Below are 115,343 nucleotides of genomic sequence, written 5' to 3'. Positions count from 1 at the left end.
AGAAATCAACCTTCAAATTACAGTTTCTAACCAAGTAACAAAAAACGGAGGTATCGACAGTCCTGAAAAAATGACGCGTCTAAAATGGTTAAACTCAACTTTAGCGCAAGAAAATACAGTTATTGCTCCTTATACTCCATTAACCGTAAACAATTCTGAAATTTCATTATTAGGAAGAAAACTAATTGTAGCGCCAAACGGATTTCCTGCCCAAATCCAGACTTTCTTTACTCCTGAAATGACTTCTGTAACTACAAAAGCAAATGATATTTTAAGTTCTCCAATCGATTTTCATTTTGTTGATGCATCTGGAAAAGAGGCGCAATGGAAAAACAGCGGTGTAAAATTCACCAAAAAAGAAGCTGGAACAGTTTCTTGGGAAAGCACTTCAACTTCAAAATCGGTTCAAATGGATGTAAATGCTTCTGTTGAATTTGATGGTTTCGTACATTATATCGTGAAAGTTACAGCTCTTGAAGATGTTTCCTTTAATGACATTAATTTCCAAATGCCAATGCAGCCAACATCTGCAAAATACATGATGGGATTAGGTCAAAAAGGTGGCGATCGTCCTGCAACTTTCGACTGGAAATGGGATGTTGCGCATAAAAACCAAGACGGCGCTTGGATTGGTGCTGTAAACTCTGGATTGCAGTTTTCTTTGAGAGACGAAAAATACAGCCGTCCGTTAAACACGAATTTCTATTTGCAAAAACCTTTGTTATTGCCAACTTCTTGGGGTAACGAAAACAAAGGAGGAATTACGATTACACCAAACCAAAAATCGGTTCTAGTAAATGCGTACAGCGGAGCTAGAACAATGAAAAAAGGCGATGTTTTGTATTATAACTTCAACTTATTAATTACGCCATTCCACACCATTAATGCCGATTTTCAATGGGATACAAAGTTTTACCACAAATACAGTCCAATCGATTCTATTGCTAAAACTGGCGCAACGGTGATTAATATTCACCACGCAAATGCAATCAATCCGTATATCAATTATCCTTTTATCGAATTTAAAAAGATGAAAACGTATATCGATGAAGCGCATGAAAAAGGATTAAAAGTAAAAATCTACAACACGGTTAGAGAGGTTTCTAACAAAGCTTATGAGACTTTCGCTCTTAGAAGTTTAGGTCACGAAATCTATTCACCAGGAAAAGGTGGCGGATTCTCTTGGTTGCAAGAACATGTTGGCGACGATTATATCGCTGCTTGGTTTGTTCCTGAAATTAAAGATGCGGCAATCGTAAATAGCGGTATGAACCGTTGGCACAATTATTATGTGGAAGGAATGAATTGGCTGACTCAAAATGTTGGTATTGACGGAATTTATCTAGACGACGTTGCTTTCGACAGAATCACAATGAAACGTATCAAAAGAGTTTTAACCAAAGATGGCCACCCTGGAATTATCGATTTACATAGTGCAAATCAATACAATAAAAGCGACGGATTTAATAACAGTGCCAACTTATACATGGAGCACTTTCCGTACATCAATAAATTATGGTTTGGAGAATATTTTGATTACGAAAAAAATCAACCTGACTTTTTCTTGACTGAGGTAAGCGGAATTCCGTTTGGATTAATGGGAGAAATGCTTCAGGATGGAGGAAATCCTTGGAGAGGAATGGTTTACGGAATGACTAACAGATTGCCTTGGAGCGATGGTGCAGATCCGAGAAATATCTGGAAAGTTTGGGATTCTTTCGGAATTAAAGGTTCTGAAATGATTGGATATTGGAGCGAAAACTGTCCTGTAAAAACAAACAATGACAAGGTTCTAGCAACAGTTTATAAAAAGAACGGAACAGCTTTAATTTCAATCGCAAGCTGGGCAGATGCTGATGTAAATGTGAAATTGAATATTGACTGGAAAAAACTAGGAATCAATCCTGCAAAAGCGACTATTACGGCTCCAGAAGTTACCAATTTCCAGTCTGCAAAAACGTTCACAACAAAAGACGAAATACCAGTTTCTAAAGGAAAAGGCTGGTTATTGATTGTGAAGTAAATACAACTAAAATTTAATGCCACAGATTACACAGATTAACACAGATTAAAAAAAATCATTTTAATCTGTGTAATCTGTGGCAAAAAAACAACCACAAAAAACTAGCTCTCCATCATGAAATTTAAACCATTATTATCCTTTTTACTCCTTGGAAGCCTCTTTGTCTCAGCACAAAACAAACCCACTATAAAAGAATACAAAAAAATATTTACAACATATCCGTTTTCAGATCCTGATCCGATTCCGAAACCAGATACCAAGTTTTATCCGTATTTCCGTTTTGATGGTTTTACCGATAAACCCGTTCAGAAAGAATGGAAAGTAATCGAAATTGAAAACGATTATATCAAATTGATGATTCTGCCAGAAATTGGCGGAAAAGTTTGGTCGGCTATAGAAAAATCTACAGGAAAAGATATTGTTTACAATAATCATGTGGTAAAATTTAGAGACATTGCCATGCGCGGACCGTGGACAAGCGGCGGTGTTGAAGGCAATTACGGAATTATTGGACACACGCCAAACTGCGCCACTCCTGTCGATTATAAAATCATAAACCGAGAAGACGGAAGCATTAGCTGTGTAATTGGAGTTTTAGATTTATTAACTAGAACTTCTTGGAAATTAGATATCAATCTGCCGAAAGACAAAGCCTATTTTACCACAAATTCGTTTTGGTGTAACACAACCGAATTTGAACAGCCTTATTACACTTGGATGAATACAGGAATTAAAGCGGCCGAAAATCTGCAGTTTATTTATCCGGGACAAACTTATATTGGACATAACGGAGATTACCATTCGTGGCCAATAGATAAGGAAAACGGCAAAGATTTATCTTTCTATAAAAACAATAATTTTGGAGGTTACAAATCGTATCACGTATTTGGGAAATACGATGATTTCTTTGGCGGATACTATCATGACGAAGATTTCGGAATAGGAAGATACGGCAATCACGACGATAAACCGGGTAAAAAAATCTGGATTTGGGGATTGTCTCAACAAGGAATGATTTGGGAAAAATTATTAACCGATACTGACGGACAATATGTAGAAGTGCAAAGCGGAAGATTGTTTAATCAGGCGAGCGAAGGCAGTAATCTTACACCTTTCAAACAACGTTCATTCGCACCATATCAAACGGATACTTGGACCGAATATTGGTTTCCTGTAAAACAGACAAAAGGTTTTGTAAAAGCCAATAATTATGGCTCAGTCAACATTAAAAACGAAAACGGCTGGCTGAAAATCTATTTTTCTCCGCTTCAAAAATTAAATGAAAAAATTGAAGTTTTTGAAGACGATAAAAAAGTATATTCTAAAGATATTGCACTAAATACGATGCAAACTTTTAAAGATTCCATTCAGGTAAAAGTTGATTCTAATAAATTGAAATTTGTTTTGGGCGGTAATAAATTGGTTTGGAATTCTGCTCCAGAAGACGGAAACATCAATCGTCCTGTAGAAATACCTAAAGATTTTGATCACAATTCAGTTTACGGATTGTATCAGCAAGGAAAAAACTACATCAGTTTCAAAGATTATGTTCTGGCTGAAGATAAATTGAATGCCTGTTTGAAACTAGATCCAAACTACGCTCCTGCCCTTTCTGCTTTGGCATCTTTACAAATCAGAAAATTAGATTACAAAGCGGCTGTAAATACAGCAAGCAAAGCTTTATCAATAGACACTTATGATCCTGCGGGTAATTATTTTTATGCTTTGGCAAACTTCCATTTAGGAAATAATACCGATGCAAAAGATGGTTTTGACATTGCGGCCGCAAGTGTCGAATTCCGCAGTCCAGCTTATACCGCTTTAAGCAAAATTTATTTGGCCGAAAACGATCTTTCAAAAGCGATTGAATATGCTGAAAAAAGCTTGATATTCAATCAATACAATATAGAAGGTTTACAGGTTGTAGCGGTTTTATATCGTCTACAGAATAATTCAGATAAAGCAAATTCGGTTTTAAAAACGATTACAAAACTGGATCCCCTGAATCATTTTGCTGATTTTGAAAAATACCTTTCGAATAATTCAAACGATTCTAAAAATGCTTTTACTGCCGCCATTCAAAACGAAATGCCAGAACAGACTTTTCTTGAGTTAGGAATCTGGTACAACAATATAAGCCGAAAAGAAGAAGCTTTAAAAGTATTTTCTATCGCTGAACCAAGTGCTGAAATTATATATTGGAAAGCCTTTTTAGAAAACAAACCAGTTGATGTAAGCAAAATCAAACCAGGAACGAGTTTTCCTTTTAGAAATGAAACCGCAGAAATTTTGAAATCATTAATTAAAACAAATGATCAATACCAATTGAAATATCATTTAGGTTTAATTGAATGGAATCGTAACAGCATTTCAGAAGCTAAAAGATTGTTTTCAGAATGCGGTTCAAAACCAAATGATCCTGCTTTTTATGGCGCAAAAGCTTCGTTATTTAAAGATGATGCTTCAATAGTATTGGCAAGTCTACAACAGGCAATAAAATTGGATCCGCAAGGCTGGAGATACCATAAAATGCTTGCAGAACATTATATCGCTCAAAAACAATTTGATAAAGCGCTTACAACGGCGGAGTCTTTTTATAAAAAACATCAAGACAATTATTTGATTGGAATGCTTTACGCTAAAACTTTATTGCTAAATAAAAAATACCGCGAAGCCGATTCGTTCTTGACCAAATTGCAAATCCTTCCGTTTGAAGGCGCAACCGCAGGAAGACAATTGTATCACGAAGCTAAATTGATGCAGGCTTTAGCAGAAATCAAAAACAAGCAGTACAAAAAAGCATTACAATTTATTGCCGATGCCAAACTGTTTCCAGAGAATTTAGGCGTTGGAAAACCGTATGACGAAAATATTGATGAAAGACTAGAAAATTGGCTGGATTATGAATGTTATACCAATTTAGGAAACAAAGAAATGGCTTCTAAATCTTTGGACAAAATTGTCGCTTTCCGTCCTGTGATTGATAATACGGTTATGAATTTCCTTCCGGCAAATCAATTGGTTTCGGCTTGGGCAATAGAAAAAACGTCTTCTTCACAAGAGGCCGAAAAATGGATTAAAAATCAGGCCAATTTATATCCCGCAAACAAAATAGTACAGTGGACTTTATTGTCTTACACCAAAAAACAATCGAATATTTTGAGTGAAGATGAAAAAGACGGTGAAGTTAGAATTATCGAAAAATTGTAAAGAACTTTCTAAAACAATAAAAATGAAAAACCATTTTTTTAAATATACTTTTTTGGGTCTTGTCCTTTTTATGGCTCCAAAAATAGAGGCGCAAAACAAAACAGAAAAAGAAGATGAATTATCTATTTATCGCAGTACTCCTCTAAAAACGCATGATTTAATTCATACCAAATTGGAAGTTTCTTTCGATTACGGAAAACGTTATTTATACGGAAAAGAATGGATTACCTTAAAACCGCATTTCTATGAAACCGATTCGCTTAAGCTAGATGCAAAAGGAATGGATTTTAAAGAAATTGCTATTATTGATGGCAAAAAAAGCATTCCGTTGCAATACAAATACGATAACGAAGAGCTTTCAATCGCTTTAAACAGAAAATACAAAAGAACCGAAAAGTATACGATTTTCATTAATTACACTGCAAAACCAGCAGAACTGAAAAGTAAAGCGGGCGAGTCAATTACCAACTCAAACGGATTGTACTTTATCAATCCTGACGGAAAAGGTGATAAACCAACACAAATATGGACTCAAGGTGAAACGGAAGCTTCTTCTTGCTGGTTCCCGACAATCGATAAACCAAATCAGAAAACAACTTCTGAAATTGCGATGACTGTCGAGGCAAAATATACAACGCTTTCAAACGGTAAATTAACCTCGAAAAAAGTAAATAAAGACGGGACAAGAACTGATATCTGGAAGATGGAACAGCCAAATGCGCCTTATTTATTTATGATGGCCGTTGGTGATTTTAAAATCTATAAAGATTCTTATAATGGTAAAGAAGTCAGCTATTATTTAGAGCCAAAATATGCGCCATATGCCAAACAGATTTTTTACAAAACGCCAGATATGATGAATTTTTACAGCAAAATGCTTGGTGTAGAATATCCTTGGGCAAAATATGCACAAATTGTGGTGAAAGATTATTTTGGAGGCGCGATGGAAAATACTTCAGCAACCGTTCATGGTGAATATGTTCAGAAAACAGAACGAGAATTATTAGATGATAATCAAGAAAGTACCATTGCTCACGAACTTTTTCACCAATGGTTTGGGGATTATGTAACAGCTGAATCGTGGTCGAACTTAACCATGAATGAATCGTTTGCCACTTTTGGAGAAGTGCTTTGGCACGGGCATGATGCCGGACAAGATGGTGAAGACAGATCTCGTTATGAAAAATTACAGAATTATTTACGTTCTCAAAAAAATGGTGACAGTCCTATTTTAGCTCGTTTTCATTACAGAAATGCAGACGATATGTTTGACAATATCAGCTATTCTAAAGGTTCGATTATTTTGTATGCCATGAAAAACCAAATGGGTGACGAAGCTTTTTTTAAAGGTTTAAATCATTATTTAACAACAAACGCTTATAAATCTGGCGAACCGCATCAGTTGCGTTTATCGATGGAAGAAGTGACTGGAAAAGACTGGCTGCCTTATTTTGATCAGTGGTATTATAATGCTGGAAGTCCGATTCTGGATGTGACTTACAAATACGCTAACGGAAAAGTTACCATTACAATAAGTCAATCTCAGGATAGTGCCGTGCAAACCTTTACACTGCCTTTAAAAGTTGATTTTTACATAAACGGAACTAAAATCAGAAAGGATATTTTAATCAATAAAAAACAACAAAGCTTCAGTTTTGATCTTCCTTCAAAACCTGAATTTATTGATTTAGATCCAGATAAAATCTTAGTTGGAGAAGTTAATATCGATAAAAAAACGGCTGCTGATTATCTTTTTCAGTATAAAAATGCGCCATCATATTATAACCGAATTGAAGCTATAAAATTTGCTTCAAAAGACAGAAGTCAAGAGTCACAGCTTATTTTACTGGAAGGTTTAAAAGATCCTCAAGAAGATTTAAGAGTGTTGAGCATCAAAGCAATTGATTTAAATGAAAAACAAACCAAAGATCAGGTTTTAAAATCACTGCTTGACATTGCCAAAAACGACAAAAAGACCATTGCCAGAGCAAATGCTATTGTAAAATTGGCTTCTACTGGAGATACTTCTTATAAAACGTTAATGGAAGAAAGCATTAAAGAACAATCATACAACGTAATTGCTGCAGGATTAGCAGGATTAACAAAATATGCACCAGCCGAAGCAGATAAGGCATTGGCTTCACTAGATGACGATACCCAAAAACATGTAACGCCATTAATGAAAAGATTTAGTAGTCAAAAATAATTATAAAAGTCCTTGGATTGTTTTGTTTTTGAAAACCTCTCTAATTTGGTTCATTAGAGAGGTTATTTTTAGAATTACCAGCTATAAAAGATTCAATTTAACACATAGAAACATAGATTTTTGTTGCTTCTATTTAAGATTAGAGAAAAAGCAAGCTTTAACACATAGCTCTATGTGCATTAAAATTAGTGAAACGCCTTTTTTTAGTTTGCAATGACTATGTTTCTATGTGTTAAAAATCACATCCAACTAATTAAAATAAATGCCCTAAAAGCATTTTTTGAACACCAAATTACCAACTTATGAAAACTACCTTTTTTAAACCTCTAATAATCCTTTTTCTTTTGTTCGGATGGACAATTTCAACCGCACAAATGATTAAGACCAAAACTCCTGCGCGTGCAAAAGGACAGCAAGATGTATTGAGAATGGCAGCAGATCCGATTCCGACCGTTCGTGTTGCTTTTATCGGACTTGGAATGCGCGGTCCTGGCGCCGTTGAACGTATGACACATATTCCGGGTGTAGAAATTGTAGCCTTGTGCGACATGACTCAAGAAAACACTTCAAAGTCAAATGAGATTTTAACGAAAGCCAGATTTCCAAAAGCACAGGAATTCTATGGTGATGAAAATGCTTGGAGAAAAGTTACGGCTTTGCCAAACGTAGATTTAATTTATATAGCAACAGACTGGCTTCATCATGCTTCTATCGGAGTTCAAGCCATGAAAGATGGAAAACACGTTGCAATAGAAGTTCCAGGCGCTTTAACCATGAAAGAAATCTGGGAACTTATTGATACTTCAGAAAAAACAAGAAAACATTGTATGCAATTGGAAAACTGCGTTTATGATTTCTTCGAATTAACAACATTAAACATGGCTCAGCAAGGCCTTTTTGGAGAAATTCTTCATGCTGAAGGTTCTTATATTCACGGTTTACAGCCGTTTTGGGGAGAATATTGGAACAATTGGAGAATGGATTACAATATCAAACACCGCGGCGATGTTTATGCGACACACGGGATGGGGCCGGCTTGTCAGGCACTAAACATTCATCGCGGTGACAAAATGAATTTCTTGGTTTCTATGGATACAAAAGCCGTGGGAAATCCTGCTTACATTAAAGAAAAATCGGGACAGGAAATTAAAGATTTTAGAAATGGTGATCATACCATGACGATGATTCGTACCGAAAACGGAAAAACGATCCAAATTCAGCATGATGTTACTTCTCCTCGCCCGTACAGCAGAATGTATCAATTGAGCGGGACAAAAGGATTTGCTAATAAATATCCTTTGGAAGGTTATGCTTTAGACGGAAAAGAATTAAGCGACGATGTAAAACCAAATCACGAAAAGTTAAGCGCGCACTCTTTTGTTCCTGAAGAAGTGAAAAAAGCATTAATGGAAAAATACAAACATCCAATTGCAAAAGGAATCGAAGAACAAGCCAAAAAAGTAGGCGGTCACGGCGGAATGGATTTTATAATGGATTATCGTTTAATTCACTGTCTGCAAAAGGGACTTCCGTTGGATATGGACGTGTACGATTTAGCCGAATGGTCTTGCCTTGGCCCACTAACCGAAATTTCATTAGACCATAATTCTGCTCCCGTTGAAATTCCAGATTTTACGCGTGGAGGCTGGAATAAACTTAAAAAATTAGAGTTTTCAGAATAAATATATTGGTTAGTTAAAGAGGGACAAGAGGGCAAAGTAGATGTTGCTCTCTTGTCTGTTTTAGACCGTTCATAAAATTGAGATTGTAAAAAATATGTCGCTCCTCTGGAGCTTTACATTTTAAACTTATATTCTTTGCTATAAATATTTCGCTTCTCTGAAGCTTGTAAAAAGAGCTCTTCTTCTGAGATCTTTTTTAAATGGACGAACATTTATAAAAACATATTGCAAAACCCCAGCGGGGTCAAATATTTATAGTATTTCAATCACGTTCATGAAAAAGCTCCGGAGGAGCGACATATCTTAAATTGTGAAAAGATATGTCGCTCCTCCGGAGCTTTTCATTGTATATGTATATTCTTTGCTATAAATATTACGCTTCTCCGAAGCTTATCTCTGGAGCTCTTCATATTGTATACATTTATTTTTTACTATAAATAATTCGCTTCTTCGAAGCCTACAAAAAAAAGGAGCTGTCTTTTTGAGACACCTCCTTTCTTAATTTTATTTGAATAAAAATTAATTCCAGTTGAAACTAATTCTTTTTTCGATTTCACTGCTTAAACTTAGAAAAACCGGACAAGTCATTGCAGCACGCTCTAAAATCGTTTTGCTTTTTTCATCAGCATTACTTTTCATTTGAAATACAATTTCGATTGCTCCAATTCTTCTTGGTTCAGCATTCATAATCTTAGTTACTTCAGCTGTAGAACCAACAAAATCTACTTCCAAATCACGGGCTTTGATTCCCATAATTGTCATCATGCAGCTTGCTAATGCGTTTGCTACAGTATCTGTTGGAGAAAATGCTTCTCCTTTTCCGTTATTATCTACTGGTGCGTCAGAAATGATTTCGCTTCCTGATTGCACATGAATTGAACTTGTTCTTAAATCTCCTAAATAGGTTACTTTTGATGTCATTAATTTGCTACTTTTAAAGTTAAGTCACTATCATAATATAAGATGTAAACACCTTTATTAGCGTGTCCGCCATCTTCTTTTCTATAATATTGAAATTTATTGTCTACTTGCTGAGTCGTCATTAAATCAGCTGTTTCTTGAAATGTTTTTCCTTGAGATAAACGCATCATCGTGTCAAACGTTACATCAAATCCTCTAGTTGCATAAGTTGTTGGATTTGCTTTGTTTTTCAAACGAAATTGTTTTTCATAAATTAAAACTGGTTGTTCATCGCTTTCGCGCGTAACAGAAGGATACATTAATTTCAATTTAATCAAATTTTCAAAACTAATTTCATCTGTATCCAATGTGCTATTTGGCTCTAAAATCACCAATTGAACCTGACATGTTTTCTGAGAATCAAGCAATGCTTTAATCGTAGCTTTAACCATCGCTGTATTACCGGTTTCCATCACAACATAATTCATTCGATTTGGCATCAACAAGCTTTTTAAATTAGCCACATCCAAACCACCAGTTTCTGTTAAAGTTGCAAATGCAACTCCTTTTTGGTTTTGTCTGATGTAATTAATAACCGATTCCTTTTTCTTATCTACTACCGCTACAATATTCCCGTTTTTAGAACGCATATAATCAAAAACCGAATTTCTAATCACGTCATTTGAAGGTATGGTTTGGTATAAATTGTCAATCGGATTGGCGCTATCTTTTGATAAAGGAGAAATTACCGGAACATCATACGAACGCAGCATGTTTGCTGTCGTTTCTGCGTTGCTTTGGTAAAATGGCCCAATTACAGCATCTGCATCTTGAAGCTTCGGAGTTAAACCTACAACATTAGAAGTTGTTTTAGTTTCCTGCGAATCGTAAATAGCAACATCAATTGGAAGTTTTAATGTTTTTGCAGAATCAATCGCCATCATAGCTCCAGCATAAAAATCTAAAGTCATGTTTAAGAACTTGTCATTTTTAATTCTGTTAGCTGTTCCAGAAGTATCGCTTTGTACTTTAGCCAAATTAAAAGGAAGCAATAAAACTACTTTCTTACGCTCGTTAAGCCCTTTCTTTTTGGTCAATTCAACAATTTCTACGTTTTCATTTTCAGTCGATTTTACTTTATCGATAATTTTAATTCCACCGCCCGTATTTTCAACTGGTTTGTATACTGAAGAATCAGCAGGTTTATCTGGCACTTGTGCAGCAACAATTGGTGCTGGAGCCACATATCCTGTTGGAACTTTCAAAACCATTCCTTCTTTTACACCTTCAGAAAGTGACGGATTCAATGCCACTAATTCTTCTTGCGACAAATGAAAAACTCTTCCTAAACTATAAAAAGTTTCCTTTGGTTTAACCTGATATTCCATATAAGTCACTGCTTTTTTAGAAGTTTCAGCAGGCTTTTTACTTTCTACAGCTTTTGCCGTTTCTACTGGAGCAGATTCTGTTTTTGGAGCTGTTCCTTTTATCGTTAATCTATAACCAACTGGCAAGCTGTTCACAATATCTGGATTGCGTTTTTCCAATTCGTCAACCGTAATATTATACTGTTTTGCAATACCAAATTTTGTTTCTTTTGGCTGAACATCATGATAAACATATTTTTCAGCACCTTTTTCTTTAGCAGGTTTTGCTGCCGCTGCTTTTGGAGCAGATCCTTTTGCTGGAATAACCAATTTTTGTCCGATTTGAACACCTGTTTTTTCCAAAAACGGATTTGCAGCTTTTAAAGCTTCATCTGAAATTCCGTATTTTTTCTCGATACTATAAAAAGTTTCCTTTGGCTGCACTTCATGGATAATCTCCTTTCCTGAAGCCACTACAGTTTTGGTTTCAGAAACTTCTTTTTTTGCTTCTCCTGTTTTTGTCGGAATCAACAGCACAGAATTTGGCACCAATCCCGTTCTTGCATCTGGATTGAGCTGATAGATATCATAAGGCGTTACCTTAAATTTTTGTGCAATCTGATTAATCGTCTCACCGCTCGATACTTTATACTTCACCACTTTTTCTTGCGAAAATGCGCTGGAAGTCATAAAAAATACGAGAGACAATACTGTTAAATAATATTTCATAATAAGGCTTAAAACAATTTAATTTCTAATTCTAAAATAAGTTACAATTTTACTAAAAGCAAAATTCGCGCCGTTTGCTTTATTGCTGTAAAAATTACCTTAAATCGATTTCTACTTTAGCAATAATGATTTCTTTATATAACTCATCTTCTTCTTTTTTCTTGCATTTATAAAGCACTTCTTCCATGTTTTCGAACTTATTGGCGTAAACATAATACGAAAGGCTGTTAATGTTGAAAAAGAAGCTAGCGTTAAATTCGCCAGAATCAATGAGTTTCATAATGAGCTTATCTCGGTCAACTGCGTCTGTAAATATACCTAAAACTAAGTAATACCCGTTTGAAACTTCTTTAAGATTATCATAAACTTCAACTTTTACTGTTTTGTCAGGTCTTAACGGATTGTCTTTCAATTCTTGTTTCATTTCTTGCAATGAAATTGTTTTTGAATTTTCAGCTGCACCCTTTTTCTCCTGTTTCTTAACCGCTTCATCCTGATATTTTTTCAATTTGATCAAAGCCAATTTATCATCAAATTTTCGAGCTTCCATACTGTAATAAGAAGCTTTACTGATGTGTCTTTTTACTTCAATTTTTTTCTGAGTGTCCAAAGAATCTATTTTAGCAATTAAAAGCTGATTTTTTTCATCTCCTTTTTCCTGCTCGATTTTATAACGTTTAATTTCTTCTAAAGACAAACGCTGCTGTAAAGGTTCTGTATTGGATTTTTTCTCGCTTTCGCGGATTTTCTTCTTGTATTCCTGATTTTCCTCAACTGCTATTTTCTCTACTTTATTCATCAAACCAGCGTAGGCTTTTCTATTTTCAGCCAATTCTTTTTTCAATTGAAACGATAATTCATTCGTTTTATTGATTCCTTCAGAAGATTGTCTTTCTAGTCTTTTAGATTCTTCAACATTGAGAATATCCATTCGCTTTAACTCTTTCAAATCATTATTCATTGAAGTGACAAGCGAATCTAATTTGGCCATTAAAATATCTTGAACATTTTTATTCGCTTCTAAAACCAAACGTAATTTTTCGACCGAGTTTTCTTTAGAACCATTCATATCGTTCAGATTCACTTTCAGATCATTAATTTTTATAATTTTCTGATTCATCTCTTTCTGAACCACAAGACGGTCTTTTAAATCCTCAATTTCAACTGTTTTAGCTTTTGTTTTTTCAACCACAACTTGTTTTTCGGCCAAAGCCAACATCAATTCTTCACTTTCGTTTGATGGTTTTATGGCTGCAGTATTAATGGCTAATTTGTTTCCAACAACTAATCCGTTTACGATTTCAGGATTTTGAGATTCTAATTGATCAATTGAAATTCCGTATTTCTTAGCAATCGAAAACTTGGTTTCTTTTGGCTCTACAACATGAAAAATGGTTTCTTGATTAATTACGCGAACTCTCCCGTCCAACGTTTTTCTTTTGTTCGGAATTGAAATCGTTTGACCAATTTGCAATCCATTAATCAAAATGTCTTTATTCAAATTTTCTAAATCTTGAACCGAAACATTGTATTGTCTCGCAATGCTGAATAAAGATTCTTTAGCCACAACCTGATGCGTCGTTTTTGAAGAAACACCAGCTTCTGATTTAGTTGCACTATCTAAATTTTGAGGAATTATTAATTCTTGACCTATTTGGAGTCCGTTGGCCAGAATTTCTGAATTGGCATTCTGAATGGCTTCAACCGAAATATGATATTGTTTTGACAAACCAAACAATGTTTCTTTGGGTGCAACAATATGGGTTTGTTGCTTTGAAGTTGCATTTTCTAAGGAATGAACTGGAATCTTTATAATCTGATTATCCTTGATTCCGTTTTGCGATTCGGGGTTGAGTTTGTAAATCTCGTCTACAGAAACCTTGTATTTTTGGGCAATGAAAAAAGCGGTTTCTCCTTTTTGAATTCTGTGTTCAATTATTGCATCTTGTGCAGTTATTTTGTTAAAATACAAAACAAACACAAGAGAAATTGTTAAAAGTTCTCTCATAAGTAGTAGGTTATAAAAAATTAAGGCCTTACAAATGTAAGACCTTAATTTTAAATTATGCTACTATTCCCACTCAATTGTTGCAGGTGGTTTTGAACTAATATCGTAAACTACACGATTCACGCCTTTTACTTTATTGATAATGTCGTTTGACACTTTCATCAAGAAATCGTAAGGCAAATGAACCCAGTCAGCAGTCATACCATCTGTTGATTCTACAGCTCTAAGCGCTACTACTTTTTCGTAAGTACGCTCATCACCCATAACACCAACACTGTTTACAGGAAGCAAAATTGCTCCAGCCTGCCAAACTTTATCGTATAATCCCCAAGATTTTAATCCTTCGATAAATACAGAATCAACATCTTGTAAGATCTGTACTTTCTCTGGCGTAATATCTCCTAAAATTCTGATTGATAATCCAGGTCCTGGGAAAGGGTGTCTTCCTAATAATTCTGGATCTATTCCTAAAGTAGCTCCTACTCGTCTTACTTCGTCTTTGAAAAGCATTCTAAGTGGTTCTACAATTTTTAATTTCATATAATCTGGCAATCCACCAACATTATGGTGCGATTTAATTGTTGCAGATGGTCCTTTTACCGAAACAGATTCGATAACGTCTGGATAAATAGTTCCTTGCGCCAACCATTTTACGTCTTCTAATAAGTGCGATTCATCATCAAAAACTTCGATAAATACACGACCGATTGTTTTACGTTTTGTTTCAGGATCGCTGATTCCGGCTAATTCGCCAAGGAAACGATCTCCAGCATCTACACCTTTTACATTTAATCCCATTCCTTTGTATTGATCTAATACATTTTGGAATTCGTTTTTACGTAAAAGTCCGTTGTTAACGAAGATACAGTATAAATTTTGCCCGATTGCTTTGTTTAATAAAACTGCCGCTACAGTAGAATCTACTCCTCCAGATAAACCAAGAACCACTTTATCGTTTCCTAATTTCTCTTTTAGTTCTGCTACCATTTCGTCAACGAAAGCATTTGGAGTAAAGTTTTGAGGAACTTCAGCAATTTTAACTAAGAAATTTTCCAGCATTTTTTTCCCATCTGTTGAATGGTAAACCTCTGGATGGTATTGAATAGCATAAGTAGTTTCGCCTTCAATTTTGTAAGCTGCGTATTCTACGTCATGCGTGCTTGCTAATTTTACAGCATTTGTTGGAAGCGCTTTGATACTATCGCTATGACTCATCCAAACCTGGCTGTTTTCTGAAACTCCTTCAAAGAAAGTTTCACCTTCTTTAATATAAGACAAGTTTGCTCTACCGTATTCTCTTGTATTGGAAGCAGCTACTTCACCGCCGCTGAAATGAGCCAAATATTGAGCTCCGTAACAAACAGCAAGCAAAGGCATTTTACCTCTAATTTGTGATAAATCAGGATGTGGCGCATCTTCTCCTCTAACAGAGAAAGGGCTTCCTCCTAAAATTACGGCTTTATAACTTGATAAATCACTTGGAATGTGATTGTAAGGAAAAATTTCGCAGAATATATTTAATTCGCGAACTCTACGCGCAATAAGCTGAGTATATTGCGATCCGAAATCTAAAATAAGTACGTTGTGTTGCATGCGCAAAAATACTTTTTATATTCGAAATTGAAAAATCGGAGCAGTGAAAAAAAATATTTTTTTTTCACTGTAGATTCTAAGATACTTAGTTACTAAGATTCTGAGCTTTTTTCTAACTCAAAAAACAAAAAACTTAGAACCTTAGCAACTCAGTATCTTTGCAAATCCAAAAACCCAATTATTTCGTACATAACGAAAAACCCAATTTAATTTAACCATGAAATCAAAAATTATTGCCCTGACAGCTTTCTTATCGATCTTTTTTAGCTCTTGCAACACTGTTGATGATTTGCTAACTTTTACTATTTCGAACAATGCTTCGATTAAAATTCAAAGCACTTCTCCAATTAATCTGCCTTCAGAGATTATTACGCCAGAGGTTACGACCAATTCTTCTGCTGAGTTTGAAAACAATAAAACAAAAGCAAATTTGGTGAAAGATGTAAAAATCAGATCGCTGAAATTATCGATTACAGATCCTTCGGATAAAACATTTACCTTTTTAAAATCTGTACATCTATATATTTCTACGGCTAACTCAGAAGAAATTGAATTAGCGTATGCTGATAATATCAATGTATCAAGCAACACGATCGATTTGATTTGTACTGATAAAAGATTAGATGAATATATAAAAGCAGACAGTTACAAAATCAGAACGAAAGTAACATTGAAAGAAACCTTAACAAAAGATGTGACCGTAAAAGCAGAAATGAAGTTTAAGGTTACTGCGGATCCATTTTGATCAAAGTAACAAAGTAACAAAGTGACAGAGTAACAAAGTGAGAGAGTAACAAAGGTTCAAAGAAACGAAGTGTAAAAACTTTGTTACTTTGAACCTTTGTCACTTTGTATCTTCTAGCGCTGAAAGCGCTTTACTCTTTCGTCACCACTATCGAAGCTTTAAAACCTGCGGCAAGATTATCCCAGTAATCATTGGTAACTAGATTGCCTTTATCGTCGTAAACCTGTATTTCTGCTGTGTTTCCTCCAAGCGTTCCTATATTTAGAGCTTCAAAATCTAATTTATTAAAACCTTGTCCAAGATTGATTTTTACTTGCTGGAAATTGGAATCTAGCAAAATTCGGTCTCTTACCACAACTTCATTGCAAGATACTTTTACTAAATCGCCATCAATTGCTCCAAAATCTCGAAACTTCACTATAAAATATTCTGATTTCGTTTTAAAATCACCCAACGAAATATTCCTCTTTACCAACACGCCGCGTCCTTCTCGTAAACCAGCATCTTTTAAGCTTTTATCCAAATCTTTTTCCATTTTTGCTACATATCGGTCACCAGGATTAGCAAAATCGGTTTCAGTAGACATGGTAAATTTGCTTTTTTCTTCTCCAATCTGAAATTTTGATTTTGGAGTTATAGTAGTATTTTCAAAAACATTTGGCGTTTTAATTGCTGGCATATCATTAAAATCTGCCTGCGGATCTTTGACTTCAGGAATCGGAGTCTTTTTGGGCTTCGCAGTAAACTTTCCCCCTGGAATTGCTTTGAATTTAGTATTAGACTCAATTTGAGCCGATACAGACATCGCAGTAAAAAATAATATGAAAAATAAAATGTGCTTCATTGAAAAAATATTATCGAATCGCCTTTTATAATTAATACAAACCAAAAGTCTAGCATCACAAAAATAGTATAATTTAGTTAGGTGCTACAACTTTAGGAGTTTTATAACATTAAATTAAGCTAATTTTTGGAATCAAAAAACCTGCCAAGATTTTTTATTTCTTAAAAAATAAATTTCAATTTTATAATTTACAAATTCCAAAAACTGACTTTACAAAAGCATACAGCATTTTGATTATTAACAACTTATTCTTACCTTGAAGACTTTATTTACCATTTATAAATCTTAGCAAAATGGATTATATCGATTATTATAAAGTACTAGATGTTACAAAATCTGCTACCGAGGCAGACATTAAAAAGGCCTATAGAAAACTGGCCAGAAAATATCATCCAGATTTGAATCCGAATGATAAAGAAGCCGAGAAAAAATTTAAAGAAATAAATGAAGCAAACGAGGTTTTAAGCAATCCAGAAAATCGAAAAAAATACGATAAATACGGAAAAGACTGGAAACATGCTGAAGAGTTTGAAAAAGCAGGTTACGACCCGAATCAGCAGCAAAGCAGGCAGCAAGGCGGTTATCAATATTCTGAAGGCGATTTCTCTGGTTTTGAAGGCGGAGACTTTTCTGGAAGCGACTTTTCCGATTTTTTTAATTCGATGTATGGCGGAGGAAGAAGCAGATCTCAATCTAAATATAGAGGCCAGGATTTTAATGCCGAACTGGTATTAGACCTAGCTGAAGCTTACAAAACACATAAACGAAACTTGTCAGTAAACGGAAAAAATATTAGAATTACGATTCCTGCCGGTGTAGAAAACGGACAAATTATAAAAATTCCTAATCATGGCGGACCAGGTGTAAACGGCGGACCAAACGGCGATTTATACATCACCTTTATAATTTCAAATAATTCAGATTTTAAACGTGAAGGAAATAATTTGTACGCCGAGGCGCCAATCGATCTTTACACGGCTATTTTAGGCGGAGAAACATATATCAATACTTTTGATGGAAAAGTAAAAATTAAAGTCCCACCAGAAACGCAGCCTGGAACAAAGGTAAAATTGAAAGGAAAAGGTTTTCCTGTTTACAAAAAAGAAAATCAGTTTGGTGATTTATACATTACTTATACCATTAAACTCCCAACAAAACTGTCGGATAAAGAGAAAGAATTATTTGAAGAATTAGCAAAACTAAGAAAGTCATGAAAAGTAAAAATTTAATCCAGATCAAACAGTTTTGTATGTATCACGAAATTGAAAACACTTTTATCACTGAACTTAATAATTATGGCCTTATTCACATTATTAATGAGGAAAATGACGAGTTTCTGGAACAAGAACAGCTGCCAACGGTTGAAAAAATGATTCGAATGCATTATGATCTCAAAATAAATCTAGAAGGAATTGACGCCATTGCACATTTATTAAATAAAATTGAAGCCTTACAGCAAAATTTAAATACGATACAAAATAAGCTTCGCCTTTACGAAGAAAGAGAAACTGAATAACAATTAATATCACAAAAAAGCTTGAATTTCTGAATTGATTTCAAGCTTTTTTTAATTCCTTTCAGAACCATAATTCTTAAATTGCAACATCTTTAATTAACCTGAATTTGCTTTTAAAACGTACAGCCAAATTCGCAAAAAACTAAAAAAATGAAAAGAGAAAACATCTTAACTGGATCGCCTTGGGAAGACAAAATGGGATATTGCCGTGCCGTAAGAATTGGCAATATTGTGGAAGTTTCTGGAACTGTAGCCATTGTTGACGGCGAAAAAGTAAAAGCTGATGACGCTTATGCTCAAACCTATAATATTTTGGAACGAGTTGAAAAAGTTTTAGAAGATTTAAATGTGGGGATGAAAGATGTTATTAGAACTAGAATTTTTACTACCAATGTTTCTACTTTTGAAGAAGTGGCGAGAGCACATTCTGCTTTCTTTAAAGATATAAAACCAACAACCGGATTTTATGAAATCAGTAAACTGGTTGCTCCAGAATATTTGGTTGAAATAGAATTTACTGCTGTTGTTCAGTAATTTTTTATAGCCACGAATTCACGAATTATATTTATTTAAAAGAATTCAATTATTTAAATTTGTGAATTCGTGGCAAAAAAGTCACTCAAATCTTAATGACTACTCAAAATCCAAAACAATTCCTGATTTCTATTCCAAAATGGATTCTTATCTGTGCTTTAATCGGAATACTTTCTGGATCGGCTTCAGCATTTTTCTTAGTTTCTTTAGAATGGGTTACGCAATTTAGAATTCACCATAACTGGATTATATGGCTTTTGCCTTTCGGCGGATTTATGGTTGGATTGAGTTATTATTATTGGGGAGAATCGGTTGCAAAAGGAAACAATCTTTTATTGGAAGAATACGAAAATCCCAAAAAAGTCATTCCGTTTAAAATGGCTCCTTTAGTACTTTTAGGAACATTACTGACACATTTGTTCGGAGGATCTGCGGGACGAGAAGGAACTGCGGTACAAATGGGAGGTGCAATTGCCGATCAGTTTACAAAATTCTTCCAAATTGATAATTCAGAACGCCGAATTTTAATCATTCTCGGAATCAGCGCGGGTTTTGCTTCCGTTTTCGGAACTCCTTTGGCTGGCGCAATATTCGCTTTAGAAGTTTTATATTTCAGTAAAATTAATTTTAAAAGCATTTTACTTTCTTTTTTAGTCGCTTACGCAGCTTATTTCACCGTAGAATTCTGGGAAATCAAACATACACATTACAGTATTCCTGTTGTTCCAGAACTTAGTTTAAATAATATTATTTTCACTCTAATTGTTGGAGTTTTATCAGGATTTGCCGCTCTATTATTTTCTAGAAGTACTCATTTCTGGGGTTCTCTTTTTTCAAAAAACATTAAATATCCTCCACTTCGCCCTGTAATTGGCGGTGTGGTTTTGGCTATTGCCATTGCTGGTTTCGGATTTACAAAATTCTCAGGTCTGGGCGTTCCTGTAATTGTCGAATCATTTTCAAATCCAAATCAATGGTACGATTTTATACTTAAAATATTGTTTACTGGATTTACTTTAGGAGCTGGTTTTAAAGGAGGCGAAGTAACGCCGCTATTTTTTGTCGGTGCAACTTTAGGAAGTGCTTTATCGACCGTAATTCCAATGCCGATTGCGCTTTTAGCAGGAATCGGATTTGTTGCTGTTTTCTCAGGTGCAACCCACACTCCTATTGCCTGTACGATTATGGGAATGGAATTATTCGGAATTGCTCCTGGAATTTTCATCGCAATTGCCTGTACAATTGCTTATTTTTCTTCTGGTTCTGTCGGAATTTACAAATCACAGATTGTAAAAGGTGCGAAATATAAATTGTATCAAAGATTAAATTCCAATTTTTAAAATCTCAAATTCCAAACTGGGATGAAAACTGAGAACTGCGACTGAACACTAAAAACTGAACACTAACTACTCCGACTGTCCACTAAAATTATTTTCAGCATTACATTAAAAAAATGTAAATTCGCACACTATGAAAATACAAGATATTCAAGCGATTCAATTATTACTCGCCACCCCAAAGAAAATTGTCATCATTCCGCACAGAGGACCAGATGGCGATGCAATGGGATCAACGTTAGGTTTATACCATTTTTTAATTAAAAACAATCATCAGGCAACAGTAATTGCTCCAAATGATTTTCCTAATTTTTTAGCTTGGCTTCCAGGATCTGAAACCGTAAAAATATTCGAAAAAGAAACCGAAATCTGCACACAGATTTTAGAAGAAGCTGAAATCATTTTCACACTTGATTTTAATGCTTTTCACCGTACAGGCGAAATGGAGCATACTTTAGCAAAGCTAAAAGCGACTTTCATTATGATCGATCATCATCAAAAACCTGATGACTATGCTACCTATACCTATTCAGAAACTTCATACGGATCTACTTGTGAGATGGTTTATAACTTTATCACTTTCTTAAACAAAAAAGAAGACATTGATAAAACCATTGCAACTTGTATTTATACAGGCATTTTAACCGATTCTGGTTCTTTCCGTTTTCCTGGCACAACAGGAAATACACATAGAATTATAGCCGAATTAATTGATTTAGGAGTTGAAAACACTCAGATTCCTGTATTACTTTTTGACAATAGCTCTTTCAGCAGATTACAATTATTAGGACGTGCTTTGCAGAACATGAAGATCCTTGAAAATCATAAAACTTCATATACGACGTTAACACAAGAAGAGCTGGATTCTTTTAATTATGTTAAAGGTGATACCGAAGGAATTGTTAATTATGGCTTAAGTATAAAAGATATTGTTTTTACTGCTATTTTTATCGAAAATAAAGACGAAGGCATTATCAAGATTTCATTCCGTTCGCAGGGAGGCTTTGATGTAAATCAGTTTGCGAGAGACCATTTCAACGGTGGCGGACATAGCAATGCAGCTGGCGGAAGATCTGAAGTTTCGATGCAAGAAACAGTTAATAAATTTGAAGATTTAGTAAAAAAACTAAAATTATAATCCAAATCATGAACTACCTAAAACTTAGCATTTACACTTTGCTTTTTACAGTTTTATTAAGCAGTTGTAAGCATCATGAAGAAGCCAGAAGACCGATTTCTAGAGCTTCGGGAACATTCATGAAAAAATCGGCTGACCGAAACAAAAAATTAGTGGCAAATGAAGAAGATGTCATTAAGAAAATAATCAAAAGCAATCCGAAAGTAAAATATTATGCTACTCCAAAAGGCTATTGGTTTTATTACGACGAAAGAAATACAAATGAAACTGCAGCTCCGAGAAAAGGCGATATTGCTTACTTTAATATGGAAGTAAAAGACATAAAAGGCAATGTCATTTATTCTGAATCAGATCTTGGTCCTCAAACTTACTATGTAGACAAACAAGATATTATGATGGGGCTTCGTGACGGAATAAAAAGAATGCATAAAAACGAAACTGTCACGTTTTTATTTCCATCGCATATGGCTTACGGATATCACGGAGATAATAAAAAAATTGGAACAAACGAATCTCTAATCGTTACAATAACGCTTAGAAATTTTGTTCCAGATCCTGCGGCACAAACAGTAAAACCTGCTGCTCAGCCATCAGCCGTAACGCCAAAACCTGCAGTTGCAAAACCTGCTGCGCCAGCTAAAAAAGATACATTACATTAACTCAATAAAAACAACATCTTAAAATGAAAAAGAGTATTTTATTATTACTAATAGCCGTAGGCTCATTTTATTCTTGTAAAGATGACCACAGTAATCTTCCTGATGGTTTATATGCCGATATCGAAACAAATAAAGGTCACATCATTGTAGAGCTTGATTACAAAAAAGCACCTATTACAGTGGCTAACTTTGTGACTTTGGCTGAAGGTAAAAACGAGTTTGTAACGCACGAACAATTAAAAAAGAAACCTTTTTTTGACGGTTTAAAATTTCACCGAGTAATTGAAAGTTTCATGATTCAAAGTGGTGATCCATTAGGAACTGGTTCTGGAGATACTGGATATAAATTTAAAGATGAATTCTCAGATTTGAAATTTGACAAAGCTGGAGTTTTAGCAATGGCTAATAACGGACCTGGAACAAACAGCAGCCAGTTTTTTATCACTCACGTAGAAACTCCTTGGTTAGACAACCTACATACTATTTTCGGTCATGTGGTAAGCGCAAAAGATCAAGAAGTAGTAAACAAAGTTGTTCAAGGAGACAATATCGTTGCTGTAACTATTATTAGAAATGGTGAAGCAGCGAAAAAATTTGATGCTGTAAAAGTATTCCACGACTATTTTGCTGACATTGCAAAAGAACAACAAAAATACGCGGGAGCTCAAAAAGAAAAAGTAGATTATTATGCTTCTCTAAAACCAAAAGCAACTAAAACGACAAGCGGTTTAGAATATGTAATTACAGAAAAAGGAAGTGGCAAGAAACCTGCTATTGGAAGTCAAATTTACATTCACTATGCTGGTTTCCTTGAAAACGGAACTTTATTTGACACTAGCATTGAAGAAGTGGCAAAACCATTCGGGAAATTTGATCCTGCAAGAGCAGCGCAAAACGGCTACCAACCAATTCAATTTCAAGCTGGTAAAAAAGATGGTTTAATTCCTGGTTTTATTGAAGGAGTTGAGCAATTGTCTTATGGAGACAAAGCAGTTCTTTTCATTCCATCTCACTTAGCTTATGGAGCAACTGGTGCTGGAGGTGTAATTCCGCCAAACGCTAATATCATTTTCGAAATCCAAATTTCAGACAAACAGTAATTCAATTAAAGACTTAAAATTTTAAAAGCAATGAAATTTAAATTTCTATTTTTATTTTGCTTAGCAATAGTAAATATACAAGCTCAAACTAAAAAGCCTGCGGCAAAACCAGCAGCGAAACCTATAACTACAGCAGCTGCTGCGGCAAATCCTGGCGACGGGATTTTCGCTACAATTTCTACTACAAAAGGAGACATTGTTCTTTCTTTAGAGTATGTAAAAGCACCTGTTACAGTAGCAAACTTTATTACTTTGGCAGAAGGTACAAATCCTAATGTTAAAGCATCTCTTAAAGGAAAACCATTTTACAACGGATTAAAATTCCATAGAGTAATTAACGATTTCATGATTCAGGGTGGTGATCCAGAAGGAAATGGTTCTGGAGGTCCAGGATATTCTTTTAAAGATGAATTTGTAGACGATTTAAAGTTCGAAAAAGGCGGTGTTCTTGCTATGGCAAATTCTGGTCCTGCAACAAACGGAAGTCAGTTTTTCATTACACACAAAGATACTCCTTGGTTAAACGGAAAACACACTATTTTTGGCCACGTAGTATCTGGAATGGATAATGTAAATAAAATTGTTCAAGACGATGTAATGACAAAAATTGTTATTACACGCAAAGGTGCTGCTGCAAAGAAATTTGATGCTTTAAAAGTTTTAAGTGACGATGTAAAAAAAGAAGCGGCTAAAAAAGAAGAAGCAAAAAAAGTAATAACTGCAAAAGCAGCTTATTTTAAAGACTTAAAAGCAAAAGCAACTGCAACAGCTTCTGGTTTAAAATATGTAATCACTCAAAAAGGTACTGGCGTTAAAGGTGCTGAAGGTTCTAACATCTATTTTCACTACGCTGGGTATTTTGAAGATGGAAACTTATTTGACAGCAGCATGGCTCCAGTAGCAAAAGCATATGGAAAATATGATGCCAATAGAGATGCGCAAGGCGGATATAAAGCGTTTCCTTTTACAGTTGGTAAAAAAGAGGGAATGATTCCTGGTTTTCTTGAAGCTCTTGATATGATGACAGACGGAGAAAAAGCGACTTTCTTTTTACCTTCAAATTTAGCGTATGGCGAAAAAGGCGCTGGCGGAGTTATCCCTCCAAATGCAACTTTGATTTTTGAAATTGAAACGTATCAAAACCAGCCTAAGTAATTAGAAAAGAGAAGATTTATTCTTTATAGATATAAAAAGCCATCAGAATTATTCTTGATGGCTTTTCTATTTTAGCTTTTTAAAGAATTCTTATTTTAAGCCTTTAAAAATCAATTCTGTTACAATTAAATCATTATTTTTAACATAGTACAAGAGAATCCTAAACAAAATAGCTTACCTTTGCCGGCTTAATTTTTTTAAAACAGATAATTTATGACGTCGCAAAATAATGTATTAAAGGGTGTTTTTCTTGTTGCTTTGGGAGCAACTACTTACGGAATGTTGGCTACTTTTGTAAAAATGGCCTATTCTGAAGGATACACAACCGCAGAAGTAACGACCTCACAGTTTATATACGGAATTCTAGGTATTCTTGCAATCAATCTTTTTCAGCGTATTAAAAACAAAAACAAACCTGCCGTAAAAGCATCTCGCAAAAATATTTTCAATTTAATGCTTGCGGGAACTTCTTTAGGAATGACAAGCTTATTTTATTATTTGGCGGTAAAATACATTCCCGTTTCTATCGGGATCGTTTTATTGATGCAAACGGTTTGGATGGGTGTTTTGCTTGAAATGATTTTAGAAAAAAAACTGCCTTCAAAACAAAAGGTAATTGCTGTACTAATAGTGCTTTTTGGAACTGTTTTAGCCACTAATATTATCAATAATGATATCGAATTAGATTGGAGAGGTTTAGTTTGGGGAATGCTCGCTGCTGCATCTTTTACTACCACTATGTTTACTGCAAATAGTGTAGCAACCGAAATTTCTTCTGCTCAAAGAAGTCTTTATATGCTTTTAGGAGGTTCTATTATTGTATTTTCGTTTGCTTTTGCTACACAGGTTACAGCCTTTAATATGGAAATCTTCCTTAAATGGGGAATTGTATTATCATTATTTGGCACCATAATTCCACCGCTTTTAATGACTGCAGGTTTTCCGTTAACAGGAATCGGACTAGGAAGTATTGTTTCTGCTCTTGAACTGCCAGTTTCTGTAATGATGGCGTATGTCTTATTAAACGAAAAAGTAATCTTTTCTCAATGGGTCGGCATTGTATTAATTATTCTAGCCATAATTATTATGAATGTAAATTTCAAGTCAAAAAAATAACCCAAAATACATACTTTCAAAAAAAGAAGTCTTGTAATGCAATAATTGTTAATTTTTTTATAAATTCGTGATAAACAATTAAATATCATGATTTTACCTTGGCATTTATATTTAATGGCTTTCCTTTATATTCTTGCTGGTCTAAATCATTTTAGAAAACCTGGAATGTACATAAGGATCATTCCGCCCGCATTTAAAATCCCCAAATTAATAAATATTTTAAGTGGTGCCGCTGAGATTATTCTGGGCATCTTTCTAATCCTGCCTTTTACAACACAAATTGCCGCTTGGGGAATAATAATGCTATTAATTGCTGTTTTTCCTGCCAATTTGTACATGCTTCAAAATAAAAAAGCAGGATTTGGTTTACCATTATGGATTTTATTTGTACGTTTGCCCTTACAAATTGTTTTAATTTATTGGGCTTACCAATATACATTCTAACATTAACCATTTAAATTATTTTATTATGAAAAAATTATTTGCAGAGTTCTTTGGAACTTATTGGCTTGTTTTTGGTGGATGCGGAAGCGCAATTTTTGCAGCGGGAATTCCAAATTTAGGAATCGGATTTGCTGGTGTTGCGCTTGCTTTTGGTTTAACAGTACTTACAATGGCTTATGCTGTTGGCCACATTTCCGGTGGTCATTTTAATCCCGCTGTTTCTTTTGGCTTATGGGCTGGCGGAAGATTCTCTGCCAAAGATCTTATTCCGTACATCATTGCACAATGTGTTGGAGCTGTTGCGGCAGCAGGAACTTTATACACAATAGCTTCTGGAAAAGCTGGTTTTGCAATTGACAGTACAAAAGCTGGAGCCTTTGCATCTAATGGTTTTGGAGCTTTTTCTCCTGATGGCTATTCATTACAGTCTGCTTTCATTGCAGAATTTGTACTTACCTTATTCTTTTTATTAGTGATTTTAGGAGCAACTGATAAATTTGCAAATGGCAGATTTGCAGGAATCGCAATCGGTTTGGCGTTAACTCTAATACACTTAATCAGTATTCCGATTACGAATACTTCTGTAAACCCAGCGAGATCTTTATCTCAGGCGATTTTTGTTGGCGGAGAGCCATTATCTCAGGTTTGGCTGTTTTGGGTTGCCCCTATTCTTGGTGCATTAGCCGCAGGTTTTCTTTATAAAACACTGCTTCAAAATCACGCAGAAGCATAATAACTGAAAAAAGAAATCAAAACATCATCAAAAAAATAAAAATATGGAATTTTTATATTTCTTACTTATAGGCGCCATTTCTGGATGGCTAGCGGGTCAAATCTGGAAAGGTGCCGGATTTGGTTTAATTGGCAATATTATTGTCGGAATCATAGGCGGATTCATTGGAGGATGGATAGCTGGAAAACTTGGCATTGGAGGTGGCGGTCTTCTGTGGCAGATTCTGATTGCTGTAGGAGGTGCGTGGGTTTTATTATTTTTAATCAGCCTCATCAAAAAATAATATCCTAAATAATAATTTCTAAAGAGAAAATCAGATATATTTATATTTGGTTTTCTCTTTTTTATTGGAGTAAAACCGAAAGAAATCTTTAATTAATTCAAATATTTATGCATCATGAATGACATTATTAATTATTTTTCTACGATTCCTTCTTCGCATAGAAGTTTAATTTTGGTTGGTGGTATTACTATTTTCTGGTTAATTGAAAACAGTTTTCCTTTGTTTAAAATGCAATATAAAAAATGGCCTCATGCAGGTATCAATTTCTTTTTTACCTTCACAACCATTGTGGTCAACTTTATTCTTGCGTTTATTTTAATACGAACTGCTGCTTGGACAATCGAACATAATTTTGGAATTCTGCAATGGCTTCCAGAAATGCCAATCTGGCTATATACTATAATTGGCTTACTGCTTTTGGACTTAATTGGAGCTTATTTAGCTCATTTGGTAGAACACAAAGTAAAAATTCTTTGGCAGTTTCATCTAGTACACCATACCGATACTTGGATCGACACCACAACTGCCAATAGACATCATCCTGGAGAAAGCGTAGTCCGTTTTATTTTTACCACTTTAGGTGTTTTAATTATCGGGACACCCATGTGGATGGTTTTTCTTTATCAATCATTATCGGTTATTGCTTCACAATTTAACCATGCCAATATTTCGCTTCCAGAAAAATTGGATCTATTCTTAAGTTACTTTATTGTTTCGCCTAATATGCATAAAGTGCATCATCATTATGTGCTGCCTTATACAGATAGCAATTATGGCAATATTTTTTCTATTTGGGACAGGCTTTTTAAAACCTTTACCTACTTACCTAAAGATCAATTGATATATGGTGTAGACACTCATATGCAGTCTGAAGAAAACAATGAATTGAAGAATCTGTTAAAAATTCCATTTCAAAAATCACGATCCTTCAAAAACAGTTAAAATCATTAAAAAAATTGAACTTTACTGAACCAACTTATTATTTTTTTTTTTAATATTGATACAGAAATTGAAAATCAATCTATTAATAATTAACACCCTATTTTGAATTAATTTTCACGAGATGAAAAAGAGTAGCCGCAAAGAATTAACTCCGGAACAAACCGAAAGACTTGTTTCGTTAGCTTTAGAAGAAAGAAATCCATTTGAAATTATAAAAAAAGAATTTGGATTGGCAGAAAAAGAAGTCCTGGACATCATGAAAAAGAAAATGCCTCTTGAAAAATTTGAGATGTGGAAAAAGAAGGCAATTGCAAATAAACCAAAACCAAAACCAGTTAAAATAGATGATTTTGATGAAGATTTGGACGGAAAATATTATATCAAGAATAAATTAGACTAAAATAAAGCTCCTGTTTTTCAGGAGTTTTTTTTTATCTGTAAATATAATGTGATTTTTTAGTAACTTTTCGGTACTTTTTGTGTCAAATACTATAACTAAACATATAAAAATGAAAAAAATACTTTACACCTTAGCTCTAGCGGTAACTTTTTGGAGCTGTAAAACAGGTAGCACTGGAGCCGCGAAAAGCAATATAGTTGAAGTTAATATCAATCTAAGTGATGTTAAAGACGATAAGGTCTTGGTAACCGTTACGCCACCAGCCATTAAGACTGATGAAATTACCTACAGCATTCCTAAAACCGTTCCTGGTACTTATTCAACAGATAATTACGGAAAATATTCAGAAGATTTTAAAGCTTTTGATGCTAAAGGAAACGCTCTTACTGTAAAAAGATTAGGTGATAATTCTTGGTCTATCTCAAACGCAAAGACACTAAAAAGAATTACTTATCTGGTAAACGATACTTTCGATACAGAAAAAGGAACTGGATTTGGAAATGACGATGTTTTTTCTCCAGCAGGAACAAACATCGATGCAGGAAAAAACTTCATGGTTAACACTCATGGTTTTGTAGGGTATTTTCAAGATAAATTAGACGTTCCGTACAAAGTTACGATCACGCATCCTGAAACACTTTGGGGAGCTACTTCTATGACAGATCAAGATGCTAGCAATACTTCTGATGTGTTTACCACTTCTCGTTATGCTATTTTGGTAGAAAATCCAATTATGTATTCTAAACCTGATTACACTACTTTTAATGTAAACGGAATGGACATCTTAATTGCTGTGTACTCTCCTACCGGAAAATATACTGCCGAGAGCATTACTCCAGAGATGAAAACCATGATGACCGCACAGAAAAACTTTTTAGGAAAAGTAAATTCTACTAAAAAATACACTGTTTTGGTCTATCTTTCAAGCATGGCTAAAGACGATGCTCACGGTTTTGGAGCTTTAGAACACCCAACTGCTACAACTGTAGTTTTACCAGAATCAATGCCAAAAGAAAAATTGGTAGAAACACTAAAAGATGTAGTTTCTCACGAATTCTTTCACATTGTGACTCCATTGACTATTCACTCAAAAGAAATTCAGTATTTTGATTACAATGCACCAAAAATGTCTGAACATTTATGGATGTACGAAGGAGTAACAGAATATTTTGCTAATTTATTCCAAATTAACCAAGGTTTAATTGATGAAGCTGAATTCTATACGCGTATTGCAGACAAGATCGCACAATCTAAACAGTTAGATGATACAATGTCGTTTACTGTAATGAGTAAAAATGTATTGGATCAGCCTTATAAAGATCAATATTTAAATGTTTACCAAAAAGGCGCTTTAATTGGTATGTGTATTGACATTATTATTAGAGAGAAAAGTAATGGAGAGAGAGGGATTTTGGATTTAATGCATAAATTATCTGATGAATATGGTGTTGAAAAACCTTTTAATGACGATGAATTATTCGCAAAAATCACTTCTTTAACTTATCCTGAAGTTGGTGACTTTTTAAATAAATATGTTGCTGGAACTACTCCAATTCCTTACGATTTTTATCTAGCCAAAGTGGGTGTTACAAAAGCAAGCGAGAAAAAAGCTGGAAATCCGTTCATTAAAGGACAAACTCCTTACATTACTATTGATAAGGCAACGAAAGAAATCGCGGTTCGTCCTGAATCAGAATCAACTGCATTCTTTAAAAACCTAAACTTAAAAGGTGGCGATAAAATTTTAGCTGTAAACAATAAATCATACAACCTAGATAACATTTATGATTTAATTACAGAAAGTGAAAACTGGAAAGAAAATGATCCTATTACACTTAAAGTAAAACGTGGAACTAAAGAAGAAACGATAAAAGGAACTGTAAAACTGCCATTTGAAGAAACAGAAACTTTTAAAGCTACAGATGCTTCAAAAGAGAAACTTAAAAATGCATGGTTAAAAGGATAATTTCTTTTTAAAGACATAAAAAAACCGACAAGTGATTGTCGGTTTTTTTATGTTTGTCATCCTGAGGAACGAAGGATCACACACGTAAATCGACAAAGATTGTACGACATACTTTGCGGAGCTTCTTGTGTGATCCTTCGTTCCTCAGGATGACAAAAAAATGCGTTATTTCTTTACTGGAAATTTCCAATCAAACTCATCTTTACTATTGATGATTGCTCCAATTTCAAACTTCACTACCTCATCAAATTCTGTTTGAAGGATAAACCAGTTGTCTTCGTTGAAGTAATTTTCAAAAGTATCAAAAGTTTCTTGATTGAATTTTGTGATTCCTTTCGCAGCAAAATCTTTCTTTACGTCAGCAATTTTTCTTCCGATTAATTTAAATCCGAAAACTTCTAGATCATTGCTTGATGCTACTAAATAACCTAATTTCAAATCTTCTTCCTGATAAAATGTCAATCTGATTTTGTGTGCATTATAAACAAAAATCACATTGTCGTCTTCGTCTTTATAGTTTTTATCAGGTTTTCCTAAAGCTGCTGTTACATCATTCTGCTTCATTCCGAAAAGCAGTTTCTCTATTCCTGATTTTAAATTGATCTTCATATCGATTGTCTTTATTTGAAGTGCAAATTTCGTGAAGTTTTTTGTTGTTTTGCCACGAATTGCACAAATTTTCACGAATTAAATAGTATCGTTTGTCAGGCTTAGCGTAGTCGAAGCCCTTTTTCGTCTTATAAGCCCTTCGACTTCGCTCAGGGTGACAGACGTAAAACTAATTTTGATATTGCTTTTTATTTGGTTTGTTGCTCATATAAAACGTAATCTTTCCTCCATTCATCACATCGGCATGTTTTAAAAATGGTTTTTCCAATTGTTTTCCGTTAAGGAGAACTTTACTCACAAATACATTTTTATCAGATTGATTTACGGTTTCCACTTCAAAAGTTTTTCCGTTTTCTAAATTTACAATAGCATTTTTCATCAACGGACTTCCTAATGCATATTCGTCAGAACCTGGAGCAACTGGATAAAATCCTAAACTGCTAAAAATATACCACGCACTCATTTGTCCAAAATCGTCATTTCCTCCTAAACCGTCAGCACCATTTCTGTACATTTTTTTCAAAATCATTCTAATTTTATCTTGTGATTTCCATGGAGAATCTGTCCAATTGTACAAATAAACTACGTGATGAGAAGGCTCATTACCGTGAACATAATTTCCGATTATTCCGTCTCTTGTAATATCTTCCGTATTTTCAAAATATTTGTCTGGAAGATGCATATTGAACAGAGAATCTAAACGAACTTTAAATTTCTCATTTCCACCCATCAATTTAATCATATCAGCAGGATCTTGCGGAACGTATAAGCTGTAATTCCAAGAATTTCCTTCAATAAAACCTTGCCCATGCGTATCTAGCGGATCAAACTCTTTTTTGAATGTTCCGTCATTCAATTTCGGACGCATGAAACCCGTTTTCTCGTCATAGACATTTTTATAGTTTTTCGATCTAGTAATGAATTCATTATAAATATCTGTTTTTCCTAATTTCTTGGCTGCTTGTGCAATTGCCCAATCGTCATAAGCATATTCTAAAGTTTTAGAAACTGAAGCACCGTTTTTATCTTCTGGAACATATCCTTTATTCATGTAAAATTCTAAACCATCGTAATAAGGTACTTTTGCAGTATTTACGCAAGCTTGAAGCGCTTTTTCGGCATCAAAACTAATATTGCCTTTTACAATTGCATCTGCCACGACCGAAACCGAATGATATCCAATCATACACCAGTTTTCATTGGCATAATGCGACCAAATGGGAAGCATTTTATGAACACTTTGATCTGAATGTGCCAACATAGAACTTACCATATCGGCGTTTCTTTTTGGCTGCACAATATTAAATAACGGATGCAAAGCACGATACGTATCCCAAAGTGAATAACTGGTATAATTGGTAAAGTTTTCGGCTTTATGCACATTCATATCTAGACCTTTATAATTTTTATCTAAATCCATGTATTCTGTTGGCCCTAAAAATGCATGATACATTGCGGTATAAAAATTAACCAAGTCTTCTTTTTGAATGGTTTCTACTTGAACTTTATTCAATTCGTTATTCCAAACCTCCTGACTTTGTTTTTTTACTTTTTCGAAATCCCAATCTGGAACTTCTTTTTTCATATTTTCTAGTGCACCGGCAGAACTTACAGGAGATAGTGCCATTTTGATTTTGATTTTCTCGCCTTCATTCGTATCAAAATCAAAAAATAATTTTAGGTTCTGACCTGCCATTTCTGGAAAGTTTTTCGTTTGATCGAATCTTCCCCAAAAACCTCTATAAACGCTTTTTTCCTGAGCAGCTTGTCCGTAACTTTTAATTGGTTTATTGAAAGACATTGCAAAATAAACCGTTCTAGTTCTCGCCCATCCGTTTGTTTGGCGATATCCGGTTATTAAAGTGTCATTTTCTACACGAACAAATGTCCAAACATTCTTTTTATCGTAGTTGTAAATTCCTGAAGTCAGATCTAAAATGATATGTGCTTCATTAGATTTTGGAAAAGTATATTGATGCATTCCAACGCGCGTTGTCGTTGTCAATTCTGCTTTTATTTTATGATCTTCCAGAAAAACACTGTAATATGCCGGTTCTGCTTTTTCTGTCGAATGTGAAAATGCTGATCTATAACCAGACAATGGTTTTGATGCTACACCAGGATTCAATTGCAATTTTCCAGTTGTTGGCATAATTAAGAAATCACCTAAATCGGAATGCCCCGTTCCGCTAAAATGGGTGTGGCTGAAACCTACAATCGTTTTATCTTCATACTGATAACCAGCGCAGTATTTATAAACTTCTCCGTTGTATTTTCCGTTTAAACTGTAAGCAATGGTATCGGTTTCTGGGCTTAATTGCACGCTCCCGAAAGGAACTGTTGCACCTGGATACGTATGTCCCATTTTTGCTGTTCCAATCATGGGATCAACATATTGAATTAAATTTCGTTTTTCTCCTGCCTTCTTCTGTCCTATTATATTATTAGTAGAAAGTACTAATACTAATATTCCCAAAAGAAAATTACTGCAATTTGTTTGAATCATTTTTATTGTTTTTCTTAGAAATCCTCTTTGTTTTTTAATATTGAAAAGTACAACAAAATCTATTTTTAAAAAACATAAATTTAGCAGGACTCAAAAGGTTTAAATATCTTTGATGTACTAAAAATATATAGTAAACATGAAAAAATATATTGTATTTCTACTTTCCTTTTATTCGACATTTGTTTTTTCTCAAAAGATAGAAAGCTATAAATTGACCAAACAAGAAATTTCAGAAAGAGAGCTTAAAGATGTAACCGATTTCCCAATATATAAAGCATTTGAATTTAGTGATAAAGGAGGTGTTTACGAATTGGTTTTGGGCGAAAATCAGAAAACAGTTTCTAAAAAAGACACTTTAAACACCAAAATACAAGCCATTTGCGTAGTCAATGATCACGGCGGATTTCTAGAAAAATGGCGAATTAATGATTTGCTTGAAAATACTATTCCGAAAGAAACAAACATTTGGTTCTGGACAAAATATTGCAGCACAAAAGATATTGATGGCGACGGTTACATTGAACCTATTATTGTTTATGGAACTCGTAATGAAGATGGCTATATAAGACGCGTAAAAATTATTACGGTTTATAAAAATAAAAAATATGTGATTCGCGCGGTTGAATGCGATTTAGATGATTGCAGAAGTTTTGAAAAAGATCAAAATTGGAATACGCTTCCGCAGAAAATAAAAACGTACATCAATCAGTTGACTGAAAAAATGAGAAAAGAACAGGATTTACTGTTGAAAAATGGATAGGGTTAAGAAATTCCAATTTTTTAAATTCCAAATTCCAAAACTTTGTGGAAAAACTTGGAACCTTAAACTTGGAACCTTAAACTTGAAACTTTAAACAAAAAACTACTCATTCATTTCATCGTAACGTTCTGGAACTTGCGGGTCGTAAAGCGGACATTTGAATTCCTCCATAATATCTACCAATTTATTCATGGTTTTTCCTTCTGTTCCGTAGCAGTCAATTTTTATGCTTTGTGGAGTAGTGATTACTTGAAATGCACCTTTTCCTTTTGGGTTTTTCCAGCTGTTTTCATCCACTCTTTCCCATTCAGAAAAGACTGAATTTATTCTATTTACGATTACTTCAACTTGGAGTTCAGCCAGACCTTCAACTTCTTGTTTTTCAACAAGAGCTTCATAAACTTCCTGATTGTTCAGGTAGATTTCGTCTAGATATTTCCAAAAAAGTAATTCGTACATAGTTAAATATTTTTAAACCATATAAGTGATATAAGAAAATATAAATTCTTTCTGAGTGAAATCGAAAGCTGTCAAATCAAAATAGGACTTCGACTTCCCTCAGCCTGACAATCAAATCTGCCAGTTTAAAATGAACTTATATCACTTATATGGTTAATTTATTTTAATAATTGAATGTTCCGTATTCGCTTGTAATAGTAAGCTTTTTAGAATCAGATGCTTCTACTCTACCTACAATTTGCGCATCAACATTGAATGATTTCGAAATTTCGATAATATCTTGTGCAATACTTTCTGGAACGTAAAGCTCCATTCTGTGACCGCAATTGAAAACCTGGTACATTTCTTTCCAATCTGTTTTTGATTGTTCTTGAATTAATTTGAACAATGGTGGCACTGGAAATAAATTGTCTTTTATAACGTGTAAATCTTTTACGAAATGCAAAATTTTAGTTTGCGCTCCTCCACTGCAATGCACCATTCCGTGAATCTCTCTTGGAGTATATTTATCTAAAATTTTCTTGATAATTGGAGCGTAGGTTCTAGTTGGAGAAAGCACTAATTGGCCCGCATTGATTGGGCTGTTTTCAACTTCATCTGTTAAATTAACCTGTCCAGAATAAATCAATTCTTCTGGAACTGCAGCATCGTAGCTTTCTGGATATTTTTTAGCCAAATATTTTCCAAAAACATCATGACGTGCAGAAGTTAATCCGTTACTTCCCATTCCGCCATTATAGCTTTTCTCGTAAGTTGCTTGTCCGAAAGAAGCCAAACCAACAATTACGTCTCCTGCTTTAATGTTTGCGTTGTCTACAACGTCGTTGCGTTTCATACGAGCTGTTACGGTAGAGTCTACAATAATAGTACGAACTACATCTCCAACATCGGCTGTTTCTCCTCCTGTTGAATGAATGGTAACTCCGAATGATTTTAATTCGTTTATTAATTCTTCTGTTCCGTTAATGATTGCAGAAATTACCTCAGCTGGAATCAGGTTTTTATTTCTTCCAATTGTAGAAGAAAGCAAGATATTATCTGTTGCACCAACACACAATAAATCGTCAATATTCATGATTAGGGCATCTTGAGCGATTCCTTTCCAAACAGAAAGATCTCCAGTTTCTTTCCAGTACATATATGCCAAAGACGACTTTGTACCTGCTCCGTCAGCATGCATAATAAGGCAATGCGCATCGTCCTGAGTTAAATAATCAGGAACAATTTTACAGAATGCTTGCGGAAATAAACCTTTGTCAATATTTTTTATAGCGTTATGTACGTCTTCTTTTGATGCCGAAACACCTCTTTGTGCATATCTTTTGCTAGAATCTGAACTCATGAAAATTAGTTTGTGTTGATGTGCAGCAAAGATAATCCCTTTTTTTAATTCTTTGCCTTATTCGATTATATGATTGATAAAAAAAATCGGCAGAATTATATATTCTGCCGATCTCCCGAAATAAAATTGGTTATTAAAGCTTGGTTTATTATTTTTTATTCCCAATCGGGCATGGATGATCCTGTGAATAAGGTAGTTCTCGAATTCGCAACTCCAATACCGCATTTCACGACGTTTTTTACAGAGATGCCATCATTTGAAGTATTTAGAAAAATTAATTCTGCTTCATTAGGAGAGTATCGAACATCTAAATCATTTGTTCCTGCGATTTTTTCTGTAGCCAATTGATATGAATTTCCAAGAATAAAACTGTATTCGAAAATTTTAGAATCCAACTGACGATAATTGGAACTCTCAAATCCTGAAACATCTTTTGTGTAAACTAATTTTAGACCTGAAACAGAAAAATTCAAACCACTAACGGCACCTTGCTCTCCTGCCAACACAGGCGTAACAATTACACCCGACGGATTTATAACATAAATTTCCACATTATATCCATTTATATCATTCACTTTTAAGGCTATTTTGCTTCCATCTGCACTCCAGTCGCATTCTGAAATAAATTTACCGTTTGGAGTCTGGAAGATTTTTGTCAATCCGCTGCCATCGCTTTTTATTCGGTATAATTTATCAAAATTTGGATAGATAAATTCGCTTCCTGATGCATTCCAAGAATAACCTAAATAATCTGCATTAAATCCTGCAATAGAAACCGAACTTGTAACCTTTTTAATATCGGTTCCGTCAAAATTCATAGTATAAATATCATTTTGCGAACCGCTTGTTCCTATAAAAGCAATTTTTTGAGCCTGATTATTTCGTCTAGGACGCCAGCTATTTTTTTCTGAACTTGTCAATTGGTATTGTTTGCCAGCATCATCTGCAGTAAAAATTACATTATTGCCACTGATACTTTTCACAAATAAATGCCTTGTTGCAGGAAATGCTATTGTAGAAAAAGTGCTGATAGTACTTAATACAGGAGTATTTACTCCATCATTTACTGTAACTTGCCAATAATATTTAGTTCCATAAATAAGATCTGTGACTGTCAACTTTTTATCTTTTATGTCATTAAAAACAGCCACATCGCTATTTTTATCATTTCTAAGCGTTACAGTATAGGTCATTGCATCATTATCTGGATCTGTAACAGTCCAAGTTAAATCTAAATTTACGAGTTGGTTTACACTATTATCTGCAGGAACTGTTAAGACAGGAACTGTTGGCGGTTTATTATTTGCCGTAGATTTACTTAATTCAAAAACAATTTCTGATGTATTATTTGCTGTCACGTTGACTGATTCAAATTTTGCTGTAAAGCCATCTTTTTGCGCTTGAAAAGAATATTCGCCAACTTTAACATTGGAAACTGTAAACTTTCCTTCGGCGTCTGTAAATACTGTACTAGTTGTTGGGCTAGACATTATTTTCACATTTTCCATCGGCACAAAAGTTTCGCTGTTAACGACTTTTCCGGTAACGGTTCCATAATCAGATGATCCAATTTTTTCTTCACTGCAGGAACTCAAAACCACTAAAAACATTGCACTTATTATTTTGTATAAATTCTTCATGATTAGCTTGCTTTAAGATTTAAACGTGTGTCTTCTATTTTCGAAATTTCTAGCCTATTACTTTTTCTTTTTGCCGAAATAAAACGTTAGTCCTAACCCAAATTTATAATAGTAATCATCACGTGTTCCTGCTACGATATAATCAAGATTGTCACTGAAATTGATATTCTGCTCAGCAAATAATTTTATTCCTATGCGATCTGATGCCATATATTCTAAACCCGCACCGTATTGAAATTTTCCGTACGTGTTTTCAAATTTCCTATTCATACCATATCCTCCTCCAGCATATAAATATGGAGTAAAACGATCTTTTGGGAGAATAATCCATTCCATATTAAGATCGTAGGTAATATACCCGACATCAAGTAAATTTTTGTTAGCGAGGTTTACAACATTGGTAGAAGCGCTTACTGTAAAACTTGGAGTAAGCATCCATTTTAAAGCTCCGCGTCCAAAAGGTCGTAATAGCGGATCTCGATAATCTCCATCCATTAAAGTAGTACCGCCAGAAAGTTCTATAGCAAATTTACTTCTTCTGTTTTCAAGCACTCTGTCATACAAACCAGTTACATCGGCAGTTTTGGTTTCTTCGGCATAAGCTTTCAGTAAATTATCAACTTCCCATTTTGGAGCATCGGCTTCCCAGACATTATCTTTTATTCCTTCTAATACTAAAGATTCAACAGCTTTTTCTATAGCTTCTGTAACAGCCATATGCACTGGTTCGTTGGTAGTATATCCCGTTTCTACTTCTAGAAGTCTTTTAAAATTGACATATCTAAAAAGGCTCTCATCGATTGCTTGCGACAAGATCGTTTTTGAAATATAAACAGATTTTAAAATTTTACCGTTTGATGTAGAAATCATTCTAAGATAAATTGTTACACGATCTTGACGATATTTTACAGATGCTCCTGCACCAAAATATCTCGCACCAAATCCGCCCGTAATAATATTAGAATCATAGGAAACAATTCCTCCTTCTAATAAAACTCCCGCATACAATAAAGGGGTTAGCTGCGGTTCATTCGGATCAGCATTTTTTATATATTCTTGACGAGTAGCACGAATAAGATTTCGCTCCTGCAATAGATTTCCAATATTTTCACGCTCAATTGGTATAAACCATTTTGAGTCCTCCAGCGCTTTTATCAAAATAGAAGTGGCTCCCTGGGTCACAGCTGTACTAAAACTGCTTCCATTTTCCTGAGGCTTATATTGTCCTGTTTGGTCTCTAAATTTATAGACCCCAACGACAACTTGTTCCTTAGGTTTTGGCAAATCTTTTAATAATGATGTCGCAGGCGTTCCCTCTCCCAAAACAGCTTTTTGAACTCCAGTGGGTTGATTATAGTAAGCGCCGCAGCCATTAAAAAGAAATCCAAATAAAATAAATAGGTAGTGATGTAATCGCATGTTATTGATTTGGGATGATTACTTGTGTTTGCTCTCCTGTATTGGTATCCAAAATATTAAGTGTTAATCCATCTGATGACGGAAAAACATCTACCGAATAACTCCCAAACGTATAAGAGCCTTCTTTGATACCATCTGTACCAAATTGCTGTTTGTAAAGCTGGCTAGAGATCTGACTTAACAATTGCGAATTTAAATTGGTTTTAAATCGTTCTAAATCAGTTTGTGTTGCAGGAACTGCTGTTTTATCTTTTTGCTTATTCTGTGCTTCTGCACTGCTTAAAAGCCATTGATAATTAAAGGTGTCTCCTCCAAAAGCCGGATTGACTGGTTTATAAACTAATGCCTGAGCGTTTATAAACGGAGAAATGCAGAGTACTGCTGCGAAGGTTAAAATAAATTTCATAGCGCTAATAATAAAATTAATACTGAGTGAAATATTTGCGTTCTTTTTCTTTTTCTTTCAAATAAGTAAAGGTTGCGTTTACAGCTTCTTCTGCAACCGCATCTAAAAATTCGTCGTCTGGCCTAATTAGAAAATTATAAATAACTTCATTATCTATTACTATAGATATTGCAGTATTTCTGGCAAAACTATATTCTTCACCTATTGTTACTATTTTTTCGGCGTTTATCCCTATTTCATTGTATTTGTAATAATACCTATCGTAAAAATCTTTTCCCGCTTTTGTTTTAGTATCATCGGTGATAATACCTCTTAAAACAAACCCATCAGTAGGAAGGACTATTACATTATCTTTTTTTTTTCACCTAATACCACACGATCTTTTGCGACAATTTGTTTGTCTTCATCATAAAACAATAGTAATACAATTACTTCGTCATCTGTGGCCAAATTAATTTGAGAGGTGGATAGTTTCTGAATCTCGTTGGGCTGTAAGGTAAAAACACCAACTTGCTCATTATTAGATTGATTATTACTTTTATCATTATTTTTTATAACAGACAAGCGATAAGCGGCACTTCGAATAACATCTGTTAAGTTCTCTGCAGTACCTGTAATTTTTACGCTGTTCTCTACTTTCTCTATTTCAATTTTTGCTTTTATCTTATCCTGCGGAACTTGTCCATAGGCTAAAACTGCAAAAAGCATTAAAAAGATTGTAATATGTCTGTTTATAAAATGCATATTATTTTAATTATTTATAAGAATAATTGAGGCCCCATTTCCTGTCTGCGTAATTTTCATGTTTTTGGACAGTGAATTGGTTCCAATGTTTTGAATGCTTTGATTATCTCCTTTTTGGATCATTTCCATATTTACATTGTAATTAGTGTGCAATGTAAAATCGGTAATCTTATTATTGTCTCCTTGCTGAACAACACTTTGAGTAATTGTTTTAGCATTTTTATTTAACAATAATGCGTTGCTATCGCCATTTTGATCTATAGCAACTTTTGTATCGTTCGATTTTAAAAACGCATAAACTGTATTAAAATCTCCTATCTGCTGAATTTGCACGCCAGATGGAATTCTAGAATTCAATTCGTTTTTTTCTTTTTTATTCAAATTAGAAACAATACTAAATGCTTTCTCTTTTGAATTAAAAAGCGATGAACTATAATTTTTAAATTCTGAATTATCTGCTTTTTCCTGAGCATAAAACACAGGGCAATAAAAGATCAAAAGTATTATGTATAAAATGAAAGCTTTCATCATTTAATAATTTAGATTAAAAAATGTGATAACCGTTTTACGGCTATCACATTTTGTTTTTACTCTTAAAGTCCTGATTGAGTAACAGTAATTGTATTCAAGTTACCTTGTGAAAATGCAACACTGCTATGAGCAGCACCAGTTTGAGTTACAGTTGCAGTATTGTTGTTACCAATTTGCAAAGTGCTTTCTTTCAATTTAGTACCATCTTGAGATGTAGTAGCTTTGTTTTCATTACCATATTGATAGTGGTATGATTTGTTACCATCTGCTACAGAAGTTCCAGCTGGAGCTTTTTGTGTCTGCCATGATTTGTTTTTAACACCTCCTTGAGTAGCATAAGCGTAGTTACCATCTCCGTTTTGAGTTTGAGTAGCTTCGTTAGTGTTATGAGGAGCAAATGGCACACTCACAGCATTAACAGCTGCCAATTGAGCTGCATTGAAAGGAGCTCCAGTTGGTTTTTCGTTTCCTGTTGTACCTTGATCAATAATAGCTTCGTTGTTTTTTCCTGTTTGTGTTTGAGTTGCTTTATCAAATCCGCCTAATGCTGATAGTGGTGGAGCGATTTGATCTTGCCAAATTGTTGCTTTATTCCAGTCTCCTGTTTGAGTTTGGTAAGCTTTGTTGTCATGGTTACTTTGAGAAGCAAATGCAGTATTATTATTTCCTTTTTGTTTTACATCAGCTGCATTATTTTTTGCATTATAAACTCCTGGCTGAATTCCTTGATAAACTTCAGATTTGTTCGAATCTCCTAATTGGTCGATTTTAGAATCATTCGTTTGACCATTTTGATTTACAATACCTGTGTCAGAATTTCCAACCTGGTTTACTGATGAAGTGTTTCCCTGAGCAATTGCTGCTACACCTACAAACAGCATCGCGGAGATGCTTAAAATTACTTTTTTCATAATAAATATATTTAATTGGTTATTAATACAAATTATTATGTAGGTTCTTCTGTAGGTTTATAATCCCGGGGAGGAAAAAGTGGGGAGCTTATTCTATCATTTTGAAAACAAATTTTAAATCTATTTTCTTTTCTTCACGACCAAAATTAGAAAACTTTCTCTAAAAGCGGTTCACGTACAAATACCTATTTTACAACATATTAACCTCTTTTCGATGAACTGTAATACTATCTCGATGAACTGCCCAAATGCTTAAAAATTTTCATAGGAAAAAAGATACTTATTACAATTTCTTTACATTTAAGGGGGTATAAGTGGCAAAAAAGTTCTTGGCAAACCATTTTTTTATTATAATCTCAAAAAAAAGCCTGTCTTTTTGAGACAGGCTTTAACAAATTGTTACTATATAATTACTTGGTAAACAATAATTCTCTGTATTTGGTCAATGTCCAGCTTTCGTCATCTACCAATAATTCTAATTTATCACAGTGATTACGAATTTCATCAAAGTAAGGTTTTACGTTATTGCAATACGCTTCTGCCATTTTTTGAGCATCAGTCAATTGATTTGCTTTCTTTCTTTCATTAGTCATCGCCAATACTTTAGAATTGATTCCTTCAATGTGACCCGAAATTTCTTTAATTAAAACAATCTGTTCTTTGGCTAAAGCCTCAAACTCTTTTGCAAAAATTTCTTTCAATCCTTTTACATTATCAATTAAAGTATTTTGGTAACGAATTGCTGTTGGAATTACATGATTTCTCGCAATGTCTCCTAAAACTCTTCCTTCAATTTGGATTTTTTTAGTGTATTCTTCCAATTCGATTTCATAACGAGCTTCAGCTTCTACGTGATTAAAGATTCCTAATTGCTCAAATAATTCTAAAGCTTGTTTAGAAACCTTAGCTTTAATAGCTTCTGGAGTAGTTTTAAAATTGCTCAAGCCTCTTTTAGCCGCTTCTTTTTCCCAAGCTTCACTATAACCGTCTCCTTCAAAAAGGATTTTTTTAGATTGTTTGATGTATTCTCTTAAGACATTAAAGATCGCATCGTCTTTTTTCATGTCTTTATTTTCAATCAAATTCTCTACTTCATTTTTAAAATCAATTAACTGTTTTGCTACAATCGCATTCAGAGTTGTCATGGCATTCGAACAGTTTGAATTGGATCCAACAGCTCTAAACTCAAACTTATTCCCTGTAAAAGCAAAAGGTGAAGTTCTATTTCTGTCTGTATTGTCTAATAATACGTCTGGAATTTTACCAACAACGTTCAATTTCAAATCTGTTTTTTCTTCTGGCGAAAGTTTTCCTGTTGTTACGCTTTCTAATTCAGATAAAACCTTAGTTAATTGCGCTCCAATAAATACCGACATAATTGCAGGCGGCGCTTCGTTTGCTCCTAACCTATGGTCGTTACTTGCTGTTGCGATAGACGCTCTTAATAAAGTTTCGTTGTCGTTTACTGCTTTTATCGTATTAATAAAGAAAGTCAAAAACTGTAAATTGCTCATTGGAGTTTTACTCGGACTCAACAAGTTAACTCCGGTATCTGTTGCCAACGACCAGTTATTGTGTTTTCCAGAACCGTTTACTCCTTTAAATGGCTTTTCGTGAAACAATACTTTAAAATCATGACGCTCTGCAACTCTCTGCATCACATCCATTAATAAAGAGTTGTGGTCAACCGCTAAATTCGTTTCTTCAAAAATCGGCGCTAACTCAAACTGATTTGGCGCAACCTCATTATGACGTGTTTTTACCGGAATACCCAATAACATACATTCTTGCTCCAAATCTCTCATATAAGTAAGAGCGCGAGTTGGAATAGACCCGAAATAGTGATCGTCTAACTGCTGGCCTTTTGCAGAAGTATGACCTAACAAAGTTCTTCCTGTCATCATTAAGTCAGGACGAGAATTTGCCAGTGCTTTATCAATCAAGAAATATTCCTGCTCCCATCCTAATGTTGCAGTTACCTTTTTTACGTTTTTGTCAAAGTATTTACAAACCTCTGTTGCGGCTTCATCAATTGCAGACAATGCTCTTAATAAAGGTATTTTATTATCTAAAGCTTCACCTGTGTAAGCAATAAATACGGTTGGAATACATAAAGTTGTACCATATATAAAAGCTGGAGAAGTCGGATCCCAAGCAGTATATCCTCTTGCTTCAAAAGTATTTCTGATTCCGCCATTCGGAAAACTAGATGCATCTGGCTCTTGCTGCACTAATTGTGCTCCTCCAAATTTTTCTACAGGATCGCTTCCGTCATAAGAAGTTTCAAAAAAAGCATCGTGTTTTTCTGCTGTTGTTCCAGTAAGAGGCTGAAACCAATGCGTATAATGAGTCACTCCTTTAGAAAGAGCCCATTCTTTCATTCCCATAGCAATATAATCTGCCAGTTTTCTGTCGATTTTAGTTCCGTGCTGAATGGCATCTCTTACTCCTTTAAATGCATCTGAAGTTAAAAATTGCTTCATTGCCTTTTCATTAAACACATTTGCACCAAAAAGATTTGATTTTCGGCCAATTTCTTCAAAATGTACCGGCTTTCTGTTAGAAGCTTGTTGTAAAGCTTGGAAACGTAATGTTGACATGGTTATGTATATTTTAAATTCGTACTAATTTTCATTAAAAAAAGAAGCAACAAATATAAACAATAAATAAGCCTGTTTGGAATATAAATTATAGATTTTTAGTCAATGATTTTTCAACATAAAATGCTTTTTTCAAAGAATAATGAATTCAAATCGTAGAAATATAACAAAACTGTACGGTATTATTGATTAAATAAACATTTTTTCATAATTTCTTAACTCATAAATTCAAAAATGAGCCGTAATTATTACGAATTTATTTTTTTAAGCTTACTAAAATTGCTTTTTTTTAAATATACCCCTCACAAAATTGCGCTTATCCAAAAAATTATACTTCGCAAAACAAAATAGCCCCCTAATTTTTAGGACTAAAAAAATAAATCTATATTTGACCCAACGAAAAAAAACAAAAAAATTAATTTATATTATTATGGCTAAAATTAAGTTAGAGTACATTTGGTTAGATGGATATGAACCAACTCAAAATCTTAGAAGTAAAACTAAAGTTGAAGAACACGAAAACTTCAAAGGAACATTAGAAGAACTTGGAAACTGGTCATTTGATGGTTCGTCAACTAAACAAGCTGAAGGTGGTTCTTCTGACTGTCTTTTAGTTCCTGTTGCAATTTATCCCGATCCAACTCGTATCAATGGATGGTTAGTAATGTCTGAAGTTATGTACGCAGACGGAACTCCACACCCTTCTAACGGAAGAGCTACAATTGATGATGATAATGATGATTTTTGGTTTGGTTTCGAACAAGAGTATTTCATTATGGATACTAAAACTCAACTTCCACTTGGTTTCCCAGTTGGAGGATACCCTGCTCCACAAGGGATGTACTACTGTTCAGTAGGTGGAAAAAACACACACGGAAGAAAATTAGTTGAAGAGCATGCTGATTTATGTATCGCTGCTGGAATCAACTTTGAAGGAATCAACCAAGAGGTTGCTTGCGGACAATGGGAATTCCAATTATTTGCTAAAGGTGCTAAAAAAGCTGGAGATGAAATCTGGGTTGCTCGTTACCTATTAGACCGTTTGACTGAGAAATATGGTTACTATATTGAATACCACCCAAAACCTCTAGGAGATACAGACTGGAATGGTTCTGGAATGCATGCTAACTTCTCTAACGAAGTTTTAAGAACATGTGGAGACCAAGCAACTTACGAAAGAATCTGTGAAGCTTTCCGTCCTGTTACTGCTGAGCACATCGCAGTTTACGGAGCTTACAACGACCAACGTTTAACTGGTAAACACGAAACTGCTTCTATTCACGATTTCTCTTATGGAGTTTCAGACAGAGGATGTTCTATCAGAATTCCTTTAATGACTGTTCAAAAAGGATGGAAAGGATGGTTGGAAGACAGAAGACCAGCTTCAAACGGAGACCCTTACAAAATTGCCGCTAGAATTATCAAAACTGTTAAATCAGCGCTTTAATTTTAAGCTTACAATATATTTTAAAAATGCCAGCATTATTTGCTGGCATTTTTTTTATATTAAAACAGACAAGTTTAAATTACAAGTTACTGCCAACTTTGTCAAAGTTTAAAACTTTGATAAAGTTCCGATCTTACTTTTATTTCCATTCCAAAACCTCATAACCTTATAATAATTAACAATTTACAAATAAAAAATATTACTTAATTTTAGGATTAATTTAATTTTTAAATTAATTAAGTTAAACATCAAAACTTATCTTTGTAAATCATTAAAAAAAATCATTATGATAGTCTGGTCACTCTTTTTACTTGCTGTAGTTTTTATTCTTGCTTTAGATTTAGGTGTCTTTAATAAAACACCCCATATTATTAGCACAAAAGAAGCCAGCAAATGGACCTTGGTTTGGGTTACTTTGTCTTTCCTTTTTTCGGGAGTAATTTATTGGCTGTACACTACAGATTATATTGATAATCCAGATAATTTGAAGCCAGCCGTTGCTTCAATGAAGTTTATTACCGGTTACTTAATTGAGCTTTCTTTGAGTGTCGACAATATCTTTGTTATTGCCATTATTTTTGCTTCCTTTAAAATTCCGCAAAAATATCAGCATCGCGTTTTATTCTGGGGAATCTTAGGAGCGATTGTTTTCCGTGGATTAATGATTTTCTTCGGAGTGATGCTGATCAATAAATTTACTTGGACAACTTACGTCTTTGGAGTTTTCTTAATATTTACCGCTATAAAAATGCTTTTTTCTGGAGAAGACGAAGACTTTCATCCAAAAGATTCTTTCGTTTACAAAACATTAGGCAAAATTATACCGATTACATCAGAGACAGATGGTGAGAAATTTTTCATTTCAACCAAAACGGCAAAAAAAGCAGCTACTCCACTATTTGTAGCTTTAATTGTTATTGAAGTAATGGACGTTTTATTTGCTGTAGACAGTGTTCCTGCAATTCTTGCTATTACCAAAGATCCGTTTTTAGTATTCAGTTCGAACATTTTTGCCATTCTTGGATTACGTTCTATGTACTTCTTCTTAGCCAATATGCTGGCAAAATTCAGTTATTTAGAATACAGCTTAGTAGCCATTTTAGCTTTTGTTGGTTTAAAAATGCTTTTGCACGATTTCTTCCACGTTCCAGAATGGGCTTCTTTAGGATTTATTGCTTTATCTCTTCTAGTAGGAATCTTAGTTTCTCTTAAATTCGGACCAGAAAAGGTTTTAAATGATTCGTCAAGCGAAGAATAATTAGATTCAAAACATATATTCATAAAAAAAGGAAATCTTACGATTTCCTTTTTTTCTTATATTCAATTCAAGAATTATTTTATTTGTTTAACATTGCTATCATCAATGTTGTACGCCTTAATTACTTCATTATAATCTGAATAATCAGGCTTGCTAGCAGATTTTCCTGTTGTTGAAAAAGCACCTGGAATAATTACGATTCTAAAAGTTTGATTTCTGATAAGATTTGGCGTTAATGCTAAATCATAAGTTCCTCCAGCATAAATTGTAAAATCTTCTTTACTAAAATCAAAATCATAATCGAGCTCTCCCTGAGCCACATACAGCGTTCTAGGTATTTGCTGCCAAATTGGAGTTGTTGGATTAACAGTTCCAGCCAATCTATAAATTAAAACAACATCAGAATCATAAATATTTGGAGTCAATTTTCTATAAATATTATAGCCATCTGTGCTATTAAAATCAAAATTTACGTTTTGAAGTTCAAAAACTTCCGCAATTAATCCACCATCTTGTCCGTCTTGTCCCGGAGGTCCCGGAGGCCCTTCTGGTCCTTCACAGCTAGAAAATGCAATTAAACCGATAACTGCAAATAAGGTAAGTATCTTTTTCATAATTATTATTTTTTTAAGGATTATATATAAAGGTATTCCAAAAATTAAACCAAAAAAAGTGATTTGGCTTATTTTACCATAAAAATGTCCTTATTTTTTCACAGTCACCTGATTTCTAGCCAGTATTTTATTAAAAAATAATACGTGATACGGAAGTGAGTTTTCCCAATAATCCCAAGTATGAGCTCCTGGACGTTCTGTGTAATCGTGGTCAACTTTGTTATAAACCAATCTTCTGTGCAATTCTCTATTTGGCTCAATTAAAAAATCGTCTACACCGCAATCTATTATTAAAGGAAGCTTATTTGATTTTAATTTATCGGCCATTCTTAAAACAGAATTTTGTTCGTACAATTCGGTATTGCCGCTTTTGTCCCCAAATACAGGCTGCATTAATTTTACAATCTGCGCAGAAGAATCTCTGTTAAGCATCGTACTCATATCTACTGCCCCACTCATACTTCCTGCTGCACAAAATAATTCTGGATGTCTAGCCGACAAATACAATGCGCCATGTCCGCCCATTGAAAGTCCAGTGATTACTCTTCCAGTTTTATTGGCAATTGTTTTATAAGTTTTATCTACTTTCTGAATCACTTCCTGCGTAACAAAAGTCTCAAACTGACTTTCTTTATTTACAGGACTATCAATATAAAAACTAAATGTCTCTCCTTCTGGCATTACAATAATCATATTGTATTGATCTGCCAGATTATGAATCAGCTTTTTATTTGGAGTATTTTTTAACCAATCGCTAAAGTGTCCGTATGCACCATGCAAAAGGTACATTACAGGAAATGCCGTTTTACTTTTAGCATAAGAATTTGGCAAAACTACCGCTGCTTTATAGGTTTTTCCCATTGCGGTACTAGCAACTTGAAGTGTGTCTACTTTTGCAGCATATGTCATGGTGGTAAGACAAAGCAAAAATGCAGACAATAGCATTTTAAATTTCTTCATTTTGATATTTTTTTTCTGATTAGGGTTTGTAAATATAACTTTTTTCAGAATAAAACATATGAAAAATCCCACTTGCTTTGGAGTAAAAAAAATAGCCACGAATTCACGAATTTTATTAAATAAAATTTACTGAAAATGAATTTCACTAATTAATTTATAACAATTTGCGTAATGCATAGAATAAAAAAATAGCCACAAATTCACGAATTAATATTAAATAGAATTCGTGAATTCGTGGCTAAAAAAAAACTCAAGCCAAAACTAGCTGATTATAATCTTATGCTCGTGGCGGTATTGCGAAGCGCTTTTACCAGTGTATTGTTTAAACGATTTACTAAAGTGGCTGAAGTTATTAAAACCGCTTTCGTAACAAACTTCGTTAATACTCATTGGCTGTTCTGCCAAAAGTTTTGAAGCATGCACTAAACGATATTCATTTACAAACTCCGTAAATGTTTTATTGGATATCTTTTTGAAATAACGGCAGAAAGAAGGCGTGGTCATACTTACCAAACTTGAAACCTCATCTATAGAAATAGATTCCTGAAAATGATCTTTCACAAAATTGAAAACCACATTCATACGATCATTATCCTGAGTTTGCAATTCCATCGAAAATCCGTCGGCATTTAAAATGGTATATTCCTCAGCCGATTCCAGTTCGTCTAAAACACTCAAAAGCGTTATAAGTCTTTGAAATGGCGGTTCATTCTCCATCATTTCAATTTTCTTACCAATACGTTTTTTCGTTTCACCTCCAAAAGCGATTCCGCCTTTAGCTTGTTTCAAAATATTCTGCACCTTTTTCATTTCGGGCGCAACAAAAAAGTCGCTTCCTAAAAATTCAGGTTTAATATGGATAACGGTTTCCGTTGTATTTCCTGTTTGCTCATTTGTAAAACCGCAATGCGGCAAATTAGCTCCTATTAAAAGTAAACTACCATTGGTATAATAAGAAACATGGCTTCCTATTTGTCTTTTTCCTGCCCCACCGTTTATATAGACCAACTCAATTTCTGGATGATAGTGCCATAAATGAGCTTTGCTATTGGTCTTTTCGGCGTGTTTAGCGTAGGTAAAAGAACTTCCGTATGAGTTAGTTATCACTTCAAGAGCTGGGGCAATAGTCTTCATGATAATTTCTTTAAAAAATAATAGCAAATTTAACAAAATCACCTAAAATAATTTAAATTTTAACCTATAACGGTTTCGTAAATGCGAATTTTACATTAAAATAACGTTCTTAACGCTGAAGAATTTATACCAAATTCGGCTTTTTTTTAGGGTCTTATTTTTTTTCCTTACTTTTTTTCTATTTATCTTATTTAAAACACGATTTTATACCAATATCTTAAAATTTGTAAGAAAAATAGAAATTTTAAGGAGTATTCGGTTTTTCAAAAACTTTGAATAAAAACAATCAAATTAACAAAAACACAACATTAAAGTCAAATTTTAACATATAACGGTTTCGTAAATGAGAATATAGCATATAAATTGGAAAATATAGATGTTAAAATACCACACATGATGCTATAACTTTGCATCAGAGAAATGAACGAAAAAAATTTAATACTATAGAATATGAAAAAGGTTATGAAATTAAGTTTAGTATTTGCAGTACTTCTAACAGGAATGAGTACATATGCAATTGATGGAAATGAAGCATTAAATCTTCATGTATTAAAAGGAAATGGCAAGGTAATTGCTTTTGGAATTAATCAATTACAAAAAGCAGTTATTAGTATATATGATACAAATGGTACTTTAATCTATACTGAGAATGCTTCTGGTAAAGACGGAATCTTAAGAACTTTCAGTTTAGAAGAATTCCCTCAAGGAAAATATATTTTAGAGGTTGCCGACAGCTTCAAAAAAGTAAAATACGATATCACTGTTGACGCTAATAGTTCTGTTTTATCTTCAAAAGGTACAGTTTCTGTTAACTAAGAAAATATTAAGGTTAAGTGCAATTCTTCACGGCACTTAAAACTTTATACTCTAATACAGTATAAAAAGTGAGGTTAGATAGTTAGTAAGTTAAAAACTTTCAAAAGTTTTAAAAACAGCTCTTTGTGGTTACTGAGCTGTTTTTTTTTGCTCTTTACTTTTTTTTGGGTTATAACACAGAGACTCACAGAGTTTTTCGCAGAGACTCACAAAGTTTTTTTTATCCAAGTTACAAATACAAAGTTCGCAAAGCTATATTAAGATAAAGCTTTGCGAACTTTTTTATTCTATAAAATTTACTCAAAAAATCTTTGTGAACTTTGCGTAACCTCTGCGCCCTTTGCGCTACAATAAACAATCCAAATAAAAACTTAGCACCTTAGTACCTTTTAAAACCTCCTACATTTTTTAAACAAATCGTTATCTCAATGTAAATTAAAAATCATTAAAAACGTTGAAAAATAATAACCAAATCAAGAAAAACAGTATAAAATAACTTGAATTTTAACATATAACGGTTTCGTAAATGAGAATATAGCATATAAATTGGAGAATATAGTATTGATTTTTTACTTACAACTAAAGTAATTTAGCATCAGAGAATTAGAACTATTAATTTAAAAACTAAATACCATGAAAAAGATTGTTAGATTGAGTTTAGTAGCAGCATTGCTTTTCACAGGAATAAGCACATATGCAATTGATGGAACAGCAGATTTTAACCTGCATGTAATTAAAGCTAATGGTAAACAAATCACTTTTGGTCTTAACCAAACGCAAAAAGCCAACTTAGCAATTTACGATAAAGATGGATCTTTAATTTACTCTGAAAGCGCATCTGGTAAAGATGGGATTTTAAGAACTTTTAGTCTAGAAGAATTTCCAGAAGGAACTTACTTTCTAGAAGTAGAAGACAATACAAAAAAAGCAAAATACGAAATCACAATAACTGATGAAGTTTCTGTTTTATCTAAAAACGCAGTTTCTTCTGTTTACAAAGAAGGTTTCGCTAAAAATACAAGCGTGGCAACACGCTAAAAAGTTTATGCTTTCATAAAGTATAAAAGTGAGGTTAGATAGTTAGTAAGTTAAAAACTTTCAAAAGTTTTAAAAACAGCTCTTTGTGGTTATAGAGCTGTTTTTTTTTACCACAAAGTTTTTAACCGCAAAGCTCGCAAAGATTTACGCAAAGTTCGCAAAGTTTTTTCCACAAAGCTTTGCGAACTTTTTCGTTTTATAAACCTTCTTGTATAATAATTCTTAGCGTACTTTGCGTAAATCTTAGCGCACTTTGCGGTTAAAAAACTCACTTCGTTTTTGTAAATAAATCCTTAACCCATTGTAAACTTAAACCCAAGTAAAACATTGAAAAATAATAACCTAATTAACAAAAACGTTAAAAATAATTCACGTTTTAACCTATAACGGTTTCGTAAATGAGAATATAGCATAGAAATAGGAAAATACAGTTGCACTTTTTCATGTAATACATAAGTAATTTAGCATCAGAGAATTAGAACTATTAATTTAAAACTAAGTACCATGAAAAAGATTGCAAAATTGAGTTTAGTAGCAGCGTTGCTTTTCACAGGAATAAGCACTTACGCAATTGATGGAAATGGAGATTTTAATCTTCATGTATTAAAAGCTAATGGAAAACTGATCACTTTCGCACTTAACAAAGTACAGAAAGCCAATTTAGCTATTTATGATAAGGACGGAACTTTAATCTATTCTGAAAGCGCATCTGGAAAAGATGGAATTTTAAGAACTTTCAGCCTAGAAGAATTTCCTGAGGGAACTTACTATTTAGAAGTAGAAGACAGTGTAAAAAGAGTAAAATATGAAATCACAATAGGAGATAATGCATCTTTATCGAGAAATGCAGTTTCTTCTGTTTACAAATCTGGTTTTGCTAAAAACACTAGTGTTGCTACACGCTAAAATTTTATACTTCAAAAAGGTATAAATTGAGGTTAGAAAATTTAAAAATTACGCTTATAAGAAACAGCTCGTGGTGGTTACAGAGCTGTTTTTTTTGTTTAAAAATTAAAACAGATGATGAAACAGAAAATTTCTGAAAATTATTCTTATTAATTCAACTCTTTGATTTTTAAGTGTTAAAAAAAGTTTTCTAAAAACAAATCCAAAAGACCAGTATTTACGTACATAGTTCAAACAAAATGCCGAAATAATTACAATTCAATAACTTAAGCATTTAAAAATGCTAATTTATTGCTAAAAATTAAATTTGTATTTGTAGTTTTACGCGTTCCACATTTAGTAATTAACAATTTAAAAAAAACATGACAAAATTTACCAAAGCTGGTTTAGTTGCTGCCTTTTTTTTAGCGACTGTGTTTACCTACGCCATTGATGGAAAAGGTGATTACATTTTAAATATCAAAACAGGAAATGGAAAAGTAGTTAGCTTTACTTTAGACACTGTAGAAAATGCATCTTTCTCTATCTACGACGAAAATCACAATTTACTTTATGCGGGAGAATCTGCAGCAGACAAGTTAGAAATTTCTAAAACAATTAGTTTAGAAAGTTTTCCTGCTGGAACGTATGTTCTAGAAGTGAAAGCAAACGACAAAGTTGCGAAACACGAAATTAAAGTCGCTGCTAAAAAAGTGAAGACTGTAAAGTTAGACCAATCTGTTAATCAGAGTCCATCTTTCCGTCGTTAATTTTTTGCCCCCAAAAGAATTAGAAAAGCAGCCCGTACCAGGAGCTGCTTTTTTTATATATTCTTTTTTATTCTTTTAAATTATCAGGAAGAGAATCAAAAGATAATTGAAAGGCAAAATCTCCTATTATGATTCCTTGAGCCAACAATAAATGACCATCTGGGCTAGTAAACTTAAAATCACCAACAGCAATATTACTAATCATTCCAGAATAATTTACCAATGAAATGCTGTTAATAACAACAGCATTCCCTTTTGCATCTACAAGCTCCTGTCCCGTTCTTAATTTTGAACCTCTAACGTATTTGCCATTCTTAAGTAAAAAGGGCTGGTTTAAGGTGCAGATAATTTCTTTATAATCTCCAAAATTGATATAAAGCGCTTTATTTTGCCCTTGCCCACCCTCGCTAAATATAACTTTTGCTTCTGATGAGGAGAATTCAAGTTTGCCTGATTCTAATTTTACAGAAAATGCCAGAACTGAGTCTCCTGTATGCAAATCACCGATAGCTTTTTCTCCTGAAGAAGTAGCAATTCTAGTGCCCCCTGCCGTACATTTAAGGGTTAAATCGTTTAATAATTGATTAGAACCTGATTCCATAGTTTTATGTTTTTAAGTGCCAACCAAAAATACATTGTAAAAAACTCACTGGTTAAAGTATAAATACCTGTTTTTTAAGCAACAAGTAATTATTATAAGGTTATTTATTTAAAGTTCTTTCTCTTAAATTTGAACCTATTTTTGCCAATTTCCAAAAAAGATCTGTTTCTGATGTGATTATTATTTTTTGAGATTCTTTAAAAGCAGTAGAATGTGAAAAAGCATAAACGTAGTCCAGCCCATCTATTAGTTTGAAACTTTGCTTATATTCTGGCCTAACGTCATTATTGTTGGCAAAACATACATTTCCAGATTCTTGTTCTTCTAAAAACAACAAGCCCAAATGATTTGAAAACATTTCCAATATATTCTCATTTATAATTGTCATTTTAGAATTTGACTTTTGAAATATTTCAGTAAGAGTAAAAGACAGTTCTCTCGTTTCATTTTTTATTTTTTGAATGTATAGATCCAAATCAGCATTATCAGAAAATACAATCTTATTTTTTTCGTTTTGTAAAGCCTCTATTTTATCTAAATATTCCTGTATTGTCATCTTGAAAACCTTAAGTGATATAAAGTTAAATGATATTTTTTCTGTAAAGGAAAAACTATGTTTTAAAAATTGTTTTTCATTCAAAAAAAATATATAAATTATATAAAATCAATCATTTACAAAAATGGAATATAATCGACAAAACTGAATAAACATCGTTAAAATGCAGTTCATATCCTTGATTTCCATATATTTGTACATCAAAAAGCGCATTAAATATATAATAAATACAGAATTTTAAAGTTTATAATTGCTTAAAGCTGTTTTTGGCGGCGAAAAAAGATTTTCAAAAACAATTAAGAATACGATTAAATACCACAACCAAAACTAAACCTATGCAAAAACAACTAGCTATTTTAGTATTGTTTATCGTATTTTCATTTCGTGCTTCTGCACAAAACGAAACTTATTATAGAACCGAAAAAGTCGGCGAAAAGTATGCTTATGTCGATGTTATAAGAACCTACGAAAAGGTTGCAGCAAAAGGCTACAAGTCTGTAGACTTATTTCAAAAACTAGGAAATTCATCTTATTCGAATTGCGAACTGGAAAAAGCAGCCGAATGGTACAGCGAACTCTTCGCCTTAACCACCGATCTAGATCCCGTTTATTATTACCGCTACGCAGAATCTTTACGCTCTATTTCTGAAAACGCAAAAGCCGATGCCCTGATTGAAAAATTAAAACGTAAACCGAAAGCTTCGATAAAAAGTAAAGTTTAATAAAACCTGAATTGATATAAAAAAACCTCTCAAAAATGAGAGGTTTTTTGTTTATCCACAATCTTATCATTTCGACGGAGGAGAAATCTTCGTACGCTGGGCACGCACTTTTGCGGAGCTACTTGCGAAGATTTCTCCCTTCGGTCGAAATGACAAACTTTATAGAATTGTGTTGTATTTCTGGCGCGAACTAAATCAAAACTTAAAAGACAGCTATAGGAGCTGTCTTTTAAGTTTTTAATTCTTGATTATTTTTTTATTGATCATCTTCCCATCCAAAGAAATTTTAGCAAAATAAATTCCTTGACTTAAATGAGATATATTAATCTCGTTACTATTTGATTTACTAATTACCAATCTTCCGTTTAAATCAAATACTAGAATATTTTCTACTGGCAAATTATTAATTGTAGTTACTCTAATATAATCTGAAGATGGATTTGGATATAAATTTATTGTTGGAATAAATTCTATTGTATCAGTTCCTAAATTATTACTATATTTCAACAATCGAGTTCCCTTTCGATAATATAAAATGTCGTTAAACACAAATGGTTCAAAAATATTATCTAATGCTTTTATATTTTCCAATGTATTTAGCGCTGTGTTTAATATCCATCCCCTACCTCTTGTATAAATTCCTTCTTCTCTTGCAACACCAATAAAATATTCCTCCGTATTTATTTTAAGAATATAACTTGTGCCACCACCGACAAACCACAACGGCTGATCTAATTCAGTAACTTTTAAAATCTGCTTTATTTCGTTAACTGTATTGTCACCAAACTTTAAGGACATTATAGAAGTTCCGCCGTTCACATTAGATGCTCCAAATAGTAAAGAATCATTTGTTTTTGCTAAAATAAAGGGAGAAAAAGATTGACTTGTATCATTTTTATATATCTCAGTAAACGTCTTATTAAGAATATCATACTTACAAATTTTAAGCGAATTAGTTTCATCTGAATAAAATTGCAGATATAGATTATTCTCTTCTTCAATAATGTCACTATACTTTACAGAATTTTGACCAAATCCTGTATTAGCTATTATTTTTGTATTTTCTAACGTTCCATCGGTCTCATGTAGAAAATTAGCACTTGAAAAGTAAAGTTTATTATTAAATTCTAAATACTGTGACAAAAAAGAAGTACCTCCTGTATATGAATTACCAATTAAGTTATAACCAGATCCATTTCCATACAATCCTTCAGTTAAGGCAAATGTACCCTGTGGTGTTCCATCACTTCTCCAAACCTTAGTCCCTTTCAGTGGATTAGGCAAAGTAAATACAAATACATTATTGCATTTTCCTTGAAAACTAGGTTGCCAAGTATTTTCAATACTTTTTATGAAAGAAGTTCCTATTGGGGAGCCGTCAGTTTTCCAAACCTCCTTAATATCATTTTCTTCCGCAATTATAAAATAAATAAAATCCCCTACAGTAGTTAATCTAACTGCTCTACCGTTAATAAAATTAGTTACTTTTTCTGTTCCTTCTGAAGTTCCATCTGTTCTCCAAATTTCACCTTTAGAATCTTCATCTTGCGCTATAAAATAAAGCTTGTCCTTCAAAATTGCAGCTGATTCCTTTAGTCCTATTTGAGAAGCAGTATCTTCAGTTCCTTCAAAAATTTTTTTAACTAATTTATTATTGCTAGCTGTACCATCACTTTCCCAAAGTTCGACTGCTTGTACGCCATTAGCATCAGTAAAATAAAATTTTTCTTTAAACTTTACAACATTTTTTGGACTCCCTGTTAAAGAGGTATAAACTTCTTGCTGTGCTCTTAATTGAAAGGTTAAAAATAAGATGGAAAGTAATAGTAGTTTTTTTTTCATTCTGTTTGTTTAGTAAGTTTTCTTAATAAAAGTAAATATATTAGGTAAAAATCAATAAACAAAAAAACCTCTCTATTTCAAAGAGATTTTTTATCTAAATAACAACCTTATCACTTCAATTAATCTAATATTTTATAATCGGTAAACTTATAAGTATTGTCCTTTTTTCCCATTAATTCAATAGACTGGAAATTAACGCCTTGATCTGTAACTTGATAATTATAAACATCAATTACACCATCATAGTTATGTAGTTCATAATACTTTCCGTTTTCAACCCACCATTTACCATTTTCAGTAATTTGATCGACTTTACCGTTTTCGTACATCGCAACAAAAAGTAAGACACTTGTTCCGTTTTCAAAACGACATGACACCCAATATTTATTTACTCCTTCTTGCTGTTGTCCCATTTCAGAGCCTTTCCAGCATCCAAAAAGTTTCGGATCATAAGTTTTGTTTTCCGTTTTATTAGTTGCTTTTATATCTTGCTTAACCTTTGTCTGGCTAAAGCTCATGCTCGTAATAAATAGCAATCCTAAAATAAAAATGCTTTTTTTCATTTAAAAATTAATTTTTGAGGTTATATATAGTTTTTGGTTTTTATAATTGATTTGCCTTTCCGAGAAAGCTTCTCATCTCCATTTTCTGTTTGCTAATATATACAAACAAATTTCTTCTAAATTGAGGAAAGCCGTAAAACGATATTTTTTTATATAAAAACAAAAAACCTCTCATTTCTGAGAGGTTTTTATTTTGCAAAAATTTTACTTTCCTTTTAAAAATTTAAATTAATCTTATCTTGAAGCGGAAGACGACCGTCATTCCATTCTAAGGTTATAAATTTAGAAGTATGTCCTTTTATTTCTTCAAAACCATCAAGTAAAATGGCTGATCCCCCATTTTTTATAGTTTCTTCTACCAACTTAAACGTCAATAAAGCTCCACTAGAATCCAAACCCGCTACGTCAAACACAATATCTTTTGTTTTTGAAAACGTTTTATATAAACTTAACAGCTTTCGTTGAGTTCCTCCCAGTTTATTCATTTTAGTTTTTCTTGTAACATATTTGTCTTCAAACAATTTTACAAGAAAAGGATTTGTAAGATCTGCATCTTTTCTAAGGTACCTGTTAACTTTTGAAGGAAAAAAAATATCCCTAAATTTTGACCCTTTAAAAAAATCAACAAAAAACATTTTTCTATTTATAGTAACATTTTCATGTTTTATGACCCCGCAAAAAATATCTTTAAGATACATTTCTGTATCATAAAAATGCATTCCATTGTATAAGAACAAAACAACAATTTCGCCTTCATACAAAGTAAAAGGCGGTATATAATAAGTCTCTGTTTTAATACCTTTATTTTCTAGTACTATTTTCAATAATTGGAAAGTTTTAAAATGAGAAAAGCACCCGCCGTTGCAGATGCTTTTTATTTCTATTCAATTACTATTTCTCTTTTAGCAACTTCTCTAAATATTCTATTTTATCTTTTTCTGATTGAAGCAAACGCTCGTAAAGCTTTTTATTTTCTTCTACCGTTTCCATTAATTTATCTAATGGATTGAAAGTGCAATGATTATTATTTCCAAAGTGACTATTATGTACAGCCTCATTAAAACTATTGAAATAATTAATTGCCGCTTCGTCCGAAAAATTCTTAATCGCTTCAACCGTTACACCAAGTGCTTTTGCAACTTCAACAAGTTTTTCGTCATCAATGGTTTCGCTGTTTTCCATAGCCGAAATCGCTTGCTGGTTTGTTCCTAAAGCCTGCGCCAAAGCTTCCTGCTTCATATCTCGAAGTTCACGAATACGGCTTATTTTTCGCCCTATATGATTTGGTTTTGTTAGTGTGCTCATAATTCAAAGATAATAATAAAGTGTCAAAATCGGTAAAATGTAAAAAACAGATTTTTTTGCCGTGCGATACAGTAAAAAATGATTTCGTACAGCAAAATCTATTTCTTCCTTCGCCGAATCAAACAAAAGTACAATTTTTCTTATGATAAATTTATAATAGTCAAATTGTAAATCATTTAAAAATATACGCCTTATGGAAACTAACGAAACAGAAAAGCTACAAAAACTGCAAAAATTAACCGCTCAGTACTTTACAACACTAAAACCAACCAATGAAGCCAACTCTTTTACCGCACAATTTAAAGTGGTCAATTATTTAGAACTCGGCTGTCTCATTACCGATTTACTAAAATTATGCATTCTGGCGCTTGATAATGACATGCACAATTTTTCTAAAAAAGATAAAAGTGCAACTATTAATGTGAGTCTGATTTTGGAAACGATTCTGCATTTGTTTCCTATGGATGAAATGGAGTTTTTGGGGTTTGTTGGGGAGGTTGTTAATGAATGATTTTCTTTTTTTTCTCTTCCAAAGCGATATAAACATAGCCCGTGGTTTCAACCACGGGAACGCAATATTTGTCTTGCTCGCATTGTGTACCCGTGGTTGAAACCACGGGCGATATTTGATAATAGGATTTTTGCTGTTTTTCTTGCGAGAGCGGGAGGAAAGTTCTAACGCTAAAAATCTCGCAAAGACGCTAAGTCGCAAAGTTTTTACGCAATCTTGTCATTTCGACGTAAGGAGAAATCTTCGCAAGTAGCTCCGCAAAGATTGACGATTTTCTTTATCGAGCTTCGAGTGTGATTTCTCCCTTCGGTCGAAATGACAAAATAATATGATTTTCTTCTTTGCTATTCCAAAGCGTTATAAGCATAGCCCTTGTTTCAACCATGGGAACGTAAAATTGTCGTGCTCGTATTGTGTACCCGTGGTTGAAACCACGGGCTATGTTTGATAATTGTTTTTTTTCTTTTACTGACACGAAGAGAATTCTCGCAATAGTGAGAGCTACTTTTTTTTTATGGAATTTATTAAGAGATTTAAATTCTTAAAAGTCTGCGCAAAAAAAAGCCTGAAAGGCTAACAGATTCAAAATAGGGCAACGCCCTATTATAAAATAAAACTCAATGCGACTAGAAGCCCTGAAAGGGCATGAGCCATTCTTGTTATCTAATTGCTAACGCCCTTTCAGGGCTTTCTTATTATCCTTATTACAGACATTGGACTTTGCCCAATGCTAAAACGCTTTTAGGCCTTTGGCCTTGTTGGAAGGTTCTTAAATTAAAAGGGGTATTATATGTTTACAATAAAAAAAACCTCCCATTTTTGAGAGGTTTTAAATATTAACCAAACTTCCGATAATTTCGGACGTTTAAAAATTTATTTCTACATATTCCTTCTATACTGCCCACCAACTTCAAACAACGCCGAAGTAATCTGCCCCAAAGAACAAACTTTTGTAGCTTCCATTAAATGATCAAATAAGTTTTCGTTTTTAATAGCCGCTTGCTGTAAGGTATTTAAATGCTCGTTTACTTTTGCTTCGTGGAAATTATGCAAATTATCCAACATCGTGATTTGATATTGTTTTTCTTCTTCGGTTGCGCGAATAACCTCAGCTGGAATTACCGTTGGCGAACCTTTTGAACTCAGGAATGTGTTTACACCCACAATTGGGAAATCTCCGTTGTGTTTTAAAGTTTCGTAATACAAACTTTCTTCCTGAATTTTAGATCTTTGGTACATCGTTTCCATTGCGCCAAGAACTCCTCCTCTTTCCGTAATTCTGTCGAATTCTTGAAGAACTGCAGCTTCAACTAAATCGGTTAATTCTTCGATGATGAACGAACCTTGAATTGGGTTTTCGTTTTTCGCTAAACCTAATTCTTTATTGATAATCAGCTGAATGGCCATTGCACGACGTACAGATTCTTCTGTTGGCGTTGTAATCGCTTCGTCGTAAGCGTTGGTGTGCAGTGAATTACAGTTATCGTAAATCGCATATAAAGCCTGTAGAGTCGTTCTAATATCGTTAAAATCAATTTCCTGCGCGTGTAACGAACGTCCAGAAGTCTGAATATGATATTTCAGCATTTGCGCTCTTTCGTTGGCTCCGTATTTGTTTTTCATGGCTTTTGCCCAAATTTTACGCGCCACACGTCCAATTACCGAATATTCCGGATCTACTCCGTTGGAGAAGAAAAACGATAAGTTTGGTCCAAAATCGTTGATGTTCATTCCGCGACTCAAATAATATTCCACGTAAGTGAAACCATTTGAAAGCGTAAAGGCCAATTGCGTGATTGGGTTCGCTCCCGCCTCGGCAATATGATATCCTGAAATCGAAACCGAATAGAAATTACGAACGTTTTTAGTAATAAAATATTCCTGAACGTCGCCCATTAATCGCAAAGCAAATTCTGTTGAGAAAATACACGTATTCTGCGCCTGATCTTCTTTTAAAATATCGGCCTGAACAGTTCCACGAACTTGTGATAAGGTTTTGACTTTTATTTCATTATAAACATCCAAAGGTAAAACCTGATCTCCCGTAACGCCCAAAAGCATTAATCCTAAACCGTTGTTTCCAGCTGGAAGTTCGCCTTGGTATTTCGGTCTTTCGATTCCTTTTTCTTTGTATAATTTGTTGATTTTTGATTCAACTTCTTTTTCTAAATCATTTGCCTTAATGTAAATCTCACATTGCTGATCGATTGCGGCATTCATAAAGAAACCTAACAGCATTGGCGCGGGCCCGTTAATGGTCATACTTACCGAAGTTAAAGCATGAACCAAATCGAAACCTGAATATAGTTTTTTTGCATCATCCAGACAGCAGATTGAAACTCCAGCATTTCCAATTTTTCCGTAAATATCCGGACGTAAATCTGGATCATTTCCGTATAAAGTAACGCTGTCAAAAGCGGTTGAAAGACGTTTTGCCGGCATTCCTGCACTCACATAATGAAAACGTTTATTGGTTCTTTCTGGTCCGCCCTCGCCGGCAAACATTCTCGACGGATCTTCGCCTTCACGTTTAAACGGATATAATCCTGAAGCAAAAGGAAATTCGCCAGGAACATTTTCCTGTAAATTCCAACGCAAGATATCGCCCCAACCTTCATATTTAGGTAAAGCAATTTTAGGAATCTGTAAATGAGATAAACTTTCAGAATGTGTTGCAATCTTGATTTCTTTATCACGAACTTTAAATGAGTAAACTGGATTTTTATATTTCGCTACTTTTTCATCCCAATTCAGTATAATTTCCCAATTGTACGGATCTAAATCCATTTTTACTTTATCAAACTGATTCAGTAAAAGATTCAAAAAGATTCTGTTTTCGTTGTGTTCTGCAATTCCGCTTGGTAAAACAGAAGAATCATCAATTCCTGCTTTATTAATTTGAGGAACTTTTCCAGAAACCGATTCAATGGTTTTGAAAATTCCATATAATTTCTGTGCTACCTTTTGCTGAGAAAGGGCGATTTCATCATAACTTCTATTATTCTCTGCAATTTCAGATAAATAACGCGTTCTGTGCGGTGGAATGACGAATATTTTCTCGCTCATTTCTTTTGTGATTTCAAAAGTCGATTTCAAGTCTGAATCGGTTTTTTCAACCACTTTATCCATAATCGCTTTGTAAAGCGTGTTCATTCCCGGATCGTTAAACTGCGAAGCAATCGTTCCGAAAACGGGCATTTCGTCTGGGCTTTTATCCCAAAGATTATGGTTGCGCTGATATTGTTTTTTTACATCGCGCAAAGCGTCTAAAGCTCCACGTTTATCAAATTTGTTTAAAGCCACTAAATCGGCAAAATCAAGCATGTCGATTTTTTCCAATTGTGTTGCCGCTCCAAATTCTGGTGTCATTACATATAGGGATACATCAGAATGATCCATAATCTCGGTATCAGACTGACCAATTCCTGAAGTTTCCAAAATGATCAAATCGTATTTTGCGACTTTTAGAACCTGAATCGCCTCGGCTACATATTTAGACAAAGCCAAATTCGACTGGCGTGTCGCCAGCGAACGCATATATACACGAGGATTATTAATCGCATTCATACGGATTCTGTCTCCTAAAAGTGCTCCTCCCGTTTTTCTTTTAGAAGGATCGACAGAAATTAATCCGATTGTTTTTTCTGGGAAATCAATTAAAAATCGGCGAACTAATTCATCTACCAAAGAAGATTTTCCAGCACCACCAGTTCCTGTAATTCCTAAAACTGGAATTTTTGAAGTGGCATTGCTTTCGTGAATTTTATCAAAAACAGGTTTTGCTATTTCTGGGAAATTTTCTGCTGCCGAAATCAAACGTGCAATTGCCGTTGGAACCTTATTTTCAATATGATCTATTTCTCCATTTAGTTGATCTCCAATAGGAAAATCGGCACGCTGTACCAAATCATTAATCATTCCCTGAAGTCCTAAAGAACGGCCGTCGTCTGGAGAATAAATTCTAGTGATACCATATTCATGCAATTCTGAAATTTCACTTGGAAGGATTACTCCACCTCCGCCTCCGAAGATTTTAATATGCCCCGCTCCTTTTTCGCGAAGCAAATCATACATATATTTAAAGTATTCGTTGTGTCCGCCCTGATACGAAGTCATTGCAATGGCGTTGGCATCTTCTTGAATAGCGGTATTTACCACTTCTTCAACGCTTCTGTCATGACCAAGGTGAATTACTTCAACTCCAGTTGACTGAATAATACGGCGCATAATATTGATGGCGGCATCATGCCCGTCAAAAAGTGAAGCAGCGGTAACAATTCTTACTTTATTTTTAGGAATATATGGTATTTGTTGTTCCATTTTATGAATATGATAATTTTAAGCGACCAATGTACAAATTATTTTAATATTTGGTCAATCAAATAACATTATGTTAATAAAAAAGAAAATATTTTTTCTTCAATATAAAGGTAGTAATTCTTGCCACTAATGGATATAAGTTAAAGAAAGCTTAAAGACATGGCAATTTCGCAACATTTAAACAAAATCAGGAAACACGTTTTGAGTTCTCCCATAGTAATTTAGCATTGTAGAAAAGCCCCAAATTTTTACCAATGACTTACGTAGAAAAGTAATAACGTAAAAATTAAAAAAAAATGAAAACATTTTATTCATTCACCGTAATTTTAAGTTTGAGTTTTTTTGTATTTTCTTTTAACAAAATTGAAAACAACAGTTTTAAATATAAAAAAGCTTCAAATCATTTAACCGTTTACCATAATCAAAATGATGTAAACGAAATTTCGAACGATTTCTTTAAAAGATATTCTGATTTGAAAAAATATAAATCTGATGTCATGTCTTTATACAAAACCAGAACTCTTGGATCTATCTGGTTTGATGAAAACGAAATCAACGAATTTGGCTCTGCTTTGTACGAAAAAGCAAAAAAAACAAATGATTTGATTATTCCTTACCAAAAAGAAATAGACCAATTGTTTAGCACTTCATCAGATAAAAGCACACTTTCTCAAACTGATGCAGATATGCTTTTGAGTTCATTATACATAGTATATGCTAAAAAAAGCAATGCCGACAAGAAAAAACTAGCTTACGATACTATGCTAAAAGATTTCTTAAACTACAGCACATTAGAAGAGGCAGAAACAACAGCAGTTGCAAGTAATGAAAAAGTAGAATTTGACCAGTATTATAAATTGCAAGATGCTCTAAAAAAATACAAAAGATTAGAAAAATCTAGTAAATACAAACCTATTGTTCCGGCCGAGTCTCCTTATAAAGAGTTGCGCCCAGATGCGGTTTCAAGCACTATCTCGCAAGTTAGAACTCGTTTGTATTTATTAGGAGATTTGAAAACAGATTCTAAAAGCGATGTTTACGATCGTGAATTGATGGATGCTGTAATGAAATACAAAGTTCGTAACGGATTTAAACCCAATTACATTCTGGCAGAAGAGCATATTAACGAAATGAATATTCCGCTTGAAAATAAAGTGGTGACTTTAAAACTTAACATGGAAAGATGCCGTGAGATTTCGGCTCAAATTGCTGCCAGCGATGAGTATGTTTTGGTAAATGTTCCTTCTTATGAATTGTTTTATGTTAAAAACGGAAAAGTGGTATTGACTTCGAGTGTTTTTGTTGGAGCTCCTCTTACCAAAACAACCATTTTTAATGGAGAAATTGACCGAATCGTTTTTAGCCCTTATTGGACAGTTCCTCAAAGTATTGTGCAAAATGAGTTGAAATCTAAAATTGCTGCAGACCCAAATTATCTTGCAGAAAAAAATATGGAAATGGTTAATGGTCAAGTACGACAAAAACCAGGTCCAGACAATTCTTTAGGATTGGTAAAATTTATGTTCCCAAATTCAGATGATATTTATATGCACGATACCCCATCTAAAACTTTATTCGATTTTGAAAAAAGAACTTTTAGCCATGGATGTATCAATGTAAAAATGGCAAAAGAATTGGCTGTTGCCATGCTGAAAGATTATCCGGAATGGAATCAGGCAAAAATTGACAAAGCCATGGATGGTAAAGCAGAAAACAGTTTTAAACTATCTAAAAAAGTACCAATTTTCATTACCTATTTTACTTCATTGGTAAATGAAAACGGAGAAATTGGTTTCTTTCAAGATGTTTACGAAAAAGATGCAGAATTGAATAATCAATTGTCTCTTAGTGTAAATTAATGCAAAAACGAAATACTTAAAAAAAATAATCGGGAATTCATTCAGTTGAGTTTCCGATTTTTTTTATTCAAAAATGTCTTAAGTTATTAGTTTTAAAACTTTTAAGGCCTTTTATATTTTTATTTCTGTCGCAACTTTGCATCGTAATACTACCACTAACATTAAATTAAAAAACAATAGATCATGAAAACAGAAAATATTGAAGGTTTATCATTGTTTGAAATAAATTTATTGATACAACAAGGCGGAAGATTTGTAATGTTTCCAAATCTGATGACAAAACTTAGAGGCTACACTATTTATTTTATTCGTCCTGAAGAAAAATCAATTAAATACGCATTAAAACATTTCTTTAAAAATATAACGTTGGGCTGGCGCGCAGTTCTGTTAAGGCCATCTTACATTTCAAAATCTTTATTCTACTTGACATTTGGCGGTAAAGATTGCACTCAGCATATTTTAGCCAATTTACAGCAGATTAACCCAATCAATAACCCCAATTTATATTGTTTACAGTACGTTTAAACACCTTTTTTGTCCCATAAATTTTTAATTGTATAATTTGAAAATAAAAAAGTATCAGAGTAACAGGAAAACCTACATCCTAAATAAAATACTTCTAATGCTTATTTATTTTAATGCAAAATTCAAAATCACCTTTTATAATAGGGTGATTTTTTTTGTCTTAAAATATTAGTTTTAAAACTTTTTGAGGCTTCTACTTTTTTGAGTTAGCAAGAGATTTGCAAAAAAATACTGTGCTCATTCTAATTGAATCTTAAATGAAAAAATACCTCTTGGCTTTTAGTTTCATTATATTATTTTTATTCCTTTCATGCGATAAATTCAAAACAGAGAATTCTACTATATCGAACGAAATAAGCAAACCAAAACCACCAAAAACCGTTGGCCCTCCACGCGTGTTATTTATTGGAAATAGTCATATTGAATATTTTGTAAGCGGTCCCACTCTATTTCAGGAATTATGCAATGCAAATAATCAAAATATAAATGTGCAGCAGCTGATAACAATAGGAGTTCCGCTCAATAAAGTTTATTTCACTAATAAAACAGAGGCCGATCAAAATTTTTCCAATATAGACAAGGATGGCAACTATTATGATTATGTCATAATTCAGGAATCAACACCAATTGCCCTAACAAATCTTTCTAAGTATAGAGACAATTTGAAATTATTTGCAGAAAAAATACATAAAAACAGTCCAGATGCCGCAATTTATGTTTATCAAAATATGTCTCCTTTATCTTATGCAAACTCAGAATACAATAATTATTATACAGAATTACGTAAAAACACCATTCTAGCTGCCGCTTTTATTAAAAATGCAGGGGTATTAAGAGTGGGTGATGCTGTTAAAGATGCATATGAAGGAAAAAGCGGTTATAAGTATCTAAAAGGTAATAAAGACAATCTTCGTGATGGCAAAAACACCCTTCATTTTATAAACGATGGCGGTTTTTTACAAGCCGTTTTAATATATTCTACAGTATTTGATAAAACTCCTATTATCCCTAAAAAACTTCTTTTAAGCACGGGAACTGGCGATAATGACAGTATGAGAAAGCAAGAAGTAGCAAAAGCAGTAACTAATCCTAAGGCTCTGGAGGAAATTGCTTTTAGTAATAGATAATTATCTGTAATCTGCTTATTGGATTTCACACCAAATTCTCAATGCACAAATTTAATGTCCTAAACTAACACTTTTAAAACTTATCAAGGCTCTAATTGTTGCCGATTAAAAAGAGATTTGTCGAAATTTTTTATCAAAAAATAGCGAATCCTTTTAATTAAAATCATAATGAAAAAACACTTTTTACTTTTTGGTATTGCAGCAGTTCTTTTTTCTGCTTGTAACAACAAATCAACTTCTACCGAAAATTCAACTGCAAGTACAGAAACTACAACACATCCTAAAGCTCCAAAAGCGGAAGGCTCTCCAAGAATATTATTCATCGGAAACAGCCATACCGAATTTTTTGTAAGCGCTCCTGTATTGTTTGGAGAAATTTGCAAAGCCAACAACCAGCCAATGAATGTTGATCAATTGGTTACTATGGGCGTTTCTATTGATAAAATTTATGACGATCATAAAACAGAGGCAGAACAAAATTTTGCAAAAGCAGACAAAGATGGTAACTATTATGATTACGTAGTTATTCAGGAATCTACTCCCGTAGCTTTGGCTGAACTAGATAAATATCAGGCAAATGTAAAAATGATTACAGATAAAATACGCAAAAACAGTCCTGATGCTGCATTTTATATCTATGAAGGAATGTCTCCACTGCCTATTACCGATTCAGAATACAAAGATTATTTCGACGAAATTCGTAAAAATGCAATTGCTGTGGTGGAAACTACAAAAAACTCAGGTTTGCTAAGAGTTGGCGATGCTGTCAATGATGCATATAATGGCAAAAACGATTATAAATATCTAGTTGGGAATAAAGATAACCTTCGTTACGGCGAAAACACATTACATCTTTTAAATGATGGCGGTTATTTGCAAGGAGCATTGCTTTTTGCAACAATATTCGATAAGAAACCGATAATGCCAAAAGAACTTACTTTATGCACTGGAACTGGAGATAATGATGATATGAAAAAACAAGATGTCAGCAAAGCAATTAGTAATCCAAAAGCTTTAGAAGAAATTGCTTTTAGTAACAGATAAGTTTTTAAATAATAGCATTTTTAAAAAATCACCTTGTAAAATTTATAAGGTGATTTTTTATTTAATATAAAACACTGAAAATCAATTAAATTTATTCTTATTTTAGCTTTATCAATTTCACTTAAAACTAAATTTATGGAAGATTCAAACGAGTTAGTACACAGACAAAGCTGGTTAAACAGAAACTGGAAATGGTTTATTCCCAGCGGATGTTTAACGCTTTTAGTATTAGCAGCTTTATTTATTGGAGGAATTTTCTATGAAGTAACTTCGGTTCTTAAAGATTCGGAAGCTTATAAAGAATCTATGATAGCGGTAGAGAATAATAAACTCGTAGTGGAAAAACTCGGTTCTCCTGTTGAAACAGACGGAATAGTTTCTGGAACCGTCACTTCACATAATGAGGTTCGAACTTGCGATGTACAGGTTCCGTTGAAAGGTCCAAAAGGCAAAGGAACTTTATTTATCGTAGGCGAAAAAAGAGGTACATGGAAATATTCTGAAATGTCAGTTTATATTAAAAATACAAATGAGAAAATAGATTTATTGAAGAAATAAAAATAGATTTGACTAATTAAAATTTATAAAATGAAATCTTTTTTTAGTCTATTAGGCTTGTTACTTTGTATCTCTTCTTTTGCACAATCTGCCGATAATTATAGAGTCTACATCGATCAAATCAAACAATTCTCAAAACCTTCGAGAATATTGAATAAGAATATTGATGCACATGGAGATGGGTATGTTGAATTTACAAATGCTAAAAACCAAATACTTCGTTTCCGATTGCATAATAACAAACTACAGCAAGGATCTTGCAGTATCGCTTTTGAAATATATTATTATGAAAAGAATTTTCTAAAAAGAATTGAATCTTTTGACAAAAATGGAAATTTAATTGGGTGTCTTTTAAAACTGAACGGTGAAGCCATTACAGAATATACAATTGAAAAACCAGATTTATATCTAAAAAAGAAAAAACTCATCGATGATGCCGAAGGAAACATTAGCATGAAAGATGACTCTAGCGAAAAAATTATTCGTGTTCGTTACTTTAATGCCAATAATATACCAATAGTACAGCCTAAACCAACTTACATTTCCAGTAAAACCTATTGGGAATTTAATATTCGAATGTCTTGGCCATAATTTTGAGACGCTAATTCCGCTTATGTTAAGTTTGCAACAAAATGTTACTTTGCTTTAAATAAAATTGTGGCGTTGTTTTTGAATAAGTAGTATTTTTGAAACTTAAACAAAAACCCCAAATGAAAAAGATTTTACTATTAGCCGTTACGTTTTCGCTTACTTCTTGTGCACAAGTACAACAGACCCTAAATCAACTGCCTCAAATCGCATCTCAGCTTCCAAGTTCAGGAACTGTTGATATTGCTTCAGGTTTAAAAGAAGCGCTAAATAAAGGAATTACGCAACAAGTGAGTAAATTAACCGCAGTAGATGGTTTTTATAAAAATGAAGCTGTAAAAATTTTAATGCCAGAAGAATTACAAAAAGTAGATGCAACCCTGCGTAAAGTAGGTTTAAGTTCTCTTGCAGATGAAGGAATCAAAATGTTGAACCGCGCTGCAGAAGATGCTGTAAAGGAAGCTACTCCAATTTTTGTTACAGCTGTAAAAAATATGAGTTTTACAGATGCTAAAAACATTCTTTTAGGAAGCGACAACGCAGCAACAAATTATTTACAAGGAAGTACAACAACTTCATTATATGCCAAATTTAATCCTGTAATTAAAAGCTCTTTCGAAAAAGTGGGTGCAGATGCTGTCTGGACAAAAATTATAAACAAATACAACACAATTCCATTAGTAAAAAAAGTAAATCCAGATTTGACTGATTACACAACCAATCAAGCTCTTACTGGCGTTTTTAAAATGATTGCTGTCGAAGAAAAAGAAATTAGAAACAATATTTCTGCCAGAACAACACCTTTATTACAAAAGGTTTTTGCTCTGCAAGATGGAAAATAATTTTCATAAAGATACAAAGAGAAAGAGGTACAAAGGTACAAAGCTAAATTTGCAACTTTGAGCCTTTACAACTTTGTTACTAACCAAAAAAAAGACCAAAATGCAAAAAATTACCATACTCATTCATTGCAAAGATCAGAAGAATATTATTGCTTCAGTTACTACTTTTATTGCTAAGGTTGGAGGAAATATTACTTATATCGACCAGCATGTAGACGTAGAGCAAAATGTATTTTTTATGCGTCTGGAATGTGAATTCGAAAATTCGACTATCACAGCTGAAAGTTTTAAAGAAGACTTTAATAAAACTCTTGCTGTCAAATTTGACATGTCTTGGGATTTGTACAATCAGGAGCAAAAACCTAAAATGGCTTTATTTGTTTCTAAATACGATCATTGCTTGTTTGATATTTTGGGTCGTTATAGCGCCGATGAATTAGGTGTAGAAATTCCTATGATTATTAGCAATCATAACGATTTACGTTCAATTGCAGAGCGTTTTGATATTCCTTTTCACTATGTTCCGTTCACAAAAGACAACAAAGAAGAAGGAGAAGCCAGACAAATAGAACTTTTGAAAAGATATCAGATCAATTTTATTGTTTTGGCGCGTTACATGCAGATCGTGACTCCAAAATTGATTTCGCTTTACGAAAATAAAATCATCAATATCCACCATTCGTTTTTACCTGCTTTTCCAGGTGCAAAACCGTATCATTCGGCTTTTAAACGTGGGGTAAAAATTATTGGCGCAACAAGCCATTACGTAACAGAAGAATTAGACGAAGGTCCTATCATTGAACAAGATATTGCAAGGGTTTCTCATATTCACTCTGTAGAAGATTTTATCATGAAAGGACGTGATTTGGAACGCATCGTTTTAGCTAGAGCAATTAAACTGCATGCTGAAAGAAAAACAATGGTTTATAGCAATAAGACGGTGGTATTTTCTTAGATTCTAAGATGCTAAGCTACTAAGGTTCTAAGTTTATAATCTTTGTGTGAAATAACAAACCCGACAGGTTTTTACCTGTCGGGTTTTCTTTTATATTAAGCTCAAAAGTTGGCAACTTAGAGACTTAGCATCTTAGAACCTAAAAAAAACTTATCTCGCTTTAATAGCCAATCTAGGATCATCAAAAGCATTTACTTCATCCATTGTCATTCCTAGAGCGTTTGCTACACCTGCGCCATAAGCTGGATCGGCTTGGTAACAATTTCTAATATGACGCACTTGAATAAATTTCTGCGCTCCTCCTACTTGACCTGCTGTATTTTTAAACAAAAGCTGTTTTTTCTCTTCTGTCAGCAAGTTGAATAAAAGTCCTGGCTGAGTAAAATAATCGTTATCGTCTTCTCTAAAATTATGTGCATAAGCATCACCATAAATTGCCAATGGCGGTTCTTTTACTTCTGGCTGGTCTTGCCATTCGCCAAAACTATTTGGCTCGTAGTGTTTTCTTCCGCCATAATTTCCATCAACACGCATTGCTCCGTCTCTGTGAAAACTGTTATACGGACATCTAGAAGCGTTTACCGGAATCTGGTAATTGTTTACTCCTAGACGGTAACGGTGCGCATCTCCGTAAGAGAATAAACGTCCTTGAAGCATTTTATCTGGAGAAAAACCAATTCCTGGAACTACGTGAGCTGGATTAAATGCCGCCTGTTCTACTTCTGCAAAATAATTTTCTGGATTTTTATTCAATTCAAACTCTCCAACTGGAATTAATGGAAAATCTCCTTTTAACCAAACTTTAGTCAAATCGAATGGATGAAAACGATACGTTCTCGCCTGTTCTTCTGACATAATCTGAACAAACATTTTCCATTTCGGAAAATTACCTTCTTCAATTGCATTAAACAAATCCCTTTGATGGCTTTCTCTGTCTCCACCCACCAATTTAGCGGCTTCTTCATCAGAGAGATTTTCAATTCCCTGTTGCGAAACCAAATGGAATTTTACCCAATGTCTTTCGTTTTGCGCATTAATGAAACTAAAAGTATGGCTTCCAAAACCATGCATTTCTCTATACGATCTCGGAATTCCACGGTCACTCATTACAATCGTAACTTGGTGGAGAGCCTCTGGCAATAAAGTCCAAAAATCCCAATTGTTATCAGCACTTCTTAAATTGGTTTTTGGATCACGTTTTACAGCATGGTTCAAGTCAGGAAATTTCATTGGATCACGAAAAAAGAAAACTGGCGTATTATTTCCTACCAAATCCCAATTTCCTTCGTTAGTGTAAAATTTCATGGCAAAACCACGAATGTCTCTTTCGGCGTCAGCAGCGCCTCTTTCTCCTGCAACAGTTGAAAACCGCACAAACATTTCTGTCTTTTTACCAATTTCAGAAAACAAGTCTGCTTTTGAGTACTTAGTAATATCGTGCGTAACAGTAAAAGTTCCGTAAGCCCCAGATCCTTTGGCATGCATTCTTCTTTCGGGAATCACTTCTCGATCAAAATGAGCCATTTTTTCTAAGAACCAAAAATCTTGTAATAAAACGGGTCCGCGAGGGCCAGCTGTTTGAATGTTTTGATTGTCTGGAACGGGTGTTCCTGTTGCAGTTGTTAATTTTTTGTTTGATTCCATATTGCTGATTTTTAATGTTTTATCAAATATACAAACTTATCTTTACCATATTAATAAGCAAAATTGATTGTTATTATATTTTAATAATCAAATTTTATTTAACAGTGCAGAAAGCTCAAAACAGCAGTTTCACAAATCTTAACGTATGGTCAACAAAGTAATAACAAAACCTTAACAGCATAAGATTGATATATGTCGGACATTTGTAATGTAATAAACTGGTTATTTATTATTTTGGTTTTGGTTAGTTAAATGATGCCGGCGTCTTCGAGATGCCGGCATTCTTTTTTTTATATAAGTTTTGTTTCAGGTTTCATGTTTTCTTTGTTTCAGGTTGCTTTACTTTGAGCATAATTTTAACGCAAAGTGCGCAAAGTTTTTTACTTAAGAGTTTTTGTGTAAAACGCAAAGTTCGCAAAGCTTTGCCTTAAAAAACTTTGCATACTTTGCGTAATTCTTTGCGCGCTTTGCAGTAAAAAAAATCAATCTTTTCAACATTAACTTATATCCAACAAAGTAATAACAAGATCTTAACAGCATAAGATTGATTTATGTCGGACATTTGTAATGTAATAAACTGGTTATTTATTATTTTGGTTTTGGTTAGTTAAATATTGCCGGCGTCTTCTAGATGTCGGCATTCTTTTTTTATATAAGTTTAGTTTCAGGTTTCATGTTTTCCTTTGTTTCAGGTTGCTTTACTTTGAGCATATTTTAACGCAAAGAGCGCAAAGCTTTTTTACTCAACAGGTTTAGTATAAAACGCAAAGTTCGCAAAGCTTTGCCTTAAAAACTTTGCGAACTTTGCGTAATTCTTTGTGTGCTTTGCGGTAAAAAACACAATCTTTTAAACATTGGCTCATTTTGGATACAACTACACGAGATTTAGATACTTTATAAAAGCAATACTGACGGATCTTTGCTAAATCAATTTTGATTTAAAATTAAAACAGTAATTATGAGTACTATCAAAAAAGTTAATTTAGGAAATCAGGGACTTGTTGTTCCTAATATTGGTTTAGGCTGCATGGGAATGAGTCAGATTGCAGGAAATGATATTTATGGTAAAGCAGACGAAACTGAATCTATACAAACAATACATCGCTCACTTGAATTAGGGGGTAATTTTTTAGATACAGCAGATTTGTATGGTCCGCTGGCAAATGAAAGATTGATTTCAAAGGCTATAAAAGGAAATCGTGACGCTTACATCATTGCTACAAAATTTGGCTTTGAGATTAATGACAACGAAGAACTTACCTGGCAGTTTAATGGCAAAAAAGAATATGTAAAAAAAGCAGTAGAACGTTCTCTTAAAAATCTTGGAACAGATTATATCGATTTATATTACCTGCACCGCGTTGATCCTAATACTCCTATAGAGGAAACAGTTCAGGCAATGTCTGATTTGGTAAAAGAAGGAAAGGTTGGCTATATTGGCCTTTCTGAAGTTTCTTCTGAAACTATTAGAAAAGCACACAACATTCATCCACTAACGGCAGTTCAAAGTGAATATTCTCTTTTTGAAAGAAGTATTGAAGAAGACGGAATTATAAAAACATTAGAAGAACTTCAAATTGGTGTAGTAGCCTATTCGCCTTTGGGAAGAGGTTTTATTTCGGGAGAAATACAACATCCGCAAGACTTAGCCGAAAATGATTTTAGAAGATCAATTCCTCGTTTTCAAGGAGAACAATTTTATAAAAATATTGAACTTTTAAATGAAATAAAGCTTATCGCTGATGAAAGAAAAATTACTGCTTCGCAATTGGCTTTGGCATGGGTTGCATCTAAAGGATTTTTAGCTATTCCGGGTACAAAGCGAGTAAAATATGTAGAGCAAAATATCGAGGCTGCTCAGCTTATTCTGACTACTGAAGAATTGAACAGATTGGAAAACATTATTCCTCTAGGAACGATTACCGGAAATCGTTATGATGAATCTGGAATGAAATCTGTTAATCTATAAGAAATCAGAAAAAAAATCTACAGGAAAAGTTATCTTTATGACAGCTTTTCCTGTATTAAACCTAAAGCCATGAAGAAAGAAGATCATACTCCGTATAACATTACCTCTGTTTCAGAATTACATCAATTATTACAGATTCCAAAACCAGATCATCCTTTGGTAAGTTTTGTAAATCTGAGAGATATAAGTTGTCATTTTGATAATAATCTAAAGAGTGTCATTTATAATTTCTATACGATTTCGATTAAAAGAGGATTTAAGGGAAAAATGAGATACGGTCAAAATTATTATGATTTTGATGAAGGTGTCATGACATTTATGGGACCGGGCCAGATTATTTCTACAGAAGTTCCAATGGATTCTTCTGTATATGGCTCAATGTTAGTAATTCATCCTGATTTTATTCAGAATTATGCTTTGGCAAAAAAAATAAAAGAGTACGGTTATTTCTCTTATGCTGTTAATGAAGCATTGCATCTTTCAGAAAAAGAAGAAACGATGATTACGGGAATTATGCAGAATATTGAACAAGAATATCTATCTTCTATTGATGCTTTCAGCCAAGATGTAATGGTTTCTCATATTGAACTGCTTCTTAATTATTGCAATCGTTTTTATAACCGACAGTTTATTACCCGAAAAAATGCCAACAATACTCTTTTAACTAAACTGGAACTTCTTCTCTCTGAATATTTTGAAAGTGACAAAGTACAGCAATTAGGATTACCAACTGTCGCTTACATTTCGGAACAATTAAATGTTACGCCAAATTATCTCAGCGATATGCTACGCTCTTTGACAGGACAAAGCACACAGCATCATATTCATAATAAAATTATTGAAAAGGCCAAAGAACTTCTTACCACAACTACCCTGAGTGTAAGTGAAACTGCTTACAAATTAGGTTTCGAATATCCGCAATCTTTTAATAAGCTTTTTAAAAGTAAAACCACAGTTTCTCCTTTAGAGTTTAGAAATTCATTCAACTAATTTTTTAATCTTTCATGCAGTAATTTAAAATAAGGGAAAGCCTTTAACAATCGGCTTCCGTGCCAGGAAAACATTTCGCCGTCAACGAAAATGGTTTTGGCGTGATGTGTAAATCTTCCTATTTCGAAAGCATCCTCTTCTTTAAAAGGATACGGCTCTGACGAAAGAAAAACAATATCAGGATCGCCTTCTAAGCGCATTTTCTTTAATTCGATTTCGGGATAACGACCTTTGTCTTCGTAGATGTTTTTAAAATGATTTAGTTTTAGCAACTCATTGATATACGTATCTTTTCCTGCAACCATGTATGGATTTTTCCAAATAAAATAGGCCGCTTTTTTTTCTTTTATATCCTGAATATAATTTTTAAAATCGCTTAAAGCGAAAGCCAATTTGTCGTTCCATTTCTGCGCTTCGGTTCTGCAATTGAATAACTGTCCGAAATCTGAAATCATCTGGAAATTATCTTCGACAGTAACAATATTGGTAACCCAAACTGGACAAATTGTACTTAACTGATCTACAATCTCCAGTGTATTTTCTTCTTTATTGCAGATAATAATATCTGGCTCTAAAAGTTTTATTTTTTCGAAGTGAATTTTCTTGGTTCCTCCAACAATCTTTTTAGTCGATTTAAAATGAAACGGATGAACACAAAACTTCGTTATTCCGATAATTTTCTCTTCTAAACCTAAATCATACAATAATTCGGTTTGCGATGGAACTAGCGAAATGATACGCTTTGGAGCAGTTTCAAAAGTATGAACTTTGCCAAGCTGGTCTTTTATTTGTTTCATGTTTGAGGTTTGTTGGAGTGTGGAATTTAACGCAAAGCTCGCGAAGTTTTTTCGCAAAGTTCGCAGAGGTTTATGCTTAACGTTGAGTTTAAGATTTTTTTAAGTTCTCAAAGCTTAAAATAAATTTCCTCTTTGAGAACTTTAAAAAAACTGTATATAATTTCTTTGTGTACTTTGCGAAAAACCTTAGCGCACTTTGCGTTAAAATTATACTCAAAGTTAACTTTAACAAAAAAGTAAAGCTTACACCCTACTTTGAGAACTTAAGAAACTTTTAAAACACTGTATATAATTTCTTTGTGCATTTTGCGAAAAAACTCAGCGAACTTTGCGTTAAAAAATTATGTTCAAAGTTAACTTGAAACTTTAAACCTGAAACTTTAAACCAATAATTTTAGCCATTTCCTGCTGTACTTTCAAAGCTTCTTCTCTAGCTTTTTCAGCAAAATCGGTTCCTTTTGAAGCGTAGATAATAGCTCTTGCAGAGTTTACCAAAAGACCAACTTTATCATTCATTCCATATTTGCATACTTCAGATAAGCTTCCGCCTTGAGCGCCAATTCCTGGAACTAGTAGGAAACTGTCTGGAACAATTTTTCTGATTTCAGTAAAATATTCTGCTTTTGTTGCACCCACAACATACATTAAGTTTTCGCTGTTTTTCCAAGTTTTAGAAGTTTCTAGAACTTGTTTGTACAATTCTGTTCCGTTGGCATTTAAAGTCTGGAAATCGAAAGCACCTTCATTAGAAGTTAAAGCCAACATAATAGTATGTTTATTTTCGAATGCCAGAAAAGGCTCTACAGAATCTTTTCCCATATAAGGAGCAACGGTTACACTATCAAAATTCAGATCTTCAAAAAAAGCTTTCGCATACATGCTAGAAGTATTTCCGATGTCTCCACGTTTTGCATCTGCAATTGTAAAAATATCAGGATAATTTTCGTTGATATAATTGATTGTTTTCTGCAAAGACATCCATCCTTTTATTCCGTATGCTTCAAAAAAAGCGGTGTTTGGTTTGTATCCTACAGTCAGATCGTGCGTTGCATCGATTATCGCTTTATTAAATTCGAAAATAGGATCTTCGGTTTCTAATAAATGCTGCGGAATTTTAGTCAGATCAGGATCTAAACCAACGCATAAAAATGATTTTTTTTGAAGAATTTGTTCGTGTAGTTGTTGTGTTGTCATATTGTATTTTTAGTTCTTCTATTTCAAAGAATTAATTCTTTTTAAAAAGTATGCAAAAATAAAAAAAGCCACTCAATTAAGAATGGCTTTTTACTTTTATATTCAGAAGCGTTTACAAATTGCCTAAATAAACAATTTCAGTTCTTCTGTTTTCTGCTCTTCCTGCAGCTGTTTTATTTGATTTTACTGGTTTTGTCGAACCGTAACCTTTAGAAGTTAAATTCTCTGGATTTACACCTTTTTCGATTAAAAGATCCATTACTACTTTTGCTCTAGCTTCAGATAATTTTTGATTTGCTTTTGCATTTCCAACATTATCTGTGTGTCCGTTAATAGTAAATTTTGCATTTGGATAATTTCTTAAGATTTCTTTTATCGCATCTAATCTTCCAGAAGTTTCTCCTTTTTTAGCATCGTTTAAAGTTGCTTTTCCAGTTGTAAAGAAAATAGATCTTGCTTCTACTTTTAGCTGTGCTAAAGTTTCTTTAGTCACTTTTGGACAACCTTTATTATCTGCTGGACCTGCAACTGTAGGACAAGCATCATCTTTATCCAAAACGCCGTCTTTATCTGCGTCTAATTCTGGACAGCCTTTATTTTCTGCTGCACCTGCTTCGTTCGGGCAAGCATCATCTTTATCCAAAACGCCATCTCCATCAGTATCTGGCCATGGACATCCTTTATTTTCTACAGGACCAGCAATTGTAGGACATGCATCTACATTGTCCAATAAAGTATCTCCGTCACTATCTTTCCAAGGACAACCTTTATTTTCTTTTGGTCCTGCCACATCTATACAAGCATCATCTTTATCAAAAACACCATCTTTATCCGTATCTGGCCAAGGACAACCACCATTTTCGGCTGGACCAGCCACTTTTCTACAAGCATCTTCTTTATCAATTACACCGTCTCCGTCTGTATCTTTAAATTGTTTTTCGTAAACCGGAATCTTCATTCCTAAGTGAAAGTCAGCTCCTTTAGAGTTGCTAGAAGCTAAATTACTCAAAATAGAACCAGAACCAATGAAGAATACTCCTGCACGCAATCCTGCTCCAGCCTGCATACCGCTATATTCCATATAAGTCATTGGCAAATAAAAACTAAACCATCTGCTTTCGTAACGAGGCGTTAATGTAACTCGATCTGCAATTCCGTAACCGTTCAATTTACTGCCAGAAACCAGATTAATATCTCCGTTAAGATTCAAATAGAATTTATTGTACATATTCCAATCTGCATCTGCTCGAATAGCAGTTGGCAAATTTGTTTTTACTCCTTTTGAAGTTGAAGTTTTGGTATAATGTTCATTTAAAAAATCGTATAAATCTTCTGCGTCATCAATCATTTGTTGCGTCACTACTCCGTTTACATTGTAAGTGTCCACTTTTGAGTTTTTATAATTGATAGATCCGATATCTGTTACCGATAAACCGAAACGCAATTTATATTTATTTAAATCCCTAAAATTATTATCGGCTGGTTTTGCTTTTTTAAGATCATATTGATCATAATCAGGTCTCCATTCGTAAACCAATCCAAAATCAAAACCAAATCCGCGTGATTTTGAATCAAATTCATAATCATCATTTGCTTCCCAATCTTGACTTCCTCCAACCGTAACTTCACCATTTGAAATTAAAGAACCTTCTTTTGGATCTGCTGAGTTTTCAATATAAGCCACATTCACATTTTTTCCGTGAACATAGGCATTTACACCACCTTGAAGATATTTAGCCGTTAAACCTCCTTTTAAAAAGTGTTGGTCTTTTTGAAATAAAACTGCGGCATATGAAATTCCAAGTTCGCCCCAAGAATGAGAGGCAGCATTTGGACTTCCTAAATTATAATTGAAGCTATCAGACTGATCTAATCCGTCTTTTACCTGATCGATAAGATAGCCGTTAATTTTTCTGATATTAGAAACAGATCTCGCTCTTGTAAAAACAGCCAAAGAATGTTTTGGCGAGATATTAAACATAAAAGAGGGTCCCATGATATCAAAATTTGCCAATCCGTTGTTGGCATTTTTTGCAGAAACTTTTGACTGGCTTTCAAAATCGTATCCGTCTTTGTAAACATCAAATAGTTTAACGCCATATAAGTCATTTTCTACAGCGCCACTAATTGAAAATAAATTAATGTCTGTTTTAAAACGTGAATCTGCAATAGAAGCTGGATTGAACAAAACACTTTGAACTCCTGCATAGTTGTCATGGAAATAGCCTAAATAGGATTGTGATTTTGCTGTAAAAGAAATAATTAAAAAAAATAAAATAGGTAAATGTTTTCTCATTAAATTTAGTTTTAGATGGGCGCAAAACTACAACAATTAAAGCCTATAAAGGTTAAAAAAACATTGAATTCATGTAATTTCTCTGATAAATTATATAAGAAAAAATGAGGTTGTAAAAGTATCTTTGAGAATAACCTAATATACAGATAATTATGAGCCCAAATATTGGAATTACACCCAAAAACTTAAAGAAGAGCGCTTCTATTTTAGCAACAATTTTATCAAATGAGATGACATTATATGTAAAAACAAGAAAGTTTCACTGGAATATTTCGGGAAATAGCTTCATGGAACTGCATAAATTGTTTGAAGAACAATATAGAATTTTGGAAGCAAATATTGATGAAGTTGCAGAACGCATTAATCAGTTGGGCGAAAAAACAATAGGGACAATGAAAGAGTTTATCGATAATTCTACGCTGAAAGAATCGCCGAAAGAATATGCTTCTCAAAAAAATATGTTATCTGAACTTTTAGAAAACCATGAACAGCTGGTAACCGAATTTAGAAATTACATTCCAGTTTTTGAGAACGAAACCAATGATGTAGGTTCTGCCGATTTTGTTACAGGATTGTTGCAGCAACACGAAAAAATGGCGTGGATTCTGAGAAGATATCAGGAGTAAAAAAGAAAGAAAAATGAAAATTATGCAAAAGTCAGAAAAATAAATGTAACACAAAGCCGACTTGCAATTTGCAATTTTACAATACAATAAAAATTAAAAAATAGAAATTATGAATACTACTGAAATAAAAGGAAACTGGAATGAGCTGAAAGGTAAACTGAAACAAAAGTATGCAACTCTAACAGATGATGATTTGATGTTCGCTGAAGGAAAAGAAGACGAAATGTACGGAAGACTTCAGCAAAAACTGGGAAAAACGAAAGAAGAATTTCATCAGATCCTGTCAGAATTGTAAATCCTTGCAACTCAATCAGGGAAATACCGTCTAGTAAGAAAATATTAGACGGTATTTTTTTGAAAAATTTATTTTAAAATCACATTTCCGTGTAATTCTATACCATTTAAAAGCAAAAACACCAAAAAAAATAAGTATCTTTAACCAAATTTCTATAAAATGAAACTATTTATAAAGTTCGACATCAATACTATTTGCTCTCTTTATTTAAAACAAAATCTGGAACAAAACAACATAAATTTTACAACTCTGGGTTTTGGTGAAATTGAGATTGAAGACAATCTTGATGCTGAAGCATTGGATAATTTAAAAACTAAATTGGCTCCGTGTGGTTTTGAAGTAGTTGAAAATCAAAAAAGTGTCTTAGTCCAAAAAATAAAAGATGCAATTATTGAACTTGTTTTTATGGATGACAATAATAATTATAAAAGTTCTGTATTTTTGGCAGAAAAATTAAACCACAGTTACGGTTATTTATCTAATGTTTTCTCAGAAGTAACATATTCTTCTATTGAAAACTTTATTATTTTACAGAAAATTGAAAGAGCAAAACAGTTGATTATTATCAACGAAATGAGTTTGACCGAAATTGCTTTTTTACTAAACTATTCGAGTGTCGCACATTTGAGTACACAGTTTAAAAACACAACCGGAATTACTCCGTCTGCTTTTCAGAGAATTATTAAGAAACGAAGAGAAAATTTAAAATAAAAACCCAAATACCACATTAAAATGCAAAAAAACGCATTACACATTTTATTGGCCGATGATGATGAAGATGACCGTCTTTTCTTTAAAGATGCATTTGAAGAAATAAAGATACAAACAAATGTAAATTTTGTTCATGACGGGATGCAGCTTATGGATCATTTAATGAATACAGACAATAAACTTCCAGATATTTTGTTTCTAGATTTAAACATGCCTAAGAAAACAGGTAAAGAATGTTTGATTGAAATCAAAAAAACGGATCATTTAAAAGATATAATCATTGCGATTTATTCTACTTCTTCTTCAGAAGAAGATATTGAAGACACCTTTATTCAAGGCGCCAATATTTACATCAAAAAGCCAAGCGATTTCAATACGCTGAAAAAAATAATTAATGAAGTCGTGACCGTAAACTGGCATTATCATACTTCTGGTTTAAACCGTGATAATTTCTTGCTGCGACTAAAATAAAAGCATTCCAATAATGAAGTGGATACCAAATTTTAATTCTTCAAACTCTTTGAGAGTTATTTTTGTAATCGCAGTTTTCATTCTGTTATTTCTTTCTTCAATTGCTTACAAACATAATCAGGACTTGAATGAATCGAGCAAACTGGTTATGCATACTTACGAAATCAACATTCAGCTCGAACGATTAATGTCGGCTATAAAAGATGCAGAAACGGGCCAGCGAGGGTACATTATCACTCGCAATGCCCGTTTTCTGACTCCGTACATTTATTCCCGAGACAAGGTCAATACTTCTTTTATTACCTTAAAAAAACTCACTGCCGATAATCCGAGACAGCAGGAAAATCTCCAAAAACTTTTCAAACTCATTACCCAGCGTTTTGTTTCTTTTGAAAATTGTCTAAAATATAGCGATCCAAAAACGTACGACAAAAGAAAGTTAGACAATCATATGTTTGGCGGCCGTATTTTAATGGAAAACATCCGTTTTAAGGTGGACGAAATGAACGACATTGAGAAGGATTTCTTAAAGAAAAGACTTAAAATTTACGATTCGGAGATTTCTTTGAGTCCACTGTTTTCTATTTCTTTATTTCTAGTTGCTTTGAGCTTTATTTTACTGGCTTACCGTCAAATTAGCCGTGATTTTGAACGCCTGAAAGTATTCAATAAAAAGCTTCTTATTTCTACTGGTTTAATTTCTGAATCTGAAAACATTGGAAAATTCAGCACTTGGCAATGGGATCTGGATTCTGATAAAATAGATTTTTCAGACAACCAGTTCCGATTATTAGGCCTTGAGCCAAAATCTTTTGCTCCCAACAAAGCAACGCTTTTAAAATATGTTCATCCAGATGATAAGGAAGCTGTAGCAAAAGCTATTGACGGAATTATAGAAAAGAAACATCTTCCGTTTGTATATTACAAAATTATACGTCCAGATTTTGAAGTGCGTTACTTTAAAACAACGGGTAAATTAGTAACCGACCAGCAAGGCAGTAAAATCTTGCTCGGAATTAACTTTGACATTACAGACGAGCATCTTCTTAATATCGAATTGCAGGAACGAAATAAAGAATTGGAAAAAAGCAATAAAGAATTGGCTTCTTTCAACCATGTTGCTAGTCACGATTTGCAAGAACCGCTTCGAAAAATACAAACCTTTATTTCTAGAGTTTCAAGTGCCGACAAAGATGTTATGTCTGAAAGCGGCAAAAATTATATTACCAAAATAGAAAGTTCGGCAAAAAGAATGCGCGTTTTAATAGACGATCTTCTTTTATTCTCGAGAACCAATACAACCAAAAAGGAATTCATTAAAATGAATCTGAATGAACTTTTGGACAATGCCGAATCGGAACTGGCTGAAACTATCGAAGAAAAGAAAGCAGTTATTCAGCGCATTGGTAAACTTCCGAAGCTTGCGGTAATTCCGTATCAGATCGAACAGCTGTTTATCAATTTAATTGGAAATTCATTAAAATACAGTCAGCCCGATATTGAACCTCAAATTTCCATTTCGAGCGAAAAAGTGAATTCTTGCGATTATCCAGAAATATTAGAACAGACGGTAAAGAAATTTCATAAAATCACTTTTACAGACAACGGAATGGGATTTGACCCACAGTTTAAAGAAACCATTTTTATTCTCTTTCAGCGTCTTCATTCTAAAACAGATTATCCAGGAACCGGAATCGGATTAGCGATCTGCAAGAAGATTGTCGAGAACCACAAAGGACATATTACAGCCGACAGCACTTTAGGAAAAGGCTCGGTCTTTACGGTCTTTCTGCCAGATTAAAATTTTATTTTCATTTGTAAGAAAAAAAATCCACTACATTATATCGAAAACAGAAAAAGAAATTATAGAAAAATCTATAATTTCTTTTTTTTTTACACCAAACTAAAACTTCACAAACCATTGATTTTAAAAGGATAAACCCTTAAAAAAAATCTATTATGGGAATTATATAACGATTCATTTTTATGCTGTAAAGCAAAATCTTTCATTCGTTAGCATCTTTGTAATGTAATACTTTAAGAAGTGATAATGAAAGCAATTTCCCCCATGAAGGTGGCATCTTTTAGAGTCTTTTTCTTTATCGTATTGATATTATGCATGACGTCTTGCAGAAAAATTAATCCGATTGAAAATACTTTGAAGAATCAAACCTTTGCAAAAAATGATAGAGAAGAAACAGAAGTCTTCTTTTTTATTTCAACGGCGAATATTAGCAAATCTATTATTTCAAAAAGTCAAATTGCACAACAAAAAAGTTCAGATGTTATTGTTCAGGAATTAAGTAAAAGAATTGAAGTCCAGGAAAATCAATTGCTGGATCAAATAACCAAAATAGCCACATCAAAGCTCATTGTTATTACCGAAATAAACGCCACGCACAAACGAGACCTGTACAACCTCATAGACGCAAGCAATAATGATTTTAACAATATCTATTTAAACGCCATGACAGAAGCCATTTGCGACCAGATTGAGTTATTTGAGACTATTTCTAGAGAAACAAACGATAAACAAATTTTGGAACTCGTTCTTAGATTTTTGCCCGAACAATATAAACTCTTACGAGAGACTGAAAGAATAAAAAAACAAAATGAATAAACGCCTATTATCTATTAACTAATTATTTTTTACTATGAAATTACAAGCCAATTTTTTATGCGCCTTAACACTTTTTTTATCAGCATCATTTGGAATGCTGCACGCTCAGGACAATAATGTAAATACCGAATTCGGTGTAAAAGGAGGATTCAACATGTCTAACTTATATGGAAGCGGAGACAATGTCGATGACAATAATATCTTATACGGATTTAATGCCGGGGTTTATGCTACACTTCCTATTTCAGACTTTGTAGCGATTCAGCCAGAGATTTTATTCACAACAAAAGGTTCAGAATTAGAATACAACAATGCTTTTGCATCTGGAAACACAAAATTTAGATTGAACTATATAGAAGTGCCACTTTTGGTTAGAGTAAATGTTACTAAGAATTTCAACATTCATGCCGGTGGTTACGCTTCTTATTTAGTAAGCTCTAAAGTAAGCGGAGACGGAAGTTTTGATTTTGACCAAGACATTGATACAGATGATCTAGCGAAATTTGATGCAGGTCTTTCTGCTGGTGTCGGAGTCGACTTTAACCCAATTAGCGTTGGATTACGTTACAATTACGGTTTAACTACTGTAGGTAAAGAAAGAACAGTTGCAGGAACTACATACACGTTTCCTGATGCAAAAAATAGCAACTTGACTTTATATCTTTCTTATAAGTTAAACTAAAAGAAAAACTGATTATTAACCACTAAAATAAAAAACCATGTCAAACTTATTATATACACTGGCAGTGATTCTGGTGATACTTTGGGCTCTTGGGTTCTTTGTTTACAGTTTCGGAAGCATAATCCATATTCTGTTAGTAATTGCCATTATCGCAGTATTGCTTCGACTAATTAAGGGTCGAGAAATTTAAAAATCACAATTTATTAAATCAACAAATTATTAAATATTAATCCATTAAATTATTTATTATGAAAACTAGTAGCACAATTTTAGGAATTTTAGGAGCCGCAGCGGCGGGAGCATTCATAGGTGTTTTATTTGCACCAGACAAAGGATCAAACACAAGAAAAAAAATCAAAGATAAATCAAAAGATTACGGTGATAATCTAAAAACAAAATTTGATGGCATTGTAAACACGATTACTTCAAACGGTAAAGAAATTATCGAAGAAGGAAAATCTAAACTTAACCAAGTTAAAGAAGATTACAACACGCTAAAAGACGATGTTAAAACAGTAAAATCAAACTATTAATTAGTTAGAATTAATTAGTGAAATTTTCAAACCATAAAACCCTATATCATGGAACCAAATGCAACAACAAACGAGAATTTAAATCTTTATGAAAAAGCAGAAAACTATGCTAAAACAAGTTTAGAATTACTTAAACTAAAAACAGTATGTTCTGTTGCGGATGGTGCTTCATCATTGGCTTCAAAGATAGCGATTGGTATTGTTGTTGCATTTTTTACTTTGTTCCTGAATATCGGGATTAGTTTATGGATTGGTAAAGAACTTGGAGAGTATTACTATGGCTTTTTTATCATGGCACTATTTTATCTAATTGTGGTAATTGTGGTTGTAAAATCACATCATAAACTGATAAAAACTCCTATTGGAAATACTATCATTTCAAGTATTCTAAAAGAAACAAAAAACTGATTTAATTAACCTAAAAAACCGAAAAAACTATGGAGGCTATTTACACTATTGATCAGTTAAATCAAAAAATTGAGGAACTAGAAATTCGCCAGGACACAGAATGGTGTGCTATAAAAGACGAGATTAATGAAATTAAAGACAATTTAAAGCCCATTAACCTCATTCGAAACACGGTGGAAGAAATCAACGAAACGGTTGGTTTTAAAAGCCACATCGCTCAATCTGCCATCAGTATCGGAATTGGTTATTTAGCCAAAAGATTTATTGTCGGTAAAGGCGACTCGATGTTTAAAGGTGTTTTAGGCTCGATTGTTCAGCTTATTGTAACCAATCTGGTTTCGAAACCTCATCATGATTCTTCTGAAGAAGAAGAAGAAGAAGAAGAAGAATCATCACAATACGAATCATCTAGAGAGTAATTTGTTTAACTTAATTTAAATTATTATGGAAAAGTTTAGCGAAATAATGATAAAAAATGGCGTTTACGTTTACTCGAATCTATATAAATGTTTAGAATATACGAGAGTATTTTTAGGCGTCTAACTCCATCATACGTGTTTGGGGAAACGGTTGATGGAGTGAAGACCTTCAATATATTTTTTTTAAGATACTAAGTTGCTAAGATTCTAAGGTTCTAAGTTTTATATTTTCGATTTTTTAATCTTGCTTACTAATCTTAAAAATAAAAAAAACAGCATCTACTTTGTATATGCTGTTTTTTTTATGTCTTAAATTTCATAAACTAAGAAATTCAGCATCTCAGAATCTCAGAATCTCGGAATCTCAGAATCTCAGAATCTCAGAATCTTAGCATCTTAGTATCTCAGCATCTTAGAACCTCTACCTATAATCCTGATAAATCGGCAATTTTAAACCAGCGTAAATATTACAGCCTTTTGAATTGTTTGAAAACATATTGGAGAAAAGAGTTCCAGAACCAATAAATATTGGACCCGCTCTAAAACCCGCTCCTATTTGCGTTCCGCTGTATTGCATATAGGTCACCGGAACGTAGAAACTAAACTGTCTGGTTTCATATCTCGGCGTAAAAGTAACCGAATTGGCAATTGCGGTTCCGTTTACTTTTTTGGCATCTACTAAATTGAAATCACCGCTTAAATTCACATAAAATCTCTGGTCGATATTCCAGTCCAAATTGGTGTGCAAAGCCGTTGGAAGATTTGCTTTTACTCCTTTTCTCGAAGATACTTTAGTATAGTTAGAATCAAAAAACTCAAAAATATCATCCGCATCTTCGATATCTTGTTGTGTCACCCTTCCTGTAATATTATAAGTATTCTCGACAATGTTATTATAGTTTAGTTTTCCAATATCGGTTATAGAAGCCGCGGCCTTAAACTTATAACGATTTCCTGCGCAAGAATGGCAATTCGTACGATATTCGTAGGTAAAACCTAAATCTACCCCTACTCCAGCCGAAGCCGCATCAAACTTAGGATCATTTCCGTTAGCATAATCATAACTTGCAGCTGTTCTTATGGTTCCTGTCGAATAATATTCGCTTAACAAAGGATTGGCTTCGTTTTTATTAAAAGCCACACTTAAATCATTTCCGTTAATGTAGCCGTTTACTCCCGCCATTAAATACTTCAAAGTAATACCACCTTTTACAAAATGATCGTCACGATCTAACAGAACCGTAGCATAACTCGCTCCTATCTCTGCCCAAGAATTCGAAACAGCATTGGGGTTTCCGCCCGTAATTAAAAAACTATTCGAAGCATCTACTTCTTTGTTTACCTCATCAATAAGCTGTCCGTTTATACCAACAAGACTTGTAACACTTCGCACACGCGTAAAAAGCGCAACACTATGCACAGGCGTAATATTGAGCATTACAGAAGGCCCCATGATATCTACATTGAAATTCCCTCTATTATTCGATTTGAAATTTTTGCTTGCATCGGTTTCCAGATTGTAACCTCCGTCTAATACATCCATTATATTAACTCCGTACAAATCATTTTGTCCAGTTCCGCTGCCAGATCCAAACGTAACGTCGGCTTTGTATTTTGAATCTACAATATTGGACGGATTAAACAATGCAGACTGAATTCCAGCATAATTATCATCCCTGAATCCGAAATACGATTGCGATCGCGCATAAAAAAAGCTCCCAAAGAAGCAAAATAAAAGTAAAGTTCTCTTCATAAATTAATGATTAGTTGGTTGGTTAATAGGGCAAATATGAGGCAAAAAAAAGTTATAAAAAAACAAGTTTTCGTTAAGATTTTAAGATGCTAAAGTTCTAAGGCACTAAGCTTTACCAACTATATTATAAATCTTACTTCACAAAATTGCGCTATAGTATTTATCTTAATTTACAATGCTTTTTTGAAATTATAGGCCTTATTTATCCACATTAAATTATCATTAGAAATTAAGATGCGAAGTTGCTGCGATATTAAAATGCGAAGTTTTCATTCTCTCTTTAAGTTCTAGGCATAAAAAAAGCCGAACAAAGTTCGGCTTAAATATATTTTATGTTAAAAAAGAAAAAACTTAGAACCTTAGAATCTCAGTAACTTAGCAACTCAAAAAAATTATGTTCAAAGAAAAAAACTTAGAACCTTAGAATCTCAGAATCTTAACAACTTTAACCAATTCTTTGCGTTCCAGCGGTTGAAACCGCTGGCTATATTCTTTTTAGTTGCTGAGATGCTAAGGTCTTCCCAATCTTTGGTATTTTTTCCACAAAAAAAGCCGAACAAAGTTCGGCTTAAATTTAAAAAGTCCTAAAAGAAAACTTAGAACCTTAGCAACTTAGTATCTTAGTATCTTAGCATCTCAGAAATTTAGTAAACTTCTGAAGCTTCCTTCAATTTCTCCATATTATTAACCAACTGAAGCTCAGAAACGATTTTATGAATATCACCATTCATGATATTTCCTAAATCGTAAAGCGTTAAACCAATACGGTGATCCGTTACACGACCTTGCGCATAGTTATACGTACGGATTTTTGCCGAACGGTCTCCAGAACTTACCTGAGAACTACGTTTTTTAGCATCTTCCTCTTGCTTTTTGGCCAATTCCATTTCGTACAAACGAGAACGCAATACCATCAAAGCCTTATCTTTATTCTTGTGCTGCGATTTCTCATCCTGACATTGCGCCACCAAACCTGTTGGAATGTGCGTTAAACGTACAGCCGATTTCGTTGTATTTACCGATTGTCCTCCAGGTCCAGACGAACAGAAGAAATCCACACGAACATCGTTCATATCTACCTGAACATCAAACTCCTCAGCTTCTGGCAAAACCATAACCGTTGCAGCCGATGTATGCACACGTCCTTGAGTTTCTGTCTGAGGAACACGCTGTACACGGTGAACACCCGCTTCAAACTTCAAAGTTCCGTATACATCTTCTCCAGTAACCTCAAAAATAACCTCTTTGAAACCTCCAGAAGTACCCTCGTTCATATCTACAACAGATGATCTCCATCCCATAGATTCACAATATTTGGTGTACATTCTAAACAAGTCACCAGCAAAAATACTCGCTTCGTCCCCACCCGTTCCGGCGCGGATCTCCACCATTACGTTTTTCGCATCTTCAGGATCTTTAGGAATAAGCATAAATTTGATTTCCTCCTCCAATTCTGGCAGACGTTCTTTTGCTTCATCCAATTGCATTTTGGCCATTTCCACCATTTCAGCATCACTTCCGTCAGCAATAATTTCGTTTGCTTCGTCAATATTTGCCAAAATTACAATGTACTCTTCTCTCTTTTCAACAAGCGCTTTAATCCCTTTATATTCTTGATTAAGCTGCTTATAACGTTTTTGATCAGAAATAACATCCGGCTGAATAATCAAATCCGAAATCTCATCGAAACGCTGCTTTACATATTGAAGTCTATCTAACATTTTCTAATTCCTTTTATTGGACGGCAAAATTACAAAATTTTTATCGAAAATTCTAGTGTTCCTTTTTTAGGGAATTTAAGTTGAATATTTAGTGGAATTACGATGATTTTTAGGAGCTATTTCCTGCTATCCGCTATATCTTTTTAGGCGGAAAGTTTACGGTTTAATAAGTCCTTCTTCGTTTGCCTAAAAAGGATGCCGCTTCTATCAGGGCTAGGGCTTTGGTTTTCATAATTGTCTTTACGGTTTTCCGTAATGTAATTGAATATAATGCAATTACTTTTAGCAAATAAATTTTACATACAAAATTGAATTACATATGAAATCACTAACATGTTGCCTGTTTCTTATTTTAATTTTTAGCTGTAATCAGAAAGAACAAACTGAAACCAATTTAACAGTTGAAACTGAAATTCCAGAAATTAAAGAAAAGGAAGAAATAACTTTAAAGAACTTTACTTATGAAGATATCGCTCGCTATACAATGGCTTCTATTATGGGACAATCATCGAAAATAATTAAAGTGAGGAAAAAAGACGAAATATATTTCGTGTCTTACATTAGAAAATCTGATCATCAGAAATTTGATTATAAAAAAGATCGATGGAAATAAAATTCTTTGGGCAAACATTGACGGAAGATGGAGGGATTCAAAATATGATGAGAAAATAACTTTTGTCGAAAAAGATAATAAGCTTGAAATTATTCAAACCTTCGACGATAACTCTCAAGATATTCAAGAATATAAAATAGGAGATTAAATCAGGTAAATTTACTTGGTTCTTATTTTAGAATAAATACGATGTTTGTTTTTTAAATCAAGGATATGAAAAAAATATTATTTACTATTTTACTTTTTATAGTTTATAGCAGATCATTTTCTCAAAATGATGAATTTCAGTATGTAACTTCTGCAAAAGATGGAACTGAAATATATCTTTATCTTGAAAAAGGGAATGATGACATGAAAGAGTTTTGGTTAAAAATGATTAATCCAACTAAAACAGTTAAAAATAAAAAAGGTCAATTAGTTAAAACAGGTGGCGACTCCAGTGTACAATTTTATAAATTAGATTGTGTCGAGAAAAGATATTCCACTTCAGATGGGGTTATTTATGATCGAAATGGAAAGGTAATTCAGAAAATTTACATTGATTCTTATAACGATAAAGTAATACCAGGAACAATTATGAGCGCAGTTTATAGATATGTGTGCGAAATCGAATGAATCAACAACAACTTTAAAACTTCATAAAAACAATATTTTACAAAATTAAATTTAAAACTGATAACATGATTTATTTAGATGATAATACAAAAAGAGATATCGAAAAAGCTATTAAAGAAATCACGAAAAACAAACTTCTTGATGGTTTCAAAAATAGAAACTATCAAACTGTAGCTAGCATTGAAGATATGATCATTGAATACAGCTTAAATGAAGAAAAATCTAATAGAAATATTCTTATGGTTGAACCAGTTATAATTAATACTCGAGTTTTTGTTAATCTTAGAGATAATTTAGGTCAAGCAACGAATTGGCTTACTTTAAGGATAAATTCAATTGAATTCTCATACAATGATAACTCAAACAACTTCGTAGTATCCGCTAATCAAGAGATTGGAATTATTGACATGACGATTTAAGTCATTTAAGTATTCTGATAATTAATAATTTACAAATAGAAAACATAAAGTTTAATAATAATGCTTAATATAATACTATCATAAAACAAAAAAACGACATGACCAAACATAATTCTTGGTTAATATTTGAACCAAAAAAAGGTGAAAATTTACAATCATATAATACTTATTACGAAAGGATTGAAAAATCCAATCACAATGTTCCAAAAGAAGTTATACATCAATGGATTTTTCCACATTATAATGAGCCGAATTCAAGTAAAAATTATTCATGGATAGATCTTAAAACAATTAAATTTGAACTAATAGAAAAACCGACATCTTTTTTTGAAGAACTAAATGTCATAAATGATAATATTCAAATGGTTAATGAATATCCAATGGACAAATTTGCTCATTGGCATAGAAAATTTTGGAAAGATAATGGAACATGGGAAACTCCTCTAATCGTAATAGATGTCAATTCATTTTTAGAAGACAAACCTGAAACATCAGAAATGAAAGGAAATTATCAATTAGTAGAAGGACATAATAGACTAGGAACATTAAAATTATTAATAAGGGACGGTAGAATTTCTATCTCTGATAATCATAAAGTCTGGATTTTATCAAAAGATGCTAATATGATAGCCCAAACATCTCTCTTGTAAGCACGACTTAAAAATCAATTTCAAAAATAACTATATGACACGAGCAAGATACTCTCACTAGAAAGGGCTTTGCAAGAGTCTCAGTTTTTAGCTATTTACATTTTACAAAAAAATACGAATAAAGTAAATCAATTATGGAAATACACAAAAGAGAAGAATACGACTTAAATTTTCTTCAATCTTTAATTGACAACGGCATTGAAGAATCTATCAATATTGATTTTAAAGCAGGACAAGCATTATCTAAAGATGAATCAAAAAAAAAAAGAAATATCTAAAGACGTCGCAGCTTTTGCAAATTCAAATGGTGGAATAATTATATATGGATTAACTGAAAAAGATCATAAAGCAAATAGTTTCTCATTTGTTGATGGTGATATTTACAGTAAGGAATGGTTAGAACAAATTATTAGTTCAACTATTCAACGAAATATTGAAGGTTTAAAAATTTTTCCAATACGCAATAACGGAAATACAAAAGAAACAATTTATGTTGTTCAAATCCCAGAAAGCTTTGACGCTCCTCATTTAAGCAAAGACAAAAAATTTTATAAAAGATACAATTTTGAATCTGTCGCAATGGAAGAATACGAAATTAGAAATTTATACGGAAAGAAGTCAAAACCTATTTTAACTATTGAATCATATGTATTAAAATATGTTGAAACAAAAAACAATCAAGTTAATTTCTTGTGCAGAGTAGGAATATCTAACGACGGTGATATTGAAGAATCAAACTATAAAATAAATACATATTTCGAGGAATACTTGCCCTCAGGTTTTAAAATTGGCTGGGAAACACATGACACACATAAAAAATACAATCTTACAAAAATAGCTGACAACAGATGGAAAGTTAGTAATATTGGTGACTCGGCAATATATCCAAATGAAGTATTAAACATTTCTCATTTCAATATATATTTTTCAAAAAATGATATTCTAGAAGCTTTTGATAAAATGAAAATTTCGTTTACTTTACTTTATTCCGGAGGTCAAGACAAATTTGAAATTGATTTCACATCACATAAAGAATACTATATGCAACAAGAAAAATATCTTGACTAAAACTAAAACTTCGATAGCGCAGATTTGCAATCCGTGCCCGCAATATATAGACACAATACAAATCATCAAATACAAAAGCTACCCCGATAGCGCGGATTTGCAATCCGTGCCCGCAACAGCAAGACACAATACAAATAATTAAAAAAGTCAATCTTTGCGGGCACGGATTACAAATCCGCGCTATCAAAGTTTGCTAAACCTATATTAAAACATAATTCATAACTTTATTTATATATTTGATAAATAAAAAGAGTTTTTGCCTTTAATGAAAAATAAATTTATTCGCCGTTATCAATTAACCAAGTGGAATATCATTACTATTTGTTCTTATTTCTTGCTTTCTATTTTCTTATTAAGTTATGGTGCAATAAACAAAATTCATCTAAAAGAAATATTGTTTTTCTACGGATTCGGAACTCAATTTTTTATTTACGGTTCTCAATATCGAGCTCTTCGTAATTTCAATTGTTTTTTAATTTGGACTGTAATTGGAATAATTCATTTTTGCATTTTTCTTTCTATCAAAGATTCGGTAGAATTAGCATTCGTCAATGGTCACGCTTCTCTTGGCTTAAGAAGCACATTAATTACACTATTGCTTTTTCAATTTTTAAGATACTTAAGTTTAAAAATTCAAGGAAAGGAATTAGTTGTTCCTTCAAAAAATAGTAGAACTGACCTTCTAGGTGAGCGAAAAACTACTGTAGTTGATATATTCTTATTTTTCATTTTTATAGGTGTAACCATGTTTTTTCTTGTAACAGAGTAAATTTCAAAAAAGGTAATCATTGTTCTTTGAAGAGTCCATTCCAAAACGTTACCCAAACGCCTTCAACTTTTGCGCTTTTTTTATATCAAAAAATCACAACTGCGCCTTACACAAATCATCCAACAATTCCATTTCATCCTCAGGCAATAATTGCAAGGCAATTTCAAGCAAAGTCATAACATTGATATTATTATCTTTTGTAAAACTCGACAAACTGTTTGCATCAGGATTAAGCAAAATAATACTTGCTTTTAGCAAATCTGAAACCATTAGATTTAATTCGTTATAAGAAGATACTTTTAGCGGTATTGTAAACGAGTTGGTTTCTTTTGGCACTGGTTTAAGTTTGGTGAAATACTTTCCTTTATTTATTAATTCTAACAATTCTTCGGCTCTTTCTTTATTTTGTGTTTCCATTGTTTTTAGTTGTTTTTCTTTGAAACGAAATTAGAAAGAATAGATTATTTTTAAGTGATCGTAAACAATCGAGCGTATACAACCGATATTTAAAACTTACGCGAAATATCTTATATTTGAAAAAACTAAACCTATCCAAAATGAATAAGCTAATCAAACTAAATCTTGTTGGAGTGATTTTATTTCTTGCTTCTTGTACTTCAATGTCTCCACTTCAAGTACATAACACACTTCCGACTTTAACCAAATCAAAATATGTTACACAATCAGAAATAGAAACAAGTAATTGCAAACCTTTAACCAAAAATAGAAGCTACGTCGCTCCTATTGGAATGACACCAAAAAACGATTTGACAAATGCCGCTAAAGGAATAGATGAATGGGTTCAAATTGATGGAGGAAACGCGTACATTTTAAAAAGTTTTAATTGGGTTAATGTTGACCAAGAAACAACTCAACTTCATGTTGATTTTGATACTTTGCTGTGTGAATAAAATTGCACAAGCTTTAAAAATTCATCCAAGTGAATTAATTAAGGATTTGTAATCACGAAAAAGACTCTAATTGCAAATTAATCTTTGCGGAGCTACTTGCGAAGATTTCTCCTTATGTCGAAATGACAAAACTGAATTGAATAAATTTATAAACACAAATAGATCTATAAATTTTTAATTAAACTCTCCAATTGAAAAAAATAATCATCGTTGTATTTATTATAATGTTTTCATCATGCAAAGAAAATGATGAAGAACAAAAACTTATGTACAAACAACTCGTAAATTATCGAGATGAATTAAAAATGAATACAAGAGATATAGATGCCTATATTCAAAATTTTATAGAAAAAGAGAAAATATACAAAAGTAAAACAGAAGGCAGAAATGGAATTTTACTTGAATATGAAAAATCTTTTGAGAAACTAAAATTCAAAGAAAGAGATAAGATAGTTAAACTTCGTGATTCGTTTAATCGGGAACATAAATTAAATCTGCATTTTGATACTTCAAATTATGACAACAATATCTCCGATACTGTTTTTAACAGATTAATGGAAATTGATTTTTATCGTTTAAAAATTAGCTTTCAGAATAGATATTTAGTAGGTCATAGATGTATGTAAAATTCTTTGCTATATGGTAAAATTCAACTTCTACTATAAACGATTTGCGCTTGTTCAAAATTCAGAAAGCTCCACCGCTAGCGCGAGCGTCTCACTAGTGCAAATAAACCAACAATAAAAACTCATAAAATTAAATGACAGAAATTATAACAATTAAAATTAAACCAAATTGGTTCATTACAATCTTTCTTCCCTTTGGCCTTTTAATTTTGATTCTTATAATGTTTTTTTTTCTGCCCATTGCGTCAGCTCAAAACACTTATCTTCTTTCAATTTTACGTTACATTATATTATTAATTCCTTATTTAGGATTTTTTATTCTATTCCTTAATATTTGGCTGTGGAATACTTTTGGAAAAGTCATCTTAGAAATCTCATCAGAAAAAATAAAAGTCACGAATAAAAACCGCCTTTTTAGTAAACCAAAAGAATATCAAACTTCTGAAATTGAAAAAATCAGCATTTTAGATCTGGGAATCGAAAGGAGTAAATATTATGTGCGTTTAAATTATTTATTTTCAAAATCACATTATTCGATTGTTATTCAAAAAAGTTCTAAGACAATAAGAATTCTTGATTGGTTAACTATTGAGAATGCAAATAATATTCTTCAAAGAATTAACAAAATCCCTCGCTAGCGCAAGCTTCTAGCTCGTTCATACAATCTACAAAGAAATCTATTTTCTCATTCTATTTCCATCTAGTTTTGTCATTTCGAAATGTGAGTCTCAAGCTCAGAGGAACGAACAGTTTACTTTTGCTTCCTTTCTCAATCATAAATCTACTTAAATTAAAAAAAACAAATCTAAAGGAGGAACGAGACTCGAGCGTTAGCGAACTGGCGAAACAAATCACACTCGTATATCTACAAAGATTGGTAAGTATACTTTGCGGAGTTTCTAGTGTGATTTCTCCTTACGTCGAAATGACAATACTGTGTGGCTACAATGTGGAAAACCTCTGTAGAGCTACTTGCGAAGATTTCTCGTTCCTCGAAATGACAAACTTCATGGATAAACTAACGAGAAGCAAACTATAAAAACAAACCTTCATTAAATCAGTATTTTATCAAGAAATTTACAAATTGGGCCATACCAAAAATAAATTTACTAACTCGCAACACAATTCTCTTATATGTCAGAAAATATACCTACTTTACAAGTTCAAAAATAACCTTTGTACAATTTTAAAAAATAAAACTAATCTCAAGAAAACTAATGAAAGTAACCACCAGTATTTTTACGCTATTACTTATTTCCCAAATTACTTTTGCACAAACAGCTGCAAAAAAAATTGATTCGATTTTTCGTTCGATTGCTATTTATAATCCAGAAATAGCGATGAGCGTAGGATTTGTCGAAAATGGTAATACTACTTTTTTCAACTACGGAAAAATCAGCAAAGAAAGTACACAGGCCGTAAACGAGAATACTATTTATGAAATTGGCTCGATTACCAAACTTCTTACAGGAAATTTAATAGCACAAGCCCACAACGAAGGCAAACTTAAAATTGATGATTTTATAGACGATTATCTGCCAAAAGAATATGTTTTATCAAACGAAATAAAAGGCAAGATCAAAATCTCAGATTTGGCTTCACACCAGTCTGGTCTGCCTAATTTTGATTTTAGAAAACTAATGGAAATAAATCCAAAACAGCCATTAGATATAACCAAAGAGAGTGTTCATGCTCTGATAAACGAAAATACAAAACTAATAGATTACGGAAGTTATCGTTATTCTAATATCAGTTATACCCTAATGGGAATGATATTAGAGAAAGTCTATTCAAAAAGCTATGAAGATATATTGAAAGAAAAAATGCTTCTGCCTCTTAAAATGGAAAATACGCTGACTAGTAATTTTAATGTAAAAAATAAAGTTACAGGTTATGAATTTAATGGAATTCCGCAGGATTTTTTTAACTGGAATTATTTAATCGCTCCCGCAGGTCTTGTAAAATCGAACACTTCAGATTTGACAAAATTGCTAAAAACTATTTTGTCTAATACTGGTGAAATCTCAAAAGCAACAGCAATTGCCGAAACTACTTTTTTTAAAAATACAGAAAGAGAAATAGGTTTTGGACAGCAGATGGAACGAATTGCTGATGATGTTTATTTTTATAAAACAGGAAATACAATGGGATGCGCTACCATATTTGCCTACGATAAAAAATCAAACTGGGGAATGGTAATTTTGCTCAACCACAACAGTCCTCAATTAATTGGAGAATTAATGGATGCCAATTACGAGCAGGTTTTTAAGAAAAAGGCTGTTTCAAACAACACTAAAAAAATGCAACTTTAAGTGTTGGATTAATAAAAATAAATCATGGAAAACTTCGACTGAACCGCTTGAAATGGATTTTGAACAAATAATAGCAGGACGAATTATTCTGGAGTTTTTGGGCGCTTCAGCGAGATTTCTTGGTTACAATTTATGGACTCTTTCCAACGACAATGATTTTAGAACATTTTCAAGTTTCTGGTCACCAAGCGGAAGTAACCAAAAAAAAGATGATAATAGTAATCGAAATCATATGATTGGGGTTCTTTTTTTAGGCGGTTTCATAATGCTGCTCATTATCTTTAATACGTAATTCAAAAACCATTCATTTAAAATGGGATATCATTTTTATAATGCTGAAACAGAGATTTTATACCTCAATAATTCTAGCGAATACGATACTTTGTCGGTTTTTAAATTCTGCGCCAATAATCTTTACAGAATAAACGAAAGAATCAAAAACGGAGAAACAATCAAAATCATTGAAAATATTGACAAAGAATATACTAAAACGTATGTAATTGAAAATACCGCAGATTTTAAAAAATGGGTCGAAAAAATATACAACGGAGGTTTTGAAGATTATCTCGAAACTGGAATGAAATAGATTATTCTAAAATAGTATCCATAAAAAAAATCCCAAAAGAAAAACTCTTTTGGGATTTTACTAAACTTAAAACGAAAACGAAACGATAGTAAACCTACTCCTCTACTTTTAAAATCTCTAATTTGAGATTTCCTTTTTTAGCAGGCCATTCAACAATATCGCCTTCTTTGTAACCCACCATTGCAATTCCTTCGTCTGAAAGAACCGAAATTTTGTTTTTACTTGCTTTTGCTTTTTCTGGACCCACTAGAAGAATTGTTTTTTCTTCGTTATTGATATGATCTTTGTAAGTAACTTTTCGATCTATCGAAACTACATCTTCTGGCAGATTTTTTCGCAATACTTGCGTAGCATGTTTTAGCTGACCTAATAAAAGTTCTTCTTCTTGTACGGTTACTTTTTTTCTTCTTACGTGATCTTTAATTAAATCGTATGTTCCTGTTGTTAAAATTATATTTTGTGACATGACTTTCTTGTTGGTTTCATTTTCTCTAAAATAGGACACAACTCTTCAGTGAATAGCACGCAATACGAACTACTCAGTGATATCCTATCCTGAATAAAAATGAGATTAAATAATAAAAATTAAATAGTAAAATATCCCCTGCCTAGAGTTGTGACAGGGCTAAAGAAATAAACTCTTTTGAGTTTTTTAAGAAAGTATCGTCATGCAAATACAATAACGTGCACATTAAGCACATTAAAGAACTATTTATTAAATAAAAATTTGCAGTGACCATTATAATATCAAATTATCTCGGCAATATACGCCTTTTTTATCTTACAAAAAAATGAAGCATCAAGAGAACTCGCTTTAATTTTCTAGTGCAATCCAAATAAAGCAGCAAAATAATTTAACTCCATTTATATTGCAAACTTTTTCCTATTTTTGAGTTGATAAAAAACAGATTATCAATACCATTACAATACATTTCCCAGAGTAGTTTTATAATTCATCAATCACCAAAAACAAACCAAACATGATTAAAAAATCCATTTTATCCATTTTAGTTCTTTTGGCAATCACTTTAAATTCCTGCAAACAGGAGCCAAAAGAAACACCTGCCCCATTAATTGATGTAAAGACTTTCTTCAAGAATGGAGAAAAAAGCTCTTTCAAGATTTCGCCCGACGGAAATTACTTTAGCTATCGTGCCGATTATAAAGGAAAAACCAACGTTTTTGTTCAGAAAGTAAACGACACCAAAGCGGTTCGTGTAACCAACGACACTTTGCGAAGCATTTTCAATTATTTCTGGAAAGGCGACCGAATTATATATGCGCAAGACGTAGGCGGAGACGAGAATTTCCAACTCTTTTCGGTAAAAACAGATGGAACCGATTTAAAAGCATTAACGCCTTTTCCTGGTGTTAGAAGTGATATTATAGACGCGCTAATTGACGTTCCAGGCAAAGAGAAAGAGCTAATTGTACAAATCAACAAAAGGGTAAAAGAGTATTTTGATCCTTATCTTTTAAATGTAGAAACTGGAACTCTAACACTGCTTTACAACAACAAAGAAAATTTTGACGGATGGGTTACAGACAATAATGGCGTTATTCGTCTTGCTTCAAAAACGGACGGCGTAAACATTACTTGGAATTATCGAAATTCTGACAAAGAACCTTTTACGCCTCTTATTACGACAACTTTCAAAGATTTCTTTTCTCCTGCTTCTTTTAACAAAGACAATAAAAACATTTATGCGCTAAGTAATATTGGCAAGGATAAAGTGGTTTTGGTTGAATATGACCCAATTGGCAAAAAAAATATAAAAGAATTATTTGCCGATCCTAAATATGATTTAGATGCGGTTAATTACGATCAAAAAAAACAAGCCTTGACTTCTGTAACTTGGGAAGCTGAAAAACAGGAAGAACATTTTTTTGATAAAGAATGGGAGGCAATCAAAAACAATCTGAAAAAGCAGATTGAAGGTTACGAAACTGAAATTGTAAACTACGACGATGCCAGAACCAAAGCTATAGTTTGGGCTGGAAACGATAGAACTCCAGGAAAATACTATATATACGATTTCAAAACTACAAAAGTTAAAGAAGTTGCGAATCCGTTTCCTTGGATCGAAGAGAAACACATGAGCCATATTAAGCCTATTACGTATAAATCGAGAGATGGTCTTGAAATTCACGGCTATTTAACGCTTCCATTGGGAGTTGAACCTAAAAATCTGCCTGTCATTATCAACCCTCATGGCGGGCCTTGGGCACGAGATGGCTGGTACTTTAATCCAGAAGTTCAGTTCTTGGCAAATCGTGGTTATGCTGTCTTACAGATGAACTACAGAGGAAGCACCGGTTATGGAAAGGAATTTTGGCAATCTAGTTTTAAACAATGGGGTAAAAAAATGCAAGACGACATTACCGATGGTGTCGAATGGCTGAAAAAAGAAGGCATTGCAGACCCAAATAGAATTGCTATCTATGGCGGTAGTTATGGTGGTTATGCAACACTTGCTGGAATCACTTTTACGCCAGATTTATATGCAGCGGCAGTAGATTATGTGGGCGTGAGCAATTTGTTTACTTTCATGAATACGATTCCGCCTTATTGGACACCTTATCTGGATCAGTTTCATGAAATGGTGGGCGATCCTAAAAAAGATAGTTTGTTACTTGCCTCTGCATCGCCTGCACTACATGCAGACAAAATAAAAACGCCTTTGTTTATTGCACAAGGAGCAAACGATCCAAGAGTAAATAAAGCCGAAAGCGACCAAATGGTCGAAGCGCTGAAAAAACGTGGTGTTGTTGTAGAATACATGGTTAAAAATGATGAAGGACATGGTTTTAGAAATCAAGATAACCGTTTTGATTTTTATGGCGCCATGGAAAAATTTCTAGACAAGCATTTGAAACAAAAGAAATAAATAATATCAAGCGTAAACTTAAAAGCTGCAGAGAAACATTTTCTGCAGCTTTTTTTCTGAAATAAAAAGTAAGAAGAAATAGCTTACATTTGTTTTAATCAATGTTTAATTGTAGGTCTCTTTCCTCTAACCTCAAAATAGTATAAACCATAATGAAAAACTTCGATTGGACTTCTTTCACCAAAAAAATAGCCGTTAAAGCTCAACTTTCAGACATTTACGATGCGTGGACAAAAGCGAATGAGTTAGAAAAATGGTTTCTCGAAAAAGTATCTTTTTTTGGAGCTAATCAGGAATCTATAAGCAAAGACAAAAACGCAGAAAAAGATAATACGTACGAATGGCTTTGGTATTTGTATGATGATGCTATGTCAGGAAAAATCGTTTCTGCCAATGGAATAGATCAATTGCAATTTACTTTTGAAGAAAACTGTCTTGTAGATATAAATCTAAGCCAGAAAGACGACTATACGATTGTAGAACTTCGCCATTATAATATTCCAACAGATGATCATTCTAAACAATACATTAGATTGGGCTGTTCCAACGGTTGGCATTTTTATCTCACAAATCTAAAATCGGTTTACGAAGGTGGATTAGATTTAAGAAATAAAGATCTTAATTTGGATCCGATGATTAATAATTAGCACCACATCTAATGAAGATAAAACCGTTTTACATTTATGGGACGTTTCTTGTTGTTTTTATTGCTTCTTGCTTTTTATGGATGATTAAAAACAATATTTTTCGAGAAGAAGCAACCTATATTCAGTATCGTGATAAAGACATCGAAAAAATATTAGGTTATAATTTAGAAGAATATATAAAAACAAAATCGATTGTATCATTTGAATTGAATGGAAACGAAAAATATGATGATAGTATTTTAAAAATCTTTCAACTGGAAATTCAAAAAATAATGAAAGCAGAAGACTCAAAGAAAGGAATTCATCTAAAATTTGGAAAAAAAAACAGCTTACGAAAGTGTAATTCGTTCATTTCAAATCTGCAAATTGGAAAAATGTTCGACTTATGCTCCAGATGGCTATGATCTCTGGGTTTTTCCCTACTATAAAAATAAATAGGAAAATCAAACGAATAACAATATGAAGCTAATAACAATAATATTCTTCTCAATTTTCAACCTTACTTTATCCGCACAATCCAATCAATTTGTTGGCGAATATTCTCGTTCACTTTCTGAAAAAGAAAAACACACAATCGAATATAAACTGACTTTAAACCCAGACGGAACTTTTCTGTTTCATTCGTATTCGAAAATTCAAGGCGGAAATTCAGCGGAAGACAATAAATACGGAAAAGGAAAATGGAGTGCAATAGACAATCTGATTACTTTTTCAGCAAACAAAAAAGAAGATTTTGACTCAAAATATACTTTAGATTTCAATAATTCAACCGCTAGATTTATTACTAAAAATCCGAGAGATAAAAGCGATAAGGTTGTTAAGACCAAACTTCAATTTTTAGAATCGGAAATTTTCTGGATGAAGAGTATAGATATTTTTAAAGTTTAGCCGATTTATGAAGACAGAATGGATTTTAGAAACATGTATTCAATTTTAAATCAAAACATTACAATCAGAAAAATTACAACTAAAATAAGTATTTCTCAAAATGACACTTGATCCGAAAAATCAAATTTCTTTGCCTTTTTTTATCCTTTTCGTTATTTGCATGTTTTTTAAACCTGTGCTTTGTTTTTTATTGCTTGGTATTGCATGCACCTATTATTCTATTCATACTCTTTTAGTTTTAAAAAAATTAAATAAAAATAAAATTGAGTGTTTTGGTAAAATTGTTTCTTACGAAAGCGATAGTGAAGGTTTTAAAACACCTATCATTGAATTTGAAACTTCTGATGGAAAAACATTTAGAGGAAAACCTTTTATCCATTCGTCATCAGATTTAGATAAATTTAAAACATATAAAGAAAACATAAACAAGAATATTAAAATTCAATACAATTTTAAAGAACCCGAAAATTTTATAATAAAAGACCATTCTAATGGTTGTACAGTAATTTTAGTAACTGTTATTGGCTTGGTATTTCTTACTATTTCAATAGGAAATCTTTTAGGCTATAATGATATTTTTTAGACCTTTCTCGATTGAATTAAATAGTATAAAATTGCTAAAAAATCAATAATCCAAAAGAAACCTATGCCTCTTTGCCCTTATGAAACTTTGATCCTTTCATTCTAATAATCTTTGTCCCTTTCCCATAAAATCCGTAGTTTCGCATGTCCAACTAGAAAAGAAAAAATGAAGGTCTGTATTGCTGAGAAACCAAGTGTAGCGCGTGAAATTGCATCTGTTTTGGGTGCCAATACCAAACACGATGGCTATTACGAAGGCAATGGTTATGCTGTAACCTACACTTTTGGACATTTATGCACTTTAAAAGAACCCAACGATTATAAACCGCATTGGAAAAGCTGGGATTTGAACAATCTTCCCATGCTTCCTGAAAAGTTCGAAACCAAAGTGGTTCAAAACTCAGGAATTCAAAAACAGTTTAAAATCATTAAAAGTCTTTTTGAGAAAGCCGACGTGGTTATCAACTGCGGGGATGCTGGTCAAGAAGGAGAACTGATTCAGCGCTGGGTGATGAACGAAGCGCATTACAAAGGCGAAATTCAGCGATTATGGATTTCATCTCTTACCACAGAAGCTATTAAAGAAGGTTTTGAAAACTTAAAACCCTCTGCCAACTACGATAATTTATTCTACGCCGGATTTTCTAGAGCTATTGGAGATTGGCTTTTAGGAATGAATGCCACGCGTTTGTACACTGTAAAACATGGCGGCTACAAACAAGTTTTGTCTATCGGACGCGTACAAACGCCAACTTTGGCCATGGTTGTAGAACGTTTTAGAGAAATCGAAAACTTTAAACCGCAGCCGTATTGGGAATTGCAGACTTTATACAGAGAAACGCTTTTTAGTTATGAAGAAGGTCGTTTTCTAAACCAAGAAGACGGACAAGTTATCGCAGCCAAAGTAAAAGAAAGTGATTTCGAAATCGTTTCTGTTGATAAAAAGAACGGAAATGAATATGCTCCGAAGCTTTTTGACTTAACTGGTTTACAGGTGTATTGCAATCAAAAATTTGGATTTTCTGCCGAAGAAACGCTTAAAATTGCGCAGACTTTGTACGAACAGAAAGTCATTACCTATCCCAGAGTTGATACGACTTTTTTACCCGGTGATATTTATCCGAAAGTACCTGGAATTCTGCAGAAATTAACCAATTATGCCGAATTGACTGAGCCTCTTTTAGGAAAAAAAATCAAAAAATCGCCAAAGGTTTTCAATGATAAAAAAGTAACCGATCACCATGCGATTATTCCAACGGGAGTTCAAAATAATCTGCCTCATAATCAGCAGCAGGTTTATGATATTATTACTAGACGTTTTATTGCTGTTTTTTATGATGATTGTTTGGTGGCCAACACGACCGTAATCGGAAAAGCTGCCGATGTGACTTTTAAAGCGACGGGAAAAGAAATCTTGAAGAAAGGTTTCCGCGTTGTTTTTGAAGATCCGAATGCAAAGGAAAAAGAACCCGATTTACTGCCGAGTTTTGTTGTGGGCGAAAAAGGTCCGCACGAACCTTCATTTCTTCAAAAAGAAACCAAACCGCCCAATCAGTTTACAGAGGCAACTTTACTGCGTGCTATGGAAACCGCAGGAAAACAGGTTGACGATGAAGATTTACGCGAATTGATGAAAGAAAACGGAATCGGTCGTCCGTCAACACGTGCCAATATTATCGAAACGCTTTTCAAACGCCAATATATTGTTCGAAACAAAAAACAAGTTTTACCCACTTTGACTGGAATTCAATTGATTGATACGATTCAGAACGAATTAGTAAAATCGGCCGAACTTACAGGAACTTGGGAAAAACAATTGAAAGATATTGAAAAAGGGACTTTTACCGCAGCGGCCTTCATTAGAAACATGAAACGCATGGTTGAAGCTTTGGTTTATGAAGTTCGAAGCGAAACCAAGCACGCCAATATTTCGCATGCGGCAACGATTCAGAAACCAGTTGTAAAAGCGGAAAAAGAGAAAAAGAAAGCCTCTGGAATTTCAGCAGAAACTTGTCCGAAATGCCAAAAAGGAAAGATACTGAAAGGAAAATCGGCCTTTGGCTGCAGCGAGTACAAATTGGGTTGCGATTTTGTATTGCCTTTTGTTTTTCATGATAAAAAAATAACCGAAAGCCAGTATTTACGATTGGTTCAAAAGGGTTCTACAGTAAACATAAAAGGCTTTAAAACCGATTCTGGAACTGTGGAAGGCTTAATTCGTTTTGAAGAAAATTACAAACTGAAATTGGAACCAAAGAAAACGGATAAAAAAGCCGAACCCAAAGAAAATTCAGATGCATTGGTTTGTCCGAAATGTAAAAAAGGAACAATCCTAAAAGGCAAAACGGCTTATGGTTGCGCCGAATATAAATCGGGCTGTGATTTTAAAGTAACTTTTGACGAAGTTCGCGAAAAACTAAAAGATCAAAAACCAACTAAGGAATTGGTTTACTCTATTTTGAGTGCAAGCGTTTGATTTTTTTAGCCACGAATTACACGAATTTCCACGAATTATTTTTTTAAATTACTGTGTCTATATTATTTGCCACAGATTAAAAGGATTAAATTGATTTTTTGATCTGTGTTTTAATCAATAATTGCACAAATTTTTTCTCGCAGATTTAGCAGATTTGACAGATTTTTATAATGCGGAGTACAAAATAAATCTGCTGGATCTGCTAAATCTGCGTGAGACAAAATCATTTTAATCCTTTTAATCTGTGGCTAAAAATAATTTTACTCTTCAATAATAATTCGAAAAATTCGCAGAAAACTCCCCATTCCGGTTATCAATAAAAATTCGTGAATTCGTGGCTAAAAAAAAATTCATACATTAGTGCTATCAAAAACCTCATAAATATGTTTCAGAAAATTACTCTTTTAGCACTTGTTATAGCCGCAGTTTCATGCCAGAAAAAAGAAACCATTGAAAAAGATAAAATCAAAAAAGCAGATTGGTTAATTGGAAACTGGGAAAACAAAACTCCTGAAGGCATTTTATCTGAAAATTGGCAAAAACTAAACGACAGTACTTTCAGTGCTTCATCTTACTTTATAAAAGGAAAAGACACTTTGCATTTTGAAACAATTGTTTTGGCTCAGCTAGGGGAAACCCTTACTTACAAAGCAACTGTAAAAGGACAAAACGATGATAAACCAGTCTTCTTCCCTTCTACTTCAGAAACAGATCAGCAATTGGTTTTTGAGAATCCAAAACACGATTATCCTCAAAAAATTACTTATACAAAAGGAGCAAATAATACTTTAACTGCAGAAATTTCTGGGAACATGAATGGAAAACCGAGTTCTGAGAAGTTTGTTATGACGAAGAAGTAGATTATATAGTTAGGAAGACAAACTATATTTTATAAAATTACAGAAAAAGAAAAATGAAAGGAATATTTTCTTAAATCCAAAGAAAATATAAACGTCATTAAATGCAAAGAAATGACCGAAATTGAAATAAAAGAAAAGATTATTGAAATTTTTAAAGAAGAAAGACAAAAGCCAAATGAAAACTTTGAAGAATCTCATTTTCTAGATTTCCTAACATTTCCTCCACATAAAAAGGACAATATAAAAAACTCTTTCAAAGGAGTTAAAAAGTATTATGCTTTTATGAAAAGACTAGAGCTCGAATTTAGTATTTGCCTTACTATATCTGATCTTGATAAAATGTATAGTATTGATGGAATTACTAAAAAAGTAATTGAAAGAATTGGCAAGAGACGTGGTAATATCATGATTATAAAGCAACGCACTCAACAAAAAGAAACTTATTATATAGAAATCTTTTTTTTAATTCTAATTATTGCTTTTTTGATTTTTTGGGGTATCAATCTATTTTCAGTAATTATATCAATTGCTTTTGGGTATGCTATTTATTGGATACTTAACTCTAAAATAAAAAGTATACAACATGATAAGAAATTAAAAGAAAAAATACTGGCTCAAGAACAAAAATAGTCAAAAAATAGTTCATTTTCTAAATAAAAAAACCTTAGAACCTCAGCATCTCAGAACCTTAGTAACTTAAAAAACTACTCATTCTCCCCGATCTTATTCACCATAAAAATCATCAGAATTCCGAGAAGCGCCATAACAAGAAACGCCCATTTCATACTTAGATATTCAGAGATAAATCCAACCATTGGCGGAACTAATAAAAATCCGAGATAACCAATTGTTGATATTGAAGTTAAAGCAGAACCACTGCTTAATTTTGAAGATCTTCCTGCAATGCTAAACACCAACGGAACCACGCAAGAAACCCCAAATCCGATTAAAACGTAACCGAAAATTGTTGGATATGCATACGGCAAAATAAAACAAACGCCGAAACCAGCTGTAATTAAAATTCCGCTATAAAGCAAGATTTTTTTAGTTCCAAATTTCATTACTCCATAATCTCCAAATATACGACCTAACGTTACTGCCGAAGCAAAAAACACGAATGCCGCACTGGTTAATTTTGGAGAAGCTTTTAATATATTTTCGAAATAAATTCCGCTCCAGTCGTACATGGTATTTTCACAAGCCATAGAAACGAAACAAATTAGAGAGAATTTTACCAGATTTTTTTCTGGCATCGAAAAGAACTTCTTTTTAACTGGAACAGGTTCATTATGAATACTCATCGGATAAAAGCAAGCCGTCAGTGCCAGCATAAAAATACTTACTCCCAATAAGTGATGCGATGGTGCAATTTTCTGCGTCACCATTACATAACCTAATCCCGCACCCGAGAAAACGGCAATACTCCAAACGGCATGAAAACGCGTAATTATAGATTTTGGATATAGTTTCTGCACTTCCAGAGATTGTGCGTTTATAGATAAATTGAAAATATTACGAGAAGCTCCGAAGAATAAAAGTATAATAACCAACTGCCAAACAAATGCCGCCAAACCAGGCAACGACAGCGCAATATTGAACATAACCGCGCCAAGAAGCATAATATAACGACTGCTGTATTTATTTAATAGTTTTCCTGTAAAAGGCATTGTCAGCATTAAACCTATCGGAAAAGCAAATAAAACTGCACCAAATTCGGCCTCAGACAATTTTAATTGGGCTTGTATATGTGGAATTCTTGAAACCCACGAAGAATATCCAAAACCAGAAAGAAAGAAAAAAACAGTATTGGCAATACGATATCCTCTAGGCGTATTTTGAATCTTTTTAAAGAATGGTAAAATCATGAAGTCATTTTTCAGACTGCAAAATTAAGGCTTTAAAACTTTATCTCGCTAAAACATCAACTAAGAATTTCATTTAATTATCTCAATAATCAACATTTAACAATTTCAAAACTAAATGACAAAAAAATAAAATTGTTAAAGTTATTTTAATTTTTACATTTGCATTGTTTTTATTTATTCTAAATAAATATTATTTACAAACCAATTAATAAATAGCAATGAATTACCTCAGTTTGAAAACTACACGTTTTCTATTTTCAATCAGTTTTTTATTTTCGTTTTTATCTGCCTTTGCACAAAACCACGGAAAAATAAAAGGAACCATAACCACCTCAGACGGCGATGCTGCTGCAGGTGTAAATATTATTCTTAAAAGCACAAAATACGGTACCGTTTCTAATGACGATGGTACTTTTGATTTTAATAAAGTAAAAGCCAATTCTTATACACTCCAAGTGTCTTTGGCAGGTTACGAAACCGCAGAAACTGAAGTTACAGTTACAGAAAATGAAACCTCAACAATTAATTTACAGCTTAAGGTTTCTAATAAGGAATTGAATGAAGTTATCGTAAATGGCAAGAAAAGCATTTTATCAAAAAAGACCGATTATGTAGCCAGAATGCCACTAAAGAACCTGGAAAATCCTCAGGTTTATAATGTTATTCACAAAGAACTATTACAAGAACAAATTGCGGTAGACATACGAAGCGCGGTTCAAAATGCTACGGGCGCAATCTCAAAAATATATCCTTCTGGCGGACTTGAAATTAGTTTTAGAGGATTCAGCACTGGTGTAAACGCACGAAACGGCATGGAGACTCTTTCTGGGAGAAGCTCTATCTCAATTGATAATGCCGAACGAATTGAGGTGCTAAAAGGGCCTTCTGGAACTTTGTTTGGTTCTTCTGTTTCTTCATTTGGAGGAGTTGTAAACTTAGTTACCAAAAAGCCTTTTGAAACTAGCAAAACAGAGATATCTTATACAGGAGGAAGCTTTGGACTACAGCGTGTCGCGGTAGATTTTAATATGCCTTTGACTCAGAATAAAAAAGTTTTGTTTAGAATGAACGCTTCGGCAAATACAGAAAACAGTTTCTTAAATTATGGTTTTAATAAAACAGTCTTATTTGCACCGAGTATTATTTATAAAGCAACCGATAGGTTAACGCTGAGTTTAGACACCGAGATTTTCAATACCAACAACACACGCCCTACTTACGGACGTTCGTATGCGGCAGGACTTACCAACCCAACAGATCTAAAAGTAGATTACAGAACGAGCTTATTTGCAGATGATCTTGATGCTAAAACAAGCTCTCCTAAAATATTTGCTCAGGCAGAATATAAACTTTCTGACAACTGGAAATCTACAACACTATTCTCATTGGTAGACGAACGTGTCAATCATAGTTATCAGTACTACACTGCATGGAAATCGCCAACAGAAGTTCAAAGAATGGTATCCCGTTTTGGACCAATTCATAATAATTTTACCAATTTTCAGGAAAATATTAATGGCGAATTTTCAACAGGAAGCATCAAACATAAATTATTAGCAGGTATTAATTACCGATTTACAAAAGGAACATTTAAATATGCTACCACACAAGTATTGGATTTAATAGATGTAACAACAGATTTTGAACCAATTCGAAAAAGCGATGTAGACCCAAAATTGAAAGAAATGCAATTTGGCGTTCCAAATGAACAGACTTTTAGTGTTTATGCTTCAGATGTAGTTAGTTTTACAGATCGCTTATCTGTAATGTTAAGTCTTCGTCTGGATAACTTTGTTCAGAAAAAAATCGAAGATACAGAGGGCTACAACCAAACTGCTTTGTCTCCAAAATTAGGTTTGGTTTATGAAGTAGTTAAAGATCAGGTTTCTTTATTTGGAAATTATATGAATGGTTTTCAAAATTCAGGTCCGGTAAATCAGCCAGATGGATCAATATTAATCTTAAAACCAGTTTATGCTAATCAATATGAAGGTGGTGTAAAAGTAGAAGCTTTCAATAAAAAATTAAGCACAACACTAAGCTATTACAACATTACAATTGATAATGCTACAAGAACAAAACCAGATGGATATAACATTCAGGACGGAAAACAAGTAAGTAAAGGAATTGATTTTGAATTCATTGCCAATCCGATAAACGGTTTAAACTTGACGGCTGGTTATGCTTATAATGACAATCGTATCGTTAAATCGTCTGACCCTTTAATTGAAGGCAACAAGGCTAGCGGCGCACCAGAAAATGTGGTGAATTTTTGGCTTTCGTATAAATTTCAAAACACCTTAAAAAACTTAGGATTTGGTTTTGGAGGAAACTATGTAGACAAACAGTATAAATTTGAAGACGAAAGCTTTTATGCTCCTTCTTATTCGATTTATAGCGCAACAGTATTTTACGACAGACCCGTTTGGAGACTTGGAGTTAAATTCAACAACCTAACCAACACAAAATATTGGGATTCTTATGGAATGGCTCAAACTCCAGCAAACTTCTTAGTAAGCCTAACCGTAAGACTTTAGTTTTCTTACTCAAATATTTTCCACAACCTCGAAATAGGTTCCATATGAAATGAATTTCGAGGTTTTTTAATGTTTTATTTTTAATTATTCTAAATAAGACTTATGTTTGTAAAAAATATCATTCTAATAATTTAAACTTGATCTTATGAAATCAAATACTTTAAAAACACTAAGCTTTTTATTTCTAATGCTTTTTGCTACACCTCAGCTTTTTGCTCATGCTTTATGGATTGAAACCAAAGCAACGGGAACAAAAGGAAAAGCTCAGGAAATTTCTGTTTATTTTGGAGAATTCTCTGATAATGATATTACAAAAGCTGATAAATGGTTTTCTGATCTAAAAGATTTTTCTCTAGTAGTAATTTCTCCTTCAAAAAAAGAAACTAAACTAACTTCTAAAGCTCTAGATAATAAATACCAAGCTTTCTTTACACCAGATGAAGACGGAGTTTATACCATTGTTATGCATCATACCGTTGGAGATGTTTACGGAACAATGAAATTAGACTACAATTCAAGCGCAACCGTTGTTGTTGGAAACAAATCGACTGGAAATGTAGCTGCTGCTAACAATAATAAAATTAGCGTTTTTTCTGAAAATGCCGATATTGCGAAAAAAAATACTGTAATCAATGTTTCTGCTTTATACGAAGGTGCTATTGCAAAATCTCAAAAAATTAAAGTAATCGCTCCAAACGGATGGGAAAAAGAATTATGGACAAATGATAAAGGAGAAATCTCTTTTACTCCTATCTGGTCAGGAAATTATATGGTTGAGTTTGCTTATACAGAGAAATCTGCAGGTGAACATAACGGAAAAAAATACGATGAAATCTGGAAAATGGCAACGTACCAAATTGCTGTAAAATAATTTCAGAAAATCTCATTCTTAGGTTTTAATTTCAATTGAAACAGGGCTGACTCAAAAATGAGCCAGCCCTGTTTTTTTTATAAAACACCTTCCTAGAATATCCTATGAGGCATTTTAATCTGTTTTAAATACAAAATTAAAATAACATTAGAAAATCCTTAAGCAAATCTTAAGAAAAGACTAAGAAAGGTTTAAGTAAGAAATCCACTTCATAATTTCCTGTTAAAGAATATGTCTATTTATATTTGCACTCGATAATTTTTATTGAATCTAAATAAATACCATGAAATATAATTTACTATTTGTATTAGGATTATTGAGTTTTGCCTCTTATGCGCAAGATTATTCAAGCGCCGAATCTACTTCTTCAGTAAACGATACCGTTAAGAATAAAAAAGGGGAAATTTTAAATGAAGTAGTTGTTACTAAAACCAAAGAACCAAAACCCGTAACAGCAGTTCGCTCTGGATTAAAACCAATGGATAATCCACAAAGCATTCAAGTTATTGGTTCTGAAATTATCGAACAGCAGCAAGCAATTAGATTAAGCGAAGTTCTTAAAAACGCTAACGGTGTTTACGTTGGTTCTGCTCGTGGTGGTGCGCAGGAATCTTTCTTTTCTAGAGGTTATGACATGTCTGCAAACAATATGTTTAAAAACGGATTCCGTTACAATGCAGGATCAATTCCAGATGTTTCTGGTTTAGATAAAGTAGAATTCTTAAAAGGTGGTTCAGCGTTATTATTTGGAAACGTAGCGCCAGGAGGAATTCTTAATTTAGTTACCAAAACACCTCAATTTAAAAGCGGTGGAGAAGTTTCAATGCAAATTGGAAGCTACTCTTATTATAAGCCAGCATTTGATTTGTACGGAGGTCTTACTAAATCAATCGCATTTAGACTTAACGGTTCTTACGAGAACTCAGAAAGCTTTAGAGATGTTGTAAAAAACAAACGTGTATATGTAAATCCATCGTTGCTTTTTATCATTAATCCTAAAACTCAAATTACACTACAAGGAGATTATTTAAGTGCAGATTGGACACCTGATTTTGGAACTGGAATTATTGGCACACAAATTCTTGATTTGCCTAGAAATACTTTTTACGGAGCACTTTGGTCTAATGGTAATACAAAATCTGCTAGTGCATCGGTATTATTAAATCATGATTTCAACAAAAACTGGAAATTAAACTTTAATTCTTCTTTCCAGAATTATGATAGAGCTTCAAAATCTACAGCACAATTATCGACTGTAAAAGAAAATGGAGACTGGACAAGACCTTTGGTTCAAAACGACAACTCAGAACAAATCTTAGGAGATCAATTAAGTCTTCAAGGAAACTTTAATACAGGATCTGTAAAACATCAAATTTTTACAGGTGCAGACTGGGAAAACTCATTTGCAACAGCGTATACTTTTGCATTTAATCCTGCAAATTATGATACTATCAATCTTTTCAACTTTGATCCGTCAACACAAAGAAATGATATTCCAGATGCTAGAGCAACTCAAATTGCAAAAACAGAAACCAACCGTTTTGGTGTTTATTTTCAAGATTTAATTTCGATTACAGAGAAGTTTAAAGTATTAGCCGGTGTACGTTGGTCTTGGCAAGAAGCTGAAGTTACAACTTACAAAGAAACTTTTGCTGGCGGAAAACAAACTGTTAAGCCTGAAAATGCAGTTCCTACAGTAGGCGCTAAAAAATTAGACAATGCATTTTCTCCAAAATTTGGATTAATTTATCAGCCTAGAAAAGAGGTTTCTATCTTTGGTAGCTACTCTACTTCGTTCACTCCAAACACAGGAACCACAGCAGATTTAAAACCAATTGAGCCTTCTATTATTGATCAATATGAAGTTGGTATCAAAACTGATTTCTTACAAGGATTATTAAGCACAAACGTTACGGTTTATCAAATTACAAACAGCAACTTGGCTCAAACTGCAGAATTTAAAGCTGATGGAAGCTTAAACACTGACACAAACGTAAAAGTTTTAAGTGGCGAAACTAAAAGTAAAGGTGTTGAAGTGGATGTTACTGCAAGACCAATTGACGGACTTAGCATTATTGCAGGTTACAGCTACAACGATATGCGTTATACTAAAACGTCTGGTTTAAACGGAAGTTTTATCGAAGGCGATCGTCTTGTTAGAACTCCAGCAAACACAGCCAACTTAAGTTTCTTTTATACTGTACAAGAAGGCTTATTTAAAAATTTATCTGTTGGAGCTGTTGGAAACTACATCGGTGATCGTTTAGGAGGCTGGAATGACCAATATAGTACAGATCTAACTAAATATCCTGATGGAATCTACCATAGAGAAATTCCGTTAGAAGGTTATGTTACAATTGATGCATCTGTTGGATATACTTGGAGAAAATTCTCGATTCTTTGCAAATTATCAAACATTACAAACGAATTAAATTACACCGTTCACGAAAATTATAGTGTGAACCCAATCGCGCCTCGTCAAGTTATGACAAGCTTGCGTTACAAGTTCTAAAATATTGAATTAGAGTTTTGATTTTATCCCAAGATTTTCAGTTTCACTCGAAAATCTTGGGATTTTTATTTTAAGCTCCATACTAATTCAATTAACACTATTTTTGCTTGAAATTATAATCC

At 33.2% G+C, this 115,343-nt stretch carries 111 protein-coding genes (1 of these 111 running past the window's edge); 75 read left to right on the top strand and 36 right to left on the bottom strand.

Annotation, left to right across the window (positions count from 1 at the left end; all coding sequences use genetic code 11):
- The 4 genes from NCC77_RS09590 to NCC77_RS09575 form a co-directional block, all read left to right on the top strand.
- Positions 1-2,023, top strand: the 3' portion of a protein-coding gene (locus NCC77_RS09590; RefSeq protein ID WP_250835369.1) for a glycoside hydrolase domain-containing protein. The gene continues 980 nt to the left of window position 1, outside the view; 2,023 of the gene's 3,003 nt are visible here — the last part of the coding sequence; its start codon lies beyond the left edge, outside the window; it ends in the stop codon at positions 2,021-2,023.
- Between the two features lie 114 nt (positions 2,024-2,137).
- Positions 2,138-5,233, top strand: coding sequence for a DUF5107 domain-containing protein (locus NCC77_RS09585; RefSeq protein WP_250835368.1), 3,096 nt, complete (start codon positions 2,138-2,140; stop codon positions 5,231-5,233).
- A 22-nt stretch (positions 5,234-5,255) separates the two neighbouring features.
- Positions 5,256-7,439, top strand: a complete 2,184-nt coding sequence (locus NCC77_RS09580) for a M1 family metallopeptidase (protein ID WP_250835367.1) — start codon at positions 5,256-5,258, stop codon at positions 7,437-7,439.
- A 302-nt stretch (positions 7,440-7,741) separates the two neighbouring features.
- Positions 7,742-9,121: a Gfo/Idh/MocA family protein gene (locus NCC77_RS09575; RefSeq protein WP_250835366.1), complete on the top strand. Its 1,380-nt coding sequence runs from the start codon at positions 7,742-7,744 to the stop codon at positions 9,119-9,121.
- A gap of 519 nt (positions 9,122-9,640) precedes the next feature.
- Here the strand turns inward: NCC77_RS09575 and NCC77_RS09570 are convergent.
- The 4 genes from NCC77_RS09570 to guaA all read right to left on the bottom strand — a co-directional run bounded on the left by NCC77_RS09570 (position 9,641) and on the right by guaA (position 15,718).
- Positions 9,641-10,042: an OsmC family protein gene (locus NCC77_RS09570; RefSeq protein ID WP_250835365.1), complete on the bottom strand. Its 402-nt coding sequence runs from the start codon at positions 10,040-10,042 to the stop codon at positions 9,641-9,643.
- A complete protein-coding gene (locus NCC77_RS09565; RefSeq protein WP_250835364.1) occupies positions 10,042-12,117 on the bottom strand; it encodes a LysM peptidoglycan-binding domain-containing protein in 2,076 nt (691 codons plus the stop codon). The genes NCC77_RS09570 and NCC77_RS09565 overlap by 1 nt, the downstream gene beginning before the upstream one ends.
- Before the next feature lie 94 nt (positions 12,118-12,211).
- Positions 12,212-14,125, bottom strand: a complete 1,914-nt coding sequence (locus tag NCC77_RS09560; protein ID WP_250835363.1) for a lytic transglycosylase — start codon at positions 14,123-14,125, stop codon at positions 12,212-12,214.
- Between the two features lie 63 nt (positions 14,126-14,188).
- The gene (gene guaA, locus NCC77_RS09555; protein WP_012024443.1) at positions 14,189-15,718 is read right to left on the bottom strand and encodes a glutamine-hydrolyzing GMP synthase; all 1,530 of its coding nucleotides are present in this window, start codon (positions 15,716-15,718) and stop codon (positions 14,189-14,191) included.
- A gap of 217 nt (positions 15,719-15,935) precedes the next feature.
- Here guaA and NCC77_RS09550 point away from each other — a divergent pair, with 217 nt between their 5' ends.
- Complete coding sequence (locus tag NCC77_RS09550; protein ID WP_250835362.1) at positions 15,936-16,463, top strand: hypothetical protein; 528 nt, start codon at positions 15,936-15,938, stop codon at positions 16,461-16,463.
- A 130-nt stretch (positions 16,464-16,593) separates the two neighbouring features.
- On the opposite strand, the gene NCC77_RS09545 is transcribed toward NCC77_RS09550, so the two are convergent.
- Positions 16,594-17,307, bottom strand: coding sequence for a hypothetical protein (locus tag NCC77_RS09545; protein ID WP_250835361.1), 714 nt, complete (start codon positions 17,305-17,307; stop codon positions 16,594-16,596).
- Between the two features lie 293 nt (positions 17,308-17,600).
- Between NCC77_RS09545 and NCC77_RS09540 the strand changes: the two genes are divergently transcribed.
- The 15 genes from NCC77_RS09540 (at position 17,601) to NCC77_RS09470 (ending at position 30,630) form a co-directional block, all read left to right on the top strand.
- Positions 17,601-18,521 carry a DnaJ C-terminal domain-containing protein gene (locus tag NCC77_RS09540; RefSeq protein WP_250835360.1) on the top strand — a complete coding sequence of 307 codons (921 nt, stop codon included), beginning with the start codon at positions 17,601-17,603 and terminating at the stop codon, positions 18,519-18,521.
- Complete coding sequence (locus tag NCC77_RS09535; RefSeq protein ID WP_250835359.1) at positions 18,518-18,823, top strand: chaperone modulator CbpM; 306 nt, start codon at positions 18,518-18,520, stop codon at positions 18,821-18,823. The genes NCC77_RS09540 and NCC77_RS09535 overlap by 4 nt, the downstream gene beginning before the upstream one ends.
- 150 nt (positions 18,824-18,973) lie before the next feature.
- Positions 18,974-19,357, top strand: a complete 384-nt coding sequence (locus tag NCC77_RS09530; protein ID WP_095929905.1) for a RidA family protein — start codon at positions 18,974-18,976, stop codon at positions 19,355-19,357.
- A 95-nt stretch (positions 19,358-19,452) separates the two neighbouring features.
- Complete coding sequence (locus NCC77_RS09525) at positions 19,453-20,697, top strand: voltage-gated chloride channel family protein (protein WP_250835358.1); 1,245 nt, start codon at positions 19,453-19,455, stop codon at positions 20,695-20,697.
- 130 nt (positions 20,698-20,827) lie between these two features.
- A complete protein-coding gene (locus NCC77_RS09520; protein ID WP_250835357.1) occupies positions 20,828-21,832 on the top strand; it encodes a DHH family phosphoesterase in 1,005 nt (334 codons plus the stop codon).
- Positions 21,833-21,840: 8 nt separating this feature from the next.
- Positions 21,841-22,491: a gliding motility-associated peptidyl-prolyl isomerase GldI gene (gldI, locus tag NCC77_RS09515; RefSeq protein ID WP_250835356.1), complete on the top strand. Its 651-nt coding sequence runs from the start codon at positions 21,841-21,843 to the stop codon at positions 22,489-22,491.
- A gap of 23 nt (positions 22,492-22,514) precedes the next feature.
- Positions 22,515-23,591, top strand: coding sequence for a peptidylprolyl isomerase (locus tag NCC77_RS09510; protein ID WP_250835355.1), 1,077 nt, complete (start codon positions 22,515-22,517; stop codon positions 23,589-23,591).
- A 30-nt stretch (positions 23,592-23,621) separates the two neighbouring features.
- On the top strand, positions 23,622-24,746 hold the full coding sequence (locus NCC77_RS09505; protein WP_250835354.1) for a peptidylprolyl isomerase: 1,125 nt from the start codon (positions 23,622-23,624) through the stop codon (positions 24,744-24,746).
- 213 nt (positions 24,747-24,959) lie between these two features.
- A complete protein-coding gene (locus NCC77_RS09500; protein ID WP_250835353.1) occupies positions 24,960-25,862 on the top strand; it encodes an EamA family transporter in 903 nt (300 codons plus the stop codon).
- A gap of 87 nt (positions 25,863-25,949) precedes the next feature.
- The gene (locus NCC77_RS09495) at positions 25,950-26,306 is read left to right on the top strand and encodes a DoxX family protein (protein WP_250835352.1); all 357 of its coding nucleotides are present in this window, start codon (positions 25,950-25,952) and stop codon (positions 26,304-26,306) included.
- 25 nt (positions 26,307-26,331) lie between these two features.
- On the top strand, positions 26,332-27,039 hold the full coding sequence (aqpZ, locus tag NCC77_RS09490) for an aquaporin Z (protein ID WP_250835351.1): 708 nt from the start codon (positions 26,332-26,334) through the stop codon (positions 27,037-27,039).
- A 43-nt stretch (positions 27,040-27,082) separates the two neighbouring features.
- On the top strand, positions 27,083-27,322 hold the full coding sequence (locus tag NCC77_RS09485; RefSeq protein ID WP_250835350.1) for a GlsB/YeaQ/YmgE family stress response membrane protein: 240 nt from the start codon (positions 27,083-27,085) through the stop codon (positions 27,320-27,322).
- A 114-nt stretch (positions 27,323-27,436) separates the two neighbouring features.
- The gene (locus NCC77_RS09480) at positions 27,437-28,264 is read left to right on the top strand and encodes a sterol desaturase family protein (RefSeq protein ID WP_250835349.1); all 828 of its coding nucleotides are present in this window, start codon (positions 27,437-27,439) and stop codon (positions 28,262-28,264) included.
- Between the two features lie 121 nt (positions 28,265-28,385).
- Entirely contained in the window at positions 28,386-28,664 is a 279-nt protein-coding gene (locus tag NCC77_RS09475) for a DUF2805 domain-containing protein (protein ID WP_008462445.1), read from the top strand.
- Positions 28,665-28,773: 109 nt separating this feature from the next.
- Positions 28,774-30,630, top strand: coding sequence for a M61 family metallopeptidase (locus NCC77_RS09470; RefSeq protein ID WP_250835348.1), 1,857 nt, complete (start codon positions 28,774-28,776; stop codon positions 30,628-30,630).
- A gap of 165 nt (positions 30,631-30,795) precedes the next feature.
- On the opposite strand, the gene NCC77_RS09465 is transcribed toward NCC77_RS09470, so the two are convergent.
- Together NCC77_RS09465 and NCC77_RS09460 are read right to left on the bottom strand one after the other, a co-directional pair.
- Complete coding sequence (locus tag NCC77_RS09465; RefSeq protein ID WP_095929892.1) at positions 30,796-31,239, bottom strand: hypothetical protein; 444 nt, start codon at positions 31,237-31,239, stop codon at positions 30,796-30,798.
- 169 nt (positions 31,240-31,408) lie between these two features.
- A complete protein-coding gene (locus tag NCC77_RS09460; RefSeq protein ID WP_250835347.1) occupies positions 31,409-33,745 on the bottom strand; it encodes a GH92 family glycosyl hydrolase in 2,337 nt (778 codons plus the stop codon).
- Positions 33,746-33,881: 136 nt separating this feature from the next.
- Here NCC77_RS09460 and NCC77_RS09455 point away from each other — a divergent pair, with 136 nt between their 5' ends.
- Positions 33,882-34,505 carry a M949_RS01915 family surface polysaccharide biosynthesis protein gene (locus NCC77_RS09455; protein WP_250835346.1) on the top strand — a complete coding sequence of 208 codons (624 nt, stop codon included), beginning with the start codon at positions 33,882-33,884 and terminating at the stop codon, positions 34,503-34,505.
- Positions 34,506-34,607: 102 nt separating this feature from the next.
- On the opposite strand, the gene NCC77_RS09450 is transcribed toward NCC77_RS09455, so the two are convergent.
- The 10 genes from NCC77_RS09450 to NCC77_RS09405 form a co-directional block, all read right to left on the bottom strand.
- Positions 34,608-34,964 carry a hypothetical protein gene (locus NCC77_RS09450; protein ID WP_250835345.1) on the bottom strand — a complete coding sequence of 119 codons (357 nt, stop codon included), beginning with the start codon at positions 34,962-34,964 and terminating at the stop codon, positions 34,608-34,610.
- A 163-nt stretch (positions 34,965-35,127) separates the two neighbouring features.
- Positions 35,128-36,306, bottom strand: coding sequence for an AIR synthase related protein (locus tag NCC77_RS09445; protein WP_250835344.1), 1,179 nt, complete (start codon positions 36,304-36,306; stop codon positions 35,128-35,130).
- 155 nt (positions 36,307-36,461) lie between these two features.
- Complete coding sequence (locus tag NCC77_RS09440; RefSeq protein ID WP_250835343.1) at positions 36,462-37,946, bottom strand: carboxypeptidase regulatory-like domain-containing protein; 1,485 nt, start codon at positions 37,944-37,946, stop codon at positions 36,462-36,464.
- A 57-nt stretch (positions 37,947-38,003) separates the two neighbouring features.
- Positions 38,004-39,365, bottom strand: a complete 1,362-nt coding sequence (locus NCC77_RS09435) for a CsgG/HfaB family protein (RefSeq protein ID WP_250835342.1) — start codon at positions 39,363-39,365, stop codon at positions 38,004-38,006.
- A gap of 1 nt (position 39,366) precedes the next feature.
- Positions 39,367-39,771 carry a curli production assembly/transport component CsgF gene (locus NCC77_RS09430; protein WP_250835341.1) on the bottom strand — a complete coding sequence of 135 codons (405 nt, stop codon included), beginning with the start codon at positions 39,769-39,771 and terminating at the stop codon, positions 39,367-39,369.
- A 16-nt stretch (positions 39,772-39,787) separates the two neighbouring features.
- On the bottom strand, positions 39,788-40,075 hold the full coding sequence (locus NCC77_RS09425) for a curli production assembly/transport protein CsgE (protein ID WP_248730006.1): 288 nt from the start codon (positions 40,073-40,075) through the stop codon (positions 39,788-39,790).
- 38 nt (positions 40,076-40,113) lie between these two features.
- Positions 40,114-40,515 carry a curli-like amyloid fiber formation chaperone CsgH gene (csgH, locus tag NCC77_RS09420; protein ID WP_250835340.1) on the bottom strand — a complete coding sequence of 134 codons (402 nt, stop codon included), beginning with the start codon at positions 40,513-40,515 and terminating at the stop codon, positions 40,114-40,116.
- Between the two features lie 6 nt (positions 40,516-40,521).
- Positions 40,522-41,043 carry a hypothetical protein gene (locus NCC77_RS09415; protein ID WP_250835339.1) on the bottom strand — a complete coding sequence of 174 codons (522 nt, stop codon included), beginning with the start codon at positions 41,041-41,043 and terminating at the stop codon, positions 40,522-40,524.
- Positions 41,044-41,108: 65 nt separating this feature from the next.
- Positions 41,109-41,957, bottom strand: a complete 849-nt coding sequence (locus NCC77_RS09410; RefSeq protein ID WP_250835338.1) for a hypothetical protein — start codon at positions 41,955-41,957, stop codon at positions 41,109-41,111.
- Between the two features lie 410 nt (positions 41,958-42,367).
- The gene (locus NCC77_RS09405) at positions 42,368-44,557 is read right to left on the bottom strand and encodes a glutamine synthetase III family protein (RefSeq protein ID WP_250835337.1); all 2,190 of its coding nucleotides are present in this window, start codon (positions 44,555-44,557) and stop codon (positions 42,368-42,370) included.
- Between the two features lie 430 nt (positions 44,558-44,987).
- Between NCC77_RS09405 and NCC77_RS09400 the strand changes: the two genes are divergently transcribed.
- Positions 44,988-46,004 carry a glutamine synthetase beta-grasp domain-containing protein gene (locus NCC77_RS09400; RefSeq protein WP_012024410.1) on the top strand — a complete coding sequence of 339 codons (1,017 nt, stop codon included), beginning with the start codon at positions 44,988-44,990 and terminating at the stop codon, positions 46,002-46,004.
- A gap of 286 nt (positions 46,005-46,290) precedes the next feature.
- On the top strand, positions 46,291-47,262 hold the full coding sequence (locus NCC77_RS09395) for a TerC family protein (protein WP_250835336.1): 972 nt from the start codon (positions 46,291-46,293) through the stop codon (positions 47,260-47,262).
- A 74-nt stretch (positions 47,263-47,336) separates the two neighbouring features.
- On the opposite strand, the gene NCC77_RS09390 is transcribed toward NCC77_RS09395, so the two are convergent.
- The 3 genes from NCC77_RS09390 to NCC77_RS09380 form a co-directional block, all read right to left on the bottom strand.
- Positions 47,337-47,876 (bottom strand): hypothetical protein, encoded by a 540-nt coding sequence (locus NCC77_RS09390; protein WP_250835335.1) that lies wholly within the window; start codon positions 47,874-47,876, stop codon positions 47,337-47,339.
- A gap of 90 nt (positions 47,877-47,966) precedes the next feature.
- A complete protein-coding gene (locus tag NCC77_RS09385) occupies positions 47,967-48,836 on the bottom strand; it encodes an alpha/beta hydrolase (RefSeq protein ID WP_250835334.1) in 870 nt (289 codons plus the stop codon).
- Positions 48,837-49,097: 261 nt separating this feature from the next.
- Positions 49,098-49,970, bottom strand: coding sequence for an AraC family transcriptional regulator (locus NCC77_RS09380; RefSeq protein ID WP_095929875.1), 873 nt, complete (start codon positions 49,968-49,970; stop codon positions 49,098-49,100).
- A gap of 450 nt (positions 49,971-50,420) precedes the next feature.
- Here NCC77_RS09380 and NCC77_RS09375 point away from each other — a divergent pair, with 450 nt between their 5' ends.
- From NCC77_RS09375 to NCC77_RS09360, 4 genes are all read left to right on the top strand, one after another.
- Complete coding sequence (locus NCC77_RS09375) at positions 50,421-50,786, top strand: T9SS type A sorting domain-containing protein (protein ID WP_250835333.1); 366 nt, start codon at positions 50,421-50,423, stop codon at positions 50,784-50,786.
- A 633-nt stretch (positions 50,787-51,419) separates the two neighbouring features.
- Positions 51,420-51,824, top strand: a complete 405-nt coding sequence (locus tag NCC77_RS09370) for a T9SS type A sorting domain-containing protein (protein WP_250835332.1) — start codon at positions 51,420-51,422, stop codon at positions 51,822-51,824.
- Positions 51,825-52,328: 504 nt separating this feature from the next.
- On the top strand, positions 52,329-52,730 hold the full coding sequence (locus NCC77_RS09365; RefSeq protein WP_095929872.1) for a T9SS type A sorting domain-containing protein: 402 nt from the start codon (positions 52,329-52,331) through the stop codon (positions 52,728-52,730).
- Between the two features lie 362 nt (positions 52,731-53,092).
- Positions 53,093-53,479, top strand: a complete 387-nt coding sequence (locus tag NCC77_RS09360; protein ID WP_250835331.1) for a T9SS type A sorting domain-containing protein — start codon at positions 53,093-53,095, stop codon at positions 53,477-53,479.
- A 67-nt stretch (positions 53,480-53,546) separates the two neighbouring features.
- Here the strand turns inward: NCC77_RS09360 and NCC77_RS09355 are convergent, their stop codons facing one another.
- A complete protein-coding gene (locus NCC77_RS09355; protein ID WP_250835330.1) occupies positions 53,547-54,080 on the bottom strand; it encodes a polymorphic toxin-type HINT domain-containing protein in 534 nt (177 codons plus the stop codon).
- A 100-nt stretch (positions 54,081-54,180) separates the two neighbouring features.
- Positions 54,181-54,636: a hypothetical protein gene (locus NCC77_RS09350; RefSeq protein WP_250835329.1), complete on the bottom strand. Its 456-nt coding sequence runs from the start codon at positions 54,634-54,636 to the stop codon at positions 54,181-54,183.
- Positions 54,637-54,971: 335 nt separating this feature from the next.
- On the opposite strand from NCC77_RS09350, the gene NCC77_RS09345 reads away from it, so the two are divergent.
- Positions 54,972-55,358, top strand: a complete 387-nt coding sequence (locus tag NCC77_RS09345) for a flagellar motor protein MotB (protein ID WP_250835328.1) — start codon at positions 54,972-54,974, stop codon at positions 55,356-55,358.
- A gap of 237 nt (positions 55,359-55,595) precedes the next feature.
- Here the strand turns inward: NCC77_RS09345 and NCC77_RS09340 are convergent, their stop codons facing one another.
- From NCC77_RS09340 to NCC77_RS09325, 4 genes are all read right to left on the bottom strand, one after another.
- Complete coding sequence (locus NCC77_RS09340) at positions 55,596-57,200, bottom strand: T9SS type A sorting domain-containing protein (protein WP_250835327.1); 1,605 nt, start codon at positions 57,198-57,200, stop codon at positions 55,596-55,598.
- Positions 57,201-57,319: 119 nt separating this feature from the next.
- Positions 57,320-57,763, bottom strand: a complete 444-nt coding sequence (locus tag NCC77_RS09335; RefSeq protein WP_250835326.1) for a hypothetical protein — start codon at positions 57,761-57,763, stop codon at positions 57,320-57,322.
- Positions 57,764-57,978: 215 nt separating this feature from the next.
- Complete coding sequence (locus NCC77_RS09330) at positions 57,979-58,587, bottom strand: hypothetical protein (protein ID WP_250835325.1); 609 nt, start codon at positions 58,585-58,587, stop codon at positions 57,979-57,981.
- 67 nt (positions 58,588-58,654) lie between these two features.
- Positions 58,655-59,068, bottom strand: coding sequence for a helix-turn-helix domain-containing protein (locus tag NCC77_RS09325; RefSeq protein WP_109192529.1), 414 nt, complete (start codon positions 59,066-59,068; stop codon positions 58,655-58,657).
- 193 nt (positions 59,069-59,261) lie between these two features.
- Here NCC77_RS09325 and NCC77_RS09320 point away from each other — a divergent pair, with 193 nt between their 5' ends.
- Complete coding sequence (locus NCC77_RS09320) at positions 59,262-59,579, top strand: hypothetical protein (protein ID WP_250835324.1); 318 nt, start codon at positions 59,262-59,264, stop codon at positions 59,577-59,579.
- An 879-nt stretch (positions 59,580-60,458) separates the two neighbouring features.
- Here the strand turns inward: NCC77_RS09320 and NCC77_RS09315 are convergent.
- Entirely contained in the window at positions 60,459-63,899 is a 3,441-nt protein-coding gene (locus NCC77_RS09315) for a methylmalonyl-CoA mutase family protein (protein WP_250835323.1), read from the bottom strand.
- A 296-nt stretch (positions 63,900-64,195) separates the two neighbouring features.
- Between NCC77_RS09315 and NCC77_RS09310 the strand changes: the two genes are divergently transcribed.
- The 8 genes from NCC77_RS09310 (at position 64,196) to purU (ending at position 71,397) form a co-directional block, all read left to right on the top strand.
- Positions 64,196-65,758: a L,D-transpeptidase family protein gene (locus tag NCC77_RS09310; protein WP_250835322.1), complete on the top strand. Its 1,563-nt coding sequence runs from the start codon at positions 64,196-64,198 to the stop codon at positions 65,756-65,758.
- Positions 65,759-65,941: 183 nt separating this feature from the next.
- On the top strand, positions 65,942-66,283 hold the full coding sequence (locus NCC77_RS09305; protein WP_250835321.1) for a hypothetical protein: 342 nt from the start codon (positions 65,942-65,944) through the stop codon (positions 66,281-66,283).
- A gap of 257 nt (positions 66,284-66,540) precedes the next feature.
- Positions 66,541-67,410 carry a hypothetical protein gene (locus tag NCC77_RS09300; RefSeq protein ID WP_250835320.1) on the top strand — a complete coding sequence of 290 codons (870 nt, stop codon included), beginning with the start codon at positions 66,541-66,543 and terminating at the stop codon, positions 67,408-67,410.
- Positions 67,411-67,578: 168 nt separating this feature from the next.
- Positions 67,579-68,454 carry an SGNH/GDSL hydrolase family protein gene (locus NCC77_RS09295; protein WP_250835319.1) on the top strand — a complete coding sequence of 292 codons (876 nt, stop codon included), beginning with the start codon at positions 67,579-67,581 and terminating at the stop codon, positions 68,452-68,454.
- Positions 68,455-68,589: 135 nt separating this feature from the next.
- Positions 68,590-69,012, top strand: a complete 423-nt coding sequence (locus NCC77_RS09290; protein WP_250835318.1) for a cytochrome c oxidase assembly factor Coa1 family protein — start codon at positions 68,590-68,592, stop codon at positions 69,010-69,012.
- A gap of 30 nt (positions 69,013-69,042) precedes the next feature.
- Positions 69,043-69,603, top strand: coding sequence for a hypothetical protein (locus NCC77_RS09285; RefSeq protein ID WP_250835317.1), 561 nt, complete (start codon positions 69,043-69,045; stop codon positions 69,601-69,603).
- Positions 69,604-69,722: 119 nt separating this feature from the next.
- Positions 69,723-70,442: a DUF4197 domain-containing protein gene (locus NCC77_RS09280; protein ID WP_250835316.1), complete on the top strand. Its 720-nt coding sequence runs from the start codon at positions 69,723-69,725 to the stop codon at positions 70,440-70,442.
- Positions 70,443-70,542: 100 nt separating this feature from the next.
- A complete protein-coding gene (gene purU, locus NCC77_RS09275; RefSeq protein WP_250835315.1) occupies positions 70,543-71,397 on the top strand; it encodes a formyltetrahydrofolate deformylase in 855 nt (284 codons plus the stop codon).
- Positions 71,398-71,547: 150 nt separating this feature from the next.
- Here the strand turns inward: purU and NCC77_RS09270 are convergent, their stop codons facing one another.
- Entirely contained in the window at positions 71,548-73,041 is a 1,494-nt protein-coding gene (locus NCC77_RS09270) for a catalase (RefSeq protein WP_250835314.1), read from the bottom strand.
- Between the two features lie 958 nt (positions 73,042-73,999).
- Between NCC77_RS09270 and NCC77_RS09265 the strand changes: the two genes are divergently transcribed.
- Together NCC77_RS09265 and NCC77_RS09260 are read left to right on the top strand one after the other, a co-directional pair.
- Positions 74,000-75,010 carry an aldo/keto reductase gene (locus NCC77_RS09265; RefSeq protein ID WP_250835313.1) on the top strand — a complete coding sequence of 337 codons (1,011 nt, stop codon included), beginning with the start codon at positions 74,000-74,002 and terminating at the stop codon, positions 75,008-75,010.
- Positions 75,011-75,079: 69 nt separating this feature from the next.
- Positions 75,080-76,000, top strand: a complete 921-nt coding sequence (locus NCC77_RS09260; RefSeq protein WP_250835312.1) for a helix-turn-helix domain-containing protein — start codon at positions 75,080-75,082, stop codon at positions 75,998-76,000.
- Here the strand turns inward: NCC77_RS09260 and NCC77_RS09255 are convergent.
- The 3 genes from NCC77_RS09255 to NCC77_RS09245 form a co-directional block, all read right to left on the bottom strand.
- Positions 75,997-76,797: an ABC transporter substrate-binding protein gene (locus NCC77_RS09255; protein ID WP_250835311.1), complete on the bottom strand. Its 801-nt coding sequence runs from the start codon at positions 76,795-76,797 to the stop codon at positions 75,997-75,999. The genes NCC77_RS09260 and NCC77_RS09255 overlap by 4 nt on opposite strands.
- Before the next feature lie 366 nt (positions 76,798-77,163).
- Complete coding sequence (gene pyrF / locus NCC77_RS09250; RefSeq protein ID WP_250835310.1) at positions 77,164-77,991, bottom strand: orotidine-5'-phosphate decarboxylase; 828 nt, start codon at positions 77,989-77,991, stop codon at positions 77,164-77,166.
- Positions 77,992-78,103: 112 nt separating this feature from the next.
- Positions 78,104-80,287: a DUF5723 family protein gene (locus NCC77_RS09245; RefSeq protein WP_250835309.1), complete on the bottom strand. Its 2,184-nt coding sequence runs from the start codon at positions 80,285-80,287 to the stop codon at positions 78,104-78,106.
- A gap of 152 nt (positions 80,288-80,439) precedes the next feature.
- Here NCC77_RS09245 and NCC77_RS09240 point away from each other — a divergent pair, with 152 nt between their 5' ends.
- The 11 genes from NCC77_RS09240 to NCC77_RS09190 all read left to right on the top strand — a co-directional run bounded on the left by NCC77_RS09240 (position 80,440) and on the right by NCC77_RS09190 (position 87,052).
- Positions 80,440-80,913, top strand: coding sequence for a Dps family protein (locus tag NCC77_RS09240; protein WP_250835308.1), 474 nt, complete (start codon positions 80,440-80,442; stop codon positions 80,911-80,913).
- A gap of 109 nt (positions 80,914-81,022) precedes the next feature.
- Positions 81,023-81,208 (top strand): CsbD family protein, encoded by a 186-nt coding sequence (locus NCC77_RS09235; protein ID WP_250835307.1) that lies wholly within the window; start codon positions 81,023-81,025, stop codon positions 81,206-81,208.
- A gap of 159 nt (positions 81,209-81,367) precedes the next feature.
- Positions 81,368-81,919: a helix-turn-helix domain-containing protein gene (locus NCC77_RS09230; RefSeq protein ID WP_095929845.1), complete on the top strand. Its 552-nt coding sequence runs from the start codon at positions 81,368-81,370 to the stop codon at positions 81,917-81,919.
- Positions 81,920-81,940: 21 nt separating this feature from the next.
- A complete protein-coding gene (locus NCC77_RS09225; RefSeq protein ID WP_198856940.1) occupies positions 81,941-82,390 on the top strand; it encodes a response regulator in 450 nt (149 codons plus the stop codon).
- Positions 82,391-82,403: 13 nt separating this feature from the next.
- A complete protein-coding gene (locus NCC77_RS09220) occupies positions 82,404-84,191 on the top strand; it encodes a sensor histidine kinase (RefSeq protein ID WP_250835306.1) in 1,788 nt (595 codons plus the stop codon).
- A 249-nt stretch (positions 84,192-84,440) separates the two neighbouring features.
- Positions 84,441-85,010: a DUF4142 domain-containing protein gene (locus NCC77_RS09215; protein WP_250835305.1), complete on the top strand. Its 570-nt coding sequence runs from the start codon at positions 84,441-84,443 to the stop codon at positions 85,008-85,010.
- A gap of 34 nt (positions 85,011-85,044) precedes the next feature.
- Complete coding sequence (locus NCC77_RS09210; protein WP_250835304.1) at positions 85,045-85,692, top strand: porin family protein; 648 nt, start codon at positions 85,045-85,047, stop codon at positions 85,690-85,692.
- A 37-nt stretch (positions 85,693-85,729) separates the two neighbouring features.
- Positions 85,730-85,882: a lmo0937 family membrane protein gene (locus NCC77_RS09205; RefSeq protein ID WP_141248143.1), complete on the top strand. Its 153-nt coding sequence runs from the start codon at positions 85,730-85,732 to the stop codon at positions 85,880-85,882.
- A gap of 58 nt (positions 85,883-85,940) precedes the next feature.
- On the top strand, positions 85,941-86,225 hold the full coding sequence (locus NCC77_RS09200; RefSeq protein ID WP_198856936.1) for a YtxH domain-containing protein: 285 nt from the start codon (positions 85,941-85,943) through the stop codon (positions 86,223-86,225).
- Positions 86,226-86,273: 48 nt separating this feature from the next.
- A complete protein-coding gene (locus tag NCC77_RS09195) occupies positions 86,274-86,633 on the top strand; it encodes a hypothetical protein (RefSeq protein ID WP_202000483.1) in 360 nt (119 codons plus the stop codon).
- Positions 86,634-86,662: 29 nt separating this feature from the next.
- The gene (locus NCC77_RS09190) at positions 86,663-87,052 is read left to right on the top strand and encodes a hypothetical protein (RefSeq protein ID WP_250835303.1); all 390 of its coding nucleotides are present in this window, start codon (positions 86,663-86,665) and stop codon (positions 87,050-87,052) included.
- Between the two features lie 421 nt (positions 87,053-87,473).
- Here NCC77_RS09190 and NCC77_RS09185 read toward each other — a convergent pair whose 3' ends face one another.
- Together NCC77_RS09185 and prfA are read right to left on the bottom strand one after the other, a co-directional pair.
- Positions 87,474-88,805 (bottom strand): DUF5723 family protein, encoded by a 1,332-nt coding sequence (locus tag NCC77_RS09185; protein WP_250835302.1) that lies wholly within the window; start codon positions 88,803-88,805, stop codon positions 87,474-87,476.
- 644 nt (positions 88,806-89,449) lie between these two features.
- A complete protein-coding gene (prfA, locus tag NCC77_RS09180; RefSeq protein WP_250835301.1) occupies positions 89,450-90,526 on the bottom strand; it encodes a peptide chain release factor 1 in 1,077 nt (358 codons plus the stop codon).
- 319 nt (positions 90,527-90,845) lie between these two features.
- Here prfA and NCC77_RS09175 point away from each other — a divergent pair, with 319 nt between their 5' ends.
- The 8 genes from NCC77_RS09175 to NCC77_RS09140 all read left to right on the top strand — a co-directional run bounded on the left by NCC77_RS09175 (position 90,846) and on the right by NCC77_RS09140 (position 94,660).
- Positions 90,846-91,139, top strand: coding sequence for a hypothetical protein (locus NCC77_RS09175; protein ID WP_250835300.1), 294 nt, complete (start codon positions 90,846-90,848; stop codon positions 91,137-91,139).
- Complete coding sequence (locus NCC77_RS09170) at positions 91,111-91,287, top strand: hypothetical protein (protein WP_250835299.1); 177 nt, start codon at positions 91,111-91,113, stop codon at positions 91,285-91,287. The genes NCC77_RS09175 and NCC77_RS09170 overlap by 29 nt, the downstream gene beginning before the upstream one ends.
- 65 nt (positions 91,288-91,352) lie before the next feature.
- The gene (locus NCC77_RS09165; RefSeq protein WP_250835298.1) at positions 91,353-91,754 is read left to right on the top strand and encodes a surface-adhesin E family protein; all 402 of its coding nucleotides are present in this window, start codon (positions 91,353-91,355) and stop codon (positions 91,752-91,754) included.
- Positions 91,755-91,819: 65 nt separating this feature from the next.
- On the top strand, positions 91,820-92,173 hold the full coding sequence (locus NCC77_RS09160; protein WP_250835297.1) for a hypothetical protein: 354 nt from the start codon (positions 91,820-91,822) through the stop codon (positions 92,171-92,173).
- A gap of 98 nt (positions 92,174-92,271) precedes the next feature.
- Positions 92,272-92,823: a hypothetical protein gene (locus NCC77_RS09155; protein ID WP_250835296.1), complete on the top strand. Its 552-nt coding sequence runs from the start codon at positions 92,272-92,274 to the stop codon at positions 92,821-92,823.
- Positions 92,824-92,957: 134 nt separating this feature from the next.
- The gene (locus NCC77_RS09150; protein WP_250835295.1) at positions 92,958-93,101 is read left to right on the top strand and encodes a hypothetical protein; all 144 of its coding nucleotides are present in this window, start codon (positions 92,958-92,960) and stop codon (positions 93,099-93,101) included.
- Positions 93,073-93,891 (top strand): AlbA family DNA-binding domain-containing protein, encoded by an 819-nt coding sequence (locus tag NCC77_RS09145; RefSeq protein ID WP_250835294.1) that lies wholly within the window; start codon positions 93,073-93,075, stop codon positions 93,889-93,891. The genes NCC77_RS09150 and NCC77_RS09145 overlap by 29 nt, the downstream gene beginning before the upstream one ends.
- A 265-nt stretch (positions 93,892-94,156) precedes the next feature.
- The gene (locus NCC77_RS09140) at positions 94,157-94,660 is read left to right on the top strand and encodes a hypothetical protein (protein ID WP_250835293.1); all 504 of its coding nucleotides are present in this window, start codon (positions 94,157-94,159) and stop codon (positions 94,658-94,660) included.
- A gap of 93 nt (positions 94,661-94,753) precedes the next feature.
- Here the strand turns inward: NCC77_RS09140 and NCC77_RS09135 are convergent, their stop codons facing one another.
- Entirely contained in the window at positions 94,754-95,077 is a 324-nt protein-coding gene (locus NCC77_RS09135) for a hypothetical protein (protein ID WP_250835292.1), read from the bottom strand.
- 140 nt (positions 95,078-95,217) lie between these two features.
- On the opposite strand from NCC77_RS09135, the gene NCC77_RS09130 reads away from it, so the two are divergent.
- The 6 genes from NCC77_RS09130 to NCC77_RS09105 all read left to right on the top strand — a co-directional run bounded on the left by NCC77_RS09130 (position 95,218) and on the right by NCC77_RS09105 (position 99,095).
- On the top strand, positions 95,218-95,571 hold the full coding sequence (locus tag NCC77_RS09130; protein WP_250835291.1) for a hypothetical protein: 354 nt from the start codon (positions 95,218-95,220) through the stop codon (positions 95,569-95,571).
- 191 nt (positions 95,572-95,762) lie between these two features.
- Positions 95,763-96,197: a hypothetical protein gene (locus NCC77_RS09125; protein ID WP_250835290.1), complete on the top strand. Its 435-nt coding sequence runs from the start codon at positions 95,763-95,765 to the stop codon at positions 96,195-96,197.
- 134 nt (positions 96,198-96,331) lie between these two features.
- Positions 96,332-96,835 (top strand): hypothetical protein, encoded by a 504-nt coding sequence (locus tag NCC77_RS09120; RefSeq protein WP_250835289.1) that lies wholly within the window; start codon positions 96,332-96,334, stop codon positions 96,833-96,835.
- A 579-nt stretch (positions 96,836-97,414) separates the two neighbouring features.
- Positions 97,415-98,509 (top strand): serine hydrolase domain-containing protein, encoded by a 1,095-nt coding sequence (locus tag NCC77_RS09115; protein WP_250835288.1) that lies wholly within the window; start codon positions 97,415-97,417, stop codon positions 98,507-98,509.
- A 52-nt stretch (positions 98,510-98,561) separates the two neighbouring features.
- The gene (locus NCC77_RS09110) at positions 98,562-98,801 is read left to right on the top strand and encodes a hypothetical protein (protein ID WP_250835287.1); all 240 of its coding nucleotides are present in this window, start codon (positions 98,562-98,564) and stop codon (positions 98,799-98,801) included.
- 21 nt (positions 98,802-98,822) lie between these two features.
- The gene (locus NCC77_RS09105; RefSeq protein ID WP_250835286.1) at positions 98,823-99,095 is read left to right on the top strand and encodes a hypothetical protein; all 273 of its coding nucleotides are present in this window, start codon (positions 98,823-98,825) and stop codon (positions 99,093-99,095) included.
- Between the two features lie 94 nt (positions 99,096-99,189).
- Here NCC77_RS09105 and NCC77_RS09100 read toward each other — a convergent pair whose 3' ends face one another.
- Positions 99,190-99,561, bottom strand: coding sequence for a GreA/GreB family elongation factor (locus NCC77_RS09100; protein WP_248726019.1), 372 nt, complete (start codon positions 99,559-99,561; stop codon positions 99,190-99,192).
- A 514-nt stretch (positions 99,562-100,075) separates the two neighbouring features.
- Between NCC77_RS09100 and NCC77_RS09095 the strand changes: the two genes are divergently transcribed.
- The 8 genes from NCC77_RS09095 to NCC77_RS09060 all read left to right on the top strand — a co-directional run bounded on the left by NCC77_RS09095 (position 100,076) and on the right by NCC77_RS09060 (position 108,066).
- Positions 100,076-101,983 carry a S9 family peptidase gene (locus NCC77_RS09095; protein ID WP_250835285.1) on the top strand — a complete coding sequence of 636 codons (1,908 nt, stop codon included), beginning with the start codon at positions 100,076-100,078 and terminating at the stop codon, positions 101,981-101,983.
- A gap of 152 nt (positions 101,984-102,135) precedes the next feature.
- On the top strand, positions 102,136-102,630 hold the full coding sequence (locus NCC77_RS09090) for an SRPBCC family protein (RefSeq protein ID WP_250835284.1): 495 nt from the start codon (positions 102,136-102,138) through the stop codon (positions 102,628-102,630).
- Positions 102,631-102,641: 11 nt separating this feature from the next.
- Positions 102,642-103,034, top strand: coding sequence for a hypothetical protein (locus tag NCC77_RS09085; RefSeq protein WP_250835283.1), 393 nt, complete (start codon positions 102,642-102,644; stop codon positions 103,032-103,034).
- 55 nt (positions 103,035-103,089) lie between these two features.
- Entirely contained in the window at positions 103,090-103,518 is a 429-nt protein-coding gene (locus NCC77_RS09080) for a copper resistance protein NlpE (RefSeq protein ID WP_250835282.1), read from the top strand.
- Between the two features lie 175 nt (positions 103,519-103,693).
- Positions 103,694-104,101, top strand: coding sequence for a DUF3592 domain-containing protein (locus tag NCC77_RS09075; RefSeq protein WP_250835281.1), 408 nt, complete (start codon positions 103,694-103,696; stop codon positions 104,099-104,101).
- Positions 104,102-104,266: 165 nt separating this feature from the next.
- Entirely contained in the window at positions 104,267-106,576 is a 2,310-nt protein-coding gene (locus NCC77_RS09070) for a type IA DNA topoisomerase (protein ID WP_250835280.1), read from the top strand.
- Positions 106,577-106,959: 383 nt separating this feature from the next.
- A complete protein-coding gene (locus tag NCC77_RS09065; protein WP_250835279.1) occupies positions 106,960-107,436 on the top strand; it encodes a DUF6265 family protein in 477 nt (158 codons plus the stop codon).
- 111 nt (positions 107,437-107,547) lie between these two features.
- On the top strand, positions 107,548-108,066 hold the full coding sequence (locus NCC77_RS09060) for a hypothetical protein (RefSeq protein ID WP_250835278.1): 519 nt from the start codon (positions 107,548-107,550) through the stop codon (positions 108,064-108,066).
- Positions 108,067-108,140: 74 nt separating this feature from the next.
- Here NCC77_RS09060 and NCC77_RS09055 read toward each other — a convergent pair whose 3' ends face one another.
- Entirely contained in the window at positions 108,141-109,301 is a 1,161-nt protein-coding gene (locus NCC77_RS09055) for an MFS transporter (protein WP_095929814.1), read from the bottom strand.
- 218 nt (positions 109,302-109,519) lie between these two features.
- Here NCC77_RS09055 and NCC77_RS09050 point away from each other — a divergent pair, with 218 nt between their 5' ends.
- The 3 genes from NCC77_RS09050 to NCC77_RS09040 all read left to right on the top strand — a co-directional run bounded on the left by NCC77_RS09050 (position 109,520) and on the right by NCC77_RS09040 (position 115,221).
- Positions 109,520-111,838 carry a TonB-dependent receptor gene (locus NCC77_RS09050; RefSeq protein WP_250835277.1) on the top strand — a complete coding sequence of 773 codons (2,319 nt, stop codon included), beginning with the start codon at positions 109,520-109,522 and terminating at the stop codon, positions 111,836-111,838.
- 145 nt (positions 111,839-111,983) lie between these two features.
- Positions 111,984-112,709 (top strand): DUF4198 domain-containing protein, encoded by a 726-nt coding sequence (locus tag NCC77_RS09045; protein ID WP_250835276.1) that lies wholly within the window; start codon positions 111,984-111,986, stop codon positions 112,707-112,709.
- Positions 112,710-112,992: 283 nt separating this feature from the next.
- Positions 112,993-115,221 (top strand): TonB-dependent siderophore receptor, encoded by a 2,229-nt coding sequence (locus tag NCC77_RS09040; RefSeq protein ID WP_250835275.1) that lies wholly within the window; start codon positions 112,993-112,995, stop codon positions 115,219-115,221.
- Positions 115,222-115,343: the final 122 nt, after the last annotated feature.

The sequence above is a fragment of the Flavobacterium tyrosinilyticum genome, from assembly GCF_023656565.1.
Lineage (GTDB): Bacteria > Bacteroidota > Bacteroidia > Flavobacteriales > Flavobacteriaceae > Flavobacterium > Flavobacterium tyrosinilyticum.
Note: the sequence above shows the minus strand (reverse complement) of the source record. Positions and strands in the feature narration are given on the sequence as shown.

Excerpts from the sequence above, each read along its gene's own strand:
- NCC77_RS09500 (WP_250835353.1), top strand. The coding sequence starts at position 24,960 with ATGACGTCGCAAAATAATGTATTAAAGGGTGTTTTTCTTGTTGCTTTG.
- NCC77_RS09360 (WP_250835331.1), top strand. The coding sequence starts at position 53,093 with ATGACAAAATTTACCAAAGCTGGTTTAGTTGCTGCCTTTTTTTTAGCG.
- NCC77_RS09235 (WP_250835307.1), top strand. The coding sequence starts at position 81,023 with ATGAATACTACTGAAATAAAAGGAAACTGGAATGAGCTGAAAGGTAAA.
- NCC77_RS09465 (WP_095929892.1), bottom strand. The coding sequence starts at position 31,239 with ATGAAGATCAATTTAAAATCAGGAATAGAGAAACTGCTTTTCGGAATG.
- NCC77_RS09185 (WP_250835302.1), bottom strand. The coding sequence starts at position 88,805 with ATGAAGAGAACTTTACTTTTATTTTGCTTCTTTGGGAGCTTTTTTTAT.
- NCC77_RS09335 (WP_250835326.1), bottom strand. The coding sequence starts at position 57,763 with ATGAAAAAAAGCATTTTTATTTTAGGATTGCTATTTATTACGAGCATG.
- NCC77_RS09470 (WP_250835348.1), top strand. The coding sequence starts at position 28,774 with ATGAAAAAAATACTTTACACCTTAGCTCTAGCGGTAACTTTTTGGAGC.
- NCC77_RS09200 (WP_198856936.1), top strand. The coding sequence starts at position 85,941 with ATGAAAACTAGTAGCACAATTTTAGGAATTTTAGGAGCCGCAGCGGCG.
- NCC77_RS09120 (WP_250835289.1), top strand. The coding sequence starts at position 96,332 with ATGACAGAAATTATAACAATTAAAATTAAACCAAATTGGTTCATTACA.
- NCC77_RS09390 (WP_250835335.1), bottom strand. The coding sequence starts at position 47,876 with ATGAAAAAGATACTTACCTTATTTGCAGTTATCGGTTTAATTGCATTT.
- NCC77_RS09345 (WP_250835328.1), top strand. The coding sequence starts at position 54,972 with ATGCAAAAACAACTAGCTATTTTAGTATTGTTTATCGTATTTTCATTT.
- NCC77_RS09315 (WP_250835323.1), bottom strand. The coding sequence starts at position 63,899 with ATGGAACAACAAATACCATATATTCCTAAAAATAAAGTAAGAATTGTT.
- NCC77_RS09095 (WP_250835285.1), top strand. The coding sequence starts at position 100,076 with ATGATTAAAAAATCCATTTTATCCATTTTAGTTCTTTTGGCAATCACT.
- NCC77_RS09540 (WP_250835360.1), top strand. The coding sequence starts at position 17,601 with ATGGATTATATCGATTATTATAAAGTACTAGATGTTACAAAATCTGCT.
- NCC77_RS09570 (WP_250835365.1), bottom strand. The coding sequence starts at position 10,042 with ATGACATCAAAAGTAACCTATTTAGGAGATTTAAGAACAAGTTCAATT.
- NCC77_RS09115 (WP_250835288.1), top strand. The coding sequence starts at position 97,415 with ATGAAAGTAACCACCAGTATTTTTACGCTATTACTTATTTCCCAAATT.
- NCC77_RS09370 (WP_250835332.1), top strand. The coding sequence starts at position 51,420 with ATGAAAAAGATTGTTAGATTGAGTTTAGTAGCAGCATTGCTTTTCACA.
- NCC77_RS09475 (WP_008462445.1), top strand. The coding sequence starts at position 28,386 with ATGAAAAAGAGTAGCCGCAAAGAATTAACTCCGGAACAAACCGAAAGA.
- NCC77_RS09485 (WP_250835350.1), top strand. The coding sequence starts at position 27,083 with ATGGAATTTTTATATTTCTTACTTATAGGCGCCATTTCTGGATGGCTA.
- NCC77_RS09240 (WP_250835308.1), top strand. The coding sequence starts at position 80,440 with ATGAGCCCAAATATTGGAATTACACCCAAAAACTTAAAGAAGAGCGCT.
- NCC77_RS09545 (WP_250835361.1), bottom strand. The coding sequence starts at position 17,307 with ATGAAGCACATTTTATTTTTCATATTATTTTTTACTGCGATGTCTGTA.
- NCC77_RS09160 (WP_250835297.1), top strand. The coding sequence starts at position 91,820 with ATGATTTATTTAGATGATAATACAAAAAGAGATATCGAAAAAGCTATT.
- NCC77_RS09405 (WP_250835337.1), bottom strand. The coding sequence starts at position 44,557 with ATGTCAACATTACGTTTCCAAGCTTTACAACAAGCTTCTAACAGAAAG.
- NCC77_RS09295 (WP_250835319.1), top strand. The coding sequence starts at position 67,579 with ATGAAAAAACACTTTTTACTTTTTGGTATTGCAGCAGTTCTTTTTTCT.
- csgH (WP_250835340.1), bottom strand. The coding sequence starts at position 40,515 with ATGCATTTTATAAACAGACATATTACAATCTTTTTAATGCTTTTTGCA.
- NCC77_RS09110 (WP_250835287.1), top strand. The coding sequence starts at position 98,562 with ATGGATTTTGAACAAATAATAGCAGGACGAATTATTCTGGAGTTTTTG.
- NCC77_RS09100 (WP_248726019.1), bottom strand. The coding sequence starts at position 99,561 with ATGTCACAAAATATAATTTTAACAACAGGAACATACGATTTAATTAAA.
- NCC77_RS09065 (WP_250835279.1), top strand. The coding sequence starts at position 106,960 with ATGTTTCAGAAAATTACTCTTTTAGCACTTGTTATAGCCGCAGTTTCA.
- NCC77_RS09150 (WP_250835295.1), top strand. The coding sequence starts at position 92,958 with ATGGAAATACACAAAAGAGAAGAATACGACTTAAATTTTCTTCAATCT.
- NCC77_RS09395 (WP_250835336.1), top strand. The coding sequence starts at position 46,291 with ATGATAGTCTGGTCACTCTTTTTACTTGCTGTAGTTTTTATTCTTGCT.
- NCC77_RS09400 (WP_012024410.1), top strand. The coding sequence starts at position 44,988 with ATGGCTAAAATTAAGTTAGAGTACATTTGGTTAGATGGATATGAACCA.
- prfA (WP_250835301.1), bottom strand. The coding sequence starts at position 90,526 with ATGTTAGATAGACTTCAATATGTAAAGCAGCGTTTCGATGAGATTTCG.
- NCC77_RS09580 (WP_250835367.1), top strand. The coding sequence starts at position 5,256 with ATGAAAAACCATTTTTTTAAATATACTTTTTTGGGTCTTGTCCTTTTT.
- NCC77_RS09410 (WP_250835338.1), bottom strand. The coding sequence starts at position 41,957 with ATGAAAAAAGTAATTTTAAGCATCTCCGCGATGCTGTTTGTAGGTGTA.
- NCC77_RS09495 (WP_250835352.1), top strand. The coding sequence starts at position 25,950 with ATGATTTTACCTTGGCATTTATATTTAATGGCTTTCCTTTATATTCTT.
- NCC77_RS09055 (WP_095929814.1), bottom strand. The coding sequence starts at position 109,301 with ATGATTTTACCATTCTTTAAAAAGATTCAAAATACGCCTAGAGGATAT.
- NCC77_RS09090 (WP_250835284.1), top strand. The coding sequence starts at position 102,136 with ATGAAAAACTTCGATTGGACTTCTTTCACCAAAAAAATAGCCGTTAAA.
- gldI (WP_250835356.1), top strand. The coding sequence starts at position 21,841 with ATGAACTACCTAAAACTTAGCATTTACACTTTGCTTTTTACAGTTTTA.
- NCC77_RS09290 (WP_250835318.1), top strand. The coding sequence starts at position 68,590 with ATGGAAGATTCAAACGAGTTAGTACACAGACAAAGCTGGTTAAACAGA.
- NCC77_RS09105 (WP_250835286.1), top strand. The coding sequence starts at position 98,823 with ATGGGATATCATTTTTATAATGCTGAAACAGAGATTTTATACCTCAAT.
- NCC77_RS09350 (WP_250835329.1), bottom strand. The coding sequence starts at position 54,636 with ATGACAATACAGGAATATTTAGATAAAATAGAGGCTTTACAAAACGAA.
- NCC77_RS09245 (WP_250835309.1), bottom strand. The coding sequence starts at position 80,287 with ATGAGAAAACATTTACCTATTTTATTTTTTTTAATTATTTCTTTTACA.
- NCC77_RS09070 (WP_250835280.1), top strand. The coding sequence starts at position 104,267 with ATGAAGGTCTGTATTGCTGAGAAACCAAGTGTAGCGCGTGAAATTGCA.
- NCC77_RS09225 (WP_198856940.1), top strand. The coding sequence starts at position 81,941 with ATGCAAAAAAACGCATTACACATTTTATTGGCCGATGATGATGAAGAT.
- NCC77_RS09530 (WP_095929905.1), top strand. The coding sequence starts at position 18,974 with ATGAAAAGAGAAAACATCTTAACTGGATCGCCTTGGGAAGACAAAATG.
- NCC77_RS09380 (WP_095929875.1), bottom strand. The coding sequence starts at position 49,970 with ATGAAGACTATTGCCCCAGCTCTTGAAGTGATAACTAACTCATACGGA.
- NCC77_RS09270 (WP_250835314.1), bottom strand. The coding sequence starts at position 73,041 with ATGGAATCAAACAAAAAATTAACAACTGCAACAGGAACACCCGTTCCA.
- NCC77_RS09340 (WP_250835327.1), bottom strand. The coding sequence starts at position 57,200 with ATGAAAAAAAAACTACTATTACTTTCCATCTTATTTTTAACCTTTCAA.
- NCC77_RS09385 (WP_250835334.1), bottom strand. The coding sequence starts at position 48,836 with ATGAAGAAATTTAAAATGCTATTGTCTGCATTTTTGCTTTGTCTTACC.
- NCC77_RS09285 (WP_250835317.1), top strand. The coding sequence starts at position 69,043 with ATGAAATCTTTTTTTAGTCTATTAGGCTTGTTACTTTGTATCTCTTCT.
- NCC77_RS09210 (WP_250835304.1), top strand. The coding sequence starts at position 85,045 with ATGAAATTACAAGCCAATTTTTTATGCGCCTTAACACTTTTTTTATCA.
- NCC77_RS09280 (WP_250835316.1), top strand. The coding sequence starts at position 69,723 with ATGAAAAAGATTTTACTATTAGCCGTTACGTTTTCGCTTACTTCTTGT.
- NCC77_RS09265 (WP_250835313.1), top strand. The coding sequence starts at position 74,000 with ATGAGTACTATCAAAAAAGTTAATTTAGGAAATCAGGGACTTGTTGTT.
- NCC77_RS09320 (WP_250835324.1), top strand. The coding sequence starts at position 59,262 with ATGGAAACTAACGAAACAGAAAAGCTACAAAAACTGCAAAAATTAACC.
- NCC77_RS09450 (WP_250835345.1), bottom strand. The coding sequence starts at position 34,964 with ATGTACGAATTACTTTTTTGGAAATATCTAGACGAAATCTACCTGAAC.
- NCC77_RS09050 (WP_250835277.1), top strand. The coding sequence starts at position 109,520 with ATGAATTACCTCAGTTTGAAAACTACACGTTTTCTATTTTCAATCAGT.
- NCC77_RS09040 (WP_250835275.1), top strand. The coding sequence starts at position 112,993 with ATGAAATATAATTTACTATTTGTATTAGGATTATTGAGTTTTGCCTCT.
- NCC77_RS09300 (WP_250835320.1), top strand. The coding sequence starts at position 66,541 with ATGAAAAAATACCTCTTGGCTTTTAGTTTCATTATATTATTTTTATTC.
- NCC77_RS09575 (WP_250835366.1), top strand. The coding sequence starts at position 7,742 with ATGAAAACTACCTTTTTTAAACCTCTAATAATCCTTTTTCTTTTGTTC.
- NCC77_RS09585 (WP_250835368.1), top strand. The coding sequence starts at position 2,138 with ATGAAATTTAAACCATTATTATCCTTTTTACTCCTTGGAAGCCTCTTT.
- guaA (WP_012024443.1), bottom strand. The coding sequence starts at position 15,718 with ATGCAACACAACGTACTTATTTTAGATTTCGGATCGCAATATACTCAG.
- NCC77_RS09130 (WP_250835291.1), top strand. The coding sequence starts at position 95,218 with ATGAATAAGCTAATCAAACTAAATCTTGTTGGAGTGATTTTATTTCTT.
- NCC77_RS09140 (WP_250835293.1), top strand. The coding sequence starts at position 94,157 with ATGAAAAATAAATTTATTCGCCGTTATCAATTAACCAAGTGGAATATC.
- NCC77_RS09325 (WP_109192529.1), bottom strand. The coding sequence starts at position 59,068 with ATGAGCACACTAACAAAACCAAATCATATAGGGCGAAAAATAAGCCGT.
- NCC77_RS09085 (WP_250835283.1), top strand. The coding sequence starts at position 102,642 with ATGAAGATAAAACCGTTTTACATTTATGGGACGTTTCTTGTTGTTTTT.
- NCC77_RS09255 (WP_250835311.1), bottom strand. The coding sequence starts at position 76,797 with ATGAAACAAATAAAAGACCAGCTTGGCAAAGTTCATACTTTTGAAACT.
- NCC77_RS09205 (WP_141248143.1), top strand. The coding sequence starts at position 85,730 with ATGTCAAACTTATTATATACACTGGCAGTGATTCTGGTGATACTTTGG.
- NCC77_RS09525 (WP_250835358.1), top strand. The coding sequence starts at position 19,453 with ATGACTACTCAAAATCCAAAACAATTCCTGATTTCTATTCCAAAATGG.
- NCC77_RS09560 (WP_250835363.1), bottom strand. The coding sequence starts at position 14,125 with ATGAGAGAACTTTTAACAATTTCTCTTGTGTTTGTTTTGTATTTTAAC.
- NCC77_RS09535 (WP_250835359.1), top strand. The coding sequence starts at position 18,518 with ATGAAAAGTAAAAATTTAATCCAGATCAAACAGTTTTGTATGTATCAC.
- NCC77_RS09355 (WP_250835330.1), bottom strand. The coding sequence starts at position 54,080 with ATGGAATCAGGTTCTAATCAATTATTAAACGATTTAACCCTTAAATGT.
- NCC77_RS09195 (WP_202000483.1), top strand. The coding sequence starts at position 86,274 with ATGGAACCAAATGCAACAACAAACGAGAATTTAAATCTTTATGAAAAA.
- NCC77_RS09080 (WP_250835282.1), top strand. The coding sequence starts at position 103,090 with ATGAAGCTAATAACAATAATATTCTTCTCAATTTTCAACCTTACTTTA.
- pyrF (WP_250835310.1), bottom strand. The coding sequence starts at position 77,991 with ATGACAACACAACAACTACACGAACAAATTCTTCAAAAAAAATCATTT.
- NCC77_RS09190 (WP_250835303.1), top strand. The coding sequence starts at position 86,663 with ATGGAGGCTATTTACACTATTGATCAGTTAAATCAAAAAATTGAGGAA.
- NCC77_RS09505 (WP_250835354.1), top strand. The coding sequence starts at position 23,622 with ATGAAATTTAAATTTCTATTTTTATTTTGCTTAGCAATAGTAAATATA.
- NCC77_RS09445 (WP_250835344.1), bottom strand. The coding sequence starts at position 36,306 with ATGAGTTCAGATTCTAGCAAAAGATATGCACAAAGAGGTGTTTCGGCA.
- NCC77_RS09430 (WP_250835341.1), bottom strand. The coding sequence starts at position 39,771 with ATGAAATTTATTTTAACCTTCGCAGCAGTACTCTGCATTTCTCCGTTT.
- NCC77_RS09215 (WP_250835305.1), top strand. The coding sequence starts at position 84,441 with ATGAAAGCAATTTCCCCCATGAAGGTGGCATCTTTTAGAGTCTTTTTC.
- NCC77_RS09045 (WP_250835276.1), top strand. The coding sequence starts at position 111,984 with ATGAAATCAAATACTTTAAAAACACTAAGCTTTTTATTTCTAATGCTT.
- purU (WP_250835315.1), top strand. The coding sequence starts at position 70,543 with ATGCAAAAAATTACCATACTCATTCATTGCAAAGATCAGAAGAATATT.
- NCC77_RS09145 (WP_250835294.1), top strand. The coding sequence starts at position 93,073 with ATGAATCAAAAAAAAAAAGAAATATCTAAAGACGTCGCAGCTTTTGCA.
- NCC77_RS09550 (WP_250835362.1), top strand. The coding sequence starts at position 15,936 with ATGAAATCAAAAATTATTGCCCTGACAGCTTTCTTATCGATCTTTTTT.
- NCC77_RS09455 (WP_250835346.1), top strand. The coding sequence starts at position 33,882 with ATGAAAAAATATATTGTATTTCTACTTTCCTTTTATTCGACATTTGTT.
- NCC77_RS09460 (WP_250835347.1), bottom strand. The coding sequence starts at position 33,745 with ATGATTCAAACAAATTGCAGTAATTTTCTTTTGGGAATATTAGTATTA.
- NCC77_RS09480 (WP_250835349.1), top strand. The coding sequence starts at position 27,437 with ATGAATGACATTATTAATTATTTTTCTACGATTCCTTCTTCGCATAGA.
- NCC77_RS09260 (WP_250835312.1), top strand. The coding sequence starts at position 75,080 with ATGAAGAAAGAAGATCATACTCCGTATAACATTACCTCTGTTTCAGAA.
- NCC77_RS09565 (WP_250835364.1), bottom strand. The coding sequence starts at position 12,117 with ATGAAATATTATTTAACAGTATTGTCTCTCGTATTTTTTATGACTTCC.
- aqpZ (WP_250835351.1), top strand. The coding sequence starts at position 26,332 with ATGAAAAAATTATTTGCAGAGTTCTTTGGAACTTATTGGCTTGTTTTT.
- NCC77_RS09375 (WP_250835333.1), top strand. The coding sequence starts at position 50,421 with ATGAAAAAGGTTATGAAATTAAGTTTAGTATTTGCAGTACTTCTAACA.
- NCC77_RS09365 (WP_095929872.1), top strand. The coding sequence starts at position 52,329 with ATGAAAAAGATTGCAAAATTGAGTTTAGTAGCAGCGTTGCTTTTCACA.
- NCC77_RS09060 (WP_250835278.1), top strand. The coding sequence starts at position 107,548 with ATGACCGAAATTGAAATAAAAGAAAAGATTATTGAAATTTTTAAAGAA.
- NCC77_RS09520 (WP_250835357.1), top strand. The coding sequence starts at position 20,828 with ATGAAAATACAAGATATTCAAGCGATTCAATTATTACTCGCCACCCCA.
- NCC77_RS09415 (WP_250835339.1), bottom strand. The coding sequence starts at position 41,043 with ATGAAAGCTTTCATTTTATACATAATACTTTTGATCTTTTATTGCCCT.
- NCC77_RS09220 (WP_250835306.1), top strand. The coding sequence starts at position 82,404 with ATGAAGTGGATACCAAATTTTAATTCTTCAAACTCTTTGAGAGTTATT.
- NCC77_RS09165 (WP_250835298.1), top strand. The coding sequence starts at position 91,353 with ATGAAAAAAATATTATTTACTATTTTACTTTTTATAGTTTATAGCAGA.
- NCC77_RS09310 (WP_250835322.1), top strand. The coding sequence starts at position 64,196 with ATGAAAACATTTTATTCATTCACCGTAATTTTAAGTTTGAGTTTTTTT.
- NCC77_RS09435 (WP_250835342.1), bottom strand. The coding sequence starts at position 39,365 with ATGCGATTACATCACTACCTATTTATTTTATTTGGATTTCTTTTTAAT.
- NCC77_RS09175 (WP_250835300.1), top strand. The coding sequence starts at position 90,846 with ATGAAATCACTAACATGTTGCCTGTTTCTTATTTTAATTTTTAGCTGT.
- NCC77_RS09305 (WP_250835321.1), top strand. The coding sequence starts at position 65,942 with ATGAAAACAGAAAATATTGAAGGTTTATCATTGTTTGAAATAAATTTA.
- NCC77_RS09440 (WP_250835343.1), bottom strand. The coding sequence starts at position 37,946 with ATGAAGAATTTATACAAAATAATAAGTGCAATGTTTTTAGTGGTTTTG.
- NCC77_RS09510 (WP_250835355.1), top strand. The coding sequence starts at position 22,515 with ATGAAAAAGAGTATTTTATTATTACTAATAGCCGTAGGCTCATTTTAT.
- NCC77_RS09155 (WP_250835296.1), top strand. The coding sequence starts at position 92,272 with ATGACCAAACATAATTCTTGGTTAATATTTGAACCAAAAAAAGGTGAA.
- NCC77_RS09135 (WP_250835292.1), bottom strand. The coding sequence starts at position 95,077 with ATGGAAACACAAAATAAAGAAAGAGCCGAAGAATTGTTAGAATTAATA.
- NCC77_RS09230 (WP_095929845.1), top strand. The coding sequence starts at position 81,368 with ATGAAACTATTTATAAAGTTCGACATCAATACTATTTGCTCTCTTTAT.